Source organism: Polaromonas sp. AET17H-212 (assembly GCF_002379085.1).
Classification (GTDB): Bacteria; Pseudomonadota; Gammaproteobacteria; order Burkholderiales; family Burkholderiaceae_C; genus Polaromonas.
On record NZ_NBZW01000007.1, the window covers coordinates 55756 to 146858 of the forward strand.

General features: G+C 65.7%; 80 protein-coding genes and 1 riboswitch (1 of these 81 running past the window's edge). Of the genes, 53 read left to right on the forward strand and 27 right to left on the reverse strand.

Features of this window, described 5'->3' with window-relative positions:
• On the reverse strand, positions 1–2210 hold the 5' portion of the coding sequence (glnE, locus tag B7G53_RS08005) for a bifunctional [glutamate--ammonia ligase]-adenylyl-L-tyrosine phosphorylase/[glutamate--ammonia-ligase] adenylyltransferase (protein WP_096666181.1). It extends 577 nt beyond the left edge of the window; 2210 of the gene's 2787 nt are visible here — the first part of the coding sequence; its start codon is at positions 2208–2210; its stop codon lies beyond the left edge, outside the window.
• Between the two features lie 57 nt (positions 2211–2267).
• Between glnE and B7G53_RS08010 the strand changes: the two genes are divergently transcribed.
• The 4 genes from B7G53_RS08010 to B7G53_RS08025 are packed head-to-tail and all read left to right on the forward strand — an operon-like array spanning position 2268 to position 9986.
• Positions 2268–6449, forward strand: a complete 4182-nt coding sequence (locus B7G53_RS08010) for a YhdP family protein (protein WP_369680275.1) — start codon at positions 2268–2270, stop codon at positions 6447–6449.
• A 2-nt stretch (positions 6450–6451) separates the two neighbouring features.
• Positions 6452–7258 (forward strand): carbon-nitrogen hydrolase family protein, encoded by an 807-nt coding sequence (locus B7G53_RS08015; protein ID WP_096666183.1) that lies wholly within the window; start codon positions 6452–6454, stop codon positions 7256–7258.
• The gene (locus B7G53_RS08020; RefSeq protein WP_217992601.1) at positions 7255–9333 is read left to right on the forward strand and encodes an ATP-binding protein; all 2079 of its coding nucleotides are present in this window, start codon (positions 7255–7257) and stop codon (positions 9331–9333) included. Before B7G53_RS08015 ends, B7G53_RS08020 begins: the two co-directional genes overlap by 4 nt.
• 26 nt (positions 9334–9359) lie before the next feature.
• Positions 9360–9986: a response regulator transcription factor gene (locus B7G53_RS08025; protein WP_096666186.1), complete on the forward strand. Its 627-nt coding sequence runs from the start codon at positions 9360–9362 to the stop codon at positions 9984–9986.
• Positions 9987–9988: 2 nt separating this feature from the next.
• Here B7G53_RS08025 and B7G53_RS22835 read toward each other — a convergent pair whose 3' ends face one another.
• Positions 9989–10138 carry a hypothetical protein gene (locus B7G53_RS22835; protein ID WP_176491314.1) on the reverse strand — a complete coding sequence of 50 codons (150 nt, stop codon included), beginning with the start codon at positions 10136–10138 and terminating at the stop codon, positions 9989–9991.
• On the opposite strand from B7G53_RS22835, the gene mltA reads away from it, so the two are divergent.
• Both mltA and B7G53_RS08035 read left to right on the forward strand, forming a co-directional pair.
• The gene (mltA, locus tag B7G53_RS08030; protein WP_441338972.1) at positions 10137–11291 is read left to right on the forward strand and encodes a murein transglycosylase A; all 1155 of its coding nucleotides are present in this window, start codon (positions 10137–10139) and stop codon (positions 11289–11291) included. The two genes, B7G53_RS22835 and mltA, sit on opposite strands and share 2 nt — an antisense overlap.
• Positions 11288–11641 (forward strand): hypothetical protein, encoded by a 354-nt coding sequence (locus B7G53_RS08035; protein WP_096666191.1) that lies wholly within the window; start codon positions 11288–11290, stop codon positions 11639–11641. Before mltA ends, B7G53_RS08035 begins: the two co-directional genes overlap by 4 nt.
• Here B7G53_RS08035 and B7G53_RS08040 read toward each other — a convergent pair.
• Complete coding sequence (locus B7G53_RS08040) at positions 11638–12264, reverse strand: hypothetical protein (RefSeq protein ID WP_255249941.1); 627 nt, start codon at positions 12262–12264, stop codon at positions 11638–11640. The genes B7G53_RS08035 and B7G53_RS08040 overlap by 4 nt on opposite strands.
• A 62-nt stretch (positions 12265–12326) precedes the next feature.
• Positions 12327–12812 carry an Lrp/AsnC family transcriptional regulator gene (locus B7G53_RS08045; RefSeq protein WP_096666196.1) on the reverse strand — a complete coding sequence of 162 codons (486 nt, stop codon included), beginning with the start codon at positions 12810–12812 and terminating at the stop codon, positions 12327–12329.
• A 177-nt stretch (positions 12813–12989) separates the two neighbouring features.
• On the opposite strand from B7G53_RS08045, the gene B7G53_RS08050 reads away from it, so the two are divergent.
• The 5 genes from B7G53_RS08050 to B7G53_RS08070 all read left to right on the forward strand — a co-directional run bounded on the left by B7G53_RS08050 (position 12990) and on the right by B7G53_RS08070 (position 22529).
• A complete protein-coding gene (locus tag B7G53_RS08050; RefSeq protein ID WP_096666199.1) occupies positions 12990–16571 on the forward strand; it encodes an indolepyruvate ferredoxin oxidoreductase family protein in 3582 nt (1193 codons plus the stop codon).
• A 197-nt stretch (positions 16572–16768) separates the two neighbouring features.
• A complete protein-coding gene (yajC, locus tag B7G53_RS08055; RefSeq protein ID WP_096666202.1) occupies positions 16769–17104 on the forward strand; it encodes a preprotein translocase subunit YajC in 336 nt (111 codons plus the stop codon).
• 69 nt (positions 17105–17173) lie between these two features.
• A complete protein-coding gene (gene secD, locus B7G53_RS08060) occupies positions 17174–19069 on the forward strand; it encodes a protein translocase subunit SecD (RefSeq protein ID WP_096666205.1) in 1896 nt (631 codons plus the stop codon).
• A 27-nt stretch (positions 19070–19096) separates the two neighbouring features.
• On the forward strand, positions 19097–20050 hold the full coding sequence (gene secF / locus B7G53_RS08065) for a protein translocase subunit SecF (protein ID WP_096666208.1): 954 nt from the start codon (positions 19097–19099) through the stop codon (positions 20048–20050).
• Entirely contained in the window at positions 20031–22529 is a 2499-nt protein-coding gene (locus B7G53_RS08070; protein WP_096666211.1) for a DUF1631 family protein, read from the forward strand. The genes secF and B7G53_RS08070 overlap by 20 nt, the downstream gene beginning before the upstream one ends.
• A gap of 129 nt (positions 22530–22658) precedes the next feature.
• Here the strand turns inward: B7G53_RS08070 and B7G53_RS08075 are convergent, their stop codons facing one another.
• The 3 genes from B7G53_RS08075 to B7G53_RS08085 form a co-directional block, all read right to left on the reverse strand.
• Positions 22659–23183, reverse strand: coding sequence for a DUF494 domain-containing protein (locus B7G53_RS08075; protein WP_096666214.1), 525 nt, complete (start codon positions 23181–23183; stop codon positions 22659–22661).
• 79 nt (positions 23184–23262) lie between these two features.
• Positions 23263–24384 carry a DNA-processing protein DprA gene (gene dprA, locus B7G53_RS08080; RefSeq protein WP_096666217.1) on the reverse strand — a complete coding sequence of 374 codons (1122 nt, stop codon included), beginning with the start codon at positions 24382–24384 and terminating at the stop codon, positions 23263–23265.
• A 71-nt stretch (positions 24385–24455) separates the two neighbouring features.
• On the reverse strand, positions 24456–25673 hold the full coding sequence (locus tag B7G53_RS08085) for a LysM peptidoglycan-binding domain-containing protein (RefSeq protein WP_096666403.1): 1218 nt from the start codon (positions 25671–25673) through the stop codon (positions 24456–24458).
• A gap of 188 nt (positions 25674–25861) precedes the next feature.
• Here B7G53_RS08085 and def point away from each other — a divergent pair, with 188 nt between their 5' ends.
• The 7 genes from def (at position 25862) to B7G53_RS08120 (ending at position 32426) form a co-directional block, all read left to right on the forward strand.
• Complete coding sequence (gene def / locus B7G53_RS08090; RefSeq protein ID WP_096666219.1) at positions 25862–26383, forward strand: peptide deformylase; 522 nt, start codon at positions 25862–25864, stop codon at positions 26381–26383.
• A 36-nt stretch (positions 26384–26419) separates the two neighbouring features.
• Entirely contained in the window at positions 26420–27403 is a 984-nt protein-coding gene (gene fmt, locus B7G53_RS08095) for a methionyl-tRNA formyltransferase (protein WP_096666406.1), read from the forward strand.
• A 38-nt stretch (positions 27404–27441) separates the two neighbouring features.
• Positions 27442–28149 carry an AzlC family ABC transporter permease gene (locus B7G53_RS08100; RefSeq protein WP_096666409.1) on the forward strand — a complete coding sequence of 236 codons (708 nt, stop codon included), beginning with the start codon at positions 27442–27444 and terminating at the stop codon, positions 28147–28149.
• On the forward strand, positions 28146–28475 hold the full coding sequence (locus B7G53_RS08105; protein WP_096666222.1) for an AzlD domain-containing protein: 330 nt from the start codon (positions 28146–28148) through the stop codon (positions 28473–28475). Before B7G53_RS08100 ends, B7G53_RS08105 begins: the two co-directional genes overlap by 4 nt.
• Before the next feature lie 193 nt (positions 28476–28668).
• Positions 28669–29862 carry a phosphoglycerate kinase gene (locus tag B7G53_RS08110; RefSeq protein ID WP_096666225.1) on the forward strand — a complete coding sequence of 398 codons (1194 nt, stop codon included), beginning with the start codon at positions 28669–28671 and terminating at the stop codon, positions 29860–29862.
• A gap of 158 nt (positions 29863–30020) precedes the next feature.
• Positions 30021–31454, forward strand: a complete 1434-nt coding sequence (gene pyk, locus B7G53_RS08115) for a pyruvate kinase (RefSeq protein ID WP_096666228.1) — start codon at positions 30021–30023, stop codon at positions 31452–31454.
• A gap of 114 nt (positions 31455–31568) precedes the next feature.
• The gene (locus tag B7G53_RS08120) at positions 31569–32426 is read left to right on the forward strand and encodes an alpha/beta hydrolase (protein WP_217992602.1); all 858 of its coding nucleotides are present in this window, start codon (positions 31569–31571) and stop codon (positions 32424–32426) included.
• Here the strand turns inward: B7G53_RS08120 and B7G53_RS08125 are convergent.
• Entirely contained in the window at positions 32359–33090 is a 732-nt protein-coding gene (locus tag B7G53_RS08125; RefSeq protein WP_096666234.1) for a phosphatase PAP2 family protein, read from the reverse strand. The genes B7G53_RS08120 and B7G53_RS08125 overlap by 68 nt on opposite strands.
• Before the next feature lie 233 nt (positions 33091–33323).
• On the opposite strand from B7G53_RS08125, the gene fba reads away from it, so the two are divergent.
• The 3 genes from fba (at position 33324) to metH (ending at position 38325) form a co-directional block, all read left to right on the forward strand.
• Positions 33324–34388 carry a class II fructose-bisphosphate aldolase gene (gene fba / locus B7G53_RS08130; RefSeq protein ID WP_096666237.1) on the forward strand — a complete coding sequence of 355 codons (1065 nt, stop codon included), beginning with the start codon at positions 33324–33326 and terminating at the stop codon, positions 34386–34388.
• A gap of 85 nt (positions 34389–34473) precedes the next feature.
• Positions 34474–35382: a phosphoribosylaminoimidazolesuccinocarboxamide synthase gene (locus B7G53_RS08135; protein WP_096666240.1), complete on the forward strand. Its 909-nt coding sequence runs from the start codon at positions 34474–34476 to the stop codon at positions 35380–35382.
• 25 nt (positions 35383–35407) lie between these two features.
• A riboswitch (S-adenosyl-L-homocysteine riboswitch) is annotated at positions 35408–35500 on the forward strand.
• 41 nt (positions 35501–35541) lie between these two features.
• The gene (gene metH, locus B7G53_RS08140; RefSeq protein ID WP_255249943.1) at positions 35542–38325 is read left to right on the forward strand and encodes a methionine synthase; all 2784 of its coding nucleotides are present in this window, start codon (positions 35542–35544) and stop codon (positions 38323–38325) included.
• 28 nt (positions 38326–38353) lie between these two features.
• Here metH and B7G53_RS08145 read toward each other — a convergent pair whose 3' ends face one another.
• Positions 38354–39892 (reverse strand): YifB family Mg chelatase-like AAA ATPase, encoded by a 1539-nt coding sequence (locus B7G53_RS08145; RefSeq protein ID WP_096666246.1) that lies wholly within the window; start codon positions 39890–39892, stop codon positions 38354–38356.
• 205 nt (positions 39893–40097) lie between these two features.
• Between B7G53_RS08145 and B7G53_RS08150 the strand changes: the two genes are divergently transcribed.
• The 8 genes from B7G53_RS08150 (at position 40098) to glcF (ending at position 50394) form a co-directional block, all read left to right on the forward strand.
• Positions 40098–40865, forward strand: a complete 768-nt coding sequence (locus tag B7G53_RS08150; RefSeq protein WP_255249944.1) for a TorF family putative porin — start codon at positions 40098–40100, stop codon at positions 40863–40865.
• A gap of 37 nt (positions 40866–40902) precedes the next feature.
• On the forward strand, positions 40903–41241 hold the full coding sequence (gene glnK, locus B7G53_RS08155; protein ID WP_077591625.1) for a P-II family nitrogen regulator: 339 nt from the start codon (positions 40903–40905) through the stop codon (positions 41239–41241).
• A gap of 27 nt (positions 41242–41268) precedes the next feature.
• Complete coding sequence (locus B7G53_RS08160; protein ID WP_096666251.1) at positions 41269–42810, forward strand: ammonium transporter; 1542 nt, start codon at positions 41269–41271, stop codon at positions 42808–42810.
• 172 nt (positions 42811–42982) lie between these two features.
• Complete coding sequence (locus B7G53_RS08165; RefSeq protein WP_096666254.1) at positions 42983–43849, forward strand: aldose 1-epimerase; 867 nt, start codon at positions 42983–42985, stop codon at positions 43847–43849.
• 170 nt (positions 43850–44019) lie between these two features.
• Entirely contained in the window at positions 44020–47004 is a 2985-nt protein-coding gene (locus tag B7G53_RS08170) for a transglycosylase domain-containing protein (RefSeq protein ID WP_441338973.1), read from the forward strand.
• A gap of 59 nt (positions 47005–47063) precedes the next feature.
• A complete protein-coding gene (locus tag B7G53_RS08175) occupies positions 47064–47996 on the forward strand; it encodes an SMP-30/gluconolactonase/LRE family protein (RefSeq protein ID WP_096666257.1) in 933 nt (310 codons plus the stop codon).
• A gap of 74 nt (positions 47997–48070) precedes the next feature.
• Positions 48071–49168, forward strand: a complete 1098-nt coding sequence (gene glcE / locus B7G53_RS08180) for a glycolate oxidase subunit GlcE (protein ID WP_096666260.1) — start codon at positions 48071–48073, stop codon at positions 49166–49168.
• A complete protein-coding gene (glcF, locus tag B7G53_RS08185) occupies positions 49168–50394 on the forward strand; it encodes a glycolate oxidase subunit GlcF (RefSeq protein WP_096666263.1) in 1227 nt (408 codons plus the stop codon). Before glcE ends, glcF begins: the two co-directional genes overlap by 1 nt.
• 46 nt (positions 50395–50440) lie before the next feature.
• On the opposite strand, the gene B7G53_RS08190 is transcribed toward glcF, so the two are convergent.
• From B7G53_RS08190 to lplT, 3 genes are read right to left on the reverse strand one after another with little or no spacing between them, the layout of a single operon-like run.
• Positions 50441–50926: a glutathione peroxidase gene (locus B7G53_RS08190; RefSeq protein WP_096666266.1), complete on the reverse strand. Its 486-nt coding sequence runs from the start codon at positions 50924–50926 to the stop codon at positions 50441–50443.
• Positions 50927–50981: 55 nt separating this feature from the next.
• A complete protein-coding gene (locus B7G53_RS08195) occupies positions 50982–51911 on the reverse strand; it encodes a DMT family transporter (protein ID WP_096666269.1) in 930 nt (309 codons plus the stop codon).
• A gap of 10 nt (positions 51912–51921) precedes the next feature.
• Positions 51922–53202 carry a lysophospholipid transporter LplT gene (lplT, locus tag B7G53_RS08200; RefSeq protein WP_096666415.1) on the reverse strand — a complete coding sequence of 427 codons (1281 nt, stop codon included), beginning with the start codon at positions 53200–53202 and terminating at the stop codon, positions 51922–51924.
• A 192-nt stretch (positions 53203–53394) separates the two neighbouring features.
• Here lplT and alr point away from each other — a divergent pair, with 192 nt between their 5' ends.
• Positions 53395–54489: an alanine racemase gene (alr, locus tag B7G53_RS08205; RefSeq protein WP_096666272.1), complete on the forward strand. Its 1095-nt coding sequence runs from the start codon at positions 53395–53397 to the stop codon at positions 54487–54489.
• A gap of 31 nt (positions 54490–54520) precedes the next feature.
• Here alr and B7G53_RS08210 read toward each other — a convergent pair whose 3' ends face one another.
• Genes B7G53_RS08210 through hpaR form a run of 11 tightly spaced genes read right to left on the reverse strand, consistent with a single transcriptional unit; the run spans position 54521 to position 63492 of the window.
• The gene (locus tag B7G53_RS08210; RefSeq protein WP_096666275.1) at positions 54521–55423 is read right to left on the reverse strand and encodes a DMT family transporter; all 903 of its coding nucleotides are present in this window, start codon (positions 55421–55423) and stop codon (positions 54521–54523) included.
• Positions 55420–56415: a 2-dehydropantoate 2-reductase gene (locus B7G53_RS08215; RefSeq protein WP_096666278.1), complete on the reverse strand. Its 996-nt coding sequence runs from the start codon at positions 56413–56415 to the stop codon at positions 55420–55422. The genes B7G53_RS08210 and B7G53_RS08215 overlap by 4 nt, the downstream gene beginning before the upstream one ends.
• Before the next feature lie 38 nt (positions 56416–56453).
• Positions 56454–57224 carry a class II aldolase/adducin family protein gene (locus B7G53_RS08220; protein ID WP_096666281.1) on the reverse strand — a complete coding sequence of 257 codons (771 nt, stop codon included), beginning with the start codon at positions 57222–57224 and terminating at the stop codon, positions 56454–56456.
• 12 nt (positions 57225–57236) lie between these two features.
• Positions 57237–58070, reverse strand: coding sequence for an aldolase/citrate lyase family protein (locus B7G53_RS08225; RefSeq protein ID WP_096666284.1), 834 nt, complete (start codon positions 58068–58070; stop codon positions 57237–57239).
• Between the two features lie 16 nt (positions 58071–58086).
• A complete protein-coding gene (hpaH, locus tag B7G53_RS08230; protein WP_096666287.1) occupies positions 58087–58887 on the reverse strand; it encodes a 2-oxo-hept-4-ene-1,7-dioate hydratase in 801 nt (266 codons plus the stop codon).
• A 2-nt stretch (positions 58888–58889) separates the two neighbouring features.
• Complete coding sequence (locus B7G53_RS08235; protein ID WP_096666290.1) at positions 58890–59297, reverse strand: 5-carboxymethyl-2-hydroxymuconate Delta-isomerase; 408 nt, start codon at positions 59295–59297, stop codon at positions 58890–58892.
• Between the two features lie 14 nt (positions 59298–59311).
• Entirely contained in the window at positions 59312–60235 is a 924-nt protein-coding gene (gene hpaD, locus B7G53_RS08240) for a 3,4-dihydroxyphenylacetate 2,3-dioxygenase (protein ID WP_096666293.1), read from the reverse strand.
• 2 nt (positions 60236–60237) lie between these two features.
• Positions 60238–61695: a 5-carboxymethyl-2-hydroxymuconate semialdehyde dehydrogenase gene (gene hpaE, locus B7G53_RS08245; protein ID WP_096666296.1), complete on the reverse strand. Its 1458-nt coding sequence runs from the start codon at positions 61693–61695 to the stop codon at positions 60238–60240.
• A gap of 2 nt (positions 61696–61697) precedes the next feature.
• Positions 61698–62444 carry a fumarylacetoacetate hydrolase family protein gene (locus B7G53_RS08250; protein ID WP_096666299.1) on the reverse strand — a complete coding sequence of 249 codons (747 nt, stop codon included), beginning with the start codon at positions 62442–62444 and terminating at the stop codon, positions 61698–61700.
• Positions 62441–63064, reverse strand: a complete 624-nt coding sequence (locus tag B7G53_RS08255; protein WP_096666301.1) for a fumarylacetoacetate hydrolase family protein — start codon at positions 63062–63064, stop codon at positions 62441–62443. Before B7G53_RS08255 ends, B7G53_RS08250 begins: the two co-directional genes overlap by 4 nt.
• Positions 63061–63492, reverse strand: a complete 432-nt coding sequence (gene hpaR, locus B7G53_RS08260) for a homoprotocatechuate degradation operon regulator HpaR (protein ID WP_096666304.1) — start codon at positions 63490–63492, stop codon at positions 63061–63063. Before hpaR ends, B7G53_RS08255 begins: the two co-directional genes overlap by 4 nt.
• Positions 63493–63600: 108 nt before the next feature.
• Between hpaR and radA the strand changes: the two genes are divergently transcribed.
• The 5 genes from radA (at position 63601) to waaF (ending at position 67833) form a co-directional block, all read left to right on the forward strand.
• Positions 63601–64968, forward strand: a complete 1368-nt coding sequence (gene radA, locus B7G53_RS08265; protein ID WP_096666307.1) for a DNA repair protein RadA — start codon at positions 63601–63603, stop codon at positions 64966–64968.
• 175 nt (positions 64969–65143) lie between these two features.
• Entirely contained in the window at positions 65144–65578 is a 435-nt protein-coding gene (locus B7G53_RS08270; protein WP_096666310.1) for a glycerate kinase, read from the forward strand.
• A 98-nt stretch (positions 65579–65676) separates the two neighbouring features.
• A complete protein-coding gene (locus B7G53_RS08275) occupies positions 65677–66618 on the forward strand; it encodes a branched-chain amino acid transaminase (RefSeq protein ID WP_096666313.1) in 942 nt (313 codons plus the stop codon).
• Positions 66619–66620: 2 nt separating this feature from the next.
• Positions 66621–66830: a zinc-finger domain-containing protein gene (locus B7G53_RS08280; RefSeq protein ID WP_096666316.1), complete on the forward strand. Its 210-nt coding sequence runs from the start codon at positions 66621–66623 to the stop codon at positions 66828–66830.
• Entirely contained in the window at positions 66817–67833 is a 1017-nt protein-coding gene (gene waaF / locus B7G53_RS08285) for a lipopolysaccharide heptosyltransferase II (protein ID WP_255249945.1), read from the forward strand. The genes B7G53_RS08280 and waaF overlap by 14 nt, the downstream gene beginning before the upstream one ends.
• A 3-nt stretch (positions 67834–67836) precedes the next feature.
• On the opposite strand, the gene B7G53_RS08290 is transcribed toward waaF, so the two are convergent.
• The 4 genes from B7G53_RS08290 to B7G53_RS08305 all read right to left on the reverse strand — a co-directional run bounded on the left by B7G53_RS08290 (position 67837) and on the right by B7G53_RS08305 (position 72487).
• Positions 67837–68454, reverse strand: a complete 618-nt coding sequence (locus tag B7G53_RS08290) for a carboxymuconolactone decarboxylase family protein (RefSeq protein ID WP_096666322.1) — start codon at positions 68452–68454, stop codon at positions 67837–67839.
• A 423-nt stretch (positions 68455–68877) separates the two neighbouring features.
• Positions 68878–70089, reverse strand: a complete 1212-nt coding sequence (locus B7G53_RS08295; RefSeq protein WP_096666325.1) for an ATP-binding protein — start codon at positions 70087–70089, stop codon at positions 68878–68880.
• A gap of 15 nt (positions 70090–70104) precedes the next feature.
• Positions 70105–70815, reverse strand: coding sequence for a response regulator transcription factor (locus B7G53_RS08300; protein WP_096666417.1), 711 nt, complete (start codon positions 70813–70815; stop codon positions 70105–70107).
• Between the two features lie 265 nt (positions 70816–71080).
• Complete coding sequence (locus tag B7G53_RS08305; protein WP_096666328.1) at positions 71081–72487, reverse strand: AmpG family muropeptide MFS transporter; 1407 nt, start codon at positions 72485–72487, stop codon at positions 71081–71083.
• Positions 72488–72556: 69 nt separating this feature from the next.
• On the opposite strand from B7G53_RS08305, the gene B7G53_RS08310 reads away from it, so the two are divergent.
• From B7G53_RS08310 to B7G53_RS08395, 18 genes are all read left to right on the forward strand, one after another.
• The gene (locus B7G53_RS08310; RefSeq protein WP_096666330.1) at positions 72557–73375 is read left to right on the forward strand and encodes a M48 family metallopeptidase; all 819 of its coding nucleotides are present in this window, start codon (positions 72557–72559) and stop codon (positions 73373–73375) included.
• 96 nt (positions 73376–73471) lie between these two features.
• On the forward strand, positions 73472–74650 hold the full coding sequence (locus tag B7G53_RS08315; protein ID WP_096666333.1) for an HPP family protein: 1179 nt from the start codon (positions 73472–73474) through the stop codon (positions 74648–74650).
• Positions 74651–74773: 123 nt separating this feature from the next.
• Complete coding sequence (locus B7G53_RS08320) at positions 74774–75112, forward strand: Hpt domain-containing protein (RefSeq protein ID WP_096666336.1); 339 nt, start codon at positions 74774–74776, stop codon at positions 75110–75112.
• A 100-nt stretch (positions 75113–75212) separates the two neighbouring features.
• Positions 75213–75602 (forward strand): response regulator, encoded by a 390-nt coding sequence (locus tag B7G53_RS08325; RefSeq protein WP_096666339.1) that lies wholly within the window; start codon positions 75213–75215, stop codon positions 75600–75602.
• A gap of 100 nt (positions 75603–75702) precedes the next feature.
• Complete coding sequence (locus B7G53_RS08330; protein ID WP_096666342.1) at positions 75703–77331, forward strand: MFS transporter; 1629 nt, start codon at positions 75703–75705, stop codon at positions 77329–77331.
• A 343-nt stretch (positions 77332–77674) separates the two neighbouring features.
• Positions 77675–79462, forward strand: a complete 1788-nt coding sequence (locus B7G53_RS08335; protein WP_441338974.1) for an allophanate hydrolase — start codon at positions 77675–77677, stop codon at positions 79460–79462.
• 52 nt (positions 79463–79514) lie between these two features.
• Complete coding sequence (locus B7G53_RS08340; RefSeq protein WP_096666345.1) at positions 79515–80522, forward strand: ABC transporter substrate-binding protein; 1008 nt, start codon at positions 79515–79517, stop codon at positions 80520–80522.
• A gap of 5 nt (positions 80523–80527) precedes the next feature.
• The gene (locus tag B7G53_RS08345) at positions 80528–81376 is read left to right on the forward strand and encodes an ABC transporter permease (RefSeq protein ID WP_096666347.1); all 849 of its coding nucleotides are present in this window, start codon (positions 80528–80530) and stop codon (positions 81374–81376) included.
• Between the two features lie 2 nt (positions 81377–81378).
• On the forward strand, positions 81379–82200 hold the full coding sequence (locus tag B7G53_RS08350; RefSeq protein WP_096666350.1) for an ABC transporter ATP-binding protein: 822 nt from the start codon (positions 81379–81381) through the stop codon (positions 82198–82200).
• Between the two features lie 14 nt (positions 82201–82214).
• A complete protein-coding gene (locus tag B7G53_RS08355; RefSeq protein ID WP_096666353.1) occupies positions 82215–82430 on the forward strand; it encodes an AtzG-like protein in 216 nt (71 codons plus the stop codon).
• Between the two features lie 2 nt (positions 82431–82432).
• Positions 82433–83830 (forward strand): AtzE family amidohydrolase, encoded by a 1398-nt coding sequence (locus B7G53_RS08360; RefSeq protein WP_096666356.1) that lies wholly within the window; start codon positions 82433–82435, stop codon positions 83828–83830.
• A gap of 14 nt (positions 83831–83844) precedes the next feature.
• Positions 83845–84222, forward strand: a complete 378-nt coding sequence (gene hpxZ, locus B7G53_RS08365; RefSeq protein ID WP_096666359.1) for an oxalurate catabolism protein HpxZ — start codon at positions 83845–83847, stop codon at positions 84220–84222.
• A 55-nt stretch (positions 84223–84277) separates the two neighbouring features.
• The gene (locus B7G53_RS08370; RefSeq protein ID WP_096666362.1) at positions 84278–85396 is read left to right on the forward strand and encodes a BMP family ABC transporter substrate-binding protein; all 1119 of its coding nucleotides are present in this window, start codon (positions 84278–84280) and stop codon (positions 85394–85396) included.
• 70 nt (positions 85397–85466) lie between these two features.
• Positions 85467–86558, forward strand: a complete 1092-nt coding sequence (locus tag B7G53_RS08375; protein ID WP_096666364.1) for an ABC transporter permease — start codon at positions 85467–85469, stop codon at positions 86556–86558.
• Positions 86555–87475, forward strand: coding sequence for an ABC transporter permease (locus B7G53_RS08380; RefSeq protein WP_096666367.1), 921 nt, complete (start codon positions 86555–86557; stop codon positions 87473–87475). The genes B7G53_RS08375 and B7G53_RS08380 overlap by 4 nt, the downstream gene beginning before the upstream one ends.
• Before the next feature lie 19 nt (positions 87476–87494).
• Positions 87495–88481, forward strand: a complete 987-nt coding sequence (locus B7G53_RS08385) for a formamidase (protein WP_096666370.1) — start codon at positions 87495–87497, stop codon at positions 88479–88481.
• Positions 88482–88495: 14 nt separating this feature from the next.
• Positions 88496–89191 (forward strand): biuret amidohydrolase, encoded by a 696-nt coding sequence (gene biuH / locus B7G53_RS08390; protein ID WP_096666373.1) that lies wholly within the window; start codon positions 88496–88498, stop codon positions 89189–89191.
• A complete protein-coding gene (locus B7G53_RS08395; protein WP_096666376.1) occupies positions 89188–90813 on the forward strand; it encodes an ABC transporter ATP-binding protein in 1626 nt (541 codons plus the stop codon). The genes biuH and B7G53_RS08395 overlap by 4 nt, the downstream gene beginning before the upstream one ends.
• Positions 90814–91103: the final 290 nt, after the last annotated feature.

The window sequence follows — 91103 nt, forward strand, 5'->3', positions numbered from 1 at the left end:
AAACGCGTGACCAGCAGCCCCGAGTTGCCGTTGGGCCGCAAGGCGGTGTCGATCTCGAACAGGTCGCCCTCGCCGGTCTTGATGGTCAGCCAGTTGATCAGCTTGCGCACAAAAGTAGCATAGACCTCCGAGGCCCGCTCGTCCTCGTCGTCGTAGACGAACACGATGTCCAGGTCGCTGCCGTAGCCGAGCTCCTTGCCGCCCAGCTTGCCGTAGGCAATGATGGCGAACTGCGGTGTCTCGCGGTGGCGGTTTTTCAGGCGTTGCCAGCACCAGTCGGTTGTGACCTTGAGCACGGCTTCGGCCAGCGTGCTGAGGTCGTCGGCGACCTGTTCGACCGTGAGTTGACCTTCGACGTCGCGCGCGAGTGTGCGAAACAGCTCGGCATGGTGCGCACGGCGCAACAGGTTCAGGCAGCTTTCCTCGTCGTCCTCGCCGGTGCGGCGCAGGGCGGCCAGCCGCTGCTGCAGTTCCTGCATGAAGGCGGCGGCGTCAAAACGTTCATGCAGCATGGCGTCGCTGGCCAGTTCATCGATCACCCCCGGGTGCTGCAGCAGGTAACGCGCCGGCCACCTGGCCGCGCCCAGCAGGCGCAGCAGGCGCTCATGCACGGCGGGACGTTCCACCAGCAGCGCCAGATAACTCTCCCGGCGCAGCAGCGGCTCAATCCAGTCGATGATGCGCACCGCCGCGTCCTCGCCGACCTTGCCTTCGAGCAGCCACTGGGCGGTGCGCTGCACCAGACGCGTCAGGCGCGCTCTGGCATCGTCGCGCAGCCCCAGCACGCGCGGGTGCTCGCGCCACAATTCCAGCCGGGCGCGAAATTTATCGGGCCACTGGTCCGCGAGTTTTTCCAGCAGCTCGTCGAGGTTTTGCGGTGCGGCCGGGGCCGACTTGCCGCAGCCCTTGCACTCGCTTTTCTGGCCCAGCAGCGTGTCGAACTCCTGGGCGACCAGTTCCCGGTGCGTGTCGAGCTCGCTCAGGAACGGGCAGCAACTGCTGTAGCCGAGGGTCTGGGCAATCCAGGCCAGGTCGTCATCGCGCGTCGGCAACACGTGGGTCTGCTGGTCGTCGAGGTACTGGATGCGGTGCTCGACACGGCGCAGGAAATCGTAGGCACGCATCAAGGCTTCGGCCGTGGCCTGCGCCATCAGTCCGGCACTGGCCACACGCTGCAGCGCATCGACCGTCGGGCGGGTGCGCAGCTCGGGAAACTGCCCGCCGCGCACGACCTGCAGCAGCTGCACGGTGAATTCAATCTCGCGGATGCCGCCGCGCGACATCTTCACGTCGTTGGCGCGCTCGGGGTGGCCGGCGGCCCGTTTGGCGGCATGTTCGCGGATCTGCCGGTGCAGGATGCGCAGCGCATCGAACACGTTGTAGTCGAGGTAGCGCCGGAACACAAAAGGCAGAACGGACCCGCGCATGGCCTGGGCCGAGCCGTTCTGGATACATTCGAGCGGCGCCACCACCCGGCTCTTGAGCCAGGCAAAACGCTCCCACTCGCGCCCCTGGACCTGGAAGTATTCTTCGAGCGCCCCCAGCGACACGGCGGCCGGGCCCGAGTTGCCGTTGGGCCGCAGCGCCAGGTCGACCCGGAACACAAAACCGTGTTCGGTGGCCTCGCCAATCAGGTTGTAGATGGCCTTGACCTGTTGCGCGAAATATTCATGGTTGGAAATGACGCCGCGGCCATCCGCGCGGCCGGTGGTCTCGCCGTCGTGGTCATAAACGTAGATCAGGTCGATGTCGCTGGAGACATTGAGCTCCCGGGCCCCCAGCTTGCCCATGCCGATCACCCACAGCTGGGCGCGCTGCCCGGGCGGGACGCCCGGCACGTCGAGCGCCTGCGGGGCGCCATGCAGCGCGTCCAGCGGCTTGCGCGACTCGCAGATGGCGATGTCCAGCGCCAGCTCGGCCAGCTCGGTCATGGCCTTGGTGATGACCTGCAGCGGCGCTTCACCACCATCACAATCAAGAACCACCAGGCGCTCCATGACGAGCTGGCGCAGCACCCGCAGGGCCGCGCCGGTGTCCAGTCCGCGTGCCTGCAAGGCGTCGTAGGTGATCTGCATGCCGGCCCGCCCGGGTGCGCCGGGAGGCAACAAGGCCAGCTCGTCGGCATAACGCCGCCGTATCCGCTGGACAAACCGCGAGTAGCCCGATGCCGCCAGGGGCGGGGCCGAAAGGTCGATCGATGCCATGGACATTACAGGACTTCCCTGGGTTGCATTGAACGGACGGAAGCGCTGAAGGTCATAATTCTCATGTCCATGGATCAAACGACACCCTCCCAGCCGGCGCTTGCCTCTCGACGTCTCAAAATTGCCGCGCTGGTTGCCCGCCTGGCCTTGGGCCTGGTGCTGGCTTTCTGGGTGCTTTTCGGCGCGGCCTGGGCCGTGCTGCACGGCTGGATTGTGCCGCGAATCGGTGAATTCCGCCCGCGCCTGGAAACAGCAGCCAGCCAGGCCCTGGGTGTACCGGTGCGCATCGGCCAGATCACGGCCCGGCCGGGCGGGCTGATTCCGTCCTTTGAGCTGCGCGATGTCGCGCTGCTGGACGCCCAGGGGCGCGAAGCCCTGCGCCTGCCGCGTGTGCTGGCAGCCGTCTCGCCCTCCTCCCTGTGGGGTCTGGGTTTTGAGCAGCTTTACATCGACCGGCCCGAGCTCGATATCCGGCGCACGGCCGACGGCAAGATTTATGTGGCCGGCCTGGATGTGTCGCGCGACCCCAACGACGACAGCAGCGCCATCGCCGACTGGGTTTTTTCGCAAACCGAGTTTGTCATCCGCGGCGGCACGGTGCGCTGGACCGACGACCTGCGGCAGGTCCCGCTGCTGGCCCTGACCGAGGTGGACTGGACCTTGCGCAACCCGGGCCGGCGCCACCTGATGCGCCTGGATGCGACCCCGCCGCCCGCCTGGGGTGAGCGGTTCAGCCTGCGCGGTGTGTTTCGCGAGCCGTTGTGGTCGGGCGGCGCCGGCCAATGGCGCCGCTGGGCCGGACAGATGTATGCCGAGTTCGGGCGGGTCGATGTGTCCGAGGTCAAGCGTTACGCCGACCTGGCCAGCCTGGGCATCGACCTGCGGGCCGGCAACGGCGCATTGCGGGCCTGGGCCGATGTCAGCAACGGGCAGATCACCGGCGGCACGGCCGATGTGGCGCTGCTGGAGGTGGATGCGCAGTTGGGCAAGGCCCTGCAGCCGCTGGCGCTGCAGGCCGTGAGTGGCCGTTTTGGCGGCCGGCAGTTTGCCAACGGCTTCGAGTTCGCCACCGAAGGGCTGCAGTTTCGCACCCGCGATGGTTTGCAGTGGCCGGGCGGCAATGTGTCGCTGGTCTACACCGGTGCCGAAGGCAAGACGGCTGCGCGCGGCGAGTTCCGGGCGGACAAACTTGACTTGGCTGCGCTGGCGCTGATTGCCAGCCGGCTGCCGCTGGGCGATGCAGCGCATGCCATGCTGACCTCGCTGATGCCCAAGGGCCTGGTGGACGTGGTTGAAGCGCGTTGGCAGGGCGCACTCGATGCGCCGCTCAGCTATGCGGCCAAGGGCCGGGTGTCGCAGCTTGAAGTGGCAGCCCAGGCAGCAGCTCAGGGGGGCGGCAACCGGCCCGGGGTGCGGGGCGCGGCGGTGGAGTTTGACCTGACCCAGCAGGGTGGGCAGGCCAAAGTCAGGATCACCAAGGGCGAATTGCATTTGCCCGGCATTTTTGAAGACCCGCGCCTGCCGTTCGAGCAGCTCTCGACCGATGCCCAATGGAAGCTGAACGGCCCGAAAATCGACGTGCAGCTGCGCAACCTGGTGTTTGCCAACGCCGATGCCCAAGGCAGCGCGCAGGCCAGCTGGCACACCGCCGACGCCCCGGCGGCGCCTGCCGGCGGCGCTGCCCGGGACAGCCGCTTTCCCGGTGTGCTGGACTTGCAGGGCAGCCTGAGCCGCGGCGACGGCGGCCGGGTGCATCGCTACCTGCCCCTGATCCTGCCGGACACGGTGCGCCACTATGTGCGTGATGCGGTGACCCAGGGCGCGCTCAGCGACGTGAAATTTCGGCTCAAGGGCAATTTGAATGACATGCCCTTTGCCAACCCCAAGCTCGGCGAGTTCCGGGTGTCGGCCAGGGTGGCCAAGGCCACCCTAGCCTATGTGCCGCGGTCGATACAGCCGCGTGACGCCAGCGCCTGGCCGGCCCTGAGCGAGCTCGATGGCGAACTGGTGTTCGACCGCGCCTCCATGCAGGTCAATGGCGCGACCGGCCGTATCGCCGGTTTCCCCGGATTGCAGGTGGTCAAGGCCGATGCCCGGATTCCGGACCTCATGCACGCGGCCACGGTGCAGGTGGTGGGCGAGATCAAGGGCCCGCTGGCCGAGGCTGTGGCGGTCGTCAACACCTCGCCGCTCGGCGACATCACCGGCAAGGCGCTGGCCAAAACCGTGGCGAGCGGGGCCGCCGGCTACAAGCTTGAACTGAGCCTGCCGCTGGCCGACCTCGCCAAGTCCAGGGTGAAGGGCAGTGTCAGCCTGGCTGGCAACGATGTGCAGTTCACGCCGGACACGCCGCAGCTCACGCGTGCGAAGGCGCTGGTGAGTTTCACCGAAAGCGGCTTTGCCATCAGTGGCGGGCAGGCGCGCCTGCTGGGCGGTGACGTCCGCCTGGAGGGGGGCACACGCACAGCGCCGGCCGGCGCGGCGCGGCCCACGGAATTTCCGGATGCAACCGTGCTCATCCGGGCCCAGGGCACCCTGAGCGCTGAAGGGTTGCGTCAGGCCAAAGAACTGGACCTGGTGTCGCGCCTGGGCAGCCGCGCCAGCGGCAGCGCCGCCTACACGGCCAGTCTCGGGTTCCGGCGCGGTGCCACCGAGATCAGTGTGTCCAGCAACCTGCAGGGAATGGCCTTGAGCCTGCCGGCGCCCTTGAACAAGAGCGCCGAGGCCGCCCTGCCCGTGCGTTTTGACAACACGGTCGTGCGCGGTGCGACCCCCGGGCAGGCCCTGCAGGACCAGCTGTCCCTGAGCGTGGGGCGGCTGGCTTCGGTGCAGTACCTGCGCGACATCAGCGGGCCGGAGCCACGGGTGTTGCGCGGCGGCATTGCCATCGGCCTGGAGCCCGGCGAAAGTGCGCCGGTGCCGGAGGCCGGGGTGGCTGCCAACATCAATCTCGCCAGTGTTGACATCGATGCCTGGGAGCAAGTGCTGGCCGCCAGCCCGGGGCCGGCGGCGCCGGGCGAGCGACTGACGCCCGCCAGCGCCGTGCTGGGCTATCTGCCGACCACCATGGCGATACGTGCCAGGGAGTTGGTGTTCGACGGGCGAAAACTCAACAACGTCGTGCTCGGCGGATCGCGGGACGGTCTGACCTGGCGTGCCAACATCGACGCGACCGAACTCAATGGCTACGTCGAGTTTCGCCAGCCCGGGGGCGCGGGTGCCGGCCGGCTGTATGCGCGCCTGTCGCGCCTGAGCCTGGGCCAGAGCACGGCCAGCGAGGTCGAGGCCATCCTCAACGAGCAGCCTGCCAACGTCCCGGCGCTCGACATCGTGGTGGAAGACCTGGAGCTGCGCGGCAAGAAGCTGGGCCGGGTTGAAATTGAAGCCATCAACCGCGGCGCCGGGACGGTGGCCCGCGAAGGGGGCGTGCGCGAGTGGCGGCTCAACAAGCTCAATGTCATCGTGCCGGAGGCCACACTGACGGCCACCGGCAACTGGGTGGCCGTCAACGCGCAGCAGCCGGTGGCTGCCGGCGGCTCGCGCCTGCAACCCGAGCGGCGCCGCAGCGTGATGAATTTCAGGCTGGACATTGCCGATTCGGGTGAGTTGCTCAAGCGTTTTGGCATGAGCGATGTGATCCGCCGCGGCAAGGGCAAGCTCGAAGGCCAGATCGCCTGGGTGGGTTCGCCGCTGAGCCTGGATTACCCGAGCCTGAGCGGGCAGTTCAATGTGAATGTGGCCTCGGGCCAGTTTCTCAAGGCCGAACCGGGCATTGCCAAGCTGCTCGGGGTGCTCAGCCTGCAGGCCCTGCCGCGGCGCCTGACGCTGGATTTCCGCGACGTGTTTTCGGACGGTTTTTCCTTTGACTTCGTGCGCGGCGACGTCACCATCAACCAGGGCCTGGCGTTTACCAACAACCTGCAGATGAAGGGTGTCAACGCCGCCGTGCTGATGGAAGGCAAAGCCGACATCGCCAGGGAAACCCAGGACCTGACGGTGGTGGTGGTGCCGGAGATCAACGCCGGCACCGCGTCCCTGATTGCCACCGTCATCAATCCGGCGATTGGCCTGGGGTCTTTTCTGGCCCAGTATTTCCTGCGGCGCCCGCTGACCGAGGCGGCGACCCAGGAATTCCACATTGACGGCACCTGGGCCAACCCGAAAATCACCAAGGTGGATCGCAAGGCCGCGGTCGAGGTCAAGCCCGGCGAGAAACCCGCCGAGGACACCGGAGCAAGGAAGTAGCCATGCACGTCGCCGCCCTTCAAATGGTTTCGGGGACCAGCGTCCCCGCCAACCTGGCCATGGCCGGGCAGTTGCTGGAGCGTGCGGCCGCGCAGGGCGCCGAGCTGGCCGTGTTGCCCGAGTATTTTTGCGTGATGGGACTGAAGGACACCGACAAGCTCGCTGTGCAGGAGGCCGCCGGCGAGGGCCCGATCCAGGATTTTCTGGCGCGGTCCGCGCGCGAACTCGGGCTCTGGATTGTGGGCGGCACGGTGCCGCTGGGCGCCAGCGACCGCCAGCATGTGCGCAACAGCTCGCTGGTCTATGCGCCCACGGGTCAGTGCGTCGCGCGTTACGACAAAATTCACCTGTTCCGCTTTGACAACGGGCTGGAGCAGTACGACGAGTCGCGTGTGATTGAACGCGGCGCAGCGCCGGTGACCTTCGAGCTGCCCTCGGTCGACGGCCACCGTTACCGGGTCGGCCTGAGCGTCTGTTACGACCTGCGCTTTCCCGAGCTGTACCGGGCCATGAAGGCGGACCTGCTGCTGGTGCCCAGCGCCTTCACGCAGACCACCGGCCGGGCGCACTGGGAAGTCCTGCTGCGGGCACGGGCGATTGAAAACCTGGCCTATGTAGTGGCTGCGGCCCAAGGGGGGGACCATGACAACGGACGCAGCACCTGGGGCCAGAGCCTGGTGGTCGATCCCTGGGGAGACGTGTTGCGTGAGCAGGCCCAGGGTCCCGCCGTGGTCATGGCCGAGGTGAGCGCGGACCGGTTGCGGGCGGTTCGGCTGCAGTTGCCCGCGCTGGACCACGGGGTGTTGTGAGCGCGCCCGACGAAGCGGCCAACCGCGGCGAACCGTCTTCGGACCGGCGGCGCTGGAGCCGGCGCTGGGGTTTGTGGGCGCTGCTGGTGGCCCTGCTGCTCGGCCTGTTGTCCACCCTGGTCTGGCTTGCCGGGCGTTACGAGTCCAGCCAGGTGCAAAGCCGGCTGGAGCAGGACGCGGTGCAGACAACCACCGACATTCGCGCCGCACTGACGCGCAACGTCCAGGGCATCCAGGCCCTGCAGGCCAGCAGCCCGGACCCGACCGCCTGGCGTGTGCCGGCGTCTGCGCTGCTGCACGAACACCGGGAGATGTTGCGGCTGGAGTGGCGCAATGTGGCGCTGGCCCCGGTCGCCTATGCGGAAACGCCGTACCGGCCTTCGGTGTTTGAGCGCCTCGGGCGCGCCAGCGCGCAGACCGACGTCAGTTTTGCCTGCGCGGCGGCGCGCCGCTTTAGCGGCCCGGCCTATTCGAGCAGCTACTTCCTGCCGCAGGCCGACGGGCTCGGGCTGGAGGTGCTGGACATGTGCCTGCCGGTGCTGGCCGGCGGCCAACTGGCGGGTTACCTGCTGGCGACCTATTCGCTGCAGGAGATCTTGTCCGAGCTGGTGGGCCGGCAACTCGCGCGTGGCCACGGCCTGGCGTTCACCGAGGCCGACGGCACGCGCCTGGCCATGTACGGCAACCCGGCCCGTGGCAACCGTGTTTATGTCGCGCAGCAGCTGCTCGATTTGCCGGGCAACACCATGGTTCTGCGGCTGGAGCGCCAGCTCGGCACGCCGGCCCTGTTTCCCAACCTGCTGACCGCGCTGGTGGCGGCCATGTCGCTGGCGCTGGTTGCCGTGCTGGCGCTGCTCGGGCGCGACATGCGCCGGCGCCTGAAGGTCGAGCACGACCTGGCCGACGCGCTGGCCTTTCGCAAGGCCATGGAGGATTCGCTGGTCACCGGCATGCGCGCCAGGGACCTGCAGGGTCGCGTGACCTATGTGAATCCGGCCTTTTGCCAGATGGTGGGGCTGGAGGCCGGCGAGTTGCTCAAGCACGGCACGCCGCCGCCTTACTGGCCGCCCGAGCAGGTCGAGGAGTACGAGCAGCGGCAGGCGCGGCGCCTGGCCGTCGGTGCGACCCTGCCGCGGGAAGGCTTCGAGTCCGTCTTCATGCGCCGGGATGGTTCGCGTTTTCCGGTGCTGATCATCGAGGCGCCGCTGATCAACGCCGTGGGCAAGCAAACCGGCTGGATGAGCGCCATCCTCGACGTCAGCGAACAGCGGCGCGTCGAGGAATTGTCGCGCGCCAGCCAGGACCGGCTGCAGGCCACGGCCAGGCTGGCCACGGTCGGCGAGATGGCTTCACTGCTGAGCCACGAGCTGAACCAGCCGCTGGCGGCCATTTCCAGCTACGCGACCGGCTCGCTGAATTTGCTGCAAAACGCTGTGGCCGGCGAACCGCAACCGCCCGACCACCAGGACCTGCAGCTGGCGATGCGCCGCATCGCCGAACAGGCCGAACGCGCCGGCAAGGTCATCAAGAGCGTGCATGACTTTGTGCGTCGCCGGGACCAGGTGCGCGAGCCCGTGGCGCCGCGCGCCCTGCTGGACGCGGTGCTGCCGCTGGTCAGCCTGCAGGCCCGCAAGCTGGGAGTCCGGGTGCTGATCCAGGTGGACGACAGCTGCGAGCCGGTGCTGTGCGACCGGACCATGGTCGAGCAGGTGCTGCTCAACCTGGCGCGCAACGGCATGCAGGCCATGCAGTCGCCGGACAAAAGCCGGCGCACCGACAAGCTGCTGATCCTGCGCGTGCGGCCGGCCGCCTCCAATGCACACAGCCGCTGGGTGGAGTTTGCCGTGATCGACCATGGGGAAGGCATTTCGGAGGAGGTGGCGCGCCAGCTGTTCACGCCCTTCTTCACGACCAAGGCCGAAGGCATGGGCCTGGGGCTGAGCCTGTGCCGCACGGTGATCGAGCAGCACGGTGGGTTTCTCGGGTTTGCGGCGGGCCAGCCTCAGGGTACGATTTTCACCTTTACATTGCCGGCTTCTGTCACCGCCGTCGTGGCGGCCGACCTGTCCGCCTGAAATCCCGCCTGCGGGAAGGAGTTGCCATGGAACCCATCCAGAATGCCACGGTCTACATCGTGGATGACGATGCCAGCGTGCGCGAGGCGCTGGCCTGGCTGCTGCGTTCGCGGCGCCTGACCAGCGAAACGTTTGCCAGCGCCGAGGCGTTCGACGAGCGGATCTCGGGGCCGTTCACCGTCAGCTCGCCTTCGTGCGCCCTGCTCGACGTGCGCATGGGCGGCATGAGCGGGCTGGCCATGTTCGAAAAACTGATCGGGTATGGCCTGCTGCCGACCCTGCCGGTGATTTTTCTGACCGGTCACGCTGACGTGCCGACCGCGGTCGATGCCGTCAAGCGGGGCGCTTTCGATTTTTGCGAGAAGCCCTTTTCCGACAATGCCCTGGTGGACCGCATCGAGCAGGCGCTGATGCAGTCGGCAGCGGCACTGGCCGAGCTCAGCGAGCACACCGGCCTGCGCGCGCGCCTGGAAGGCCTGACCGAGCGGGAGCGCGACGTGATGGCGCTGGTGGTGGAGGGCCTGCCGAACAAGCTGGTGGCCGACCAGCTCGACATCAGCGTGCGCACGGTGGAAGTGCACCGGGCCCGGGTTTTTGACAAAATGCAGGTAAAGTCGGCGGTGGAGCTGGCGAATCTGCTCCGTAATTTATAGCGTTATGGCGGATCCCCGGGCTTTTCCGGTGGTGCGTCAAGCGGAACATCGCTTTTGAGTTCGCCCTTGCTGCGGCCGGAGAACATCGTCCACCAGACAATGAAAACCAGAATGAGCAAGGCCCCCAGGGCTTCGAGTAAAAGTAAGGCCATGACTGTTTTTTCCCGGATAACACCGACGTTTGTCATTATCGCCGCCGTGCTGGGCCTGGTGTCCTGCGCGACGGCGCCCGTGCCTGCACCCCTGCCTTCGACGCCCGCCGCGGCCAGCGTGCCTGCGCGTCCCGGGTCGGGCGCAGAGGCGGGCGCCATGGTGCGCGGCAAGAGCCGCTGGGTGCCGGTGGCCTGGAGCGAACTGCCGGGGTTTGAAAACGACGCGCTGTTTGAGGCCTGGAACGCCTGGCTCAAAAGCTGTGAGCGGCCCGGGCCGGTGTTTGCCCCCCTGTGTGGCGAAGTGCGGCGCCTGAGCATTGCGACCGGGGCGGAGCAGCGCGCCTGGATGGTGGGCCGGCTGCAGCCCTACCGCGTCGAAACCCTGCAAGGCACGGCCGAAGGACTGCTCACCAGTTATTACGAACCCGTGCTGAGGGCCAGCCGTCAACCCGGCGCCGCTTACCCGGTGCCGCTGTACCAGCCGCCGGCCGGTCTGGGCAGTCGCAAGCCCTGGTACACCCGGCAGGAAATCGAGACGCTGCCCGAGGCGCAGGCCGCGCTCCGCGGGCGGGAGATCGCCTGGCTCGCCGATCCGATTGATGCGATGTCGCTGCATATCCAGGGCTCGGGCCGGCTGGCCATCACCGACGCCGGTGGCGCGCAGCGCACCGTACGGGTGGCGTTTGCCGGTTCCAACGACCAGCCTTTTCGCAGCATCACCCAGTGGCTGGTGGAGCAGGGCCAGGGCCGGATGAACGCGCCCTGGACCGAATCCACCAAGGCCTGGGCGGCGCAGAATCCGCAGCGCGTGTCGCAACTGCTGTGGAGCAACCCGCGTTACATTTTTTTCCGCGAAGAGGCCCTGAGCGAGATGGACGCGGCCTACGGCCCGCGCGGCGCCCAGGGCGTGCCGCTGACGCCCGGCCGTTCGATCGCCGTGGATCGGGACAGCATTCCCTACGGCACGCCGGTCTGGCTGGCCTCGCGCGGCGCGGCGGCGGACCTGCAAAAACTCGTGATTGCGCAGGACACGGGCAGCGCCATTGTGGGTGCGGTGCGGGCCGACTATTTTGCCGGAACAGGGCCGCAAGCCGGCGAGCTCGCCAGCCGGGTGAACCAGCCCCTGCGCCTGTGGGTGTTGTGGCCCAAATGAACCTGCCATCCACCTTTCTCCCCCGCTGCGGTTTGCTGCTCGCTGCGGCTGCCTTGCTCTCGGCTTGCGCCGTCAGCGGCACCGGGTCAGCGGCCGCGCGTTACCGCTGTGAACATGACATTGATTTCAGCGTGAGGTTTGTGGATGACAGTGCGCTGATCGAGAGTTCGCGCGCCTCCGACGTGCTTTTCCGCGATGCAGGCGGGCAAGGCGCCTCGCAGACCGTGTACAGCAACACGCGGATGCGCGCGGAGTTTGGCCTGGGTTCGGGCGGGCGTGAGGCGGTGCTGCGTTACCCGCTGCTGCCGCTGGTGGCGCGCTGCGTGCGGGATGGAAAAGAAGGCCCTTAACGTACCGAAATCCGCAGCTGCACCGTCAGCGTCGAGCGGGTTGTCGACTGCGCGTTGTGGAACAAGCCGGCACGGCTGCCGGTGCCGTCTTCCTCCGACTGGGCCACGGTCACCCACTCGTTGAGCGGTGCAACCAGCGTCGTCACCACGCGGGAATCCGTGGGTGGCGAAGTTGCGCTGCGTGGGCGTTGCACGGCAGCCAGTTCCAGCTCGGCGCTGTCGCCGCCGCGCCAGAGCGGCCGGGCCGCAAAGCCGCTGCCCGCGGTCACCAGCACCGTGCCGCTGCCGTAACGCACGATGCCGTTTTGCACAAAGCTGTGCAGCAGCCGCAAAGGCACGCTGGTGCCCAGCAGGATGTTGGCGCTGCGGCCGTTCAGTACCAGCAAGCGCTGGGCCACGTCGTCCGACCCGGTTCGCTGGCCGCTTTGCGCTTCGAGGTGGACCTGGCCCGCAGACTGGCCAGGCTGCAGCCGCAGCGTGCCGGCGGCGCCCAGCGTGTTCCGGGACGCGCTGCTGTCGCGCACCTGGCGTACCTCAATTTGCAGATTGCGCATCGGCAAGGGCGCCTGATTTGCTATCAAATCAGGAGCTGTTTGCGCGCGTGCGATAAGGGCGGGAGCCATAAAAAGCACTGCAAGCAGGGCCGAAGCGGCGTGGGAGCGGCCAATAAGCATGGTGCGGGCTGTCATGGGGCTTTGTCTGACAAATGGCCCAGAGGCAGCACGCTGCTGGACTTGATTTCGCCCAGCGAGAAGCTGGTGTGCATGTCCTTCACATTGGGCAGGTTCAGCAGGCTTTTCAGGGCGAAACGCGAAAAACTGTCGAGGTCCCGGGCCACCACCTGCAACTCGAAGGTGCCGGTGCCGCTGATGTAGTGACAGGCGATGATCTCAGGCAATTTGCGAATGGCTTCCTCCATCGCGCTGGTCGCATCGCCCGTGTTGCGGTCGGCATCGAGGCGCACAAAGGCCAGCACGCCCAGGCCGATCTTGTGGCGGTCGATCTCCGCGCGGTAACCCTTGATGAAGCCGCCTTCCTCCAAGGCCCTGACGCGCCGCCAGCAGGGTGCGGCGCTCAGGCCGACGCGGGTGCTGAGTTCGGCGTTGCTCAACCGGCCGTCGGTCTGCAATTCATGCAAGATCGCGAGGTCAAACTTATCAAGTGTTTCCATGGATGGCAATTTTAAGCAAGAATCTTGCTGGAAGTGCGTGAAACAAGGCATAAAAAGCAAAGACTTATCTGGCCATCGCGCCTACACTTTGTTCATATATAGAGGCATCACCCTATCCGGGTGTAAGCCTTTTCGCTCTGCCCACAAGGCGGTGTCAGCCCCACGACTGGAGACAAGATGAACGCGCCCCTTCCTGAACACATTCGCAAAGCCCTCGAGACGGTCACGCTCGACGACAAATACAGCCTCGATTACGGACAGGCCTTCATGAGCGGCGTCCAGGCCCTCGTCAAGCTGCCCATGCTGCAGCGCCAGCGCGACGCCCTGCAGGGCAAAAACACCGCGGGCTTCATCAGCGGTTACCGCGGCTCGCCGCTGGGCGGCTACGACCAAGCCTTGTGGAAGGCCTCCAGCTACCTGAAGGCGCAGAACATCGTGTTCCAGCCGGGCGTCAATGAAGAGCTCGCTGCCACGGCCTTGTGGGGCACACAGCAACTGGGCTTTTCGCCACCGGGCACCAACAAGTACGACGGCGTGTTCGGCATCTGGTACGGCAAGGGCCCGGGCGTGGACCGCTGCTCCGACGTGTTCAAACACGCCAACATGGCGGGCACCACCCCCTGGGGCGGCGTGATTGCCGTGGCCGGCGACGACCATGTGGCGAAAAGCTCCACCGCCGCGCACCAGAGCGACCATATTTTCAAGGCCTGCGGCCTGCCGGTGTTTTTCCCGACCAATGTGCAGGAAATCCTGGACCTGGGTGTGCACGCGTTTGCCATGAGCCGCTTTTCCGGCGTCTGGGCCGGCATGAAAACCATCCAGGAAATTGTCGAATCCAGCGCCACCGCGATGATCGATCCCGAGCGCGTGCAGATCAAGCTGCCGACCGACTTCCAGATGCCGCCGGGCGGCGTGCACATCCGCTGGCCCGATGCGGCGCTGGACCAGGAGGCGCGCCTGTTCGACTACAAGTGGTATGCCGCGCTGGCCTACATCCGTGCCAACCGGCTCAATTACAACGTGATCGAAGGCCCGAACGACCGCTTTGGCATCATTGCCAGCGGCAAGGCCTACAACGACACGCGCCAGGCCCTGATCGACCTGGGCCTGGACGACGCCACCTGCCGCCAGCTCGGCATCCGCCTGCACAAGGTGGGGGTGGTCTGGCCGCTGGAAGCGCAGGGCACGCGCGAATTTGCCACCGGCCTGCAGGAAATCCTGGTGGTCGAGGAAAAGCGCCAGGTCATCGAGTACCAGCTCAAGGAAGAGCTCTACAACTGGCGCGCCGACGTGCGGCCCAACATCTACGGCAAGTTCAACGAGGTCCAGGGTGACTTCAGCGGCGGCGAATGGTCCATGCCGAACCCGACGGCCAACACCCTGCTGCGTGCCAACGCCGACCTGTCGCCTTCGCTGATCGCCCGCGCGATTGCCCAGCGCGTGCGGAAGCTGGGCCTGGACAGCGACATGACGGCGCGCATCGACGCGCAACTGGCGATTCTGGAAGCCAAGGAACGCTCGCTGCAGGTGCTGGAAGTCAAGGCCGACCGCCAGCCCTGGTTTTGCTCGGGCTGTCCGCACAACACCTCGACCAAGGTGCCCGAGGGCTCGCGCGCCATGGCCGGCATCGGCTGCCACTTCATGGCGCTGTGGATGGACCGCAGCACGTCGGGCTTCACCCAGATGGGCGGCGAGGGCGTGCCCTGGGTCGGCCAGCAGCCGTTCACGACCGACCAGCATATTTTTGCCAACCTCGGTGACGGCACCTATTTTCACAGCGGCTCGCTGGCGGTGCGCCAGTCGATTGCCGCCGGCGTGAACATCACCTACAAGATTCTCTACAACGACGCGGTGGCCATGACCGGCGGCCAGCAGATCGGCGAGCGACCGGAAGGCCTCTCGGTGGTGCAGATTGCCCAGTCCATGCGGGCCGAAGGCGCGGCCAAAATCGTGGTGGTCACCGATGAGCCGGAAAAATACGACGGTGTGGCACTGGCCGAAGGCGTGACGGTGCACCACCGCGACGAGCTCGACACCATCCAGCGGCAGTTCCGCGAGATCAAGGGCACCACGGTCATCATTTACGACCAGACCTGCGCGACGGAGAAGCGCCGGCGCCGCAAGCGCGGCACGATGATCGACCCCGCCAAACGCGTGGTCATCAACGAACTGGTCTGTGAAGGCTGCGGCGACTGCAGCGTGCAGTCCAACTGCCTGAGCGTCGAACCGCTGGAGACCGAGTTCGGCCGCAAGCGCCAGATCAACCAGTCCACCTGCAACAAGGACATGTCCTGCCTCAAGGGCTTCTGCCCGAGTTTCGTGACCGTCGAGGGCGGACAACTCAAGAAGAAGGCCAAGGGCAAGGCGGCTTCAACGTTTGAGATGGGCGCCTTGCCGCAGCCGCAGATTCCAGCGACACAAGGTGTCAACGGCGCGGTCTGGGGCATCGTGGTGGCCGGCGTTGGCGGTACCGGCGTCATCACCATCGGCCAGCTGCTGGGCATGGCCGGGCACATCGAAGGCAAGGGCATCGTCACGCAGGATGCCGGTGGCCTGGCGCAAAAAGGCGGCGCGACCTGGAGCCATGTGCTGATAGGCGCCAGCCAGGACGATATCCGCACCACCCGTGTCGGCATGGCCGGCGCCGACCTGATCATCGGCTGCGACCCGATTGTGGCGGCCGGCAAGGAAACGGTGCTGCGCATGCGCGAGGGCCGTACCCACGTGGCGCTCAATTCCCACAGCACGCCGACGGCGGCGTTTGTGCACAACGCGAACTGGCAGAACCCGGCCGAGGCCTGCGCCGCGGAGATCGCCAAGGCCGTGGGGGTGGCCGGTGTCGGTGCCTTCAATGCCGACGCAGCATCCATCAAGCTGATGGGCGACAGCATCTACACCAACCCGATGATGCTCGGCTACGCCTGGCAAAAGGGCTGGATCCCGCTGGAATACGCGTCGCTGATGCGTGCCATTGAGCTCAATGCGGTCGCGGTGGACAACAACAAGACGGCTTTCGAGTGGGGCCGGCGCGCGGCCCACGACCTGCCCTCGGTGGAAAAGCTGTTTGCTTCCGCGCAGGTCATCAGCATGCCGGCGCCGCGCCAGGGCCTGCCGGAGCTGGTGGCGCGCCGCGTGGCCTTTCTGACGGATTACCAGAACGCGGCCTATGCCAAGCGCTACGCAAGTTTCGTGAACCGGGTCCAGCAGGCGGAATCGGGGCTGGGAAAAACGCTGCTCACACAAGCCGTTGCGAAGTCCCTGTTCAAGCTGATGGCCTACAAGGACGAGTACGAAGTTGCGCGCCTGCACACCGACCGCAGCTTTCTCGCGAAGGTTGACGCGATGTTTGAAGGTGACTTCAAGCTCAACTACCACCTCGCGCCGCCCATGATTGCGAAGCAAAACGACAGGGGCGAACTGCAGAAGCAGAAATTCGGCCCCTGGATGCTGACCGGCTTCAAGCTGCTGGCCAGGCTCAAGGGCTTGCGCGGCACGGCGCTGGACCCGTTCGGACGCACCGAAGAGCGCAAGATGGAACGCGCACTGATTGCCCAGTACGAGGCCAGCATCGAGGACGTGCTGCGCACGCTGGATGCGGCCAACCATGCCGCGGCCCTGGACATCGCCCGTATTCCGGAGCTCATCAAGGGGTATGGCCACGTCAAGGCGCGCCATGTCGAGGCTGCCCAGCAACAGTGGAGCGCGGCGATGGCGGCATTCCGCCAGCCGGCCTCCAGCGAGCACCAGCGGGCTGCCTGAGGACCCGCCGGGCGTGGCCGGGGGTCGCGTCCGACCTGAAAAAGCCCAGCTGGCCGCATTTGCCGGCCGGCAACGGCCTGCAAAGGGCGAAAACCGGTAGGGTTACAAGTCCTGACATCCAACCGGCCGCATACAATCGGCCTTCCGCGCCCCCGCTGTGACCAGTGGGAGCCTTACTTATTGTTGTGGAGTCTGCCGTGTTTATATCTTCCGCGTTTGCCCAAACCGCCCCAGCCGCTGCTGCCGAAGGCGGCATGCTCTCTTCGCTCACCAGCATGCTGCCGCTGGTGCTGATGTTTGTGGTGCTGTATTTTGTGATGATCCGCCCGCAGATGAAAAAGCAGAAAGAGCATCGCGCGATGATTGACGCATTGGCCAAAGGCGACGAAGTGGTCACCGCCGGTGGCCTGCTCGGCACGGTTACCAAACTCGGCGAGGCCTACCTGAGCCTCGAGCTTGCCACCGGCGTCGAGGTCCAGCTGCAGCGCAGCGCCATCGTCCAGGTCCTGCCCAAAGGCAGCATCAAGTCCTAGTCGTTTCTCCCGGCCGGCCGGCATGGGCCGGCTGCTTCAGCCCCTCAGTTTCCCAGGAACAGCACGCTCATGAATCGTTATCCGGTCTGGAAGTACGCGGTCATCGTCGTCGCCCTGTTGATTGCCGCGCTGTACACGCTGCCCAATTTTTTTGGCGAGGCGCCTGCGGTACAGGTTTCCGCCGCCAGGTCCAGCGTCAAGATCGACGGCACAACAGTCGCGCGCGTTGAGCAGGCGCTCAAGGATGTCAATATCGTTGCGGAGGCGGTGACTTTCGACGTCACCTCGGTCAAGGCACGTTTTGGCGACACCGACACCCAGCTCAAGGCCAAGGACGCGATTGAAAAAGCGCTGCTGCCCGACCCGGCCACACCGTCTTACATCGTGGCCCTCAATCTGCTGTCACGCTCACCCGCCTGGCTGACCGCCCTGAACGCCCGGCCCATGTACCTCGGCCTGGACTTGCGCGGCGGTGTGCATTTCATGCTGCAGGTCGACATGCAGGCGGCACTGACCAAAAAAGCCGAGTCGCTGGCTGGAGACATCCGCCTGGTGATGCGCGAAAAGAACGTCCGCCACGGCGGCATCAACCGCAACGGCCAGGTCATCGAGGTCAGGGTCCGTGACACGGCCACGCTGGAAGCCGCCAAACGCCTGATCCAGGACCAGTTCGCGGACCTGCAGCTGGTCGATACGCCCGACGGAACCGAGTACAAGCTCAGTGCCAGCATCAAGCCCGAGGCGGCGCGTCTGGTGCAGGAGCAGGCCCTCAAGCAGAACATGGTGACGCTGCACAACCGCATCAACGAACTCGGCGTGGCCGAGCCGGTGATCCAGCAACAGGGACTGGACCGCATCGTGGTGCAGTTGCCCGGTGTGCAGGACACGGCCAAGGCCAAGGATATTCTGGGGCGCACGGCCACGCTGGAAATGCGGTTGGTCGATGAAAGCGCCGAAGGCCGCGCGGCCGAAAGCGGCGCCAGCGCCGTTCCTTTTGGCTCCGAGCGCTTCCTGGAACGCGACGGCCGGCCGGTGATTGTCAAGAAACAGGTGATCCTGACCGGCGAAAGCCTGACGGACGCCCAGCCGGGGTTTGACTCGCAAAGCCAGCAGCCCAAGGTCGACCTGACGGTCGATGCCAAGGGCGGGCGCATCATGCGCGACGTGAGCCGCGAAAACGTCAAGAAACGCATGGCGATTGTGCTGTTTGAAAAAGGCAAGGGCGAGGTGCTGACGGCGCCGGTGATCCAGAGTGAACTCGGCAACCGCTTCCAGATTTCCGGTTCCATGAGCGTGACGGAAGCCAACGACCTGGCGCTGCTGCTGCGCGCCGGCTCGCTCGCTGCCCCCATGGAAATCATTGAGGAACGTACCATCGGCCCCAGCCTGGGCGCTGAAAACATCGCCAAGGGCTTTCACAGCGTGGCTTGGGGCTTCCTCGTGATCGTCGCTTTCATGGCCGTTTACTACATGTTGTTTGGGCTGTTCTCGGGTCTGGCCCTGGCGGTGAACCTGCTTTTGCTGGTGGCAGTGCTGTCCATGCTGCAGGCGACCCTGACCCTGCCCGGCATGGCGGCCATGGCGCTGGCGCTCGGCATGGCGATTGACTCCAATGTCCTGATCAACGAGCGGGTGCGCGAGGAGCTGCGCAACGGCGTGGCGCCGCAGGCTGCCATCCACAGCGGTTATGAGCGCGCCTGGGCCACCATCCTGGACTCGAACATCACCACGCTGATTGCCGGCCTGGCCTTGCTGGCCTTCGGGTCCGGACCCGTGCGCGGATTTGCCGTGGTGCACGTCATCGGTATTTTGACCAGCATGTTCTCGGCGGTGTTCTTCTCGCGCGGGCTGGTCAACCTCTGGTACGGCCGGCAGAAAAAACTCAAATCGGTGTCCATTGGTACCGTCTGGCGACCCGCCGGCGGCACCGCTGTGTCTTCCAAGCCCACAGCGTCGGCCAACTAGACCAAAGAACAACGAACAGAGACCGCCATGGAATTCTTCAAAATCCACAAAGACATCCCGTTCATGCGGCATGCCTTGATCTTCAATGTGATTTCATTCACGACCTTTGTGCTGGCCGTGTTTTTCCTGTTTTCGCGTGGCCTGCACCTGTCGGTGGAGTTCACTGGCGGCACGGTGATGGAGGTCAGCTATTCCCAGCCCGCCGATGTCGAAAAGGTCAGGGGCACGGTGGCGGGCTTGGGCTTTACCGATGTGCAGGTGCAGAATTTCGGCACGGCGCGCGAAGTGATGATTCGCTTGCCTGCGCAAAAAGGCGTGACCACCGCCCAGCAGAGCGAGAAAGTGATGACGGCGCTGAAGGCCGACGACCCCCAGATTGCCCTGCGGCGGACTGAGTTTGTCGGCCCCCAGGTGGGCGAAGAGCTGGCCCAGGATGGCCTGAAGGCGCTGGCCATGGTGGTGGTCGGCATCATGATCTACCTGGCCTTTCGTTTCGAATGGAAGTATGCGGTGGCGGCCATCATTGCCAACCTGCATGACGTCGTGATCATTCTCGGCTTCTTCGCATTTTTCCAGTGGGAGTTCTCGCTCTCGGTGCTGGCGGCCGTGCTGGCCGTGCTGGGCTACTCGGTCAATGAATCGGTGGTGATTTTCGACCGGATCCGTGAAAATTTCCGCCGCTACCGCAAGATGAACACCGTGCAGATCATCGACAACGCGATCACCTCGACCATCAGCCGCACCATCATCACGCACGGTTCCACCCAGATCATGGTGTTGTCGATGCTGCTCTTTGGCGGACCGACGCTGTTTTATTTCGCGCTGGCCCTCACGATTGGCATCCTGTTTGGCATCTATTCTTCGGTGTTTGTGGCCGCAGCGATAGCGATGTGGCTGGGCATCAAGCGCGAGGATCTCGTCAAGCCGACGGGGAAGAAGGACGAGGACCCCAACGACCCGAATGCCGGGGCGACGGTTTAGGCAAACCGCAACAACACACATCACGGTCGTGGCCGCAAACACCAAAAGAGACCTTCTTCTTGCCCGGCAGGCGCGCGAACGTTTTGTGAGCCACGCCGCGCGCATCCTGCCCGAGCTGGCGGGTGCCATCCGCCAGAAACTGTCGTCCCAGACCGAGCAAAGCGGCAGCGCCCGCGACATGCAGGATCGCCGTGATGCCTGGCTGTCCTTTCAGGATTCGGAAGCGATCTGGGTCAACGCCACCATCGCCGCCTGGAAAAATGCGCTGATCCCGACGGCCGCGCCGGCCGGCATGGCGGTGGATACCGGCAAGTTCGAGCTGATGGGCAACGAGGTGATGGAGAACAGGATTTTGGCCTCCCGTCTGGCCTTGCGCCTGCTCGACAGCGCCAGCTGGGAACTCAACGACCTGCGTCTGCGCATCCAGAGCCTTGAAGGGGGGTCCGAACTCGCCAAGGAAGACATCCTGCGCCCCGAAGTCCTTTCGCAAAAGATGGTGGAGCAATGGACCCTGGCGCCCCTGTCGCGCGAGGTGTGGCTGACGGCGCAGGACCTGATCCAGCAGCAGTTGACCGCGCACCTGCTGGAGGCCTACCGCGCCGCCAACGAGTTCCTGATCAAAGAAAACGTGATGGTGGACATCGATCTGCGGGCACTCGTCAAACGTACGCCCTCTGCAAACAACCCGTCGCCCCTGCGCGCCAAGGCCAAGCCGGCAGGCCCCCGGGCTGATGTGCCGGCCGGGCAGGCGCCAGGCGCGGGCTCGTCCGGTGGATACGCTATCGGCGGGGGTGACACAAATGCTGGTGCGGGTGGCGGCCGCTCTGGTTCAATCTCGGGTTCAGGTTCAGGTTCAGGGCGTGGCGGCGCTGGTGCTGGCGGCAGCTCGTCGGACGGCAAGGGAGGCGCCGCGAACTCTGCCGCAGCCAGAGAGGCGATCCTTGACGAGACCCGCATGCAGACCGGGACATCGCCACTGGCGCGGGCGCGCATGCGGGCGCAGGGGGTGATGGGGCATCTCCGGCGCTTGTTGTCCGACCACGCGGTTGATTTTGACCACACCCACGCCAACCAGCCCTCGCCCCAGCTCGCACAGGCTCTGGCCAGGGTGCAACCCCGCGCCGCTGCTGGCAATGCCTATGAAGGCACCCTGCTTGACGCACCCGATCAGATGTATGGTGCCGCCGATGTGGAGCAGGCGGCAGGCGCCTTGCGCCAGCGCACCAGCGACCTCAAGCAGGCGGCGAGCACGTCCAGTGAAAAGGCCACGATTGAAATCGTGGCGCTCATGTTCCAGAGCATTCTGGCGGAAGACCGCATACCGCCCGCCGTGCGGGTGTGGTTTGCCCGGCTGCAGATGCCGGTGCTGCGGGTGGCGATTTCCGAACCCGAATTTTTTGGGTCCCTGCAGCATCCAGCGCGCCGGCTGATCGATCGCATGGGCTCCTGCGTGCTGGGTTTTGACGCGACGATCTCGGGCGGTGCGCTGGAGATTGAAATCAAGCGCATCGTGCAGGTCATCGAGCAATACCCGGAAACCGGCAGGCGGGTGTTCCAGCTGGTCTACGACGAGTTCCAGAAATTCCTTTCGAAGTTCCTGTCCGGGCAAGGCAGCACGGCCCGCGTGGTGAGCGTGGCCCAGCAGATGGAACAGAAGGAAACCATGGCCATCCAGTACACCATCGAGATGCGCAGCATGCTCAACGACATGCCGGTGCGCGAAGAGATCCGTGAATTCCTCTTCAAGATCTGGGCCGAGGTGCTGGCCATCGCGGCCATGAAAAATGGTCCGCAGCACGAGGAAACGATCACGCTCAAGCAGGCCGCCGCTGACCTGGTCTGGGCGGCCAGTGCCAAGCCCAACCGCAATGACCGCGCACGCGTCATTGCCGATCTGCCCAAGTTGTTGCACCTGCTGCGATCCGGCATGTCCATGCTGGGCATGAGCCCGCCGGTGCAGGACCAGCACCTGAAGATCATCAGCGACACGCTGGCGGACGCCTTCATGTCCAAGACCGATGCCATTTCCCTGGAGCGCATCGAGGAGATGTCCAAGCGGCTGGCGAATCTGGAGGACTACCTGTCGGACGAGGATGTCGGTGATCTGCCACTGGACACCGAAAACCTGGTCATGATGATTGGCATCGACGCCTCGGAGATCGAGGTCATTGCCGACGGCGGCAGCCAGCCAAGCGACGCCATGCGTTCCTGGTCACAGGAGTTGCAACTCGGGGCATGGTTCACGCTGGACCACAACGGCCAGGTCAACCATGTGCAGTTTGCCTGGCGCAGTGACCGCAAGCAGCTGAACCTGTTTGCGTCGACCGACGGCCGCAACTTCCTGATCCAGGCGCGCCGCCTGGCGGCCTATTTGCAGGCCGGCCTGCTCGTGCCGACCGAAGACGAGGCACTCACGGTGCGCGCCACCCGCGACGCGCTGGCCAAGCTCGACGCCAATCCGGAGCGTCTGCTGGGCTGATCGCCGGCGTGGTGAGGAGCCGTGTTTACCAGCAGGGGCCGCGGGTCCGGCTCTGCCGGCCCGCAGGCGCAGCGCCCCCTCGGGGGGTAGAGAGCTACACGCAGTGAGCGAACGTGGGGGCGCTGCTACTCAATGCGCCACCCGGAAGTCGGCGTCGTCGCAGAGTTCGTCCAGGACCAGGGCATCGGGTTCTTCGCCAAAGCTCCAGTACACCATCAACACAATGATCTTGAGGTCATCCAGCGCAAGGGGGTCTCCCGGCGCGGCCATCGCCCGGTCGATCACGATTTCCCGCATGTGGGATGGCAGCACGCCCGAAGATTCCAGGAAACTCACGAAGCCCAAGGCCTGGGCGCCGAGGTGGTCCTGTTCTGCCACCGAATAGACACGCAGGCTGCCTGCTGACTGGGCCTGGAAGCCGGGCGGTGCGCTGGCTGTCGTCGGCACAGCGGGCACACCCGCCTGTGATCCGACGGGCATGCCGACCTGGGTGTTCTGCGCGGCGATGTTCAGGCCGTTGAGCCAGACCAGCGCGGCCTGGATCTCGTCCGCCTCAAAACCGACGGCCGTGAGTTTGCGGCTCAGCTGGTGCAGCTCGGGGCAGGCGTCGCCTTGCCAGTAATTTTCGTAAACGTACACCAGTACTTCAAACATGCACTCAATATAACGCAGTTGGGAACGGTGTGGCCGGTGTACGCGGCCGAAAGCCCTTGGCCCAACGTAGCTGCAGGCGTCAAACCCTTGCCATGCGCTGAAACAGCCCGCCCTGCAGCCGGGCGACCTCGCCGGCCAGTTCAAGCGCCAGCAATTGGGCCTGCAATTCGGCGGTTGCCAGCCCGGTGCGCGCCTGCAGGGCGTCGAGGCTGACGGGCTCGAACCCCATCGCCGCAAACAGCGGGTCGTCTGCGGGCTGTCCATCTACATCCTCATGGGCTGCAGGCAAGGCGGCCGAAAGCTGGGGCAGGTTCAACTCTTCCAGCACGTCCTGGGCAGACTCCACCAGCTTGGCGCCCTGTTTGATGAGGGCGTGGCAGCCCCGCGACTGGGGGGAATGGATGGAGCCGGGGATGGCGAACACCTCCTTGCCCTGTTCCGCGGCCAGGCGCGCGGTGATCAGCGAGCCTGACTTGAGCGCCGCTTCGACGACCAGCGTGCCCTGCGACAGGCCGGAGATCAGGCGGTTGCGCTTGGGAAAATTGGCGGTGAGGGGTGGTGTGCCCAGCGGGAACTCGCTGATGATCAGGCCGCGCTCGGCAATGCGGTGGGCGAGCGCGAGGTGCTGCTTCGGATACACCCGGTCCAGCCCGGTGCCGACCACGGCCAGGGTGGTGCCGCCACCGAGCAGGGCGCCGTCGTGGGCTGCGCCGTCCACGCCCAGTGCCAGCCCCGACACCACACAGAGACCGGCTTCGCCGAACACCCTGGCAAATTGCCGGGCATTGCTTTCACCTTGCGGCGTGGGGTTGCGGCTGCCCACGATGGCGAGGCAGGGCGCTGCGTTGATAGCTGTCGGCGTCCATGGGTCAAGGGCTCCAAGCATATAAAGCATGCAGGGCGGGTCTTCGATGTGAAGCAGCGCGGGCGGGTAGCCGGCATCGCCCAGCGTCACCACGCGCCGATTGTCTGCGCCCTGCAACCAGGCCAGCGTGGTCTTCAGCTGGTCGGCCAGGGCGGCGGGCTCGGTCAGCAGCGCATCGGCCAGGCGGTCGGAGCCGAGCTGCTGCAAGGTGCCTGCGTCCTGTTCAAAGATGGCCTGGGCTGACCCGAACATGGCCAGCAGCTGGCGTGCTCCCGCGTTGCCGATGCCCGGGGTCAGCGACAGGCGCAACCACGCGCCAAGTTCAGCAACGTCCATGGAAGGGCTGCATTCAGGCGGAGGCGGCAACACAATTCATGCAGACGGTCTGCACAAGCTGGCGCTGACGCTCAGTTGGGATTTTCGAAGCGGTCGCCCACTTTCACGCCTTCGCTGACCTCAAGGACCAGCGCGTAGGAGAGCTTTTCGAAAGTGCGGAAAACAATCAACAGGCCGTTGCGTTCGTTGGGCAGCTTGATCACTGTTCTGGCGGAGTCCGTGCGGTCCGTGATCCGTTCGCCGCTTCGCAAAATGGCCATCACATGGCCCCGCTCCAGTCCGTCGCGGATGCCGCGGTTGATCACCACCACCTGGTTGCCTGCCGCATAACGCACGGCGCTGCCGTAAATCGAGACAATCTGGCCTTCAATGGGGAGCTGTGGCGCGCGCGGCACATAACTCAGCAGTTCGCGCGGCGGTTCCGGCACCAGCCGGTCACCAACGCGCATTTCTTCCTTCGCGATGAGGATGTCGATGGTGGCCGGGATGACCTCATCGACAAGCTTGCCGTCCTTGCCCTTCACGCTGGCGGTGGATTCGCCGCGCACCAGCTCGGCCTTGCCGAGAAACTGTGCCTCGTAGCCGAGGATTTCGCCGGTGGTGGGGTCTTTCAGCGGCGTGGCATTGCGGAAGACCCGGTAGTCCAGTGGCTCGCCTTTGGCGGTACTCAGTGGCTTGCCTGTGTCCTTGCTGCTGTAGAGGCCACGGGCATAGGCGCGGTCGCCGCGACTGAGCAACACCCGGCCTTCCTGGGCCGCCACGATGCGTGGCGCCGTCAAAAACACGGCTTCGTCGACGATCAGGGCTTCCGACAGAAAGGGTTCAATCGCCTGGGGTGACAGCGTCGGGATGGCGGCATCAGCCAGCGATTCGTAACGCGTGCGCGGCGATACCCGCACGGTGCCGGGCTGGCTGTCACCGCCGCCCGGACGCCGGGCCCGCAAGGTGGCGCGTCCGCCGGATTTGTCCAGGTAAAGCTGCTGACCGGGGTAAATCCGGTGCGGATTGCGGATGTCATCCAGATTCATGCCCCACAACTCGGGCCAGCGCCACGGGGTTTTCAGGAACATGCCCGAGATGGCCCACAAGGTGTCGCCGCGCTTGACGGTGTATTCGTCGGGGGCATTGGGGGCCAGGTCGCTCAGTGGCACGCCGGTTTGGGCCACTTGGCTGGCCGTGGCCTTCTGGCCGGCGGTGATCGGGAAATTCTGCGCGTGCAGGCCGGCGCTGGATGCCAGCAGAGCGGCGGCTATTGAAATCTGACTGAACCGACCAAAAATATGTTGCATCTTGAGGCCCTTGGGGCTGGCGCGGCCTTGGGCATCAAGGCCGGACGCCACGTTTTTATCTTGATAAATCACTAGCGATTCTGTACTTAAGCCCTTGATTAGGCAACGAATATGCCATTTCGCGACAGCCGGGATGCCGAAAAATGGCGAAAATTAGCGAAAATAGCGACATCTGATTGCCTGCCACCATGACCCAACTGACCATTCTTCGTTACCCTGACCCGCGTCTGCACACCATTGCCAAGCCCGTGGCGGCGGTGGACGCGCGCATTCGCACTTTGGTGGGCGACATGCTGGAAACCATGTATGCCGCCGAGGGCATCGGCCTGGCCGCCAGCCAGGTCAACGTTCACGAACGAGTGGTGGTGATCGACGTCAGTGAGGGCCGGGACCAGCCGCTGGTGCTGATCAACCCCGAAATCACCTGGTCCAGCCCCGAAACCCAGGTCAATGACGAAGGCTGCCTGTCCGTGCCTGGCGTGTATGACGGGGTGGAACGCGCCAGCGCCATCAAGGTCCGGGCGCTGGACCTGGACGGCAAGCCGCAGACCCACAGCGCCGAAGGCCTGCTGGCGGTGTGCGTGCAGCACGAGATGGACCACCTGATGGGCAAGGTATTTGTCGAGTACCTGTCGCCGCTCAAGCGCAACCGCATCAAGACCAAGATGATCAAGCAGAAAAAAGACGAAGAACGCGAATTGGTCCGCTGATCCTGACGCGCCTTGCGCATGGGCGAAAATGCGTGGATGCGCGTCATATTTGCCGGTACCCCCGAATTCGCCCGTGTGGCTCTCGCGCAGCTGCAGGCTGCGGGTTTTGAAATCCCCCTTGTCCTGACCCAGCCGGACCGGCCCGCCGGGCGCGGCATGAAGCTGCAGGCCTCCAGCGTCAAGCAGTTTGCGCTTGAACAACAGATCCCGGTGCTGCAGCCGCGCAGCCTGCGGCTCGATGGCAAATACCCCGAAGACGCCGCTGCCGCGCGCGATGCGCTCCAAGCGGCCCGCGCCGACGTCATGGTGGTCGCCGCCTATGGCCTGATCCTGCCGCAGTGGGTGCTGGACATGCCGCGGCTGGGCTGCCTGAATATTCATGGCTCCCTGCTGCCGCGCTGGCGCGGCGCGGCGCCGATTCACCGTGCCATTGAAGCGGGTGACAGCGAGACCGGCATCACGCTGATGCAGATGGATGCCGGGCTGGACACCGGTGACATGTTGCTGGTCGAAAAGCTTCCGATCGCACCCGGGGACACCACCGGCACCCTGCACGACAAACTCGCTGCCCTGGGCGCCCGACTCGTGGTCGAGGCGCTGGAACTCGCGGCCTGCGGCGGGCTCCAGCCTGTGCCGCAGCCCGGGGAAGGCATCACCTACGCGCACAAAATCGAAAAACACGAGGCCGCCATTGACTGGCGGCAAAGCGCCACCGTGATCGAGCGGCGGATACGCGCCTTCAACCCCTTCCCGGGCGCGGCGAGTGCCCTGGGCGGCGACACGGTCAAGTTCTGGCAGGCCGTGGTGGTGCCCGGTGTCCAGCGACCGGAAGCGGCCGCGCCGGGCCAGATTCTCGCCGTCAGCCCGGACGGCGTGGACGTGGCGACGGGTGACGGCGTGTTGCGCGCCACCCGGCTGCAGAAGCCCGGTGGCAAGCCGCTGGATGCCGCCGAGTTCGTCCGTGGTTTTGCGCTGCAGCCCGGCATGGTTTTTCAGGCCAGTCCGGAGAAGCGCGCTTGACGGCCCCGCTGTTCCGGCATCCCGAGTTTCGCCAGGGCATGCGCGACATGGCGTCCGCCGCCGCCGGCACGGCCGCCTGGGGCCTGATGACCGGTGTGGCCATGGTCAAGTCGGGGATGAGCCTGTTTGAGGCGGTGCTGATGGGGGTGATCGTGTTTGCCGGCAGCTCGCAGCTTGCGGCCGTTCCGCTGATTCTTGCCGGCGCGCCCCTGTGGGTGATTCTGGCCACTGCGGCCTGTGTCAATCTGCGTTTTGTCGTGTTCAGCGCCCATCTGCGGCCTTACCTCATGCACCAGCCACTCTGGCGGCGCCTGGCCAGCGGCTATTTCACGGCCGATCTCAGTTATGTGATGTTCACCAACCGCCACCCGCATCCGGTGCCGCCTGACGACAAGGAGGCGTTGCGTGCCCAGGAGGCCTACCTGGCCGGAAACTGCGCCCTGACCTGGCTCAGTTGGGTGGTGCCCAGTCTGCTGGGCATTGCGCTGGCCAATGCGATTCCGCTGTCCTGGGGGCTGGGTTTCGCCGGCATCCTGGCCTTGCTCGGGGTCATGTGTTCGCTGGCAAGCAGCCGCCTGCGTGTGGTGTCCGCCGGGGTGGCCGGCGCGGCGGCGGTGGCGGCCTTTGCCCTGCCGCTCAAGCTCAACATCCTGGTCGCGATTGCCGCAGCGGTGGCGGTCTGCCTGATGCTGGAAAAACCTGCAGCGCCCCCGGCGCCGTTGCCCACGACGAAGGGGGCGGCATGACCGATGCCTGGACCGTGCTCACCATCGTTGGACTGGCGCTGGTCACGGTGATCACGCGCTCGTTTTTCTTCATGTCCAGCAAGCCCTGGAGCCTGCCGCCCTGGGTGCAACGCGGCCTGCACTATGCGCCGATCGCGGCCCTGGCGGCCGTCATCATTCCCGAGATCGTGATGACGCAGGGGCAGCTTATCGGCACCTGGCGGGACGCCCGCCTGTTTGCCGCACTGGCCGGCGTGGCCTGGTTTGTCTGGCGCCGCGGCGTGCTGGGCACCATCATCGCCGGCATGGCGGTCTACCTGCCCCTGCACATCGGACTGGGCTGGTGAAACTGGCCCCCACGGTCACTCACTGCGTGTAGCTCCCTGCCCCCCGGGGGGGCCGCTGCGCCTGCGGCCCGGCACAGCCGGTTCCGCGGCCCCGGCTTGAACGGAGCTGCCTTGGTAGCACACGGCCGCCGCGGGCGCGCACCTACAATTTGAGGCTTGGGCGTGTTGACCCAACCCTTCACTGCGAGCTTTCATGAACTTCATCCGCTTCTCCGATCTGTGCGCTCAGGGCCTTGTCAAGGGCCGGCGTGTCTTCATTCGCGCCGACCTGAATGTGCCGCAGGACGACCGTGGTCACATCACCGAGGACACCCGCATCCGCGCCTCGATTCCCTGCATCCAGCTGGCGCTGGACGCCGGCGCCGCGGTGATGGTGACCTCGCATCTGGGCCGGCCGACCGAAGGGCAGTTCAAGCCCGAAGACTCGCTCGCGCCGGTGGCCAAGCGTCTGGGCGAACTGATGCAGCGCGAGGTGCCGCTGAAGTCCGGCTGGGTTGACGGCGTGGACGTGGCGCCCGGCCAGCTTGTGCTGCTGGAGAACTGCCGCGTCAACCCCGGTGAGAAAAAGAACAACGAGGCGCTGGCCCGCAAGATGGCCGCACTCTGCGATATTTTTGTGCACGACGCCTTCGGCACGGCGCATCGCGCCGAGGCCTCGACCTACGGCATCGCCCAGTTTGCCAAAGTGGCCTGCGCCGGTCCGCTGCTGGCGGCCGAAATGGATGCGATCTCCAAGGCCCTGGCCAACCCGAAGCGCCCGCTGGTGGCCATCGTGGCCGGCAGCAAGGTATCGACCAAGCTGACCATCCTGAAGGCGCTGGCCGGCAAGGTGGACCAGCTGATCGTCGGGGGCGGGATTGCCAACACCTTCATGCTGGCCAACGGCCTGCCCATCGGCAAAAGCCTGGCCGAGCGCGAATTGCTCGACGAAGCCCGGGCGGTGATGGCGGCCATGAAGGCGCGCGGCGCCGAGGTGCCGGTGCCGACCGACGTGGTGACCGCCAAGAGCTTCAGTGCCGACGCGCCCGCCACCGTCAAGGCGGCCACCGAGGTGGCGGACGACGACCTGATCCTGGACATCGGCCCGCAAACCGCGAAAAAGCTGGCCGATCAGTTGATGGCCGCCGGCACCATTGTCTGGAACGGCCCGGTGGGCGTGTTCGAATTTGCCGCCTTCGAGGGCGGCACGAAAGCAATTGCGCAGGCGATTGCCGCCAGCCCCGCCTTCAGCATTGCCGGTGGCGGCGACACGCTGGCCGCCATTGCCAAATACGGGATTGAAAAAGACGTGGGCTACATCTCCACCGGCGGCGGCGCCTTTCTCGAAGTGCTGGAAGGCAAGACCCTGCCGGCTTTCGAGATTCTGCAGAAGCGGGCGGCAGGCTGAATCGGTGCGACATCTGCTATTAAAAGCATAGCTGTATTCGCAATAGAAATTACACCTGGCCGGTTGCACATCGCGGCCGGGCCTGCGCGGCGCGCCCGGTGTACCCGGCCTGTAACCGGTTCCGTGTGAGAATCGTCAGTAAATTACAGGAGACATCCATGCCACGCCGCGCCACCAAAATTGTTGCCACCCTGGGCCCCGCCTCGAGCGATCCGGCGCTGCTTGAAAAAATGATACGGGCGGGCGTCAACGTGGTGCGCCTCAATTTCAGCCATGGCACGGCGCAGGACCACATCGACCGGGCCGGTCTGGTGCGCGAGGCGGCCCAGCGCGCCGGCCGCGAGGTGGCGATCATGGCCGACCTGCAGGGGCCGAAGATCCGCGTCGGCAAATTCGCCGAAGGCAAGGTCCTGCTGGAGGCCGGCGCCAAGTTCGTGCTCGATGCCTCGCGGACCGAGCTGGGCGATATCAAGGGTGTGGGGCTGGACTACAAGGAATTGCCGCGTGACGTGTGCGCCGGCGACATCCTGCTGCTCAACGATGGCCTGATCGTGCTGACCGTGGATGCGGTGCGCTCTGAAGAGGTGCAGACCACCGTCAAGGTAGGCGGTGTCCTGTCCAACAACAAGGGCATCAACAAAAAGGGTGGCGGCCTGACGGCGCCGGCCTTGACCGCCAAGGACATGGAGGACATCAAGACCGCCATGAGTTTCCAGGCCGACTATGTGGCCGTGAGTTTCCCGCAGAATGCCACCGACATGGAAATGGCGCGCCAGCTCTGCAATGTGGCCGCCGCGCCCTACAAACACAAGCCCGGCCTGATTGCCAAGATCGAACGCGCCGAAGCCATTCCCAACCTGGAAGACATCCTGCGGGTCAGCGACGGCATCATGGTCGCGCGCGGTGACCTGGCGATTGAGGTGGGCAACGCCGCCGTGCCGGCGCTGCAAAAACGCATGATCAAGATGGCCCGCGCCATGGACAAACTCGTCATCACCGCCACGCAGATGATGGAAAGCATGATCCTCAACCCGGTGCCGACGCGCGCCGAGGTCAGCGACGTGGCCAATGCCGTGCTCGACGGGACCGACGCCGTGATGCTGAGCGCAGAAACAGCCGCCGGCAATTACCCGCTCGAGACCATCGAGGAAATGGCCAACATCTGCCTGGAAGCGGAAAAAGCCGAATACGCGGCGCTGGACGCCGACTTCAGCGGCAAGACCTTCACACGCATCGACCAGTCGATCGCCATGGGGGCGCTGTTCACGGCCCACCATCTGGGCGCCAAGGCCATCGTGGCGCTGACCGACAGCGGCTCCACGCCGCTGTGGATGAGCCGCCACGACATCCGTGTCCCGATCTACGCGCTCACACCGCGTCTGGCGACGCAGCGCAAGATGGCGCTCTACCGCAATGTGCGCCCGCTGCTGATGGACACCAGCGCCGACCGCGACACGGCGCTGGAACAGGCCGAAGGGCACCTGCTGCGCCGCGACATCGTGCAAAGCGGGGACGTGTATGCCATCACCTGCGGCGAACCCATGGGTGCCCCTGGCGGCACCAACATGCTCAAGATCTGCCGCGTGGCCTGAGCGGGCGGGTCCTTGGGGCGGCCGGCCCGGGCACGGCCGCCCAGCCGGTGCCGGTTGAATCCATGGCCGCCGGGCCTGCGTATCCCTGGTTCAATGCACACCACGGATATCCCTTTGCCAAGACGCTCGCTGCTGGCCATGCTGCCCGCGCTGCTCACTGCCTGCTCGGCAGTGGACCTGCTCAACGCCACCGTTTCCACCGACACCTACCGGCGCACCCAGGGCCTGCCTTATGGCGACCACCCGCGCCAGCGGCTGGACGTCTATCAGCCTGTTGACGGCACCGGCCAGGCGCCAATGGTGGTGTTTTTTTATGGCGGCAGCTGGTCTTCGGGTGAACGCGCCGACTACCGCTTTGTCGGGGAGGCGCTGGCAGCCAGCGGCATTGTGGCGGTGATCGCCGACTACCGCCTGAGCCCCGCCTTCCCCTACCCGGCTTTTGTTCAGGACAGTGCGCGCGCCGTGGGCTGGGCGGTGGCGCATGGGGCCGCGCATGGCGCCGATCCCGACCGGATTTTTGTGATGGGACATAGCGCCGGTGCCTACAACGCGGCCATGGTGGCGCTGGATCCGCGCTGGCTGGCCGCCGAGGGGCTGAAGCCCTCGCGCCTGGCGGGATGGATAGGCCTGGCCGGTCCCTACGATTTCCTGCCGATCGGCGATCGCCAGACCCAGGTGGCCTTTGACTGGCCGCGCACGCCGGTCGACAGCCAGCCGTTGTTCCATGCCTCGCCGGCGTCGCCGCCGGCCTTGCTGCTGGCGCCCGCCGCCGATAGCGTGGTCAATTCCCGGCGCAGCACCGTGGCCCTGGCCCGGCGGCTCCAGAGCAGTGGCGTGTATGTGGAGTCTGCGCTGTTTGACGGCGTCAGCCACGTCACCCTGGTGGCCTCCCTGGCCTCGGTTCTCAGAGGCCGGGCGCCTGTGCTTGAGCGTGTCTCGGCTTTTGTGAAGTCAGTCGGGCCAGCCAGGTGAAGCCGAGGTCCAGCCCGGCAGCGCTGGCCCAGCAGAACCAGGCGGTCCAGAAGGTGTGGCTCATGTAGTGGGCGCCGCGCACCTGTTGCGCCAGTCCCAGCAGCAGGCCGGCCAGCATGGAGCCCAGCAACCAGCGGCGAGCCGTGGTCGGCAGGGCATGCCGGAACGCAAAAAAACCGCCGACAAAGGCAAAACCCGCGGAGGCGTGACCGGCCGGAAAGCAGCCACCGTCACCGCCGTCCCTGACGCCCCAGGCCCAATGTGAAACATGGCTGGCCACGCCGCCGAATTCCTGCAGGCTCCAGGGGCAACTGCTGTGGCTGTGCAGCTTGATGTTGGACACCACCAGCAACGCCAATAGCGTGGTCAGGGCCAGCTGGGCGCGGCGCGGGGCGGGCAGCCGCCGCAGGGTACCGACGGGCCGGGCGATGCCAAGCAGCAGCGCCCCTTCGAGCAACCAGGGCAGCGGGCGCATATCGTCGTGCAGCACGTCGCGCCAGAACCAGTGGTTTTCGAGGGCAAAACCGCTGGCGGACCCAAACCAGCGCGCCAGGGTCAGGTCCAGTCCCGAAGCATCCCAGGCCAGCAGGAGAAGAAAGCTGGCCAGGGACAAGAAAAGAAGACGTGACGGGCTGGAAGCGGCTGGGCTGCGGGAGGCGTTCATCTGGGGTGGGTGGTGCAAGAAGGACCGACGATAGCCCTGTCCGCCTTAAATCAGGCTTAATCCCCGCGCGACGGTCCGCGTCGGGCTTGTCCTACGCCTTTGCCCCTTCCAGGCTGACGCAGGAAGGCCTTCGAGAGGCCGCCCAAGGGTTTCGCGGGACGACATGGCGGGTAAAATGAAAGAAGTTACCGGTCAGTTACCGAATCCGTTCAACCTTCCTGGGGATATCTCTTATGGCACTCGTTTCCATGCGCGAGCTGCTGGACCATGCGGCAGTCAACACCTACGGCATTCCAGCTTTCAACGTCAACAACCTCGAACAAGTCCAGGCCATCATGCAGGCGGCCGACGAGGTCAATGCGCCCGTGATCATGCAGGCCAGTGCTGGCGCCCGCAAATATGCCGGCGAAGGTTTCCTCAAACACCTGATCCAGGCGGCGGTCGAGAGCTACCCGCACATCCCGGTCGTGATGCATCAGGACCACGGCCAGAGCCCGGATGTCTGCCGCGGCGCGATCAACCTCGGGTTCAGCTCGGTGATGATGGATGGCTCGCTGATGGCCGACGGCAAGACCATTGCCGACTATGACTACAACATCGACGTGACGCGCAAGGTTGTGGAGATGGCGCATGCCACCGGCGTCTCGGTCGAAGGCGAACTCGGTTGCCTCGGCAGCCTGGAAACCATGCAGGGCGACAAGGAAGACGGCCACGGCACCGACGCGGTGATGACCCACGACCAGCTGCTGACCGACCCCGAGCAGGCCGCTGATTTTGTCAAACGCACCCAGCTCGATGCGCTGGCCATCGCGATCGGCACCAGCCACGGCGCCTACAAGTTCACGCGCAAGCCCACCGGCGACATCCTGGCGATCGAACGCATCAAGGAAATCAACCGCCGCATCCCCAACACCCACCTCGTCATGCACGGTTCGTCCAGCGTGCCGCAGGACCTGCTGGCCATCATCCGCCAGTACGGCGGCGACATGAAGGAAACCTATGGTGTGCCGGTCGAGGAGATCCAGAAGGCGATCAAGTTCGGTGTGCGCAAGATCAACATCGACACCGACATCCGCCTGGCCATGACCGCTGCGGTACGCAAGTTCATGGCCGAAAACCCGAGCAAATTCGATCCGCGCGAGTGGCTCAAACCCGCCACGGCGGCGGCCAAGGCCATCTGCAAGCAGCGTTACATCGAGTTCGGCTGCGAGGGCCAGGCCGGCAAGATCAAGGGCGAAGCCCTGAGTGTGGTGGCCGCCAAATACGCCAAGGGCGAGCTGGCCCAGGTGGTGCGGTAACCCGGAAAATCCTCGCCCTGCCGAACTGGCGATAATTCAAAGCTCGCCGCTACCGGCGGGCTTTTTTACTTTTGGCAAGCATCCCATGACCTCCGCTCTCCACACCTCGGCCCTGACCTCCCTGCCCCTGCTCGCGCGCGGCAAGGTTCGTGACAACTACGCTGTCGGCAAAGACCGGCTGCTGATGGTCGCCAGCGACCGGCTCAGCGCCTTCGACGTCATCATGGGCGAGCCGATTCCGGGCAAAGGCGTGTTGCTCACGCAAATGGCCCTGTTCTGGTTCGACAAGCTGGGTCATGTCTGCCCGAACCACCTGACCGGCGAGGCGCCCGAAAGCGTGGTGACACCCGCCGAAGTGCCGCAGGTCACCGGCCGCTCCATGCTGGTCAAGCGCCTGAAGCCGATTCCGGTCGAGGCCGTGGTGCGCGGCTACCTGGCCGGCAGCGGCTGGAAGGAATACCAGGAGAGCCAGTCGGTATGCGGCGTGTCGCTGCCGGCCGGCCTGAAAAACGCCAGCAAGCTGCCCGAACCGATTTTCACGCCGGCGGCCAAGGCGGCGGTGGGCGAGCATGACGAAAACATCAGCTACGCGCAGATGGTCAAGGTCGTCGGCCCCGAACTGGCCGCGCAGATCCGCGACCTCAGCATCCGCATCTACAAGGAGGCGGCGGCCTTTGCGCTGACCAAGGGCATCATCATTGCCGACACCAAGTTCGAGTTCGGCCTCGACGACAACGGCACGCTGACCCTGATGGACGAGGTGCTGACGCCCGATTCCTCGCGCTACTGGCCGATCGAAGGTTACGAGCAGGCCTTCGCCGCAGGCACCAACCCGCCCAGCTACGACAAGCAGTTCGTGCGCGACTGGCTGGAACAGGCTCTGGTCAACGGCAAGCCCTGGGACAAGACGCCGCCGGCGCCGCGCGTGCCGCAGGACGTGGTCGAGAAAACCGCGGCCAAATACCAGGAAGCGCTGACCCGGCTGACAGCCTGACCGGCGGCTTGGTTTAAAATACCCGCATCCCAAGGAGCGTTGCAGCGAAACCCCGTTTCGTCAGGCTTGGGTGACAGCAGGACCCTGCGGCCTGCCTTTGCAACGGCGCTCACCTTCGATAGCCAAGGTGAGTGAATGTCCGAAATCCAAGTTCCCCCCATGAAACTGTCCGGCCTGGAGCCGGTCGCCATAGGCGCGGGCAGCCTGTTCGTCAACATCGGCGAGCGTACCAACGTCACGGGCTCCAAGGCCTTTGCGCGCATGATCCTCAACGGCGAGTACGAACAGGCACTCGTCGTGGCCCGCCAGCAGGTCGAAAACGGCGCGCAGATCATTGACATCAACATGGACGAGGCCATGCTCGACAGCCAGGCCGCCATGGTGCGTTTCCTGAACCTGATCGCCAGCGAGCCCGACATTGCCCGTGTGCCCATCATGATCGACAGCTCCAAATGGAGCGTGATCGAGGCCGGCCTGCGCTGCATCCAGGGCAAGGGCATCGTCAACTCGATCTCCATGAAGGAGGGGCTGGAGCCCTTCAAATACCAGGCCAAACTGCTCAAGCGTTACGGCGCGGCCGCCGTGGTCATGGCTTTCGACGAACAGGGCCAGGCCGATACCTACGAACGCAAGATCGAGATCTGCGAGCGCGCCTACCGCGTGCTGGTGGACGAGCTGGACTTTCCGCCCGAGGACATCATCTTCGACCCCAACATCTTTGCGATCGCCACCGGCATCGAGGAGCACAACAACTACGCGGTGGACTTCATCAACGCCACGCGCTGGATCAAACAGAACCTGCCCGGCGCCAAGGTGTCCGGCGGCGTGTCGAATGTGTCCTTCAGCTTCCGCGGCAACGATCCGGTGCGTGAAGCGATTCACACCGTGTTCCTGTACCACGCGATCCAGGCCGGCATGGACATGGGCATCGTCAACGCCGGCATGGTCGGCGTTTACGACGACCTGGAGCCGACCTTGCGTGAACGCGTGGAAGACGTGGTGTTGAACCGTACGCCGGTGTACAAGGACGGCGAAGAACACCTGAGCCCCAGCGAGCGCCTGATTGAGGTCGCCGAGAGCGCCAAAAGCGGCGCCAAGGACGACAGCAAGCGCAATGAGTGGCGTGCGCTGCCGGTGCGGCAGCGCCTGTCGCACGCGCTGGTGCACGGCATGAACGAACACATCGTGCCCGACACCGAAGAGGTCTGGCAGGCGATCAAGGCCGAGGGCGGGCGGCCGCTGCATGTGATCGAAGGCCCGTTGATGGACGGCATGAACGTGGTCGGTGACCTGTTCGGCCAGGGCAAGATGTTCCTGCCGCAGGTGGTGAAAAGCGCGCGTGTGATGAAGCAGGCGGTGGCGCATCTGCTGCCTTACATCGAGGCCGAGAAGCTGCTGCTGGAAGCGGCTGGCGGCGACGTCAAGACCAAGGGCAAGATCATCATCGCCACCGTCAAGGGCGACGTACACGACATCGGCAAGAACATCGTTACGGTTGTGCTTCAGTGCAACAACTTCGACGTGGTCAACATGGGCGTGATGGTGCCCTGTCACGAAATCCTGGCGCGCGCCAAGATCGAGGGTGCGGACATCGTCGGCCTGTCCGGCCTGATCACGCCCAGCCTGGAAGAAATGCAGTACGTGGCCGGCGAGATGCAGAAGGACGACCATTTCCGCATCAAGAAAATCCCGCTGATGATTGGCGGCGCCACCACCTCCCGGGTCCACACGGCCGTCAAGATTTCGCCGCATTATGAAGGCCCGGTGGTGTATGTGCCCGACGCGTCGCGCAGTGTCAGCGTGGCACAAAGCCTGCTTTCCGACCAGGCGGCCAAATACATCGATGAACTCAATGCCGACTACGACAAGGTACGCACCCAGCACGCCAACAAGAAACAGACGCCGATGTGGCCGCTGGCCAGGGCCCGCGCGAATGCAACGCCGATTGACTGGGCCCACTACACGCCGCCCAAACCGAAATTCATCGGCCGCCGCGTGTTCAAGAATTTCGATCTGGCCGAACTGGCGAACTACATCGACTGGGGACCGTTCTTCCAGACCTGGGACCTGGCCGGCCCTTTTCCGGCCATCCTGAAAGACGAGGTGGTGGGGACCGAGGCCGTGCGTGTGTATGCCGACGCGCAGCGCATGCTCAAGCGCCTGATCGAGGGCCGCTGGCTCACCGCCAGCGGTGTCATCGGCCTGTACCCGGCCAACAGCGTTGGCGACGACATCGAGATCTACACCGACGAGACGCGAACTGAAGTGGCCATGACCTGGTACGGCCTGCGCCAGCAGGCCGAGAAAACCGCACTCGACGGCGTGATGCGGCCCAGCCGCTGCCTCGCTGATTTCATCGCGCCCAAGGTCTTGCCGGCCGAAGTCAAGGCCGTGCGCGCCGGCCATGCGGGCGCCGAGGGCCACAACACCTTCATGCTGCCTGACTACATCGGCCTGTTTGCCGTGACGGCCGGTCTGGGTGCCGAGAAGAAGGAAAAGTACTTCAACGACGACCACGATGACTACTCGTCCATCATGCTCAAGTCGCTGGCCGACCGGTTGGCCGAGGCCTTTGCCGAGGCCATGCACAAACGGGTGCGCGAGGATTTGTGGGGCTATGCCGCCGGCGAAATGCTCAGCACCGAGGACATGATTGCCGAGAAGTACCAGGGCATACGCCCGGCGCCCGGCTACCCGGCCTGCCCGGACCACAGTGTCAAGAAGGACATGTTCGAGCTGCTGCAGGCGGGTGATATCGGCATGGCGTTGACTGAAAGCCTGGCCATGACGCCAGCCGCCAGCGTCAGCGGCTTCTACCTGAGCCACCCGCAAAGCGTCTACTTCAATGTCGGCAAGATCGGCGACGACCAGCTGCAGGACCTGGCCCAACGCCGCGGCGAAAAGGCCGAGGACTTGCAGCGCCTGCTGGCGCCGGTTCTCTAAAGAAAGCGAAGAAAGAGCGGGATCCGGCTCAGTGGGCGCTCTTGAGCGCCCGCCGGTATTGCACCGCCTCGGCCACATGGGTGAGCTGCACCGCCTGCGCACCGGCCAGGTCGGCGATGGTGCGTGCCACTTTCAGGCAGCGGTGGATGCTGCGTCCTGACCAGCCCAGGCGCGCAGCCGCCGTGTTCAGGAATTTCGTGGCGGCATCGTCGAGCTGGCACTGTGCATCGATGGCCTTGCCCTGCAGCGCCTGGTTGCTGCTGCCCTGGCGCGCCGTGGCGCGTTCACGCGCCGCCACCACCCGCTGCCGGATGCTCGCCGTGCTTTCGCCCGGTGCGGCGCCCAGCAGTTCCTCGGCAGCCAGCGCCCCGACTTCCACATGCAGGTCAATGCGGTCCAACAGCGGGCCGCTGAGCTTGCCTTGGTAACGCGAGACTTGGTCTGGCGAGCAGCGGCAGGCGCGCAGGCTGGAGCCGAGGTAGCCGCAGGGGCAGGGGTTCATGGCGGCGATCAGCTGGAAGCGGGCCGGAAACTCGGCGCGCTGGGCGGCGCGGGAGATCGTGATGGTGCCGGACTCCAGCGGTTCGCGCAGGGCTTCCAGCGCGGCTCGCGGGAATTCGGGGAGTTCATCCAGGAACAGAACGCCATGATGCGCCAGTGAAATTTCACCGGGCCGGGGCGGCGAGCCGCCGCCGACCAGGGCCACGGCGCTGGCGGTATGGTGCGGCGCGGCGGTGGGCCGGACCGCCCAGCTGTCCAGCGTAAAGCGGCCACCGAGCGAGGCGACGGCCGCGCTTTCGAGCGCCTCGGCGGTGCTCATGGCCGGCAACAGGCCGGCAAAACGCTGGGCCAGCATGGACTTGCCCGAGCCCGGCGCGCCCACCATCAGCAGGCTGTGGCCGCCAGCGGCGGCGATCTCCAGGGCGCGCCTGGCCGCCGCCTGGCCCTTGACGTCGGACAGGTCCGGGTAAGGGGTGGCGTCCTGTGGGGCGCTGGGCTGGAGCCGGACCCAGCCGCCCGTGTCTTCCGGAACCACGTCGCCCGGCAGAAATTGCCGGACCACGTCGAGCAGGTGGTGGGCCCGGTAGACCTCCGCATCCGGCACCAGCGCCGCTTCCTCGGCGCTGCCGCCCGGCAGCACCAGCCGGGGCTGGGGCTGGCCGGCGTCCCGGCCCGGCAGGGCCAGGCTCATCGCCAAGGCGCCGCGTATGGGGCGCAGTTCCCCGCCCAGCGACAGCTCGCCGGCAAACTCGTAGCCCGCGAGCTTGGCGGTGTCGATCTGGCCGCTGGCCGCCAGAATGCCCAGCGCAATCGGCAGGTCAAAGCGACCGGAGTCCTTGGGCAGGTCGGCCGGTGCCAGGTTCACGGTGATGCGTTTGTTGCCGGGAAACTCCAGGCCGGTGTTCTGGATGGCCGACCTCACCCGCTCACGTGCTTCCTTGACCTCGGTTTCCGCCAGGCCCACGAGCGTGAAGCTTGGCAAGCCGTTGGCCAGGTGCACTTCGACGCAGACCGGGTGCGCCTGCATGCCCAGCAAGGCGCGGCTCTGCACTAAAGATAAGCTCATTTGCCGATTTCTCCCTCATGCACCAAAATTGATCAGGCATTGATGCACTTGTTCGGTGCGCATCTTGTATTTATTCCAGTTCAAGTTAACGCGTCAGCCCTTGCTGGCGACGACGAAGGCGCTTTCGGCTTACAAAATTTGGCACGCTCCATGCTAAGTGTTCAACGCGCCAAATTCCCTTATTTAACTATTTATGGAGCTCTCGATGAAATCAGCCGCCCAAAAATCAATGCTGGTGATGGTACTTGCCCTGGCCGGTTCGGCCTTTGCCCAGACCGCAGCCCCTGCGCCAGACTACACCCTGTCCTACAACGTCGGCGCCACCACCGACTACCGCTACCGCGGCATTTCGCAGACCGGCAAGAAACCAGCGCTGAATGGCGGCATTGACTACGCTCACAAAAGCGGCTTTTACCTCGGTACCTGGGCTTCGACCATCAGCTGGCTGAAAGACACCACCGCCAATCCCAACACGACCAAAGGCCCGGTCGAGATCGACGTCTACGGCGGCTACAAAGGTGCGTTGTCCGACAGCGTGGGTTATGACGTCGGCGGCCTCTACTACTGGTATGCCGGCAACAACATGAAAAAGACGGCCGGTCAGGTCAGCCCGAACACCTTCGAGCTGTACGGCGCGCTCACCTTTGGCATTGTCACCGCCAAATACTCGCACGCCACGACCAACCTGTTTGGCACGGCCAACAGCAAGAACAGCGGCTACCTCGATCTCAGCGCCAACTTTGACCTGGGTTCCGGCTGGTCCATCGTGCCGCACGTCGGCGCGCAAAAAATCAAGAACGGCAATTCCTACACGGACTACTCGGTGGCCGTCAACAAGGACATCGACGGCCTGGTGGTGAGTCTGGCAGTGGTGGGCACCAACGGCCTGGGTGCACCCTACACCCTGCCTGGTTCGGGCACCCGTGACCTCGCCAAGGATGGCCTGGTGCTGTCCGTCAAGAAAAGTTTCTGAAATAACACAGCCTAGAAGCTGAGGCAAAGGAGAACTCATGAAACTCGTAACGGCCATTATCAAACCGTTCAAGCTGGACGAAGTGCGCGAGGCGCTGTCCGGCATTGGTGTGCAGGGCATCACCGTGACCGAGGTCAAGGGCTTCGGCCGCCAGAAAGGCCACACGGAGCTGTACCGCGGCGCTGAATACGTGGTGGACTTCCTGCCCAAGGTCAAGATCGAGGCAGCCGTGTCCGACGAGCTGGTAGACCGCGTCATCGAAGCCGTCGAGGGCGCAGCCCGTACCGGCAAGATCGGCGACGGCAAGGTCTTCGTCTACAACCTCGAGCAGGTCGTGCGTATCCGCACCGGTGAAACCGGCAAGGAAGCGCTCTAAGCCTCAACCCTAAAAAGAGAAATAGACATGAAAAAACTACTTGCCTCCCTGGCTCTGGGACTGAGCCTGCTGACTTCCGGCGCTGCCGTGCTGGCACAGGCGCCGGCGGCTGCCCCCGCGGCGTCTGAAGCGGCTGCGCCGGCTGCAGCCGCTGCACCTGCCGCCGCGCCTGCAGCGGCTCCGGCTGCCGTTGCTGCACCTGCCGCACCCGCTGCGCCAGCCGCGCCTGTCGCCGTCCCCAACAAGGGCGATACCGCCTGGATGATGGTCTCGACCATGCTGGTGATCCTGATGACCATTCCCGGCCTGGCCCTGTTCTACGGCGGCCTGGTCCGCAGCAAGAACATGCTGTCGGTGCTGATGCAGGTCATGGTCACCTTCTCGATGATCGTCGTGTTGTGGTTCATCTACGGCTACAGCCTGGCGTTTACCGAGGGCAATGCCTTCTTCGGCGGCTTCGACCGGCTGTTCATGAAAGGTGTCTGGGACAACGCTGCCGGAACCTTTGCCAATGCCGCCACCTTCAGCAAGGGTGTTGTGATTCCTGAAATCATCTTCGCCGCCTTCCAGGCCACCTTTGCCGGCATCACCTGCGCGCTGATCGTTGGCGCCTTTGCCGAACGCATGAAGTTCTCCGCCGTGCTGATGTTCATGGTCATCTGGTTCACCTTCAGCTACGCGCCCATGGCCCACATGGTCTGGTTCTGGATGGGCCCGGACGCCTACACCGCCAAGGAAGTTGTTGACGAGATGAGCGCCAAAGCCGGCTACATCTGGCAGTCGGGTGCGCTTGATTTTGCCGGCGGTACCGTCGTGCACATCAACGCCGCCGTGGCTGGCCTGGTTGGCGCCTACATGGTGGGCAAACGCATCGGTTACGGCAAGGAATCCATGGCGCCTCACAGCCTGACGCTGACCATGGTCGGTTCCGCCCTGCTGTGGGTTGGCTGGTTCGGTTTCAACGCCGGTTCCGCCCTGGAAGCCAACGGCTTCGCCGCCCTGGCCTTCATCAACACCCTGGGTGCCACGGCAGCCGCGGTGCTGGCCTGGTGTGTCGGTGAAGCGCTGATGCGTGGCAAGGCGTCGATGCTGGGTGCAGCTTCCGGTGCCGTCGCTGGCCTGGTGGCGATCACGCCGGCAGCCGGCAATGTCGGCATCGGCGGCGGCCTGATCATTGGCCTGGTGGCTGGTTTTGCCTGCCTCTGGGGTGTCAATGGCCTGAAGAAAATGCTGGGCGCGGACGACTCGCTCGACGTGTTCGGCGTGCACGGCATCGGCGGTATCCTCGGCGCGCTGCTGACCGGCGTGTTCAATTCCCCCAGCCTGGGTGGCCCCGGCTACGTGGCGGACTGGGTCACGGCCACCATGGTGACGGCGGCGGATTACTCCATCGTTGCCCAGGTCTGGATCCAGCTCAAGGCGGTGTTGGTCACGATTGTCTGGTCCGGTGTGGTTTCCTTCATCGCCTACAAGGTGGTGGACCTGACCATCGGCCTGCGTGTCAGCGAAGAAGACGAGCGCGAAGGCCTCGACATCACGTCGCACGGCGAAACCGCCTACAGCCGCTGACCGGCACAAGCCGTGGCCGCCGCCGGGTGGCCACGGCAGCTCGAATGAATTTGGGATAACTAGCGAGAGTCTCCTTTGGATGTTGGGCCCGCAGGAACTTCGGTTCTGGCGGGTTTTTTTTTGCCTGGGCTGTCTGTCCCCCGGGTGCACAATGTCGGCAGGAGACCTGCCCATGACCGAGCCCATCACCTTGTCCAGCGCCAGCCTGCGTTGTGACATCAAGCCCGACCTGGGGGGCTGCATAGCCGGCCTCTGGCTGGGCGACCTGCCGGTGCTGCGCTCGACGCCCGCCAGCGAGCTGATGTCGGTGCGCCTGGCCGGCAGTTATCCATTGGTGCCGTTTTCCAACCGTGTCGGGCATGCCAGGCTGAAGTGGCAGGGCACCAGCCATCCGCTGGTGCAGAACAACGGACCCGAACCGCACGCCATCCATGGCCTGGGCTGGCAGCGGCCCTGGCAGGTGCTCGAGCAGGACGAGCAGCTCCTGATGCTCGCTTTCGAACACGGCGCCGACGCCGCCTGGCCGTTTGCCTTTGACGCCTCGCAGACTTTCCGCCTCAGTGGCAACACCCTCGAACTCACGCTGAGCATGACCAACCAGTCGGCCACGCCGGCGCCGGCCGGTCTCGGCTGGCACCCCTACGTCGTCAAGCGCAGCCGCAGCCGCCTCACGTTTGAGGCGAGCGGGCGCTGGGAGATGAACGAGGAAAAACTGCCGACCCATCGCCAGCCGGCGGACGGGCTCGATGTGGACTGCGCCGCGCTCGAGGTGGACCACTGCTTTGACGGCTGGAACGGCGTGGTGCACCTGCGTGATGAAAAAATGCACACACGCATCGCGTCGAATCTGGGCCGCCTGGTGGTGTTCACCAACCCGAAGCGGGACTTTGTGGCGATCGAGCCGGTCAGCCATGTCAACAATGCCGTCAACCTGCTGCAGGCTGGCGCGGGCCAGGCCGATGAGCTGGGCATCCGGGTGCTGGCACCGGGCGAATCGATGAGTGCGCACATGAGTATTGCGGTGGAGCGTGTTCAATGACACGGGGGTGGGCAGAGCCAGCGTGGCCGTTCTGCCTGACTTGCCCAGCTGTCTAACGCTGGCTTGCACGGCATCGGCAGTGCAGGTCACCAGAAAGATTCGGGATGATGGGTATGCGGGAAAGGTGGACTTCATTTTTTCGCTGGTTCAAGATCGGACTGACCTCGTTCGTGCTGATACTGCTCGTCGTGATGGGGCTGCTGGTTGTCCAGGAGATGCGCACTTCGCACTTCCAGGCGCGTTTTTTTGCCGGCCTGGCCAGCAAGGCCAGCTACACACTGGGCGCGGGGCCGAGTCCGTCCATCCGCTTCCCCCAGGAGGCCCCGTATGACGAGCGTCTCGGCTATGCCGAGTTGCCGGTGTTTCTCGACAAGCTGCAAACCCGGGAGTTCCGGATTGTTCAACAAGCACGGATCTCGGAGGGCATGGCGAAGATCGTCGACGCCGGTTATTTCGCTCCTTATGCTGAAAAGGTCCAGAGCGGCCTGAGCATCCTCGATTGCCACAACAACAGCCTGTTTCAGGAGCGCTACCCGAAACGGGTGTACGAACGTTTTGACGATATCGCACCGATTCTGGTGCAGAGCCTGCTGTTCATCGAGAACCGCCAGCTGCTCGACCCGCGCTATCCCAAGCGCAACCCGGCCGTGGAGTGGGACCGTCTGGCCAATGCGGTGCTGACCAACGCCAGAAGTGCCATCACCGGCGAGGGCCGCGCTCCCGGTGGCAGCACGCTCGCGACCCAGATCGAAAAATACCGCCACTCTTCCGAGGGGCGCACGCCATCGGTCCGGGAAAAGCTGCGGCAGATGGTGTCGGCCGCCTTGCGCGCCTACCAGCAGGGCGAGGACACCAGTGCGGTGCGGCGCCAGATCGTGCTGAGCTACATGAACACGATGCCGCTGTCGGCCAAGGCCGGCTTCGGCGAGGTGCATGGCCTGGGCGATGGTTTGTGGGCGTGGTACGGGGGTGATTTCAGCAAAGCCAATCGCCTCCTGAAAACCGCCGACGCCGACGCACAGGAGAGCGACATCGGCGAGCAGGCGCTGCTTTACAAGCAGCTGCTCAGCCTGCTGATTTCCCAGCGCCGCCCTTCGTATTATTTCGATGCCGATGAGGCCGAGCTGGAGCAGCTCACCGACAGCCACCTGCGCCTGCTGGGCAGTGCCGGTGTGATCCCGCCCGCACTGCGCGATGCGGCGCTCAAGGCGAAGCTCCATCGCCGTGCCGACCGGGTGCCAGCCGCTCCGGTTTCCTTTGTCACGCAGAAGGCGGCCAACACGGTGCGCACGCATCTGGCCGGCTTGCTCGGCGGCCGCCGCCTGTACGATCTGGATCGCCTCGACCTCGCTGTCGCCAGCACGCTGGATGCGCCGGTGCAGACGGCCGTGACCGACCTGTTGCGGGAGTTGCGAAAACCGGCCAACGCCAAGGCGGCCGGCCTCAACGGCAAACAGTTGCTGGAGCGGGGTGATCCGGCCAAGGTGGTGTACAGCTTCACGCTGTACGAGCGCGGCGTCGGGACCAATTACCTGCGGGTGCAAACCGACAACTTCGACCAGCCGCTGAACATCAACGAAGGCACCAAGCTCGACCTGGGATCGACCGCCAAACTGCGCACGCTGGTGACCTACCTCGACCTCATGGCCAACTTGCATCGGCGCTTGTCGGTGCTGGACAAAGAGCAGTTGCGCGCGCTGGAGGTCGATCGGAAAGACGTCCTGACGCGCTGGGCGGCCGATTACTTTCTGACGGCGCAGGACAAGGGGTTGAGCCCGATGCTGGATGCGGCGCTGGCGCGGCGTTATTCCGCCAGCACGGGGGAGGGATTTTTTACCGGCGGCGGGCTGCACCACTTCGACAATTTCAAACGCGAGGACGATGGCAAGGTGATGTCGGTGCGCGATGGACTGCGCAATTCGGTCAACCTGGTGTTCATCCGGCTGATGCGCGACATCGTGCACCACTACATGTTCCTGACCCCTGGCTCCTCGGCCAGGCTGCTGCAGGATGCAAGCGATCCGCGTCGCGCTGCTTACCTGGCGCGCTTTGCCGACCGGGAAGGCCAGGTTTTCATGCGGCGCTTCCTGGTCAAATACCAGGGCAAGACCGCGCAGGAGGCGCAAGAGATGCTGCTGCAGAACCGGCGCCCGACCGCGTCGCGGCTGGCGGCCATCTTCCGGACGATTGCGCCGGACGCCTCGCTGGAGCAGTTCACGGCTTTTGTGAAGGACAACTTGCCGGACGGCCTCGATCCGGCCGAACCCCGGCTGGCCAAGCTCTACGCGCAATACGCGCCAGAAAAGATGTCGCTCGCGGATCGGGGCTATCTGGCGGGCGTGCACCCGCTCGAGTTGTGGCTGGTCGGGTATCTGCGCAATCACCCGGGGGCGAGCCAGACGCAGGTGATGCAGGCCAGCAGCACCGAGCGGCAGGCCGTGTACGCCTGGCTGTTTTCCACCCATCGCAAGCAGGCGCAGGACCAGCGGATTCTGGGCTTGCTCGAAGGTGAAGGCTTCCTGGAAATCCACCGCCAGTGGGCACGCATGGGTTACCCCTTTGATTCGCTGGTGCCGTCTTATGCGACCGCGCTCGGGGCATCGGCCGACCGTCCCGCCGCGCTGGCGGAATTGATGGGAATTCTCGTCAACGCAGGCGAGCACAAACCGGCAACACGCATCAGGTCGCTGCACTTTGCCGCCGCCACGCCTTATGAAACCCTGCTGCAGCACCAGCCCGGCCAGGTGGAACGCGTGCTGGCACCCGAAGTCGCGCAAGCGGCGCTGGCGGTGACCCGGCTGGTGGTGGACGAGGGCACCGCAAGGCGCGTGAAGCAGGCCTTTGTCCGGCCGGACGGCCGCACCCTTGCCGTCGGCGGCAAGACCGGCACCGGCGATCAGCGCTTCGACACTTACGGCGCAGGGGGCCGCCTCATCAAATCGCGCGTGGTGAACCGCTCGGCGACGTTTGTGTTCAACATCGATGAACGTTTCTTTGGTACCCTCATCGCCTACGTGCCGGGGGCGCAGGCCGCCGCCTACGACTTCACCAGCAGCCTGCCGGTGCACTTGCTGAAGGTGCTGGCACCCACGCTGATGCCGCTGATCAATGCCGGTACCGCCGATGCTGCGGCGCCTGGCGCTTGCGTGAATTGAATGGCGCCTCAAGGCGACCCCAGGCTGCTGGCGAGCCGACTTAAAAGAAAAGGTAGTTCATGATCTGGCAAACCCCTGTTGCACAGCCCAGCGAACTGGGCGAATCGCCGTTCTGGCATCCCGCCGAGCAGCTGCTTTACTGGGTGGATATCGCGGGGAAAAAAATCAAGCGCAGCAATGTGTTCATGGGCACGGTGGAAAGCTGGGCCATGGCCGCGCCGCACGACCTGGAGCCCGGCTGCATCGCCCCGGCGCGCAGCGGCGGGCTGGTGATCGCGCTGCGCGACGGCATCTACCGGGCGCGGACCTGGGGCGGTGCGCTGACGCAACTGGCCGGGGCCGCGCACGACCCGCGCACGACCCGCTTCAACGACGGCAAATGTGACCCGCTGGGGCGTTTCTGGGCCGGCACCATTTACGAGCCGCGTGATGCGCGCGAGGCGGCGCTGTATTGCCTGGATGGCCGGGCCGGCCACACACCGGCGCTGGTGCGCATGGCCGGCGACGCGACCGTGGGCAACGGCCTGGCCTGGTCCGCCGACCGCCGGACCCTGTACTGGGCCGACACGACCGGCCATGTCATCCATGCCTGGGACTGGGACGCCGCCGCCAACACCCTGGCCCGGCAACGCGTGTTCCGGCAATTCCCGCCCAAGCCGCCCGGCTGGCAGGCCGGCATGCCGGGTTATGGTGGCCGGCCCGACGGCGCAGCGGTGGACAGCGAGGGCAATTACTGGGTGGCCATGTACGAGGGCGGGCGCGTACTCAAGCTGTCGCCGGGCGGCGAACTGCTGGCCGACATGCCCACCCCCGTGGTGTGCCCGACCATGGTGTGTTTTGGCGGCGACGACCTGCAGACGCTGTACCTGACCACGGCGCGTCACGGGCGACCGGCCGCAGAGCTCGAAGCGCTGCCGCAGTCCGGCTGCGTGTTTTCCATGCGCGTCGATGTGCCCGGTCTGCCGGTCAACTTCTTCGCGGACGCGGGCTGAGCCCCAAAAAAGCGAACAGTCAGCGTTCAAAAATATCAAACCCGGCCGACCGGCGCCCCCTTACCATCAGGACCATGGACTCAGCGCTTCAATTGATCATCGACCGGGTGCAGGCCGCGGCAGCCAGCGGCACGCCACTGCGCATACGCGGCGGTGGCAGCAAGGACTTCTACGGCCAGACGCTGCAGGGCGAGGTGCTGGATGTCGCGCCGCTGGCGGGCATCACCAGTTACGAGCCCACCGAACTGGTGGTCACCGTGCGCGCCGGCACACCGCTGGCCGAACTGGAAGCGCTGCTGGTCGAACGTGGCCAGTGCCTGCCTTTCGAGCCGCCCCGGTTCGGGCCGGGCGCCACGGTGGGGGGCATGGTCGCCGCCGGCCTGAGCGGCCCGGCGCGCGCCAGCGTGGGTGCCGTGCGCGACTATGTGCTGGGCGCCACCCTGCTCAATGGCAAGGGCGAGTTGCTGACTTTCGGCGGCCAGGTCATGAAAAACGTGGCAGGTTACGACGTCTCCCGACTGATGGCGGGCGCCATGGGCACGCTGGGGCTGCTCACGGAACTGAGCCTCAAGGTGTTGCCGGTAGCGCCGGCCGAGGCCACGCTGAAGTTCGGAATGAGCCAGTCAGAGGCCTTGGCAAAGTTGAACCGCTGGGGCGGGCAGCCCTTGCCGCTCAATGCCAGCTGTTGGGTCGACGACGCCGGCGCACCCACCCTCTACCTGCGTTTGCGCGGCGCCATCGCAGCGGTCGAGGCCGCCTGCAAAACACTGGGCGGCGAACGCCAGGACCAGGCCGCGGCCGCACCCGACTGGACCTTGTGCCGCGACCAGCAACTGCCCTGGTTTCTCGAGCGCGGCGAGCGCGACCTGTGGCGCCTGTCGGTGCCGCAGACCGCACCGGTGCTGGACCTGCCCGAGCCGCCGCTGGTCGAATGGCACGGCGCGCAGCGCTGGGTGCGGGCCGCCGCCGGCGAGGCCCAGCGCCTGCGCCATGCCGCTGCCGCCGTTGGCGGATCCGCTACGCTTTTTATAGCTGGTGGCGCCCGTCCTGAAAGGGTTGGGGGTCGATTTGATCCCTTGAAGCCGCCGCTGGACCGGATTCACCGGCAGCTCAAGAAAGAGTTCGATCCCGCCGGGATTTTCAACCGCGGCCGCCTTTACCCCGACTTCTGATGCAAACCCACCTCGCCCCCGAATTCAAGAACACCGCCGACGGCCAGGCGGCCGAAGCAATTCTGCGCAAATGTGTGCACTGCGGTTTTTGCACCGCGACCTGCCCGACCTACCAGCTGCTCGGCGACGAACTCGACGGACCGCGCGGGCGCATCTACCTGATCAAGCAGGTGCTCGAAGGCCAGGCGCCGACGCGCAAGACCCAGCTGCACCTGGACCGCTGCCTGACCTGCCGCAACTGCGAGACCACCTGTCCCAGCGGCGTGCAGTACGGCCACCTGGTCGACATCGGCCGCAAGCTGGTCGACGAACGCGTGCCGCGGCCGGCTTCCGAGAACGTCGTGCGCTGGGCGCTGAAAGAAGGCCTGCCGTCACCGCTGTTTGCGCCGGCCATGAAACTCGGGCAGGCCGTGCGTGGCCTGCTGCCCGCGGCGCTGAAAAACAAGGTGCCGGCGCGCCAGCCGGCGGGCCGCTGGCCGCAGCGTGAACACCCCCGCAAGATGCTGATGCTGGCCGGCTGCGTGCAACCGGCCATGATGCCCAACATCAACACCGCGACGGCGCGTGTGCTCGACGCGGCGGGCATCCAGACCGTGGTGGCCGCCAAGGCCGGCTGCTGCGGCGCCGTCAAGTTTCACCTGAACGACCAGGACGGCGGCAAGGCCGAGATGCGCCGCAACATCGACGCCTGGTGGCCGCATGTCGAGGCGGGGGCCGAGGCGATTGTGATGAACGCCTCGGGCTGCGGCGTCACGGTCAAGGAGTACGGCTACCACTTGCAGGACGACCCGGCCTATGCGGCCAAGGCGGCGCGCATCAGCGAACTGACGCGTGACCTGAGCGAGCTGCTGCCCGAACTGGTGGCGCCGCTGCGTGCGCGCGTGACGGCCCAGGCCGGCCAGATCGCGTTTCATCCGCCCTGCACCCTGCAGCACGGCCAGCAGCTGCGCGGCGGCGTTGAGCAACATCTGGGCGCCCTCGGCTTCGACGTGAAGGTCGCCAGCTGCGAGGCCCATCTGTGCTGCGGTTCCGCCGGCACCTACTCGGTGCTGAACCCGGAGATTGCCTTCCAGCTGCGCGACCGCAAGCTGGCGAATCTGGGCGAGATGGCGCCTGAAGTGATTGTGTCGGCCAACATCGGCTGCATCACGCACCTGCAAAGCGGCACGGCCACGCCGGTGCGGCACTGGGTCGAAGTGCTCGACGAGGCGCTATCAAATAAATAGCTGATGGCGCCCGTGACTAAAGTGCGAAAGCCTGATTTGTGATGAATCAGGCAGCCAGCGCGGCTTCCACGTCTTTGGCCAGATCGGCCGGCTTGTCGGTCGGTGCGTAACGCCGGATCACCTGGCCGTCCTTGCCGACCAGGAACTTGGTGAAGTTCCACTTGATGGCCTTGCTGCCCAGCAGGCCGGGTGCTTCCGACGACAGCCACTTGTACAGCGGGTGCGCGGCCGGGCCATTGACGTCGATCTTGCCCATCATCGGAAAACTCACGCCGTAGTTGAGCTGGCAGAACTCGGCAATCTCACCGTCGGCGCCCGGGTCCTGGGCGCCGAACTGGTTGCACGGGAAACCCAGCACCACCAGGCCTTTGCCGGTGTAGGCCTGGTACAGCTCTTCGAGGCCGCCGAACTGCGGCGTGAAGCCGCATTGGCTGGCCGTGTTCACGATCAGCATGACCTTGCCCTTGAATTGCGAAAGCGCAATGTCCTGGCCGTTGATCTGCCGCGCTTCGAAGTCGTAAATGCTGCTCATGGGGCGCTCCTGGTTGATCTGCCACTGTACGGCAGCTTGCCGAAAAATCCGAAAGCTATTTGGGGGGAGCAGGCGCAGGCGCCAGTGCTGCCAGCGCGGCGGCCAGCACGATCAGGCTGCCACCCAGCAGGGTGCGCGGGCTGAATTCCGCTGCGCCCAGCGCGGCCGCCGACAGGCTGGCAAACAGGATCTCGGTCAGCATCACCAGTGCGGTGGTGCTGGCCGCCAGGCGCGCCGCGCCATACTGCAGCGCCATGTTGCTGAGCAGGAAGGCCACGGCCAGGCCCAGCGCCACACCGGACCACGAGGTGCTCCAGACCGGCGCCGGCACGATGTGCCAGGCCATTCCCAGCAATGCGGTGGCGGTGGCCATGACGCCGCCGCCGCCAAACATGGCCATCATGCGTGATTCGCTGGGGGTGTACGCCAGCTTGCGCAGCAGCACGTTGGTGGCGGCAAAACTCAGGCCGCCCATCAGGGCCAGCCAGTCGGCGGCGCTGTGCGGCACCGGCCAGGGTGAGCCCGGCGACTTCAGCACGATCAGCACACCCGCCATCGCCAGCGCCAGGCGCAGCAGCGAAGTGCGGGTCGGTTGTTCCCCCAGCAGGCCCCAGGCCAGCAGCACCGACCACGCCGGCATCAGGTAGAACAGCAGCACCACCCGCACCACGTCGCCGACGGTCACGGCCCAGTTGAACCCGACGTTGGTCAGCCCCGCCGCCAGGGCCAGCAGCCAGAGCTGGGGATGCCGGGCAAAACCGCGCCAGCCCCCGCGCCAGACCAGCGCCACGCAGGCCAGAGAGAAGAAGTAGATCAGCGCGGTGGACCACAGGGGGTGCAGGCCCTGCGACTGCAGCTCGCGAAACGGCCACCACGACACGCCCCAGACAAAGGCGTTGAAGACCAGCGCGGAGGCAGCCAGGGCGACACCACGGTGGTTCACGGCGCCTGACTCCCCGGGGCCGCGGCATCGCCGCCCATCCATGTCTGCCGCATCAGTGCGAGTTGTCGCTGCGCGCGATGGTCAGCAGGTGGTCCACCTGCTCTTTGTACTTGATGCAGTTGCTTTTGTGCCAGCGCTGGATCAGCCACATGAAGCCGGCCACCACCACACCAAAGGCGGTGATCGCGCCGAAGGCCGACAGGCCCATGCCGGTGGACAGGCTGTAGCCGGCGCCCAGCGCCAGAATGCAGGCCTGCTCGTTGAAGTTCTGTACGGCGATGGAGCGGCCGGCGCCCATCAGGTTGTGGCCGCGGTGCTGCAGCAGTGCGTTCATCGGCACCACCAGGAAGCCGCCCAGCCCGCCGAGCAGGATCAGGAAAGGTGCGGCCACCCAGACGTTGGTGATGAAATTCATCAGGATCACCAGCACGCCCATGGCGATGCCCAGTGGCATCACCAGGGTGGCGTGTTCCAGCCGCATGCGCATCGACGCGAGGATGGCGCCGGCGGCCGTGCCGATGGCGACCACGCCCACCAGCGACGACGCCTGTGTGGTGCTGTAGCCCAGGGCCGCCGCGCTCCAGGCCAGCACGATGTAACGCAGGTTGCCCGACACGCCCCAGAACAGCGTGGTGGTGGCCAGCGAAATCTGGCCCAGTTTGTCACGCCACAGCGCCGAATTGCAGTTCCAGAAGTCGGGCAGCAGCTCGAGCTTGTTGCGCGGCATCGGGCGCATTTCGACGCCGGTCAGCGGAATCCGCGTGTTGAACCAGGCCGCGATCGCATACAGGACGATCAGCGCGCAGATGGCCGCTTCGGGCGGCGTGTCGATGCCGGTGCTGATGACGGGGAAGTCGAACGACAGCAGCAGATGCGACACCGAATGGCCGACCAGCTGGCCGCCGAGCAGCACACCCAGGATGATGGAGGCAATCGTCAGCCCCTCGATCCAGCCGTTGGCCTTGACCAGCTGGGAGGCCGGCAGCAACTCGGTCAGGATGCCGTATTTGGCCGGAGAGTAGGCGGCAGCGCCCAGGCCGACAATCGCATAGGCCATCAGCGGGTGCGTGCCGAACAGCATCATCAGGCAGCCCACCACCTTGATGGCATTGCTGATGAACATGACCTTGCCCTTGGGCTGCGCATCGGCAAAGGCGCCGACAAAGGGCGCCAGCACCACATAAAACAGCGCAAACATGGGCACCAGCGCAGCCGGCTGCCATTTGGGCGCGCCACTGGTTCTGAGCAGCTCCACGGCGGCGACGAACAGCGCGTTATCAGCCAGCGAGCTGAAAAACTGGGCTGCCATGATGGTGTAAAAACCGCGCTTCAGCTTCATTGAACGGTGTGGGTCACTGTGGCGAATGCATCAGGCAGTCTGATGCGGCACGATATAAGTGAATGTCTCCTGACTATCAAGGTTTATAGCACGCGGCAGGATGGCAGAATCGACAAATAGGTCTTGACAAGCCTGCGTTAACCCTCGCCCCGTCCTGTTTCCCACCACCACGAGCCGTTGCCTGACATGCCCCGCCCTATTCTTGCCACTGTCCATGCCGCCGCCCTCAGCCACAACCTGGCGCGCGCGCGCGCTGCCGCGCCGGACGCCCGGGTCTGGGCGGTCGTCAAGGCCAACGCCTACGGCCACGGCATCGAGCGCGTGTTTGACGCGCTGCGCAGCGTCGACGGTTTTGCCCTGCTGGACCTGGCCGAGGCCCAGCGCCTGCGCGCGCTGGACTGGCGCGGCCCCATCCTGCTGCTGGAGGGCTGTTTTGACGCGCGCGACCTCGAACTGTGTTCCCGCCTGGGCCTGTGGCACGCCATTCACTGCGACGAGCAGATCGACATGCTGGCGGCCCACAAGACCCAGGTACCGCACCGCGTCTTCCTCAAGATGAACTCGGGCATGAACCGCCTGGGCTTCACGCCCGAGCGTTACCGCGCGGCCTGGACGCGGCTCAACGCCTTGCCGCAGGTGGAGGAAATTTCGCTGATGACCCATTTCAGCGACGCCGACGGCGCGCGCGGGATAACCCACCAGCTGCAGGTCTTCGAGGCGGTCACGCATGACCTGCCCGGCGAGCGCACGCTCAGCAACAGCGCGGCCACCTTGCGCCACGGCATCGCCATCGGCGAGAAGTCCGACTGGGTGCGGCCCGGCATCGCGGTGTATGGCAGCTCGCCCGATTTCCCCGAGCACAGTGCCGCCGACTGGGGCTTGCTGCCGACCCTGACGCTGGCGTCGAAAATCATTGGCCTGCAACACCTGGTGGCGGGCGACACGGTGGGTTACGGCTCCAGCTTCACGGCCGACGGCCCGCTGCGCATCGGCGTGGTGGCCTGCGGTTATGCCGACGGCTACCCGCGGCACTGCACCACCGGCACACCGGTGCTGGTTCAGGGCGTGCGCACACGCATGGTGGGCCGCGTCAGCATGGACATGATCACGGTGGACCTGACACCGGTGCCCGATGCGGGCATGGGGTCGGACGTGACGTTGTGGGGACGCGCGTCCAACGGCGCCTTGTTGTCGATCGACGAGATCGCCGCGGCCGCGGGCACGGTCGGTTATGAGCTGATGTGCGCCGTGGCAGCGCGCGTGCCGTTTCAGGTCGAATGACTATCCAGCGGGTTTTCCGCTGAGCTGACCTTCAGCGTTTGCGCAATCCCAGCACCATCACCGCACCGACCACCAGCAGGGCGCCGGCCACCTGCACCGGTGCAATCGCCTGGCCCAGGATCAGCCAGGCCAGCACCAGCGCAAACACCGGCTCCACATTCATGATGGCCGAGTTGCCGACCACGCCGAGTTTGGGCAGGACGGTGAACATGATGGTGAAGGCCGTGCCATACAGAAAGGTCAGCGCCGCCAGGCCCCACCAGCCGATGGCCGCCTGCGGCAGCTGGAAGCCGCCTTGCACGGCCACGCCCGCCAGTGCAAACAGGCCGACGATGCTCATGGTGGTCAGGGTGCGCACGCGGCCATCAACATCGCCGGCCTCGTGCTGGGTCAGCACCAGCGCCACGCCGAAGGTGGCCGCCGCCGCCAGCGCAAAGGCCACGCCGGTGCCGATGCGGCCCCACTGCCCGGCCGCGCCCAGGCCCGACGCGGCGCCCAGCACGTCGAGCGCCAGCGCCAGCCCGATCAGGATCACCGGCATGGCCAGCAGCAGGGCGCGTTCGGGCGAGCGCCGGTACAGCACCCAGTCCCACAGCGCCGTCCAGATCGGGTAGGTGTTGAAGGCCAGCAGGGCCAGCGCCACCGGCAGCCGTGCGACGGCCGAATACAGGCACAGGCTTTGCACCGCGATCAGCAGGCCGATGACCGGCAGAATGCGTTTGTTACGCGCGGTGAAGCGCAGGGGCACACGCTGGATGGCCAGCAAGGCCGCCACCGCCAGGGCGGTGACCACGCTGCGGAAAGCCACCGCCGTGGCGACGTCCACGCCGTTGTTGAAGGCCAGGCGCGCCGCCACATGGTTGGCGCCCATCATCAGGGCGATCAGCAGCAGGGTGGCAAAGGCGGTGCCGCTCAGGGCCCGGCGGCTGCTCATGGGTAGAGCCCGTGCACGCGGGCATGCAGGCGCGACAGACCGAGCAGCGCGTCGGTGAAGGGGGTGGGCACCTGCGTCAGTTCGCCCAGCTCCTTCACCACCGTGACCAGTGCGTCGAGTTCAACTGCCTTGCCGGCTTCCACGTCCTGCAGCATGGAGGTCTTGAAGGCGCCCAGTTTGAGCGTGACGGCATGCCGGTCTTCCGGCTGCTGGGCGATCGGGATGCCGATGCGGGCACCTATCTCTTTGGCTTCGAGCATGATTTTTGAGATGAAGTCGCGCACCAGCGCGTCGCCCAGGATCAGGTCGGTGGTGGCGCCGGTGAAGGCGCTGATCGGGTTGACCGTCATGTTGCCCCAGAGTTTGTACCAGGCGTCTTTCTGGATCTGCGCCGACACGCTGGCCGCAAAACCGGCGCGCACCAGCAGGTCCGCCAGCGCCTGCACACGGGTGCTCTGCGCGCCCGAGGGTTCACCGATGATGAGGCCGTTGCCGAAATGGTGGCGAATCACGCCGGGCGCATCGATCGAACAGCTCGCATGCACAACGCAGCCGATGATGGCCGCCGCCGGGATGGCCGCGGCGATTTCGCCGGTGGCGTCCACCGCCTTCAGCTGCGTACCGGCGTAGCGGCCGCCAAAACCCTGGAAGAACCACCAGGGCACGCCGTTCATGGCGGTCAGGACGAGGGTGTCGGGGCCGATCAGCGGTGCGATCTGGCGCGCCACGTCGAGCAGCGCCGGCCCCTTCACCGCAATGACCACCAGGTCCTGCACGCCCAGCGCGGCCGGGTCGGCGCTGGTACGCACCGCCGCGGAACGTGTGTCCGTTCCGCTCGCCACGCGCAGGCCGTGGCGGTTCAGCGCTTCCAGCGTCGCACCGCGCGCCACCACGCTGACGTCGCAGCCCGCCGCCGCGAGTCCGGCGCCCAGCCAGCCGCCAATGGCGCCGGCGCCATAAATACAGGTTTTCTGGATGTTTTTATAAGTCATTTTGGCCTATGGCCCTTTAGATTCGGGCGCAAGATGCTCTAATTTTGATAGCTGATGTCGATTTTATCGACTTGCCTGACGAGTGCATCGAACACGTCCTGACCCGCACCGAACCGGGCGTCGAACTGGAAGGCGTCGTGGGTGGTTTTCCTGGCGACTGGCTCAGGCACCCTGATCGCCGGCCCCATCGCCGCCTGTGCCACCTGGATGTCGCAGGCGCGCTGCAGGGTCCACAGCCGCACAAAGGCCAGCGGCAGGGTTTTGGCCCAAGCCAGCAGGCCGTGGTTACGCAGGATCACCACCGGCTTGTCGCCGATGTTTTTCAGCAGGCGCGGCGCCTCGTCGGCATGGATGGTGATGCCTTCGAAGTCATGGTAGGCCACCAGGTCATGCAGCTGCGCCGAATAAAAATTGTTCTGCGCCAGGCCGCCCTGCGTGCAGGCCACCGCGATGCCGGCCGTGGTGTGGGTGTGCATCACGCAATGGGCGTCGGGCAGGCCGTCATGCAGGGCCGCATGCACGGTGAAGCCCGCCGGGTTGACCGGGTAAGGCGAGCCGTCGAGCACCTGGCCCTGCAGGTCGATTTTCACCAGGTTCGAAGCGGTGACCTCGCTGTAGTGCAGGCCGAAGGGGTTGATCAGGAACTGCTTTTGTCCGCCGCTGGCGCTGGCCGGCAGCCGCACCGTGATGTGGTTGTAGATCATCTCGGTCCAGCCGAGCATGGCAAACACGCGGTAGCAGGCGGCCAGTTCGACCCGAGCTTTCCATTCGTCGGGATGGATGCCGGATTTTTGAGGAATGGCGTTCATGCATGTCTCCCGTCAATAGGTTTTGCTGGCGGGCAGGGCCGCGACGCCGGTCTTGAAACGCGCGGCCAGCGCACTGGTATGGCGCACCAGCAGGCTGGTGTCCAGGCCGACGGCCACAAAGGTGGCGCCCATGTCCAGGTGGTGGCGCGCCAAGGTCTCGTCGGTGCTGAGGATGCCGGCGGCCTTGCCGGCCTTGAGGATGCGGGCTATCGCTTTTTCGATGGCGGCCTGCACGTCCGGGTGGCCCGGGTTGGCGACGTGGCCCAGCGAGGCCGACAGGTCGGCCGGGCCGATGAACACGCCGTCCACGCCTTCGGTGGCGGCAATGGCGTCGAGATTGTCCAGCGCGGTTTGTGTTTCGGCCTGCACCAGCAGGCAGATCTGCGCATTCGCCTCGTGCGCATAGGCCGGGTAGCGCCCCCAGCGCGAAGCGCGTGCGCCGGCCATGCCGCGTACGCCGCCGATGTTCCTGCCCTGCGCGTCGTACTGCGGATAACGCGTGGCGCGCACCAGCGCAGCGGCCTGCGCCGGCGTGTCGACCATGGGCACCAGCAGGGTTTGCACGCCGATGTCCAGGTACTGCTTGATCAGCGCTTCGCCGACATGGCCATGGCCCATGGGCACGCGTGCGATGGGGTGCGAGCCGGGGTAGCCGGCCATCACCTGCAGCTGCGCCAGGATGCTGTTGATGTCGTTCGGTGCATGTTCGCCGTCGATCAGCAGCCAGTCAAAACCGGCGCCGGCGCAGATCTCGGTGCTGTAGGGACTGGCCAGGCCCAGCCAGAGCCCGATCTGCGCGCGCTTTTCAGCCAGGGCCTGCTTGAAGGGATTCAGGGGTGTTTGCATGGGGTCTCTTTAAACATTAAACAAAGTGAAATTCAAAACGACCGAGGGGTCCGTAGTCGGCGTCGAAGCGGTCACCGGCCTTTGCAGCGACCGGCCGGGTGAAGGAGCCGGCCAGCACCACCTCGCCAGCTTGCAGGCCTTCGCCCCAAGGGGCGAGTTTCATGGCCAACCAGGCCACGCCAGTCGCCGGGTGGCCCTGCACGCCGGCGGCCAGGCCGGTTTCCTCGACCACCCCATTCTGGCGCAGGATGGCGCCGACCCAGGGCAGGTCGATGTCCTGCGGCGACACCTTGCGGCCACCCAGCACGATGCCGGCGTTGGCGGCGTTGTCGCTGATGGTGTCCTGCACCTTGCGCATGGTCTTGCTGTGGCGGTCGAACTGCTCGATGCGCGCGTCGATGATCTCGATCGCGGGTTGTACATAGTCGGTGGCATCCAGCACATCGTCGATCGTGATGTGTGTGCCTTCCAGCTTCTTCTTCAGGATGAAGGCCAGCTCGACCTCGACACGCGGCGCGATGAAGCGGGCCGCCGGGATGTCGCCGGGCTCGAAAAACATGTCGTCCAGCAGCGTGCCGTAGTCGGGCTCGTCAATCTGGCTGGAGATCTGCATCGCGCGCGAGGTCAGGCCGATCTTGTGGCCCCTGGCCACGCGCCCTCCGGCGAGCTTCATCTGCACCCAGGCGCGTGAAATGGCGTAACCGTCCTCCACGGTCATGCCGGGGTAACGTTTTGAAAAATGCTCGACCTGGATGCGGGTCTTCTCGCTGTGGTCCAGTTCAGCGGCCAGCTGGGCGATGAGTTCGGGGCTGAGCATGGTCAGGTGGTCTGAAAGAGCGGATGGAGATTGCTGTGTTTGCCGTCGTAGACCTGCCCGGGGCTTTCGTCCACTTGCAGCGTGATGCCGATCAGCCGATTCTTCATCAAGGAGCCAAAGTGGGCTGTAGCCATCGCCAGCAAAGCGTCGCCAGCTCTCTTTTTAGTAGCGTCCGAGCGACCGGCGGCCATGCGCAGGTTCAGGTAGACAAAGGCGTAGTCCTGCTTCCCGTCGGCCACCGCGTAATGCGCGGCCGGGTAGGCCAGCACCCGCGTGCCGCCGGTGGGGAAGACCTGTTTGCCTTCGTCGTCCTGCACGGCGAGCATGGTGTCGGCCAGCGCGCGGCACAGCGCCGTCATGTCGGTGGTGGTCTCGAGGTTGGGGGTGTAGAGGATGACGAGATGGGGCATGGTGTCTTGTTTGGTCAGAGCCGGCTCGCGGCCTGGTAGCCGTGCGCGGACGAGGCCTGCGCGGCGGGAATGGCGGCACCGGTTTGTGGCGTGACCGGAAACACCGCGTTGATCTGCCCCGTGCCCGAGGCGCCGAAGTAGGGCGTGATGACCTCGGCCTGGCCGTCGTAGTCGGACCAGCCCAGCGCGCCCAGCAGCATGGCGGTGTCGTGCATGAAGCCTTCGCCATGGCCCTTGGCGGCGTACTCGGGCAACATGGCGCAGAAGTCCTTCCAGTCGCCGCGCTGCCACATGCGCACCACCTCATGGTCGAGGTGTTCGAGGAAGGGGCTCCAGACCTTGAAGGCGTAGTCGGGCGCCAGGCCGTTCTGCGCAAAGCGGTGCGACAGCGAGCCGCTGGCAAAAAAGGCCACCGTGCCGTCGTACTCGTCTTCAATCGCGCGGCGCATGGCCCAGCCCAGGCGTGCACTGTCGTTCAGGTAATGCGCCTGGCACAGCGCCGAGACCGACACCACCTGGTAGTGCTGGTCGGCGTTCATGTAACGCATGGGCACCAGCGTGCCGTACTCCGGGTTCAAGGTGGTGGCGTCGTGTGCCAGGGTTTCCACGCCGTGCGCATTGCAGACGCTGGCCAGCAACTGGCCTAGTGCCGGGTTGCCCGGAAACTCGAAGCCCATGTTGCTGATGAAGTGCGGCAGCTCGTTGCTGGTGTACAGGCCCTTGAAGTGCGGCGCGCAGTTGATGTGGTAGTTCGCATTGACCAGCCAGTGGGTGTCGAACACCACGAGGGTGTCCACGCCCAGGGCGCGGCAACGCTGGTCAATTTCCCGGTGCCCATCAATCGCGTCCTGCCGCGTGCCCTGGCGCGGGCCGTCCAGCTCGCTGAGGTACATCGAAGGCACGTGGGTGATTTTGGCGGCGAGAGCCAGTGTTCCCATGTTCAGGCTCCCCAATGCGGGATGTGATGACTTCCCAGTGACACGGCGACGTTCTTGGGTTCACAGAACACCTCGTAACTCCAGGTGCCGCCCTCGCGCCCGGTCCCCGAACCCTTGGTGCCGCCAAACGGCTGGCGCAAATCGCGCACGTTCTGGCTGTTGACGAAACACATGCCGGCTTCGACGGCCGCGGCCACCCGATGGGCGCGGCCGAGGTTCTCGGTCCAGACATAACTCGACAGGCCATATTGCGTGTCGTTGGCCAGGCGGATCGCGTCGGCTTCGTCCCTGAACGGGATCAGGCAGGCGACCGGGCCGAAGATTTCTTCCTGGGCAATCCGCATGCGGTTGTCGACATCGGCAAACACCGTGGGCAGCACGTAATTGCCTTTTTTCACGCGCTCCGGCAGGTCCGGCGCGCCCAGCCCGCCACACAGCAGCGTCGCGCCCTCTTTCGGGCCCAACTCGATGTAGCTGCGCACCTTGGCCAGGTGGGCCTGTGAAACCATCGGGCCAATGGTGGTGGCTTCGTCGAGTGGATCGCCGACCTTGATGCGTTTGGCGCGTTCCACGAACCTCGCAGTGAAGTCGGCGTAGATCGACTGCTGCACCAGGATGCGGCTGCCGGCGGTGCAGCGTTCGCCGTTGTTGGAAAAAATCATGAACACCGCAGCATCAAGGGCGCGTTCGAGGTTCGCGTCCTCAAAAATCACGAACGGTGATTTGCCGCCCAGTTCCATGCTGAATTTTTTCAGGCCGGCGGCCTGCACGATGCGGTTGCCGGTGGCGGTCGAGCCAGTGAAAGAGATCGCGCGTACATCGGGGTGGCGGCACAGCGGCTCACCGGCTTCCTTGCCGGTGCCATGCACGATGTTGAGCACGCCCGGTGGTATGCCGGCTTCCAGCGCAAGTTCTCCGAGACGCGCCGCCGTCATCGGCGACAGCTCGCTCATCTTCAGCACCGCGGTGTTGCCAAACGCCAGGCAGGGCGCGACCTTCCAGGTGGCCGTCATGAAGGGCACGTTCCACGGCGAGATCAGCGCACAGACGCCGGTCGGGTGGTACAGCGTGTAGTTCAGGTGGGTTTCGGTCGGGTAGGTGTGGCCGTCGACACGCGTGCACATCTCGGCAAAATAATAGAAATTGTCGGCTGCGCGCGGAATCAGCTGCTTGCCGGTTTGCGCAATCACCTGGCCGCAGTCGTTGGTCTCCATCTGCGCGATCTCGGGCACCTGCGCGGCAATCAGGTCGCCGAGCTTGCGGATGAGTTTTGCGCGTTGTGGTGCCGGCATGCCGGCCCACTTCGGGAAGGCCTCTTTCGCGGCGGCGACGGCGGCGTTGACTTCGGCTTCGCCGCCCGCAGCGACTTCGGCCAGCACGTCCTGTGTGGCGGGGTTGACGGTTTCGAAATAGCTGCTGCCGGCGACGGTCTTGCCATTGATGAGGTGATCTATTTTCATGTTCATTCAATCGTGTTGAAAAGTTCGCCCAGGCCCTCGATGCGGGTGACAACCACATCGCCGCTCCGGCAATCGACCACGCCGTCGGGTGTGCCGGTCAGGATCAGGTCGCCGGGCTGCAGCGTCATGAAGTTGCTGAAATACTCGATTAAAAACGGCACGTCGAAAATCATGTCGCGCGTGTTGCCGGACTGCGTGACTTCGCCGTTGACGGTGGTCTGCAGGGCCAGTGCCATCGGGTCGGCGATGTCTGCCGCATCGACCAGCCAGGGCCCGAGCGGCGTGCAGCCGTCGCGGTTTTTCACGCGCAGATTCGGCCGGTACCAGTTTTCGAGGTAGTCGCGGATCGCGTAGTCGTTGGCAATGGTGTAGCCGGCGATGAAGTCGTACGCGTCGGCGCGTTGGACCTTTTTGGCCGTCCGGCCGACGACCACCGTGAGTTCACACTCGTAATGCATGAACTGCACACCGACCGGCCGGCGTGTGAACTGCCGGTGGCCGGTCAGCGTGCCCTCGCCCTTGATGAACACCAGCGGTTCTTCGGGCGCCTTGAATGCGAGTTCTTTCGCGTGGTCGGCGTAATTCAGGCCCAGCGCAAGAATGGTGCGCGGACGCGGCGTGGCCGCCAGCGGCGGCAGCCAGGTGACGGTATCTTCACTGACGAGTCGACCGTCATCGAGCAGCAGTCGGCCGTCGCGCTCGACGGCGTGTTGTGCCCTGCCTTCGTACACAACGCGGGCGTGCTTCATGACGCCTCCGCCACCAGCGTGTTGCTCAGCAACCCGAATCCCGGTGCCGTGATGTCCATGCGGTCACCCACTTTGGCCAGCGGCCGGCCCGCATCGCAGCCCAGCATCAGCACGTCGCCGGGGCGCAGCGTCATGAAGGCGCCGACATCGGCCAGCAGCCGGGCGGCGTCGCGCACCAGGTGGCTGAAGTTAACGGTTTGTTTGAGCTCGCCATTGATGCGTACTTCCAGAGTGAAGCCCGAAGGATTGCCAGCTTCGCTGGCCGGCACCAGGCGCTCGCCAATGCCGAGAAAGCCGTCCAGGCATTTGAACTTGACGGGCGGCCGGAAAAAGCTGGCGTGCGGAATCGACAGGTCGTTCACCAGCACGTAGCCCGCCACTGCGCCGGCCTCAGCCATCACCATGGCGATGCTGGCGCCGACTTCGACCTCGGGGACCCGAGCCGGCACCGGGATGCTGGCGCCGCTGGCGCTCCAGGTGTTGGCCGGCTTGACATACAGAACCGGCGCCTGGGGCGGCGCCTTGTAGGGCGGCTGGTTCATCTGCGGTGCCAGCGCCTCGACCTCCACGCGGAAGTTCAGCAGCGTGCCGTAAACCGTGCCGGATGGCATGAAGCTCATGGCTGCTCCAGTGCAATCACTTTGTCGAGCAGTTCGTACAGCTGTGCCAGGCTCTGTTTGCCCAAGGTCTTTTCCATCCAGGCGTAGTGCGCCTCAATCGTCTGCGACAGGGTGTCGACCAGCTGCATGCCTTTGTCCGTCGCCTCGACCACAGTACGGCGCTGGTCGGCCGGGTCCCGCGCGCGGCGGATCAGGCCGTCGCGTTCCATGCGGGTCAGCACGCCGGTCAGGCTGGGGCCGAGGATGAAAGCCTCGCGCGCAACCTTGCCGGTTTCGACCACGCCGTGTTCGCCGAGCACCCGTAACACACGCCATTGCTGGTCGCTCAGTGCGTGCTCGCGCAGGCGCGGCCGGGTATGCGCCATCACGGACTCGCGCGCCTGCAACAGCAGGCGGGGCAGGTTGCGGTGGGTAAAAGGGGTAGTCATGCAGGGCAGCGAAATTATTTAACATGTTAAATGAAATGACGCTTTCCTGCCCATCCCCTGCTTGCTGGGAGTTACCCGTACTGTGAATAAGTACAGTAATATCGCCGCATGGCCAAAGACAAGACGATTTACACCTGCACCGAATGCGGCGGCACCAGCCCCAAATGGCTGGGCAAGTGCCCGCATTGCGGCGCCTGGAACACGCTGATCGAGTCGGTCGCGGAGAGCCCCTCGCCGATGAAAAACCGTTTTGCCTCGCTGGCCAAACCGTCGGAAGTCGCGACCCTGGCCGACATCGAAGCCACCGACATGGCGCGCACCCCGACCGGCCACGAGGAACTGGACCGCGTCCTCGGCGGCGGCATTGTCGAAGGCGGCGTGGTGCTGATCGGCGGCGACCCGGGCATCGGCAAGTCCACCTTGCTGCTGCAGGCGCTCGATTCGCTGCAGCGCGCCGGACTCGACACCCTGTATGTCACTGGTGAAGAAAGCGGCGCCCAAGTCGCGCTGCGTTCGCGCCGGCTCGGGCTGGACGGCTCGCAGGTCAAGGTGCTGGCGGAGATCCAGCTCGAGAAAATCCTCGCCACGCTGGAGGCCACGCGGCCGGCCGTGGCCGTGATCGATTCCATCCAGACCGTGTATTCCGAGCAGCTCACGTCGGCGCCGGGCTCGGTCGCCCAGGTGCGCGAATGTGCGGCTCACCTGACACGTGCCGCCAAGTCCAGCGGCGTCTGCATCATTCTGGTCGGCCATGTGACCAAGGAAGGCGCGCTCGCCGGTCCGCGTGTGCTTGAACACATGGTGGATACCGTGCTCTATTTCGAGGGCGACACGCATTCCAGTTTTCGCCTGGTGCGCGCGATCAAGAACCGCTTTGGTGCGGTCAACGAGATCGGCGTGTTTGCCATGACCGAAAAAGGCCTGAAAGGCGTGACGAATCCCAGTGCCATTTTCCTGAGCCAGCACAGCGAGCCGGTGCCGGGCAGCTGTGTGCTGGTGACGCTGGAGGGCACGCGTCCGCTGCTGGTGGAAATCCAGGCGCTGGTCGACAGCGGCGGCCCGAGTCCGCGCCGCCTGTCGGTGGGCCTGGACCGCGACCGCCTGGCCATGCTGCTGGCGGTGCTGCACCGCCACGCCGGCATTGCCTGCATGGACCAGGACGTGTTTGTCAACGCGGTCGGCGGCGTGCGCATCAGCGAGCCGGCGGCTGATCTGTCGGTGCTGCTGGCGATCACCTCCAGCCTGCGCGGCAAGCCGCTGCCCAAGGGTTTCATCGCCTTTGGCGAGGTCGGGCTGGCCGGTGAGGTGCGGCCCGCGCCGCGTGGCCAGGAGCGGCTCAAGGAAGCGGCCAAGCTGGGCTTCAGCGTAGCCGTGGTGCCCAAGGCCAATGCGCCGAAAAAGCCCATCGAAGGCCTGACCATCCATGCGGTCGAACGTGTGGAGCAGGCGATCGAGGTGGTGCGAAGCCTCGCGTAGCGGGATCCGCCATGGTGCGGCGAATGAAATGCTATCAAATAGATAGCTATTAGCGCCCAACCTGTCTGGGCTGAAGGCCAATTTTGCTTGAAAATACCAAGTGACGATGGCCGTGCGGAAGCCCGTACGCACTCCCCGCAGCCGGGAGGCGGCCGGTGGCTGCGAAAATAGCGCCATGAACTTCCAGAAAATTCTTGTTCCGATTGCCGGCGTCGCCGTGGTGGTGCTGGCTTACCGCGGGTTTGGCTGGGCCGGTGTGGCGGCTGCGGTCGGCGGCCTGATGATGTGGCTGCTGCTCCACTTCACCCGCATGATGCAGGTGCTCAGGCGCGCGGCCAACCGGCCCATCGGTTATGTCGACAGCGCCGTCATGCTCAATGCCAAGCTCAAACCGGGCATGACGCTGCTGCATGTGGTGGCCATGACCCGAAGCCTGGGCGCGCTGCAATCCGACAAGGACGCGCAACCCGAGGTGTTCCGCTGGACCGATGGCGGCCAGTCGCATGTCACCTGCACCTTTGTCGGCGGCAAGCTGGCGCAGCATGAACTTTTCAGGCCGCCGGTGACGGATTCGCTGCCGGCCGCCGAGGGCCCGCCGCCCGGCCCGTAAAATCAGCGTTTCGGGTTTTTCGGCAGGTTTGCCGGCCCCGCCGGCAGCAGGCCAGATGCCGGGAACCCTTTCACGACATTCATCACAGGATCAGCACCATGTCCCCAGTAGCACCCTCCATGGAAGACCGCGACGGCAAAATCTGGATGGATGGCCAGATGGTCGAATGGCGTGACGCCAAAATCCACGTCCTGAGCCACACCCTGCATTACGGCTGCGGCGCCTTCGAAGGCGTGCGTGCCTACAAGACGGCCGACGGCAGCACGGCCATCTTCCGGCTCGAGGAACACACCGAGCGCCTGTTCAACAGCGCCAAGATCCTGCGCATGAAAATTCCTTTCAGCCAGGAAGAGGTCATGGAAGCGCAAAAGGCCGTGGTGCGCGACAACAAGCTGGAAAGCTGTTACCTGCGGCCGCTGACCTGGATCGGCTCGGAAAAACTCGGCGTCAGCCCCAAGGGCAACACCATCCACCTGATGGTCGCGGCCTGGGCCTGGGGCGCCTACCTCGGCGAAGAAGGCATGCGGCGCGGCATCCGCGTGAAAACTTCCAGCTACACACGCCACCACGTCAACATCACGATGACGCAGGCCAAGGCGGTCAGCAACTACACCAACTCCATCCTCGCCAACATGGAAGCGCTGGACGACGGTTACGACGAAGCCCTGCTGCTCGACGCCTCGGGCTTTGTCAGCGAAGGTGCGGGCGAGAACATCTTCGTGATCAAGGGCGGTGTGGTCTACACGCCCGACCTGTCGGCCGGTGCCCTCAACGGCATCACGCGCAACACCATCCTGCACATCTGCAAGGACCTCGGCCTCGAATTGATCCAGAAACGCATCACGCGCGACGAGGTGTATATCTCCGACGAGGCCTTCTTCACCGGCACCGCCGCGGAAGTCACGCCGATCCGCGAACTTGACCGCATCGAGATCGGCGCCGGCTCGCGCGGTCCCATCACCGAAAAAATCCAGAGCGCGTTTTTTGACATCGTCAACGGCCGCAACCCCAAATACGCCGGCTGGCTGGCCAAGGTCTGACCATGAGTACCTCTTTCACCGTTGAACTGCTCGCCAAGGACCTGAACCCGCAAGGTGGCGTGTTCTGCCCCAGCCCCAAGGCCGAGATGGCCGTCTGGAACAGCCACCCCAAGGTCTACCTCGATGTGGCGCGCACCGGCGAGGCCAAGTGCCCGTATTGCGGCACGCTGTATCGCCTGAAAGCCGGCGAACACGTCGGTGGCCACCACTAGCAGGTCGCTGATCGTCGCCCCCCAGTGGATAGGCGACGCAGTCATGACCGAACCGCTGCTGCGGCGCCTGCACGCGCGCGGTGAACAGCTCAGCGTCGGCGCGCTGCCCTGGGTGGCGCCGGTGTACCGCGCGATGCCGCAGGTGCACGAGGTCATTGAATTCCCGTTTGCCCACGGCGGCCTGCAGCTGAAGGCGCGACGTGCGCTGGCGCAGCGGATGGCCGGCCAGTTCGACACCGCCTACGTGCTGCCCAACTCGCTGAAAAGCGCCTTGCTGCCCCTGCTGGCCGGCATTCCCAAACGGGTCGGCTACCTCGGTGAAGCGCGCATCGGCCTGCTCACCCATCGCCTGAAAAATCCGGCCAAGGGCCAGCGTCCGCCCATGGTGGTGTTTTATTCGGCGCTCAGCGGGGACACCGATCTCGACACCGACCGGCCACAGTTGCAGATGCCGGCGGCCGAGGTCGAGCAAGCGCTGGCCGAGCTTGGCCTGGCGCGCGGCGGCTACGACGTCTTTGCCCCGGGCGCGGAATACGGGCCGGCCAAGCGCTGGCCGGCCGCGCATTTTTCCGAACTGGCGCAACGCCTGACCTTACCGGTGGTGTTGCTGGGCTCTGGCAAGGAGGCGGCGCTGTGCGAGGAGATCGCCGGGCCGGCCAACGCGGTGCGACCCGGTGCCTGTATCAACCTGGCCGGCAAGACCACGCTGGTGCAGGCACTGTGCGCCATCGCAGCGGCGCGCCAGGTGGTCAGCAACGACTCGGGCCTGATGCATGTGGCGGCGGCCTTTGGTGTGCCGCAGGTCGCCATCTTTGGCTCGTCGAGCCCGCTGCACACGCCGCCGCTGAACGCGAAAGCCACGGTGCTCTGGCTGAAGAACGATGCGGCCTACCTGCCACCGCTCGATTGCGCGCCGTGCTTCGAGCGCGAATGCCCGCTCGGCCACACCCGCTGCCTGAACGACATCAGCGCGGCGCGGGTGCTCGCGGCACTGTCACGCTGACGCTCAGGCCGGAAAGGCCGCCAGGGCGCTGAAGCCCGGCTGGGGCTGCCCCAGTGTGCGCGCTACGTTCATCACCCAGCACACCATCGTGAAATAGCCGACCAGCGTGGTCAGTTCCACCACGCCCTGCTCGCCGAAGAGCGCCAGGGCTGCAGCGTACGAACTGTCGCTGACGCCGTGGTGCTGCAGCAGCTCGGTCACGAGGTCGACCATGGCCGCTTCGTCGGGGGCCGTGCTGTGCGGGTATCTGCCTTGCGCGATGGCATCCAGGCTGGCCTGCGCCACGCCGGCCTTGAGCGCCAGCGGTGCATGCATCAGCCATTCAAACTGGTTGGACACATGGCGCGCGACCAGGCACATCGCCAGCTCACGCACACGTACGTCCAGCACGCTGTCAAAACGCAGGTACTCGCCCACCTGGCCGACGCGCGACATCAGCGCCGGACTGCGCAGCAGGGGAATGAAAGGACCGAACACGGCCTTGCGCGGGCCGGCGATCAGGGCATCGGCCGCAGCACGTTGCGCTGCGGACATCGCTTCGGCCGGCAGCATGGGCAGGCGCTCCGGGGCCGGGGTGGAGAAGCCCTGACTGACAGGGGCCGCCGGATGGTTGGTGTTCACGCAAAAACTCCTGCAATGAAATAGCTGGCGATGGTAACGCGGGCGGGGAGCAACGGTCCCGCAGGTGTGTTCAGGCAAAAAAAAAGACCACCTTGCGGTGGCCCTGCCAAGTCCTTTGGGGGACGTCGTTGAGACTGATGATCTGTTGATCGATTTCGAGTCTTCTGCCTTTGTTTTGCCTTTGTTTTCAGCGGTCGATGTTGTCACAGCAACTCCGTTACTTTACAGGGTAGATAGTTTTAATGGCATCCCCTATTTGGGGGAGGAATGTCGCTTTTTTGTGTGTAACGGCGTTACAAAATGAGTTTTTCTTCACCCCTGTCCCTGTCCCTGTCCCTATCCCTGTGTCTGTACGGCGGTCTTGGGGAGCGCCGGCTTCGATGCCGGGGTGGGCGCAGGCAGACCGCGCCGGGCAAGGTTCCGTCAGGCCGCAGCGGGCATCGGCAGCTCGACCACAAAAGATGCGCCGCCGCCCGGCCTGTCCTCGCAGCGCACGCTGCCGCCATGGCGCTCGGTGATGGATTTGACCAGCGCCAGGCCCAACCCCACGCCGCCTTCGCGCTCGCTGGCGCCCGGCAGGCGATAGAAGGGCTGGAAAATGCGTTCACGCTGGTCCGGCGGCACCCCTGGTCCGTGGTCGTTGACGCGGATCACGGCACGCCGCTGCGCACCCGCGCCGGTGTGCCCGAGCTCCAGGCTGACCTCGCCGGTGCTGTAACGCCTGGCGTTTTCCAGCAGGTTGCGGATCAGGCGGCGCAGCAGGCGCGCCGAGCCCTGCAGCGTGAGGCTTTCGGTCTGGGTTGCCGTGCCGAGTGTGGCCTGCACCCGGGCACATTCCTCGGCCGCCAGACCGGTCAGGTCCAGCACCTCGAACGGTTCGGCGTCGGCCTGTTTGGTATCGAGCCGGCTGGCCAGCAGGATTTCGTCGATCAGCTGGTCCAGCTCGTTGATGCTGCGCGAGATTTCGGCGCGCTGCGTCGAGCCGGCGCCGCCCCCCATCAACTCCAGGCCCATGCGGATGCGCGCCAGCGGCGAGCGCAACTCGTGCGAGGCGTTGGCCAGCAGTGATTTGTGCGAGGCCAGCAAGGCTTTCTGCGACTCCATCAGCGTCTCGATGCGCTCCGCGGCGTGGTTGAAACGTTCAGCCAGAAAAGCCACTTCGTCGCTGCCCTGGACCACCATGCGGGCCGACAGGTCGCCGCTGCCCCAGCGCTCGACGCCGCGCTGCAGGCCTTCGAGCCGCTGCGTCAGCCGGCGGATGATGGGATAGGCACCCAATGCGACGGCCAGCGCGACCACGCCCAGCATCCAGCCAAACCCGAACGGCGCCCGGCTCCAGGAGGAGCGGCTGGAGGAGGGGCGTTTGGGTCTGGGCAGCTCGAGATTCAGGACTTGTCCATCCGTGGTCACCAAGTCAAATTCCATGCCGTCGCCCGGCTTGCGGTCAGCTCTTGTCTGGGCTTTGCCAATGAGCTCGCCGGCCTGGTTGTGCACCAGGACTTCGCGGATCGGCAGTTGGGGCGGGTCGGTGCTGAGCTGCCAGGCGGCCCCCACGAGGAAAGCGAGTATGACCACGCTGGCCACCACAGCAAGCCAGATGCGCACATAGAGATGCGAGGTAAAACGGGACCACATGGCAGAACGCAACCCCTAGTCCTGCTGCTTGGCAAAAACGTAGCCCACACCGCGTACCGTGAGGATGCGTTTGGGGTCTTTCGCATCGAGCTCGATGGCGCTGCGGATGCGCCCCATGTGGACATCGATCGAGCGGTCAAACGCCTCGAGTTCGCGGCCACGCACGGCTTCCATGATCTGGTCCCTGGAGAGCACGCGGCCGGCGCGCTCGGCCAGCGCCACCAGCAGGTCGAACTGGTAGGAGGTCAGTTCGCAGAGCTTGCCGGAGACTGACACGGTGCGCGCGTCGCGGTCGATCTCGAGCGAGCCGAAACGCAGGGTCTGCTGGCTGCCGCCCGTGCTGGCGGCCTCGCCGCCACGGCGCAGCACGGCGCGGATGCGGGCCAGCAACTCGCGCGGCTCAAAGGGCTTGGGCAGGTAGTCGTCGGCGCCGATTTCCAGGCCGACAATGCGGTCCATCGGGTCGCCCTTGGCGGTCAGCATCAGCACAGCCGTGCGGCCAGCGTCGCCGCCCAGGCCCTTGATGCGCCGGCACACTTCGAGGCCGTCCATGTCGGGCAGCATCAGGTCCAGGATCACCAGGTCGGGCTTGCAGCTTTGCAGCGCTTCCAGGCCCTTGCCGCCGTCGACCGCGTGGGTGAACCCATAACCCGACTGGCGCAGGTATTCCCCCACCATGGTCGCCAGGCGGGTGTCGTCTTCAATCATCAGGAGTTGCTGTGTCATGGGCGGGCTCTCAGCGCGGGTGCTTGCGGGCTGATCAGTGTAGCCACCGGCGCCCGCTGGCGGGCTGGCCGCCAGCACGTCGGTGGTGAAAGGGCTGGGGGTACGGTCACTCATGGAGGCTCCTTCGTCAATGACCGCCTCATGGTGCGCCCTGCGGAACAAGTCGCGTTAAAGCCGCAGTAAAGTTAGGTAAACCGCCTTGGCCGACCGGACCCTGCGTGGCTTTTGCGATGCTATGAAATCAGTAGCTGACAGCGACCGTGAATCAAGGGTTGGGTGGCATTTTCATGCGTGAAGCCAGCCACACCAGCAGCAGCACCGGCGCGCCCAGCAAGGCCGTGCCCGTGAAAAAACTGCTGTAACCAAACGCGTCCACGTAGGTGCCCGAGTAACCAGCCAGAAACTTCGGCAGCAGCAGCATCATGGAGCTGAACAAGGCGTACTGCGTGGCCGAATAGTTGATGTTGGTCAGGCTGGAGAGGTAGGCGATGAAGGCCGCCGAGGCGATGCCGCTGGACAGGTTGTCGGCCGAGATGACGAAAATCAGCGCATTGACATCGTGGCCCCGCGAGCCCAGCCAGGCAAACAGCAGGTTGCTGGCGGCGCTCAGGACGGCGCCCAGCATCAGCACGCGCATCACGCCAAAACGCATGGCCAGCGCCCCGCCGACAAAGGCGCCGACCAGCGTCATGATCACACCATAGATCTTGGTGACGGCCGCGACCTCGTCCTTGGTGTAACCCATGTCGACGTAGAAGGGGTTGGCCATGATGCCCATCACCACGTCGCTGATGCGGTAGACGGCAATCAGCATCAGGATCAGCGCCGCCTGTTTGCCGTAGCGGCGCAGGAAGTCGGCAAAGGGTTCGACCAGCGCGCTTTTCAGCCACTCGGCGGCGTTGCGCGCAGGCGGCAGCTCGCGCGGCGCCGGTTCGGGCGAAAACAGCACCGTCACCACGCCCAGCAGCATGGACGCCGCCATCACGAAATAGGCGATCTGCCAGGCACCGTGCTGGTAACCGATGACACCGTCCGCACCGGTCACCTCGGCGCGCGCGGCAATCCACAGGACGCCGGCGCCGGCCCAGATCATCGCCATGCGGTAGCCGGTCTGGTAGGCCGCCGCCAGCGCGGCCTGGCGCTGTACGTCGGCCGACTCGATGCGAAAGGCGTCGAGCGCAATGTCCTGCGTCGCCGAGCCAAAGGCCACCGCCAGCGCGCACCAGACCACCGGCAGCAGGGCGAGTTTGGGGTCGGTCAGCGCCATGCCGACCAGGGCCGCCATGATGACGGACTGCGACAGCAACAGCCAGCTGCGTCTGCGCCCCAGCAGGCGCGTCAGCAGCGGAATCGGCAGGCGGTCCACCAGCGGCGCCCAGACCCATTTGAAGCCATACGCCAGTCCGACCCAGCTCAGGTAGCCAATGGTGGTGCGGTCAATGCCAGCCTCGCGCAGCCAGAAACTCAGCGTGCCGAACACCAGCAACAGCGGCAGTCCGGCGGAAAAACCCAGCAGCAGCATGCGCAGGGTCGGCGCCTCGAGGTAGACGCGCAAGGTCTCGCCCCAGCTCGGGCGCGCGGCCCGGGCGGGAGCGATTGCGGAAAGATGAGCTTCAGAAAGCGGCGTTGGCTGACGTTTTGCCTGGGGATCGTCGGATAAGGTCTCACTCATGCAGGAATAATACGCTGTGGGCCGTTTGGCCCGACCGGCCGGAACCTGCCCCTTTATCTGGAGAAGGCAATGACATTTGCGTTGAAACTGACCCTGGCGGCCTTGTCCGCAGCCCTGTTGCTGGGCGCGGCGCCGGTCCAGGCCCAGCGTGATGGAGTGGCCGTCGGCGGCAACTCGGGCTTCACCAAGCTGGTACCAGCGGGGGAGATCGAGCAGGCCTCCCAGCAGCAGTACGGCAAGATGCTGCAGGAGGCGGCGGCCCAGAAGGCGCTGGCCCCTGCCAATCATCCCCAGGTGCAGCGCCTGCGCCGCATTGCCCAGCGCATCATTCCGCATGCCGTGGCATGGAACCCGCGTGCGAAAGACTGGCAGTGGGAAGTCAACCTGATTGGCAGCAACCAGGTCAATGCGTTTTGCATGCCCGGCGGAAAAATCGCTTTTTACACCGGCATCCTGGACCAGCTGAAGCTGAACGACGATGAGGTGGCCATGATCATGGGCCACGAAATGGCGCATGCCCTGCGGGAACACGCGCGCGAGCGCATGGGCAAGTCGGCGGCCACCAACATCGGTGCCAGCCTGCTGTCGCAACTGCTGGGCCTCGGTGACTTGGGCCAGACCGTCGCCGGTCTCGGCGTGGAACTGATCAACCTGCGTTTTGGCCGCGAAGATGAGTCGGAGGCCGATCTGGTCGGCATGGAACTCGGCGCGCGCGCCGGCTTTGACCCGCGCGCCGGCATCACACTCTGGCAGAAAATGGCGGCCGCCAACAAGGGCGCACCGCCGCAGTGGCTGAGCAGCCACCCGGCCGGCACCACGCGGATTGCCGACATGGAGCGCACCCTGCCCCGGGTGATGCCGCTGTACGAGCGGGCCCGCAAAAGTTGACGGGCCGTTGGCTGGCCCTCTGTTGTCAGCCGTGCCTGCTGCCGGGCCCCAGGCGCGGCCCGCCGCCGGCCGATGGGTTAAGCTGACCGCTTGACAATGCCCTCTTCCTCCAGTGCAGGCCCGAACGCAGGCAAAAAAGCACCTCTGGCCGCGGCTGTTTTCTGGCTGCAAGCGTTCCGTCCTGCGCGAACCAGGATCAACGCGTGGGAACGCTGGCGCATTGTCCTGGGGGCCTTTGCCGGCATCCTGGTCGCCGGCCTGGCCTGCCATGTGGCCGGTGGCACGAACGCCTCCGGCCTGCTGTGGCTGGTCGCGCCCATGGGCGCCAGTGCGGTGCTGGTTTTTGGTGTACCGGCCAGTCCGCTGGCCCAGCCCTGGTCGGTGGTCGGCGGGAACACGCTGTCGGCGCTGGTCGGCATTGCCTGCGCGCGATGGATCGGCCCGCCGGAACTGGCCGCTGCCGTAGCCGTCGGCGCCGCCATCGGCCTGATGCTGGCCCTGCGCTGCCTGCACCCACCCGGAGGGGCTTCGGCCCTGATGATGGTGCTGGGCGGCATCACCGATCCCTGGTTTGCGCTGTTTCCGGTGTTGTTCAACGCCGTGCTGCTGGCGCTCGCCGGGATTGCCTACAACAATGCCACGCGGCGGGCCTACCCCCACCGGCAGCAGCCTGTTGCGCACAGGGAAGGACTGAGCCCGGCCCGGGCTGCCGATGCGGACCTGGACGCGGTACTCGCCCGATACAACCAGGTGCTGGACGTCAGCCGCGATGATTTGAAGGCGCTGCTGGAGCAGATGAAATGGCAGGCCTACCAGCGCAAGCTGGCCGGGATCCGCTGCGCGGACATCATGTCGCGCGACCTGGTGACGGTGACCCACAGCACGCCGCTGGCGCATGCCTGGGCGCTGCTGCGGGAGCGCCGCATCAAGGCCCTGCCGGTGGTGGACGCCGACTTCCGCATTGTGGGCATCGTCACGCTGGCCGACTTCATGCGTGCGGCCGAACTGGAGGGTTACCAGGGCATGGACGCCAAGCTGCGCAAACTGCTGGGCGCCATCGGTCCGTCCGGCAAACCGCCGGTGGTGGGCCAGATCATGACGCGCCAGGTGCGGGTCGCCAGCGAGCAGCGTTACCTGGTGGACCTGGTGCCGCTGTTTGGCGGCACCGGCCACCACCACATTCCGATCATTGCCGATAACGGGCGGCTGACGGGCATCATCACGCAGTCCGACATGGTGGCGGCGTTGTTCGAGCCGCCGAAGCAACCGCTCTGAGCCGGTTCCCTGTGCCGGCAGCCGTGGTTTAATAAAAAGAAGCAGCATGAAAAACCGCCCTGACCCAGCCCAACCTGCCGTCCGCGGGGCGGCAATCGCGGTGAGCGCCGCAGAGGATCTGGCATGAGCACGCCGCAAGAGGAGTTCCAGCGATTCCTCGCCGAGCAGCGACTCGAGTACCAGCGCAGCCTGCCCGAAAAAATAGCCGGGATACGCGCGTTGTGGCAGGTGGTCAACGCAGACGCGGACGCCCCCGAACCGATGAAAGATCTGGAGCGCATGGCCCATACCCTGGCCGGGACCGCCGGGACACTGGGGTATCGGGAAATAGGCACAGCCGCCAAGGCGCTGGAGCTGCTGGTGGCGCAGGCGGTGGTCGCCGGGCCGGACCTGACCCTGACCCAGCGCTCCGAGATTGCCCGGGCCATCGACACGCTGCAGGGTGCCCTGCCCGCCGGATGATGGTTGCCCGGCTGCGTTTTCCACTTCATACTTGCGCATCCGAAGCGGGCCGCCCTCCGCAGCGCGACTGAGCCACCTGTTATTAACCACAAGGACCCGAATGCCCAAACCCCTCGCCCGAATCCTGTATGTGGAAGACGAGCCTGATATCCGTGCGGTTGCCCAGATGGCCCTGGAGGCTGTCGGCGGCTTCACCGTGATTGCCTGCTCGTCCGGCAGCGAGGCGCTGGCGGCAGCCCCCACCGTGCAGGCCGACCTGCTGCTGCTCGACGTCATGATGCCGGGCATGGACGGCCCGAGCACGCTCAAGGCGCTGCGGGCGCTGCCTGCCACGGCCGGCACGCCGGTGATCTTCATGACCGCCAAGGTGCAGGCTGTCGAAGTGGCACAGTACCGCGAGCTCGGTGCGATCGACGTGATCCACAAGCCGTTTGACCCGATGGAACTGTCGGCCCAGATCAGCCGCATCTGGACCCTGCAGAACCCCTGAAACAACGCAGTCTTGCAAACCCGGCAGACCTGTGTCCGGCGGGACGGGCGTTTCCCCATAGGAAACGCCAGCCACGCAAGATCCAGGAAACCCTAGCACCATGCCCCACCCCAGCCCACCGGAGCCGTCCGGCGACATTCCCGTGATCCGGCAAGACCCCGCCTCGCTGTCGGCCTGGGCGCCCCTGAGTTCGCCGGTTTTCCGCATGTTGTGGGGAACCTGGATGGCCGCCAACATCTGCATGTGGATGAACGACGTTGCCGCCGCCTGGCTGATGACCTCGCTGACCACCTCGCCGATCTGGGTGGCGCTGGTGCAGTCGGCATCGACATTGCCGGTCTTTCTGCTCGGGCTGCCCAGCGGCGCCCTGGCCGACATCCTGGACCGGCGCCGCTACTTCATCATCACGCAGTTCTGGGTGGCCGCCGTGGCCCTGGTGTTGTGCCTGACGATTGTTTTGGGCGCCATGACCGCGCCGCTGCTGCTGGCGCTGACTTTCGCCAACGGCGTCGGGCTGGCCATGCGCTGGCCGGTGTTTTCGGCGATTGTCCCGGAGCTGGTGCCGCGCGCGCAGTTGCCGGCGGCACTGGCGCTCAATGGCATCGCCATGAACGCCTCGCGCATCATCGGCCCGCTGGTGGCGGGGGCGCTGATTGCCGGCGCCGGGAGCGAATACGTTTTCATCCTCAACGCCGTGCTGTCGCTGGTCTCCGGTTTTGTGATCATGCGCTGGCGCCGCGAGCATGTGCCCAGCCCGCTGGGCCGGGAGCGCCTGATCAGTGCCATGCGGGTCGGTGTGCAGTTCGTGCGCCAGTCGGCGCGCCTGCGCGCGGTGCTGCTGCGGGTGGCGCTGTTTTTCTTTCACTCCACCGCCTTGCTGGCCCTGCTACCGCTGGTGGCGCGTGGCCTGCACGGCGGCGGTGCTGGCACCTTCACGCTGTTGCTGGCGTCCATGGGCTCGGGCGCGATTTTTGTGGTGGCCTTCTTGCTGCCGCGGCTGCGCCGCACCTTGTCGCGCGATGCCCTGGTGCTGGGCGGCATGGGCCTGCAGTCGGCCGCCACGGCCATCATCGCCTTTGCGCCGAATGCCTACGTCGCCGCGCCGGCCATGTTCCTGGCCGGCGCGGCCTGGATCACCACCGCCAACACCCTGAGTGTGTCGGCGCAGCTGGCCCTGCCCGACTGGGTGCGTGCGCGCGGCATGTCGATTTTCCAGATGGCGATCATGGGCGCCAGCGCGCTGGGTGCAGCAGTCTGGGGCCAGATCGCGACCGTGACCAGTGTCCCGACCAGCATGCTGATCGCCGCATCGACAGCGATGGTGGCCATGGGCGCCACGCAGCTGCTGCTGCGCGACCGCAGCATCGAGGAGGACCTGACGCCATCGCGCGAATTCAAGGTGCCCAGCGCGGAAGCGCCGCCCCTGACCGGCCAGGTGCGCACCATGATCGAGTACCGCATCGATCCGGCCCGGGCCCCCGAATTTCGCACGCTGATGCAGGAAAGCCGGCGCAGCCGCCTGCGCCAGGGCGCGCTGGCCTGGGAGCTGTTGCGCGACATCTCGGACCCGGGACGTTACGTCGAGCAGATCACCGACGAGTCCTGGACCGAACACCTGCGCCGCTTTGACCGCGTGACGGCGGGCGACGTGGCGCTGCGCGACCGCAAGCTGGCATTTCACCGGGGCGAGACGCCGCCGGTGGTGACGCGGCTGGTGCTGGAGAGCTGACAACGCATCCTTGCCGGGCCGGCCCCGCTGCACGCTGTTTTTCCGGATCGGTGCTGGGGCGCATCTAAAAGGGCTTCAAGCGACGTCAGCCCAAGGGCCGGGCCGCGGGTGACCATCAAAATCGCTTCCAGCCCTTGCTGGACCAGTCATGTCAGCTATTGATTAAGTAGCAAATGCGGTCCGGACCGGTCAGGCGCCCCGCGGCCCGGAGCCGGCGCCAGCCCTTGGCACATCTCTTGCATCTCATCTTGTACACAAGTATGGATGCTTTAAATTGGTGCAAGTTTTTTTAACCCCTGATCCGACCGGCGAGGCGTCGGCGCCCGACAACACGCCGGCCGCTGTGGGCGGCACGGTGCTGGCGCCGCAGGCCTGGATCTGCCGCGCCACGCCGCCGGCAACCGCCAGTGCGCAGGCTGCCTCGGCCGGGCCGCTGGCGGGGCTGACCTTTGCTGCCAAGGACAACATCGATGCTGCAGGCTTGCCTACCACCGCGGGCTGTTCGGCTTTTGCCTACATACCGCCAGCCAGTGCCTTTGTTGTGCAGAAGTTGCTCGATGCTGGTGCATCGCTGCTCGGCAAGACCAACCTCGACCAATTCGCCTGCGGGCTGAACGGCACGCGTTCCCCTTTCGGGGCCGTGCCCAATGCCTTCCATCCCGCCTATGTATCCGGCGGCTCCAGTTCCGGCTCGGCCTACGTGGTGGCCACCGGGCAGGCCGACTTCTCGCTGGGCACCGACACGGCCGGCTCCGGCCGGGTGCCGGCGGGGCTCAACAACATCGTCGGCCTCAAGCCTTCACGCGGGCTGATCAGCGCGCGCGGCGTGGTGCCGGCCGCGCAAAGTGTGGACTGTGTGTCCATTTTTGCGCGCACGGTGGCCACCGCAGTCCAGGTACTGGAAAACGCCATGGCGCATGACGCGCTCGATCCGTATTCGCGTCGGCTGGTGCTGGCCAGCGAACCGTTTGCGCCGGCCTTCCGCTTCGGCGTGCCGGCAACGCTGGAGTTTTACGGGGACCGTGCCGCCGAAGCGGCCTTCGCGCAGGCTGTGGACCGACTGCAGTCCCTGGGTGGTATTCCTGTGGCCATCGACTTTGCGCCGCTGGCCCAGGTCGCGGCCCTGCTGTATGAAAGCGCGCTGGTGGCCGAACGTTACACCGCCATCCGCAGCTTCTTCGACGCCCATGAAGCCGAGGTGGTCGAGCCGGTGCGCAGCATCATTGCCGCCGGTCGAAAGTACAGCGCGGCGGACCTGTACGAAGTGCAGACCGAAGTAAAGCGCCTGGGCCAGCAGGCCGACGCGATGTGGTCTTGTTCCGCCGACGGCCGCAGCGAAGGGCCGCCCCAAGCAAGGCCAGCCCCCCCGAGGGGCAGCGAACCACACGCAGTGGGGAGCGTGGGGGCCAACATCGACGTGCTGGTGGTGCCGACCGCACCGACGCATTACACGATTGCGCAGATGCAGCGCGACCCGGTGGTGCTCAACCGCCGGCTGGGCGCTTACACCAACTTCGTGAACCTGCTCGACTACGCCGCCCTGTCCGTGCCCAGTGCTGTGCGCGCCGACGGGCTGCCGTTCGGCATCACGCTGATCGGGCCTTGCGGCAGCGACTGGCAGCTGGCCGACCTCGGCCAGCGTTACCACCACGCTACCGGCCTGACGCAGGGCGCGACCGGCCTGCCCCTGCCCGCCATGCGCGCCATCGCCGGCCTGCGCAAGCCGGCGACGGTGCGGGTGGCGGTGGTGGGTGCCCATCTGTCGGGCATGCCCCTGAACACGCAGCTGACCGAGCGCGGCGCCGTGCTGGCCGGCCCCGCTGAAACCGCGCCGGACTACCGGCTGTTCGCCTTGCCGGGCACCACCCCGCCCAAGCCCGGCCTGCTCCGTGTCGGTGCCGGCCGGGGGGCCTGTATCGCGCTTGAAGTCTGGGAGATGCCGCTTGCTGCCTACGGCTCGTTTGTTGCGCTGATCCCCGCGCCGCTGGGCATAGGCACGCTGGCGCTGCGCGACGGCAGCACGGTGCAGGGTTTTGTCTGCGAGCCCGAAGCGCTGCACGGGGCGCTGGACATCTCGCACCTGGGCGGCTGGCGGGCCTACATGACTTCGCTCAAGACGGCTGCGGCCTGACACCTTCCACGGATCCCAACCCCTTCTTCCTCTCTTACTCCAGGAGCTTTTCATGACCACTGACCGCACTTCCGCCACCTTCACGGCCTCACGCCGGAAAGTCCTGCAAACCAGCGCGGCCATGCTGGGCGTGCTGGGCATGCCTGCCATCGTGCGTGCCCAGGCCGCACCGAAGATCCGCATCGGCTACTGGCCGATCGCCGCCGGCCTGCCGTTTTACGCGGCCATCGAGCTGGGCTACTTCAAGGAGGCCGGCCTGGATGTGGAGCCGCTCAAGTTCGCCGGCGCGCAGCAGGTCATGGAGGCCGTGCTGTCCGGCCGTTCCGACGGCACCGCCAACGGCACCGGCTCGGCCAACATCGCCATCGGCGAGCTGGCCCAGCCCGGCACCTTCAAGATCTTCTGCGCCAACCCGAGCAATGTGAAGAATGTGCTCGACGAAGTCATCGTGCCGGTGGCCAGCCCGGCCAAGGTGATGGCCGACCTGAAAGGCAAACGCATCGGTTCCGGCCCCGGCATCCAGAACGTGACCCTGGCGAAGACCATTCTGGAGCGCGGCGGCGCCGTGGGTGCGACCGTGGTCGAGCTGCCGATCGGCCAGCATGTGGCAGCGCTGGCTGCCGGCCAGATCGACGGGGCCTACACGCTGGAGCCCACAGGCACCATCGGCCGCATGAACGGCACCACGCGTGTGCTCGAGGCCGGCGTGATCTCCCGCTACGTGCTCGGTGACAACATGGCGCCGTGGTTTGGCGGCTCGGCCTCGCTGTCCTCGGAGTTCATCAAGAAGAATCCCGATGCTGCGAAGAAGTTTGTGGCCGCCTACGGCAAGGGTGTGACGTACGTGCGCGGCAAGTCGGTCGAGGCACGCCAGTACCTCAAGGGCTACACCCCGATCGAAGGCGCGCTGACCGGCGAGGTACCGCTGGCGGCGTACATGATGTACAACGAGTTCAAGCCGGGCGACGTCGCGCACTTCCAGAAGTTCTTCGACCTGTTCTCCGAAAAAGGCATCTTCAGTTCACGCCTCATGGTGGACTCGATGCTCTACAAAGGTTGAACGTGATGGGCGTCACCTCCTCCGTGACGGCGGCGCCGGTGGCGTCCGCCAAGCCCTGGGCGCCACCGGCCAGCGCACCGGCAGCCGTTGTGCAGCGCACGCCGGCGCTGGACAGGGCGCTGCCCTTCATCGGCCCGGCGGTGCTGTTCATCGTCTGGGACCTGGTGGTGCGCCTGGGCTTCATCAAGGCCATCCTGTTGCCGCCGCCGCTCGATGCGCTGGGCGCGCTGGTCAACGGCCTGGCCGGCGGCCCGCTGCTCAAGGATTTTGCCGTCACCGTGTGGCGCACGGTGCAGGCCTTCCTGATCGCCGCAGCCGTTGGCATGCCGCTGGGCGTGCTGCTGGGCAGTTCCGAGAAGGCCTACCGCAGCGTCGAGTTCCTGATCGACTTCTTCCGCTCCACCCCGTCGTCGGCGCTGATTCCGCTGTTCCTGATGATCTTCGGCGTGTCCGACATCAACAAGGTGGCGATCGCGGCTTTCGGTGCGCTGCTGATCGTGGTGTTCAACAGCGCCTACGGCGTCATCAACGCGCGCAAGCAGCGCGTGATGGCGGCCAGGGTCATGGGCGCTTCGCGCTGGCAGGTGTTCAAGGACGTGCTGATCTGGGAGAGCCTGCAGCCGAGTTTTGTCGGCCTGCGCTCGGCCGTGTCCATGGCGCTGGTCATCGTGATCGTGGCCGAGATGTTCATCGGCGCCGACAGCGGGCTGGGCAACCGCATCATCAATTCGCAGCAGGTCATGAACGTGAAAGACATGTATGCGTCCATCCTGGCCGCCGGTGCGCTGGGCTATGCGCTCAACATCCTCTTTCTCGTGGTCGAGCGCCGCATTGTTCACTGGAGTGGAAGGTAGTCATGTCTGCAGTTCTCAACGCCCCGATGTTTGCCGACATCCCGGTGCCGGCCTTTCAGCCCGGACCGGCCGGCACGCACATCACCATCCGCGGCCTGACCAAGTATTTCGCCGGCTGGCCGCTCTACGAGGACTTCAACCTCGACATTCCGAAACACAAGATCGTCTCGGTGTTCGGCCCCAACGGCTGTGGCAAGTCGACGCTGATCAACATGATCGCCGGCCTGGTGCCCATCGACGCGGGCGAGATCCTGTTCGACGGCAAGTCGCTCAAGGACACCAAGATCGGCTACGTGTTCCAGAACTACCGCGAAGCGATGTTTCCGTGGATGCGCACCATCGACAACATCGCCTATCCGCTCAAGCTTGAAGGCCGGTCCAAGGCCGAGGTCGACCGGCGCATGGCCGAACTCGTCGCGTCCTTCGATGTCAAGTTCGACCTCAAGCGTTACCCCTACGAACTCTCGGGCGGCCAGCAGCAGACCGCCTCCATCATGCGGGCGCTGGCGAACAACCCCGAGGTGCTGTTCCTCGACGAGCCTTTCTCGGCCCTGGACTTCGAGATGACGCTGTTCATCCGTGAAAAGCTGCAGGAAGTGTTCATGCAGACCGGCACCACCATGCTGCTGGTCTCGCACGACCTCGAAGAGGCCGTCTATCTGGCCGACCAGGTGCTGCTGCTGACCAAGCGGCCCACCCGTGTGGCCGAAATCCTGCCGTATGGCGATGCGCGCCCGCGCACGGTGGAAACGCTGTCCGAGGCCAGCTTCATCGGCACCAAGAAGCGCAGCCTGGAAATCTTCCAGCGTGAAGTACGGCGTTGAACGGCAGGCCAGCCATGAACGACACCCGCATGCTCGTCTACGTCGAAACCACGGCCGCGCTGCTTAGGCTGCCGCTGGATGCGGCGCGTACCCAGCGCGTCGCGCTGAACCTGCAGCGCACGGCCGTGATGGCCGCGCTGCTGGAAGCCGCGCCCCTGGCCGCGCACGACGAACCCGCGGAAATATACAGGCCGGCAGCCTTTCCGCCCAATGACCACGAGCGCCAATAGCTATGAAAAATATAGCAAATAGCGCAGAGACCATGGCGGCAGCCGTCGCCTCGGGGGAGGTCAGCGCACGCGAGCTGCTGGACGCCAGCCTGGCGCGCATCGCGGCGACCGACGGCCGGGTCAACGCCTTCACCGACCAGACGCAGGCCCGTGCCCGCGCCGAAGCCGCTGCCGTCGATGCGCAGCGGGCGGCGTCGCAGCCGCTCGGTCCCCTGGCCGGCGTGCCTTATGCCGTGAAAAACCTGTTCGACATTGAAGGGGTGGTGACCCTGGCCGGCTCCAAGGTCAACCGCGGCGATGCGGCGGCGACGGCTGACGCTTTTCTGGTCCGGCAAATGAAGGCGGCCGGCGCCGTGCTGGTGGGCGGGCTCAACATGGACGAATACGCCTACGGCTTCACCACCGAAAACACCCACTACGGTCCCTGCCACAACCCGCATGACCTGACGCGGATTGCCGGCGGTTCGTCGGGCGGCTCCGGTGCGGCGGTGGCGGCCGGCCAGGTGCCAGTGTCGCTCGGATCGGACACCAACGGCTCCATCCGCGTGCCGGCCTCGCTGTGCGGCGTCTGGGGCCTCAAGCCCACCTTCGGCCGGCTTTCGCGCCGCGGCAGCTATCCGTTTGTGCACAGCATCGACCACCTCGGGCCGCTGGCCGACAGTGTGGCCGGCCTGGCGCTGGTCTACGACGCCCTGCAAGGCCCCGATGCCCTGGACCCAGGCTGCCAGGCCCTGCGCGTGCAGCCGGTCATGCCCTTGATCGGCCGCGGCATCGAAGGCCTGCGCATCGGTGTGCTGGGCGGCTACTTCCACGACCACGCCACACCGGCCGCACGCGAAGTGGTGACGCTGGCCGCCCGCACCCTGGGCGCGCACGCCGCCGTGACCTGGCCGGACGCGGCCCTGGCACGCGCCGCGGCCTTCATCATCACCGCCAGCGAAGGCGGCAGCCTGCATCTGGACGACCTGCGCACCCGTGTGGATGACTTCGAGCCGCTGTCGGTAGACCGCTTCATCGCCGGCGCCCTGCAGCCGCTCGACTGGTACCTGCGGGCCCAGCGTTTTCGCCGGGTCTACCGCGACAAGGTCAACGCCCTGTTTCGCGACTGGGACGTGTTGCTGACCGCGGCCACGCCGGTCAGCGCGCCGGTGATCGGCACCGAGTGGCTGGACATCAACGGCACGCAGCAGCCCGCGCGTGCGTCCATGGGGCTGCTGACCCAGCCCATCTCGTTTGCCGGCTGTCCGGTCGTGACCGCGCCGCTGTGGCCGGCCGGCACCGGTGGCCTGCCGATCGGGGCGCAGCTGATTGCCGCGCCCTGGCGCGAAGACCTGGCTTTCCGCGCTGCCCAGGCCCTCAGCGATGCCGGTGTGGCGCATGTGCGTCCGGTCCGTCTCTAGAGAAAAAAACAGACATGCTCGCCATCAACCTCCCCGATGTCCTGGCCGAAGTCACGGTCCAGTTCCAGCGTTACGAAAAGGCCCTGACCGGCAACGACGTGGCCGTGCTCGACGAGCTGTTCTGGAACAGCCCGCACACCCTGCGTTACGGCGCGACCGAAAACCTCTATGGCTACGACGCGATCCGGGCCTTCCGCGCCGGGCGCCCCGCGCAGGGGCTGGCGCGCACGCTGCTCAAAACCGTCATCACCACCTATGGCCGGGACATGGCGACCGCCAATGTCGAGTTCCAGCGCACCGGCAGCGCCCGGTCCGGCCGGCAAAGCCAGACCTGGCTGCGCACGCCCGAGGGCTGGCGTGTGGTGTCTGCCCATGTGAGCCTGCTTGCATGAATCCTGCTTCCCGTTTTCCGCAGTACTTCTTTAACTTGACCCAAGGAGAGATCTCATGACCACCAGACAATTCAGCCGCCGCGATTCCCTCAAGTCCCTGGCCGCACTCGGTGCTGCCGGCACGCTGGGCGCTTTCAGCGAACTGGCTTTTGCGCAAAAACCCATCACCGTGGGCGTGATCTATGTCGGCCCGCGCGACGACTACGGCTACAACCAGGCCCAGGCCCAGGCCGCGGCCGAGCTCAAGAAGATGCCCGGCGTGAAGGTGGTCGAGGAAGAAAACGTGCCGGAGACGGCCGCCGTCCAGAAAACCATGACGGGCATGGTGGCCCAGGACGGCGCCACGCTGGTCTTTCCCACGTCCTTCGGGTATTTTGATCCGCACGTGCTGGCCGTGGCGCCCAAGTTTGCGGACGTGCGTTTTGCGCACTGCGGCGGTCTCTGGACCGAGGGCAAACATCCCAAGAATGCGGCCAGCTACTTTGGCTACATCGAGGAATGCCAGTACCTCAACGGCGTGATCGCCGGGCACATGACCAAAAGCAACAAGGTCGGTTTTGTCGCTGCCAAGCCGATCCCCCAGGTGCTGCGCAACATCAACGCCTTCACCATGGGTGCGCGCTCGGTCAAGCCCGGCATCACCTGCAACGTGATCTTCACCGGCGACTGGTCCATGGCCGTCAAGGAGGCCGAGGCCACCAACAGCCTGGCCGACCAGGGCTGCGATGTGTTCACCATGCATGTGGACGGTCCCAAGGTGGTGGTCGAAACGGCCGCCAAACGCGGCAAGATGGTGTGCGGCTACCACGCCAGCCAGGCCAAGCTGGCGCCCAATGCCTACCTGACGGGCGCCGAGTGGAACTGGCTGACCGCCTACACCACCTTCCTGGACGCCGCACGCAGCGGCAAACCGCATCCCAACTTCATCCGCGGTGGCCTGAAAGACGGTTACGTCAAGATGTCCGCCTACGGCCCCATGGTGCCGGACGCCGCGAAAAAGAACGCCGACAGCATCAAGGCCAGCATGGTGGCCGGCAAGTTCGACATCTTCAAGGGCCCGCTCAAGGACAACAAGGGCGCAACCATCATCCCGGCCGGCAAGGTGCACAAGCAGACCGACCTGGAGCTTGAAAAGATGAATTACCTGGTGGAAGGCGTCATCGGCTCGGTCTGACGTTCCGTTTGCCCTGAGCCTGTCGAAGGGCCCGTGGCTTCGACAAACTCAGCCCGAACGAAAAAACACCATGCGCAACTCCCTCGCCAACGTCCTGCTGCCCACGGCCGCCATTGCCGCAGCGTTGCTGCTGTTTGGCGTGTTCGTCGGGCTGGCGGGTGTCAATCCGCTGGACGTCTGGCTGCTGCTGTTCAAGGGCGCTTTCGGTGACTGGTACTCCTGGCAGAACACGCTGCAGCGCGCCGCGCCCCTGATGCTCACGGCCCTGTGTGTGGCGGTGCCGGCGCGTGCCGGCCTGGTCATCATCGGCGGCGAGGGTGCCATGGTGCTGGGCGGGCTCGGTTGCGCGGCGCTGGCCGCCGCCCTGCCGCTGCCGGCCAGCGTCGTGGGCACGGCGCTGGTGTGCCTGGCTGGTGCCCTGGCCGGTGCGTTGTGGATCATGCTGGCCGGTGCGCTGCGCCAGTACCGCGGTATCAATGAAACCATCAGCAGCCTGCTGCTGGCCTATGTGGCCATCGGCCTGTTCAAGCACCTGGTCGAAGGGCCGCTGCGCGACCCGGCCAGCCTGAACAAACCCTCCACGCCGTCGCTGGCCGAGGGTTTGCGCATCAGCGGCATCGGCGGCTCCGACGTGCACTGGGGGCTCGTGATTGGCGTGGCCGCCTGCCTGGCGGCCGGCCTGTGGTTTCGCATGACACCTTCGGGCTTTGCGGTGCGTGTGGTCGGCGGCAACCCGCGCGCGGCGCAACTGGTCGGCCTGCCGGCGTCCCGGCTGATCCTGCTGGCCTGCGCGCTCGGCGGCGCCTGCGCCGGGCTGGCCGGCGCCGTCGAGGTCGCCGCCGTGCACACCAATGCCAACGCCTCGCTGATCGCCGGTTACGGCTACGCCGGCATCCTGGTGGCGTTTATTGCGCGCCAGCATCCGGTGGCCATCATCCCGGTGGCCATTCTGTTCGGTGGTTTTGGCGCGGCCGGCAGCCTGCTGCAGCGCCGCCTGGGCTTGCCCGACGCCTCGGTGCTGGTGCTGCAGGGCATTGCTTTTGTGCTGATCCTGGCCAGCGAGGCTCTGCGTGATGTGGACTGGAAGGCCTTCCTCGTCCGCATCAACCGCTTCGGCCCGTCCGAGCCGAGTCCGATCCCCCTGCCGCAGGACAAGCCATGACCGCCGACCAGCTGCTGATCTTCTTTGCCGGCATCGTCGGCGGCGCACTGCGTGTCGGCGCGCCTTTCCTGTTTGTCAGCCTCGGTGAATGCATCACCGAAAAATCCGGACGCATCAACCTGGGCCTGGAGGGCGTGCTGGTGCTGTCGGCGATGTCGGCCTTCGGCGCCTCCTGGCTCAGCGGGTCGCCGTGGATCGGCGTGCTGGCAGCCGCAGCCACCGGCGCACTGCTGGCCACCCTGCACGGCGTGTTGTGTTCGCTGCCGCGCGTCAACGACATCGCCACCGGCATTGCGCTGATGCTGCTGGGCATGGGGTTGGCGTTTTACCTGGGCAAGCCGCTGATCCAGCCGCAGGCGCCGCAACTGCCGGCCATCGCGCTGGGCAACTGGAGCGATTCGGGCGCCGTGCGTTCGGCCTTGCAGGTCAACGCGCTGGTACCCATCGGCATCGCGCTGGCCGTGGCGCTGTGGTGGGCCTTCGCCAACACCCGCGCCGGCCTGCTGGTGCGCATGGCGGGTGACTCGGCCAACGCCACGCGCGCCCTCGGCTATTCGGTGTCGGCCATTCGTATTGCGGCCACCGCAGCCGGCGGCATGGTCGCCGGTCTTGGCGGCGCCTGCCTCACACTTTTTTACCCCGGCAGCTGGAACGAGGGCGTCTCCAGCGGCCAGGGCCTGATCGCGGTGGCGCTGGTGATCTTCGCGCGCTGGAGCCCGATCCGCTGCGTCTACGCGTCCTTGCTGTTCGGCGGCGCCGGCGCCATCGGCCCGGCCCTGCAGTCCATCGGCATCAGCTGGGGCTACCACCTGTTCAACATCGTTCCCTATGCGCTGACGCTGCTGATTCTGGTCATGACCTGCCGGCCCGGCACCACGGTGAGCGGCAGCCCGGGCGAACTCTCTTCCACCCGTTGAATACAAGCAAGGAAACACGATGACAGGCCTCGGCGGACTCAACAAATCGAAACATGGCGTGGTTTTGGGCCTGGTGCAGTTGCAGCTGCCGGTGGTCGAGACACCGGCGCAGCTCGCTGCGCAGACGCAGCGCATTTGCGCCATGGTGGCCAAGGCCAGGCGCAATCAGGCCACCATGGACCTGGTGGTGTTTCCGGAGTATTCACTGCACGGCCTGTCGATGTCGATCGCGCCCGAACTGATGGTGTCGCTCGACGGCCCCGAGGTTGCCGCCTTCAAGCGCGCCTGTGTGGACAACCGCATCTGGGGGTGTTTCTCCATCATGGAGGCCAACCCCGGCGGCAACCCGTACAACAGCGGCCTGATCATCGACGACACCGGTGCGATCAAGCTGTACTACCGCAAGCTGCACCCGTGGGTGCCGGTCGAGCCCTGGGAGCCGGGCAACCTGGGCATTCCCGTCTGCGACGGACCGAACGGCAGCAAGCTGGCGCTCATCATCTGCCACGACGGCATGTTCCCCGAGATGGCGCGCGAGGCGGCGTACAAGGGCGCCGAAATCATCATCCGCACGGCGGGTTACACCGCGCCCATCCGCCACAGCTGGAAGATCACCAACCAGGCCAACGCCTTCTGCAACCTGGCGGTCACCGCCAACGTCTGCATGTGCGGCAGCGACGGCACCTTCGATTCCATGGGCGAGGGCATGTTCTGCAATTTCGACGGCACGGTGCTGGTCGAAGGCGGGGGACGTCCCGACGAAATCATCACGGCCGAAGTGCGGCCCGATCTGGTGCGGGAGGCACGCACCGGCTGGGGCGTGGAGAACAACATCTACCAGCTCTACCACCGCGGTTACGTGGCGGTGAAGGGCGGCGCCCAGGACTGCCCCTACACCTACATGCGCGACATGATGGACGGCAGCTACCAGTTGCCCTGGACGGTGGAGGTGACCGACGGAACCTCCTGCGGCTTCGAGGCGCCCACGCGCAGCTACCAGCCTTGACAAGGACCGCCACGATGGAACGCTTCGTCAACGCCAACCCCTACGCCTGGCCCTGGAACGGCGACCTGCAGCCGGGCAACACCGCGCTGGTCGTGATCGACATGCAGATCGATTTCTGCGGCGAAGGCGGTTACGTCGACAAGATGGGCTACGACATCTCGCTGACACGCGCGCCGATAGCGCCACTCCAGATCCTGATGGCCGCCATGCGCGGCGCGGGTTACCACATCATCCACACGCGCGAGGGCCACCGGCCCGACCTGTCGGACCTGCCGGCCAACAAGCGCTGGCGCTCGCGCCAGATCGGCACGAAGGGTGTGGGCATCGGCGACGACGGACCCTGCGGCCGCATCCTGGTGCGCGGCGAACCGGGCTGGGAAATCATTCCCGAACTCGCGCCGCTGCCCGGCGAGGTGGTGATCGACAAGCCGAGCAAGGGATCGTTCTACGCCACCGACCTCGAGATGGTGCTGCACACGCGCGGCATCCGCAACCTGATCCTCACCGGCATTACCACCGACGTGTGTGTGCACACCACGATGCGCGACGCCAACGACCGCGGCTTCGAATGCCTGCTGCTGTCGGACTGCACCGCCGCCACCGACGCCGGCAACCACGCGGCGGCGCTGAAGATGATCACCATGCAGGGCGGGGTGTTCGGCGCCCATGCGCTGTCAAAGGCAGTGCTGGACGCACTGGCGCAGCCATGAGTACCACCGCAGCCATCGGCAGCCTGCCGCCGGCCACCGGTGCGCTGGCGCTGGACACCTACCGGATGAGCATGCGCTTCGGCAGCTTCACGGCGCTCGACAGCGTCAGCCTGAAGGTGGCGCCGGGCACGGTGCATGCGCTGCTTGGCGAAAACGGTGCCGGCAAAAGCACACTGGTCAAATGTGTGGCGGGGTACCAAAGGCCCTCGGAAGGCAGCATCCTGATCGACGGCCGCGAGCAGGCGATTGACAACCCGGTGGTGGCGCGCGCGCTGGGCATCGGCATGGTCTACCAGCATTTCACGCTGGCGCCGGGCATGACGGTGGCGGAGAACCTGCTGCTGGCCGGCGGGCAGTTGCCCGCGGTGATCAACTGGCGCGCCAAGCGCGATGAACTCAAGACCTTTCTCGCCCACACGCCTTTCCGCCTGGACCTGGACGCGCGACCGTCGGAACTGGCAGCGGGCGAAAAGCAGAAGCTCGAGTTGCTCAAACAGCTCTACCTCCGGCCGCGCCTGCTAATCCTCGATGAGCCGACCTCGGTGCTGACGCCGCAGGAAGCCGACGAGGTGCTCGCCCATGTGCGCGAGTTCGCGCGCAGCGGATTGTGCACGGTGCTCATCATCACGCACAAGTTCCGCGAGGTGATGGCCTATGCCGACGACGTGACCGTGCTGCGCCGCGGCCAGGCGGTGCACACCACGTCGGTGGCGGCAACCGATCCGGCGCGGTTGGCGCAGGCCATGGTGGGCGATGCGGCTGCAGCCCGCGCCGAAAGCCTGGTCATGGAAGAAAAAGTGCCTCCAGCCCCTAACGGACGGACGGCAGCAGCTATAACTTCTGTAGCGTCCAGCGCGTCGCTGGAAGTCCGCGGGCTGCAGGTCATGGGCGACCGCGGCACGCTGGCTGTGCGCGACCTGAGCCTGGCGGTGGCCGCCGGCGAGATCCTCGGCATCGCCGGCGTCTCCGGCAACGGCCAGCGTGAACTCGTCGAAGCGCTGGTCGGCCAGCGCGCACGCGCCGCGGGCACCGTGCGGGTCAACGGCCAGCCCTACGCCGCCACGCGCGATGAGAACCACCGCCTCAAGGTGCGCAGCCTGCCCGAAGAGCCCCTGCGCAATGCCTGCGTCGGCGATCTCAGCGTGGCCGAGAACATGGCGCTGCGCGACTTCGACCGGCCGCCGCTCTGCGCCGGCGGACGTTTGCGCTTCGGTCGCTGGCGCAGCCGCGCGCGCGAATGGATCACCGGTTATGGCATCAAGACCCAGGGCGAAAACGCGCCCATCCGCAGCCTGTCGGGCGGCAATGTGCAGCGTGCCGTGCTCGCGCGCGAACTGCATGGCGAAATCAATGTGCTGATCGCCGCCAACCCGGTGTTCGGCCTGGACTTTGCCGCCGTCAGGGAAATCCACACCCGCCTGCGCGGTGTGGCGCAGCAGGGCGGCGCCGTGCTGCTGGTCAGCGAAGACCTGGACGAGCTGCTCGAGCTGGCTGACCGCATCGTGGTGATGAGCGAAGGCCGCATCGTTTTTGAAACTGTCGCCGCTGATGCCGAGCGGCATGTTCTTGGTGCGCACATGGGTGGGGGGCATCATCAGCCTGCGGCTGAGGTTCCGGTGTGAACTGTTTTGTGGATTCCTCCAGCAAGCCGGTCCTCGTTACCGTTCGGGCTGAGTTTGTCGAAGCCGTCTTTGTATCCGCTGGTTGTGGTGCGCCAGCAAGCCGGGTCTCGCCCCGGCGGGCGACTTACTTTTCTTTGCTTCGCTGTATGGACAGGACACATACGAAACAGGTGTTCGGAGACATAGGAAACACTTCTTCAGCGCCATTGGCGCAAGGAGAAGCGCATGCCCTGGCAACCGAGAGACCTGATGGACACCAAACGCGAGTTCGTGCAATTGGCCTTGCAAGA

Coding starts and splice junctions, on each gene's coding strand:
- B7G53_RS08010 (WP_369680275.1), top strand. CDS start 2,268: ATGTCCATGGATCAAACGACACCCTCCCAGCCGGCGCTTGCCTCTCGA.
- B7G53_RS08015 (WP_096666183.1), top strand. CDS start 6,452: ATGCACGTCGCCGCCCTTCAAATGGTTTCGGGGACCAGCGTCCCCGCC.
- B7G53_RS08025 (WP_096666186.1), top strand. CDS start 9,360: ATGGAACCCATCCAGAATGCCACGGTCTACATCGTGGATGACGATGCC.
- mltA (WP_441338972.1), top strand. CDS start 10,137: ATGACTGTTTTTTCCCGGATAACACCGACGTTTGTCATTATCGCCGCC.
- B7G53_RS22835 (WP_176491314.1), bottom strand. CDS start 10,138: ATGGCCTTACTTTTACTCGAAGCCCTGGGGGCCTTGCTCATTCTGGTT.
- B7G53_RS08035 (WP_096666191.1), top strand. CDS start 11,288: ATGAACCTGCCATCCACCTTTCTCCCCCGCTGCGGTTTGCTGCTCGCT.
- B7G53_RS08040 (WP_255249941.1), bottom strand. CDS start 12,264: ATGGCTCCCGCCCTTATCGCACGCGCGCAAACAGCTCCTGATTTGATA.
- B7G53_RS08045 (WP_096666196.1), bottom strand. CDS start 12,812: ATGGAAACACTTGATAAGTTTGACCTCGCGATCTTGCATGAATTGCAG.
- B7G53_RS08050 (WP_096666199.1), top strand. CDS start 12,990: ATGAACGCGCCCCTTCCTGAACACATTCGCAAAGCCCTCGAGACGGTC.
- secD (WP_096666205.1), top strand. CDS start 17,174: ATGAATCGTTATCCGGTCTGGAAGTACGCGGTCATCGTCGTCGCCCTG.
- secF (WP_096666208.1), top strand. CDS start 19,097: ATGGAATTCTTCAAAATCCACAAAGACATCCCGTTCATGCGGCATGCC.
- B7G53_RS08070 (WP_096666211.1), top strand. CDS start 20,031: ATGCCGGGGCGACGGTTTAGGCAAACCGCAACAACACACATCACGGTC.
- B7G53_RS08075 (WP_096666214.1), bottom strand. CDS start 23,183: ATGTTTGAAGTACTGGTGTACGTTTACGAAAATTACTGGCAAGGCGAC.
- dprA (WP_096666217.1), bottom strand. CDS start 24,384: ATGGACGTTGCTGAACTTGGCGCGTGGTTGCGCCTGTCGCTGACCCCG.
- B7G53_RS08085 (WP_096666403.1), bottom strand. CDS start 25,673: ATGCAACATATTTTTGGTCGGTTCAGTCAGATTTCAATAGCCGCCGCT.
- def (WP_096666219.1), top strand. CDS start 25,862: ATGACCCAACTGACCATTCTTCGTTACCCTGACCCGCGTCTGCACACC.
- fmt (WP_096666406.1), top strand. CDS start 26,420: ATGCGCGTCATATTTGCCGGTACCCCCGAATTCGCCCGTGTGGCTCTC.
- B7G53_RS08100 (WP_096666409.1), top strand. CDS start 27,442: ATGCGCGACATGGCGTCCGCCGCCGCCGGCACGGCCGCCTGGGGCCTG.
- B7G53_RS08105 (WP_096666222.1), top strand. CDS start 28,146: ATGACCGATGCCTGGACCGTGCTCACCATCGTTGGACTGGCGCTGGTC.
- B7G53_RS08110 (WP_096666225.1), top strand. CDS start 28,669: ATGAACTTCATCCGCTTCTCCGATCTGTGCGCTCAGGGCCTTGTCAAG.
- pyk (WP_096666228.1), top strand. CDS start 30,021: ATGCCACGCCGCGCCACCAAAATTGTTGCCACCCTGGGCCCCGCCTCG.
- B7G53_RS08125 (WP_096666234.1), bottom strand. CDS start 33,090: ATGAACGCCTCCCGCAGCCCAGCCGCTTCCAGCCCGTCACGTCTTCTT.
- fba (WP_096666237.1), top strand. CDS start 33,324: ATGGCACTCGTTTCCATGCGCGAGCTGCTGGACCATGCGGCAGTCAAC.
- B7G53_RS08135 (WP_096666240.1), top strand. CDS start 34,474: ATGACCTCCGCTCTCCACACCTCGGCCCTGACCTCCCTGCCCCTGCTC.
- metH (WP_255249943.1), top strand. CDS start 35,542: ATGAAACTGTCCGGCCTGGAGCCGGTCGCCATAGGCGCGGGCAGCCTG.
- B7G53_RS08145 (WP_096666246.1), bottom strand. CDS start 39,892: ATGAGCTTATCTTTAGTGCAGAGCCGCGCCTTGCTGGGCATGCAGGCG.
- B7G53_RS08150 (WP_255249944.1), top strand. CDS start 40,098: ATGAAATCAGCCGCCCAAAAATCAATGCTGGTGATGGTACTTGCCCTG.
- glnK (WP_077591625.1), top strand. CDS start 40,903: ATGAAACTCGTAACGGCCATTATCAAACCGTTCAAGCTGGACGAAGTG.
- B7G53_RS08160 (WP_096666251.1), top strand. CDS start 41,269: ATGAAAAAACTACTTGCCTCCCTGGCTCTGGGACTGAGCCTGCTGACT.
- B7G53_RS08165 (WP_096666254.1), top strand. CDS start 42,983: ATGACCGAGCCCATCACCTTGTCCAGCGCCAGCCTGCGTTGTGACATC.
- B7G53_RS08175 (WP_096666257.1), top strand. CDS start 47,064: ATGATCTGGCAAACCCCTGTTGCACAGCCCAGCGAACTGGGCGAATCG.
- glcE (WP_096666260.1), top strand. CDS start 48,071: ATGGACTCAGCGCTTCAATTGATCATCGACCGGGTGCAGGCCGCGGCA.
- glcF (WP_096666263.1), top strand. CDS start 49,168: ATGCAAACCCACCTCGCCCCCGAATTCAAGAACACCGCCGACGGCCAG.
- B7G53_RS08190 (WP_096666266.1), bottom strand. CDS start 50,926: ATGAGCAGCATTTACGACTTCGAAGCGCGGCAGATCAACGGCCAGGAC.
- B7G53_RS08195 (WP_096666269.1), bottom strand. CDS start 51,911: ATGGATGGGCGGCGATGCCGCGGCCCCGGGGAGTCAGGCGCCGTGAAC.
- alr (WP_096666272.1), top strand. CDS start 53,395: ATGCCCCGCCCTATTCTTGCCACTGTCCATGCCGCCGCCCTCAGCCAC.
- B7G53_RS08210 (WP_096666275.1), bottom strand. CDS start 55,423: ATGAGCAGCCGCCGGGCCCTGAGCGGCACCGCCTTTGCCACCCTGCTG.
- B7G53_RS08215 (WP_096666278.1), bottom strand. CDS start 56,415: ATGACTTATAAAAACATCCAGAAAACCTGTATTTATGGCGCCGGCGCC.
- B7G53_RS08220 (WP_096666281.1), bottom strand. CDS start 57,224: ATGAACGCCATTCCTCAAAAATCCGGCATCCATCCCGACGAATGGAAA.
- B7G53_RS08225 (WP_096666284.1), bottom strand. CDS start 58,070: ATGCAAACACCCCTGAATCCCTTCAAGCAGGCCCTGGCTGAAAAGCGC.
- hpaH (WP_096666287.1), bottom strand. CDS start 58,887: ATGCTCAGCCCCGAACTCATCGCCCAGCTGGCCGCTGAACTGGACCAC.
- B7G53_RS08235 (WP_096666290.1), bottom strand. CDS start 59,297: ATGCCCCATCTCGTCATCCTCTACACCCCCAACCTCGAGACCACCACC.
- hpaD (WP_096666293.1), bottom strand. CDS start 60,235: ATGGGAACACTGGCTCTCGCCGCCAAAATCACCCACGTGCCTTCGATG.
- hpaE (WP_096666296.1), bottom strand. CDS start 61,695: ATGAAAATAGATCACCTCATCAATGGCAAGACCGTCGCCGGCAGCAGC.
- B7G53_RS08250 (WP_096666299.1), bottom strand. CDS start 62,444: ATGAAGCACGCCCGCGTTGTGTACGAAGGCAGGGCACAACACGCCGTC.
- B7G53_RS08255 (WP_096666301.1), bottom strand. CDS start 63,064: ATGAGCTTCATGCCATCCGGCACGGTTTACGGCACGCTGCTGAACTTC.
- hpaR (WP_096666304.1), bottom strand. CDS start 63,492: ATGACTACCCCTTTTACCCACCGCAACCTGCCCCGCCTGCTGTTGCAG.
- radA (WP_096666307.1), top strand. CDS start 63,601: ATGGCCAAAGACAAGACGATTTACACCTGCACCGAATGCGGCGGCACC.
- B7G53_RS08270 (WP_096666310.1), top strand. CDS start 65,144: ATGAACTTCCAGAAAATTCTTGTTCCGATTGCCGGCGTCGCCGTGGTG.
- B7G53_RS08275 (WP_096666313.1), top strand. CDS start 65,677: ATGTCCCCAGTAGCACCCTCCATGGAAGACCGCGACGGCAAAATCTGG.
- B7G53_RS08280 (WP_096666316.1), top strand. CDS start 66,621: ATGAGTACCTCTTTCACCGTTGAACTGCTCGCCAAGGACCTGAACCCG.
- B7G53_RS08295 (WP_096666325.1), bottom strand. CDS start 70,089: ATGTGGTCCCGTTTTACCTCGCATCTCTATGTGCGCATCTGGCTTGCT.
- B7G53_RS08300 (WP_096666417.1), bottom strand. CDS start 70,815: ATGACACAGCAACTCCTGATGATTGAAGACGACACCCGCCTGGCGACC.
- B7G53_RS08305 (WP_096666328.1), bottom strand. CDS start 72,487: ATGAGTGAGACCTTATCCGACGATCCCCAGGCAAAACGTCAGCCAACG.
- B7G53_RS08310 (WP_096666330.1), top strand. CDS start 72,557: ATGACATTTGCGTTGAAACTGACCCTGGCGGCCTTGTCCGCAGCCCTG.
- B7G53_RS08315 (WP_096666333.1), top strand. CDS start 73,472: ATGCCCTCTTCCTCCAGTGCAGGCCCGAACGCAGGCAAAAAAGCACCT.
- B7G53_RS08320 (WP_096666336.1), top strand. CDS start 74,774: ATGAGCACGCCGCAAGAGGAGTTCCAGCGATTCCTCGCCGAGCAGCGA.
- B7G53_RS08325 (WP_096666339.1), top strand. CDS start 75,213: ATGCCCAAACCCCTCGCCCGAATCCTGTATGTGGAAGACGAGCCTGAT.
- B7G53_RS08330 (WP_096666342.1), top strand. CDS start 75,703: ATGCCCCACCCCAGCCCACCGGAGCCGTCCGGCGACATTCCCGTGATC.
- B7G53_RS08340 (WP_096666345.1), top strand. CDS start 79,515: ATGACCACTGACCGCACTTCCGCCACCTTCACGGCCTCACGCCGGAAA.
- B7G53_RS08345 (WP_096666347.1), top strand. CDS start 80,528: ATGGGCGTCACCTCCTCCGTGACGGCGGCGCCGGTGGCGTCCGCCAAG.
- B7G53_RS08350 (WP_096666350.1), top strand. CDS start 81,379: ATGTCTGCAGTTCTCAACGCCCCGATGTTTGCCGACATCCCGGTGCCG.
- B7G53_RS08355 (WP_096666353.1), top strand. CDS start 82,215: ATGAACGACACCCGCATGCTCGTCTACGTCGAAACCACGGCCGCGCTG.
- B7G53_RS08360 (WP_096666356.1), top strand. CDS start 82,433: ATGAAAAATATAGCAAATAGCGCAGAGACCATGGCGGCAGCCGTCGCC.
- hpxZ (WP_096666359.1), top strand. CDS start 83,845: ATGCTCGCCATCAACCTCCCCGATGTCCTGGCCGAAGTCACGGTCCAG.
- B7G53_RS08370 (WP_096666362.1), top strand. CDS start 84,278: ATGACCACCAGACAATTCAGCCGCCGCGATTCCCTCAAGTCCCTGGCC.
- B7G53_RS08375 (WP_096666364.1), top strand. CDS start 85,467: ATGCGCAACTCCCTCGCCAACGTCCTGCTGCCCACGGCCGCCATTGCC.
- B7G53_RS08380 (WP_096666367.1), top strand. CDS start 86,555: ATGACCGCCGACCAGCTGCTGATCTTCTTTGCCGGCATCGTCGGCGGC.
- B7G53_RS08385 (WP_096666370.1), top strand. CDS start 87,495: ATGACAGGCCTCGGCGGACTCAACAAATCGAAACATGGCGTGGTTTTG.
- biuH (WP_096666373.1), top strand. CDS start 88,496: ATGGAACGCTTCGTCAACGCCAACCCCTACGCCTGGCCCTGGAACGGC.
- B7G53_RS08395 (WP_096666376.1), top strand. CDS start 89,188: ATGAGTACCACCGCAGCCATCGGCAGCCTGCCGCCGGCCACCGGTGCG.